This is a genomic window from Pseudomonas sp. DW-iso3 (assembly GCF_058725305.1).
Genome location: NZ_JBZXDZ010000005.1, coordinates 166,563 through 255,388, shown reverse-complemented (window position 1 = coordinate 255,388; position 88,826 = coordinate 166,563). Strand labels below are relative to the sequence as shown.

86 protein-coding genes and 2 pseudogenes (1 of these 88 only partly in view) are annotated in these 88,826 nt (G+C 60.7%); 29 read left to right on the top strand and 59 right to left on the bottom strand.

The window, feature by feature from the left end:
- Positions 1-244: 244 nt before the first annotated feature.
- Both AC4PS7_RS16280 and AC4PS7_RS16275 read left to right on the top strand, forming a co-directional pair.
- The gene (locus tag AC4PS7_RS16280; protein ID WP_010209295.1) at positions 245-1,108 is read left to right on the top strand and encodes a LysR family transcriptional regulator; all 864 of its coding nucleotides are present in this window, start codon (positions 245-247) and stop codon (positions 1,106-1,108) included.
- 58 nt (positions 1,109-1,166) lie between these two features.
- The gene (locus AC4PS7_RS16275; protein ID WP_010209294.1) at positions 1,167-2,171 is read left to right on the top strand and encodes a LacI family DNA-binding transcriptional regulator; all 1,005 of its coding nucleotides are present in this window, start codon (positions 1,167-1,169) and stop codon (positions 2,169-2,171) included.
- Here the strand turns inward: AC4PS7_RS16275 and AC4PS7_RS16270 are convergent.
- The 6 genes from AC4PS7_RS16270 to AC4PS7_RS16245 all read right to left on the bottom strand — a co-directional run bounded on the left by AC4PS7_RS16270 (position 2,168) and on the right by AC4PS7_RS16245 (position 9,131).
- The gene (locus AC4PS7_RS16270; protein ID WP_021492873.1) at positions 2,168-2,893 is read right to left on the bottom strand and encodes an SDR family oxidoreductase; all 726 of its coding nucleotides are present in this window, start codon (positions 2,891-2,893) and stop codon (positions 2,168-2,170) included. The two genes, AC4PS7_RS16275 and AC4PS7_RS16270, sit on opposite strands and share 4 nt — an antisense overlap.
- 140 nt (positions 2,894-3,033) lie before the next feature.
- Complete coding sequence (locus tag AC4PS7_RS16265; protein WP_042572063.1) at positions 3,034-4,566, bottom strand: FGGY-family carbohydrate kinase; 1,533 nt, start codon at positions 4,564-4,566, stop codon at positions 3,034-3,036.
- 3 nt (positions 4,567-4,569) lie between these two features.
- Positions 4,570-5,649 (bottom strand): erythritol/L-threitol dehydrogenase, encoded by a 1,080-nt coding sequence (locus AC4PS7_RS16260; RefSeq protein WP_010209291.1) that lies wholly within the window; start codon positions 5,647-5,649, stop codon positions 4,570-4,572.
- 28 nt (positions 5,650-5,677) lie between these two features.
- Positions 5,678-6,670 carry an ABC transporter permease gene (locus tag AC4PS7_RS16255; protein ID WP_010209289.1) on the bottom strand — a complete coding sequence of 331 codons (993 nt, stop codon included), beginning with the start codon at positions 6,668-6,670 and terminating at the stop codon, positions 5,678-5,680.
- Entirely contained in the window at positions 6,636-8,144 is a 1,509-nt protein-coding gene (locus tag AC4PS7_RS16250) for a sugar ABC transporter ATP-binding protein (protein WP_010209288.1), read from the bottom strand. Before AC4PS7_RS16250 ends, AC4PS7_RS16255 begins: the two co-directional genes overlap by 35 nt.
- Before the next feature lie 63 nt (positions 8,145-8,207).
- Positions 8,208-9,131: a substrate-binding domain-containing protein gene (locus AC4PS7_RS16245; protein ID WP_010209287.1), complete on the bottom strand. Its 924-nt coding sequence runs from the start codon at positions 9,129-9,131 to the stop codon at positions 8,208-8,210.
- Between the two features lie 294 nt (positions 9,132-9,425).
- Between AC4PS7_RS16245 and AC4PS7_RS16240 the strand changes: the two genes are divergently transcribed.
- Positions 9,426-10,103: a sterol desaturase family protein gene (locus tag AC4PS7_RS16240; protein ID WP_021492875.1), complete on the top strand. Its 678-nt coding sequence runs from the start codon at positions 9,426-9,428 to the stop codon at positions 10,101-10,103.
- The gene (locus AC4PS7_RS16235) at positions 10,100-11,200 is read left to right on the top strand and encodes an SMP-30/gluconolactonase/LRE family protein (protein ID WP_010209284.1); all 1,101 of its coding nucleotides are present in this window, start codon (positions 10,100-10,102) and stop codon (positions 11,198-11,200) included. Before AC4PS7_RS16240 ends, AC4PS7_RS16235 begins: the two co-directional genes overlap by 4 nt.
- Positions 11,201-11,248: 48 nt before the next feature.
- On the opposite strand, the gene AC4PS7_RS16230 is transcribed toward AC4PS7_RS16235, so the two are convergent.
- From AC4PS7_RS16230 to AC4PS7_RS16205, 6 genes and pseudogenes are all read right to left on the bottom strand, one after another.
- The gene (locus tag AC4PS7_RS16230) at positions 11,249-12,691 is read right to left on the bottom strand and encodes a PPC domain-containing protein (RefSeq protein ID WP_069672510.1); all 1,443 of its coding nucleotides are present in this window, start codon (positions 12,689-12,691) and stop codon (positions 11,249-11,251) included.
- Positions 12,692-12,816: 125 nt separating this feature from the next.
- Positions 12,817-13,170 carry a hypothetical protein gene (locus AC4PS7_RS16225; RefSeq protein WP_069672509.1) on the bottom strand — a complete coding sequence of 118 codons (354 nt, stop codon included), beginning with the start codon at positions 13,168-13,170 and terminating at the stop codon, positions 12,817-12,819.
- A 2-nt stretch (positions 13,171-13,172) separates the two neighbouring features.
- Positions 13,173-14,092: pseudogene (locus tag AC4PS7_RS16220) on the bottom strand (hypothetical protein).
- A gap of 137 nt (positions 14,093-14,229) precedes the next feature.
- Positions 14,230-15,291 carry a lipocalin-like domain-containing protein gene (locus AC4PS7_RS16215; RefSeq protein WP_137205546.1) on the bottom strand — a complete coding sequence of 354 codons (1,062 nt, stop codon included), beginning with the start codon at positions 15,289-15,291 and terminating at the stop codon, positions 14,230-14,232.
- On the bottom strand, positions 15,281-17,743 hold the full coding sequence (locus tag AC4PS7_RS16210) for an ABC transporter permease (protein ID WP_492179617.1): 2,463 nt from the start codon (positions 17,741-17,743) through the stop codon (positions 15,281-15,283). The genes AC4PS7_RS16215 and AC4PS7_RS16210 overlap by 11 nt, the downstream gene beginning before the upstream one ends.
- Before the next feature lies 1 nt (position 17,744).
- A complete protein-coding gene (locus AC4PS7_RS16205) occupies positions 17,745-18,413 on the bottom strand; it encodes an ABC transporter ATP-binding protein (RefSeq protein WP_010209278.1) in 669 nt (222 codons plus the stop codon).
- Between the two features lie 276 nt (positions 18,414-18,689).
- Here AC4PS7_RS16205 and pmrG point away from each other — a divergent pair, with 276 nt between their 5' ends.
- From pmrG to AC4PS7_RS16190, 3 genes are all read left to right on the top strand, one after another.
- Entirely contained in the window at positions 18,690-19,364 is a 675-nt protein-coding gene (pmrG, locus tag AC4PS7_RS16200) for a lipopolysaccharide core heptose(II)-phosphate phosphatase PmrG (RefSeq protein WP_010209274.1), read from the top strand.
- Positions 19,365-19,538: 174 nt separating this feature from the next.
- Positions 19,539-21,194, top strand: coding sequence for a lipid IV(A) 4-amino-4-deoxy-L-arabinosyltransferase (gene arnT, locus AC4PS7_RS16195; RefSeq protein WP_137205547.1), 1,656 nt, complete (start codon positions 19,539-19,541; stop codon positions 21,192-21,194).
- 60 nt (positions 21,195-21,254) lie between these two features.
- Positions 21,255-21,458 (top strand): hypothetical protein, encoded by a 204-nt coding sequence (locus AC4PS7_RS16190; protein ID WP_080662759.1) that lies wholly within the window; start codon positions 21,255-21,257, stop codon positions 21,456-21,458.
- Positions 21,459-21,510: 52 nt separating this feature from the next.
- Here AC4PS7_RS16190 and AC4PS7_RS16185 read toward each other — a convergent pair whose 3' ends face one another.
- The 8 genes from AC4PS7_RS16185 to hpaA all read right to left on the bottom strand — a co-directional run bounded on the left by AC4PS7_RS16185 (position 21,511) and on the right by hpaA (position 30,685).
- Entirely contained in the window at positions 21,511-22,224 is a 714-nt protein-coding gene (locus AC4PS7_RS16185; RefSeq protein WP_010209270.1) for an AAA family ATPase, read from the bottom strand.
- Positions 22,224-22,967 (bottom strand): ABC transporter permease, encoded by a 744-nt coding sequence (locus AC4PS7_RS16180; RefSeq protein WP_492179616.1) that lies wholly within the window; start codon positions 22,965-22,967, stop codon positions 22,224-22,226. Before AC4PS7_RS16180 ends, AC4PS7_RS16185 begins: the two co-directional genes overlap by 1 nt.
- A gap of 8 nt (positions 22,968-22,975) precedes the next feature.
- Positions 22,976-24,169, bottom strand: a complete 1,194-nt coding sequence (locus AC4PS7_RS16175) for a YcaO-like family protein (RefSeq protein ID WP_029529098.1) — start codon at positions 24,167-24,169, stop codon at positions 22,976-22,978.
- Positions 24,156-24,962 carry a SagB/ThcOx family dehydrogenase gene (locus tag AC4PS7_RS16170; RefSeq protein WP_044287427.1) on the bottom strand — a complete coding sequence of 269 codons (807 nt, stop codon included), beginning with the start codon at positions 24,960-24,962 and terminating at the stop codon, positions 24,156-24,158. Before AC4PS7_RS16170 ends, AC4PS7_RS16175 begins: the two co-directional genes overlap by 14 nt.
- The gene (locus AC4PS7_RS16165) at positions 24,959-25,816 is read right to left on the bottom strand and encodes an McbB family protein (RefSeq protein ID WP_010209265.1); all 858 of its coding nucleotides are present in this window, start codon (positions 25,814-25,816) and stop codon (positions 24,959-24,961) included. The genes AC4PS7_RS16170 and AC4PS7_RS16165 overlap by 4 nt, the downstream gene beginning before the upstream one ends.
- An 869-nt stretch (positions 25,817-26,685) precedes the next feature.
- Complete coding sequence (locus tag AC4PS7_RS16160) at positions 26,686-26,916, bottom strand: HD domain-containing protein 2 (protein WP_010209264.1); 231 nt, start codon at positions 26,914-26,916, stop codon at positions 26,686-26,688.
- A 149-nt stretch (positions 26,917-27,065) separates the two neighbouring features.
- Complete coding sequence (locus AC4PS7_RS16155) at positions 27,066-29,618, bottom strand: putative mucin/carbohydrate-binding domain-containing protein (RefSeq protein ID WP_044287428.1); 2,553 nt, start codon at positions 29,616-29,618, stop codon at positions 27,066-27,068.
- A gap of 206 nt (positions 29,619-29,824) precedes the next feature.
- Entirely contained in the window at positions 29,825-30,685 is an 861-nt protein-coding gene (gene hpaA / locus AC4PS7_RS16150; protein ID WP_021491053.1) for a 4-hydroxyphenylacetate catabolism regulatory protein HpaA, read from the bottom strand.
- Positions 30,686-30,813: 128 nt separating this feature from the next.
- On the opposite strand from hpaA, the gene AC4PS7_RS16145 reads away from it, so the two are divergent.
- The 8 genes from AC4PS7_RS16145 (at position 30,814) to hpaI (ending at position 38,048) form a co-directional block, all read left to right on the top strand.
- Positions 30,814-31,479, top strand: a complete 666-nt coding sequence (locus AC4PS7_RS16145; RefSeq protein ID WP_010209260.1) for a fumarylacetoacetate hydrolase family protein — start codon at positions 30,814-30,816, stop codon at positions 31,477-31,479.
- Complete coding sequence (locus AC4PS7_RS16140) at positions 31,476-32,246, top strand: fumarylacetoacetate hydrolase family protein (protein ID WP_042572072.1); 771 nt, start codon at positions 31,476-31,478, stop codon at positions 32,244-32,246. Before AC4PS7_RS16145 ends, AC4PS7_RS16140 begins: the two co-directional genes overlap by 4 nt.
- A gap of 5 nt (positions 32,247-32,251) precedes the next feature.
- Positions 32,252-33,712 carry a 5-carboxymethyl-2-hydroxymuconate semialdehyde dehydrogenase gene (gene hpaE / locus AC4PS7_RS16135; RefSeq protein ID WP_021491056.1) on the top strand — a complete coding sequence of 487 codons (1,461 nt, stop codon included), beginning with the start codon at positions 32,252-32,254 and terminating at the stop codon, positions 33,710-33,712.
- A 49-nt stretch (positions 33,713-33,761) separates the two neighbouring features.
- On the top strand, positions 33,762-34,619 hold the full coding sequence (gene hpaD / locus AC4PS7_RS16130; RefSeq protein ID WP_010209257.1) for a 3,4-dihydroxyphenylacetate 2,3-dioxygenase: 858 nt from the start codon (positions 33,762-33,764) through the stop codon (positions 34,617-34,619).
- 15 nt (positions 34,620-34,634) lie between these two features.
- The gene (locus AC4PS7_RS16125; RefSeq protein ID WP_047540712.1) at positions 34,635-35,048 is read left to right on the top strand and encodes a tautomerase family protein; all 414 of its coding nucleotides are present in this window, start codon (positions 34,635-34,637) and stop codon (positions 35,046-35,048) included.
- A 63-nt stretch (positions 35,049-35,111) separates the two neighbouring features.
- On the top strand, positions 35,112-36,416 hold the full coding sequence (locus AC4PS7_RS16120) for an MFS transporter (protein ID WP_010209254.1): 1,305 nt from the start codon (positions 35,112-35,114) through the stop codon (positions 36,414-36,416).
- A gap of 11 nt (positions 36,417-36,427) precedes the next feature.
- On the top strand, positions 36,428-37,231 hold the full coding sequence (gene hpaH / locus AC4PS7_RS16115) for a 2-oxo-hept-4-ene-1,7-dioate hydratase (protein WP_010209253.1): 804 nt from the start codon (positions 36,428-36,430) through the stop codon (positions 37,229-37,231).
- A gap of 16 nt (positions 37,232-37,247) precedes the next feature.
- Positions 37,248-38,048 carry a 4-hydroxy-2-oxoheptanedioate aldolase gene (gene hpaI, locus AC4PS7_RS16110; protein ID WP_042572074.1) on the top strand — a complete coding sequence of 267 codons (801 nt, stop codon included), beginning with the start codon at positions 37,248-37,250 and terminating at the stop codon, positions 38,046-38,048.
- 91 nt (positions 38,049-38,139) lie between these two features.
- Here the strand turns inward: hpaI and hpaR are convergent, their stop codons facing one another.
- The gene (hpaR, locus tag AC4PS7_RS16105) at positions 38,140-38,568 is read right to left on the bottom strand and encodes a homoprotocatechuate degradation operon regulator HpaR (protein ID WP_010209251.1); all 429 of its coding nucleotides are present in this window, start codon (positions 38,566-38,568) and stop codon (positions 38,140-38,142) included.
- Positions 38,569-38,775: 207 nt separating this feature from the next.
- Here hpaR and AC4PS7_RS16100 point away from each other — a divergent pair, with 207 nt between their 5' ends.
- From AC4PS7_RS16100 to AC4PS7_RS16080, 5 genes are all read left to right on the top strand, one after another.
- On the top strand, positions 38,776-40,074 hold the full coding sequence (locus tag AC4PS7_RS16100; protein ID WP_305469160.1) for an NAD(P)/FAD-dependent oxidoreductase: 1,299 nt from the start codon (positions 38,776-38,778) through the stop codon (positions 40,072-40,074).
- 135 nt (positions 40,075-40,209) lie between these two features.
- Positions 40,210-40,575: a cupin domain-containing protein gene (locus AC4PS7_RS16095; RefSeq protein ID WP_183703246.1), complete on the top strand. Its 366-nt coding sequence runs from the start codon at positions 40,210-40,212 to the stop codon at positions 40,573-40,575.
- A gap of 13 nt (positions 40,576-40,588) precedes the next feature.
- On the top strand, positions 40,589-41,410 hold the full coding sequence (locus tag AC4PS7_RS16090) for a molybdenum cofactor biosynthesis F family protein (protein WP_042572075.1): 822 nt from the start codon (positions 40,589-40,591) through the stop codon (positions 41,408-41,410).
- On the top strand, positions 41,403-42,203 hold the full coding sequence (locus AC4PS7_RS16085; RefSeq protein WP_021491061.1) for an SDR family NAD(P)-dependent oxidoreductase: 801 nt from the start codon (positions 41,403-41,405) through the stop codon (positions 42,201-42,203). Before AC4PS7_RS16090 ends, AC4PS7_RS16085 begins: the two co-directional genes overlap by 8 nt.
- Complete coding sequence (locus AC4PS7_RS16080) at positions 42,196-42,948, top strand: SDR family oxidoreductase (RefSeq protein ID WP_392397726.1); 753 nt, start codon at positions 42,196-42,198, stop codon at positions 42,946-42,948. Before AC4PS7_RS16085 ends, AC4PS7_RS16080 begins: the two co-directional genes overlap by 8 nt.
- A gap of 5 nt (positions 42,949-42,953) precedes the next feature.
- Here the strand turns inward: AC4PS7_RS16080 and feaR are convergent, their stop codons facing one another.
- The 3 genes from feaR to AC4PS7_RS16065 all read right to left on the bottom strand — a co-directional run bounded on the left by feaR (position 42,954) and on the right by AC4PS7_RS16065 (position 46,110).
- The gene (feaR, locus tag AC4PS7_RS16075) at positions 42,954-43,895 is read right to left on the bottom strand and encodes a transcriptional regulator FeaR (protein WP_010209242.1); all 942 of its coding nucleotides are present in this window, start codon (positions 43,893-43,895) and stop codon (positions 42,954-42,956) included.
- Positions 43,896-44,081: 186 nt separating this feature from the next.
- Positions 44,082-44,648, bottom strand: a complete 567-nt coding sequence (locus tag AC4PS7_RS16070; protein ID WP_021491063.1) for a DUF3156 family protein — start codon at positions 44,646-44,648, stop codon at positions 44,082-44,084.
- Positions 44,611-46,110 (bottom strand): APC family permease, encoded by a 1,500-nt coding sequence (locus tag AC4PS7_RS16065; protein WP_021491064.1) that lies wholly within the window; start codon positions 46,108-46,110, stop codon positions 44,611-44,613. Before AC4PS7_RS16065 ends, AC4PS7_RS16070 begins: the two co-directional genes overlap by 38 nt.
- Before the next feature lie 217 nt (positions 46,111-46,327).
- Here AC4PS7_RS16065 and AC4PS7_RS16060 point away from each other — a divergent pair, with 217 nt between their 5' ends.
- Complete coding sequence (locus tag AC4PS7_RS16060) at positions 46,328-47,650, top strand: alginate export family protein (protein WP_198832301.1); 1,323 nt, start codon at positions 46,328-46,330, stop codon at positions 47,648-47,650.
- A 32-nt stretch (positions 47,651-47,682) separates the two neighbouring features.
- Here the strand turns inward: AC4PS7_RS16060 and AC4PS7_RS16055 are convergent.
- A pseudogene (locus tag AC4PS7_RS16055) lies at positions 47,683-48,162 on the bottom strand (flavin reductase family protein); the annotation flags it as partial.
- A 58-nt stretch (positions 48,163-48,220) separates the two neighbouring features.
- On the bottom strand, positions 48,221-49,390 hold the full coding sequence (locus AC4PS7_RS16050) for a p-hydroxyphenylacetate 3-hydroxylase oxygenase component (protein ID WP_010209231.1): 1,170 nt from the start codon (positions 49,388-49,390) through the stop codon (positions 48,221-48,223).
- Between the two features lie 236 nt (positions 49,391-49,626).
- Here AC4PS7_RS16050 and AC4PS7_RS16045 point away from each other — a divergent pair, with 236 nt between their 5' ends.
- Positions 49,627-51,114 (top strand): aldehyde dehydrogenase family protein, encoded by a 1,488-nt coding sequence (locus tag AC4PS7_RS16045; protein ID WP_010209229.1) that lies wholly within the window; start codon positions 49,627-49,629, stop codon positions 51,112-51,114.
- On the opposite strand, the gene AC4PS7_RS16040 is transcribed toward AC4PS7_RS16045, so the two are convergent.
- Complete coding sequence (locus AC4PS7_RS16040) at positions 51,089-51,517, bottom strand: RidA family protein (protein ID WP_492179615.1); 429 nt, start codon at positions 51,515-51,517, stop codon at positions 51,089-51,091. The genes AC4PS7_RS16045 and AC4PS7_RS16040 overlap by 26 nt on opposite strands.
- A gap of 88 nt (positions 51,518-51,605) precedes the next feature.
- On the bottom strand, positions 51,606-52,946 hold the full coding sequence (locus AC4PS7_RS16035) for a PQQ-dependent sugar dehydrogenase (protein WP_010209227.1): 1,341 nt from the start codon (positions 52,944-52,946) through the stop codon (positions 51,606-51,608).
- 398 nt (positions 52,947-53,344) lie between these two features.
- On the opposite strand from AC4PS7_RS16035, the gene AC4PS7_RS16030 reads away from it, so the two are divergent.
- Both AC4PS7_RS16030 and AC4PS7_RS16025 read left to right on the top strand, forming a co-directional pair.
- The gene (locus tag AC4PS7_RS16030; RefSeq protein ID WP_492179661.1) at positions 53,345-53,620 is read left to right on the top strand and encodes a DUF6124 family protein; all 276 of its coding nucleotides are present in this window, start codon (positions 53,345-53,347) and stop codon (positions 53,618-53,620) included.
- A gap of 309 nt (positions 53,621-53,929) precedes the next feature.
- Positions 53,930-54,406, top strand: coding sequence for an Sbal_3080 family lipoprotein (locus AC4PS7_RS16025; RefSeq protein ID WP_154847524.1), 477 nt, complete (start codon positions 53,930-53,932; stop codon positions 54,404-54,406).
- Here the strand turns inward: AC4PS7_RS16025 and AC4PS7_RS16020 are convergent.
- The 6 genes from AC4PS7_RS16020 to AC4PS7_RS15995 all read right to left on the bottom strand — a co-directional run bounded on the left by AC4PS7_RS16020 (position 54,381) and on the right by AC4PS7_RS15995 (position 59,495).
- Entirely contained in the window at positions 54,381-55,313 is a 933-nt protein-coding gene (locus tag AC4PS7_RS16020; protein WP_465821794.1) for a flavin-nucleotide-binding protein, read from the bottom strand. The genes AC4PS7_RS16025 and AC4PS7_RS16020 overlap by 26 nt on opposite strands.
- A gap of 79 nt (positions 55,314-55,392) precedes the next feature.
- Complete coding sequence (locus tag AC4PS7_RS16015) at positions 55,393-56,277, bottom strand: LysR family transcriptional regulator (protein WP_198581046.1); 885 nt, start codon at positions 56,275-56,277, stop codon at positions 55,393-55,395.
- Entirely contained in the window at positions 56,277-57,197 is a 921-nt protein-coding gene (locus tag AC4PS7_RS16010) for a LysR family transcriptional regulator (protein ID WP_010209220.1), read from the bottom strand. Before AC4PS7_RS16010 ends, AC4PS7_RS16015 begins: the two co-directional genes overlap by 1 nt.
- 18 nt (positions 57,198-57,215) lie before the next feature.
- Positions 57,216-57,836 (bottom strand): glutathione S-transferase family protein, encoded by a 621-nt coding sequence (locus tag AC4PS7_RS16005; protein ID WP_010209219.1) that lies wholly within the window; start codon positions 57,834-57,836, stop codon positions 57,216-57,218.
- A 190-nt stretch (positions 57,837-58,026) separates the two neighbouring features.
- Entirely contained in the window at positions 58,027-58,821 is a 795-nt protein-coding gene (locus AC4PS7_RS16000) for an ABC transporter permease (RefSeq protein WP_045791849.1), read from the bottom strand.
- Positions 58,818-59,495, bottom strand: a complete 678-nt coding sequence (locus AC4PS7_RS15995) for an ABC transporter ATP-binding protein (RefSeq protein WP_042571759.1) — start codon at positions 59,493-59,495, stop codon at positions 58,818-58,820. Before AC4PS7_RS15995 ends, AC4PS7_RS16000 begins: the two co-directional genes overlap by 4 nt.
- Positions 59,496-59,658: 163 nt before the next feature.
- Here AC4PS7_RS15995 and AC4PS7_RS15990 point away from each other — a divergent pair, with 163 nt between their 5' ends.
- A complete protein-coding gene (locus AC4PS7_RS15990) occupies positions 59,659-60,372 on the top strand; it encodes a hypothetical protein (protein WP_021491074.1) in 714 nt (237 codons plus the stop codon).
- Positions 60,373-60,552: 180 nt separating this feature from the next.
- The gene (locus AC4PS7_RS15985; RefSeq protein WP_492179614.1) at positions 60,553-61,761 is read left to right on the top strand and encodes a DUF1835 domain-containing protein; all 1,209 of its coding nucleotides are present in this window, start codon (positions 60,553-60,555) and stop codon (positions 61,759-61,761) included.
- Here the strand turns inward: AC4PS7_RS15985 and AC4PS7_RS15980 are convergent.
- Positions 61,740-62,312 carry a hypothetical protein gene (locus tag AC4PS7_RS15980; protein ID WP_010209210.1) on the bottom strand — a complete coding sequence of 191 codons (573 nt, stop codon included), beginning with the start codon at positions 62,310-62,312 and terminating at the stop codon, positions 61,740-61,742. The two genes, AC4PS7_RS15985 and AC4PS7_RS15980, sit on opposite strands and share 22 nt — an antisense overlap.
- 97 nt (positions 62,313-62,409) lie before the next feature.
- Here AC4PS7_RS15980 and AC4PS7_RS15975 point away from each other — a divergent pair, with 97 nt between their 5' ends.
- Together AC4PS7_RS15975 and AC4PS7_RS15970 are read left to right on the top strand one after the other, a co-directional pair.
- Positions 62,410-64,338, top strand: coding sequence for a DUF8600 domain-containing protein (locus tag AC4PS7_RS15975; protein WP_492179613.1), 1,929 nt, complete (start codon positions 62,410-62,412; stop codon positions 64,336-64,338).
- A gap of 96 nt (positions 64,339-64,434) precedes the next feature.
- Positions 64,435-65,259, top strand: a complete 825-nt coding sequence (locus AC4PS7_RS15970) for a 5'-nucleotidase, lipoprotein e(P4) family (RefSeq protein WP_492179612.1) — start codon at positions 64,435-64,437, stop codon at positions 65,257-65,259.
- 45 nt (positions 65,260-65,304) lie between these two features.
- Here the strand turns inward: AC4PS7_RS15970 and AC4PS7_RS15965 are convergent, their stop codons facing one another.
- Together AC4PS7_RS15965 and AC4PS7_RS15960 are read right to left on the bottom strand one after the other, a co-directional pair.
- Complete coding sequence (locus tag AC4PS7_RS15965; RefSeq protein ID WP_010209207.1) at positions 65,305-66,078, bottom strand: OmpA family protein; 774 nt, start codon at positions 66,076-66,078, stop codon at positions 65,305-65,307.
- 10 nt (positions 66,079-66,088) lie between these two features.
- A complete protein-coding gene (locus tag AC4PS7_RS15960) occupies positions 66,089-66,481 on the bottom strand; it encodes a DUF4398 domain-containing protein (RefSeq protein ID WP_010209206.1) in 393 nt (130 codons plus the stop codon).
- 231 nt (positions 66,482-66,712) lie between these two features.
- Here AC4PS7_RS15960 and AC4PS7_RS15955 point away from each other — a divergent pair, with 231 nt between their 5' ends.
- The gene (locus tag AC4PS7_RS15955; protein ID WP_021491078.1) at positions 66,713-67,090 is read left to right on the top strand and encodes a c-type cytochrome; all 378 of its coding nucleotides are present in this window, start codon (positions 66,713-66,715) and stop codon (positions 67,088-67,090) included.
- A gap of 167 nt (positions 67,091-67,257) precedes the next feature.
- On the opposite strand, the gene gspD is transcribed toward AC4PS7_RS15955, so the two are convergent.
- The 22 genes from gspD to AC4PS7_RS15845 form a co-directional block, all read right to left on the bottom strand.
- A complete protein-coding gene (gene gspD / locus AC4PS7_RS15950; RefSeq protein ID WP_492179611.1) occupies positions 67,258-69,369 on the bottom strand; it encodes a type II secretion system secretin GspD in 2,112 nt (703 codons plus the stop codon).
- Between the two features lie 5 nt (positions 69,370-69,374).
- Positions 69,375-69,893: a type II secretion system protein, XpsN-like gene (locus AC4PS7_RS15945; protein ID WP_010209202.1), complete on the bottom strand. Its 519-nt coding sequence runs from the start codon at positions 69,891-69,893 to the stop codon at positions 69,375-69,377.
- Positions 69,890-70,492 (bottom strand): type II secretion system protein GspM, encoded by a 603-nt coding sequence (gene gspM, locus AC4PS7_RS15940; protein WP_010209200.1) that lies wholly within the window; start codon positions 70,490-70,492, stop codon positions 69,890-69,892. The genes AC4PS7_RS15945 and gspM overlap by 4 nt, the downstream gene beginning before the upstream one ends.
- The gene (locus AC4PS7_RS15935) at positions 70,467-71,459 is read right to left on the bottom strand and encodes a PilN domain-containing protein (RefSeq protein ID WP_431479727.1); all 993 of its coding nucleotides are present in this window, start codon (positions 71,457-71,459) and stop codon (positions 70,467-70,469) included. The genes gspM and AC4PS7_RS15935 overlap by 26 nt, the downstream gene beginning before the upstream one ends.
- Positions 71,456-72,157, bottom strand: a complete 702-nt coding sequence (locus AC4PS7_RS15930) for a hypothetical protein (RefSeq protein WP_010209198.1) — start codon at positions 72,155-72,157, stop codon at positions 71,456-71,458. Before AC4PS7_RS15930 ends, AC4PS7_RS15935 begins: the two co-directional genes overlap by 4 nt.
- Entirely contained in the window at positions 72,154-72,723 is a 570-nt protein-coding gene (locus AC4PS7_RS15925) for a prepilin-type N-terminal cleavage/methylation domain-containing protein (protein WP_010209197.1), read from the bottom strand. Before AC4PS7_RS15925 ends, AC4PS7_RS15930 begins: the two co-directional genes overlap by 4 nt.
- Positions 72,720-73,052: a type II secretion system protein gene (locus AC4PS7_RS15920; protein ID WP_010209196.1), complete on the bottom strand. Its 333-nt coding sequence runs from the start codon at positions 73,050-73,052 to the stop codon at positions 72,720-72,722. Before AC4PS7_RS15920 ends, AC4PS7_RS15925 begins: the two co-directional genes overlap by 4 nt.
- On the bottom strand, positions 73,049-73,474 hold the full coding sequence (locus tag AC4PS7_RS15915) for a GspH/FimT family pseudopilin (protein WP_010209195.1): 426 nt from the start codon (positions 73,472-73,474) through the stop codon (positions 73,049-73,051). Before AC4PS7_RS15915 ends, AC4PS7_RS15920 begins: the two co-directional genes overlap by 4 nt.
- A 7-nt stretch (positions 73,475-73,481) precedes the next feature.
- Entirely contained in the window at positions 73,482-73,871 is a 390-nt protein-coding gene (locus tag AC4PS7_RS15910; protein ID WP_010209194.1) for a type II secretion system protein GspG, read from the bottom strand.
- 13 nt (positions 73,872-73,884) lie between these two features.
- The gene (gene gspF / locus AC4PS7_RS15905) at positions 73,885-75,081 is read right to left on the bottom strand and encodes a type II secretion system inner membrane protein GspF (RefSeq protein ID WP_042571766.1); all 1,197 of its coding nucleotides are present in this window, start codon (positions 75,079-75,081) and stop codon (positions 73,885-73,887) included.
- Complete coding sequence (gene gspE, locus AC4PS7_RS15900; RefSeq protein WP_021491085.1) at positions 75,078-76,769, bottom strand: type II secretion system ATPase GspE; 1,692 nt, start codon at positions 76,767-76,769, stop codon at positions 75,078-75,080. Before gspE ends, gspF begins: the two co-directional genes overlap by 4 nt.
- 316 nt (positions 76,770-77,085) lie before the next feature.
- A complete protein-coding gene (fecE, locus tag AC4PS7_RS15895; RefSeq protein ID WP_492179610.1) occupies positions 77,086-77,877 on the bottom strand; it encodes a Fe(3+) dicitrate ABC transporter ATP-binding protein FecE in 792 nt (263 codons plus the stop codon).
- Positions 77,878-77,881: 4 nt separating this feature from the next.
- The gene (locus tag AC4PS7_RS15890; protein WP_021491087.1) at positions 77,882-78,850 is read right to left on the bottom strand and encodes an iron chelate uptake ABC transporter family permease subunit; all 969 of its coding nucleotides are present in this window, start codon (positions 78,848-78,850) and stop codon (positions 77,882-77,884) included.
- The gene (gene fecC / locus AC4PS7_RS15885; protein ID WP_021491088.1) at positions 78,847-79,836 is read right to left on the bottom strand and encodes an iron-dicitrate ABC transporter permease FecC; all 990 of its coding nucleotides are present in this window, start codon (positions 79,834-79,836) and stop codon (positions 78,847-78,849) included. Before fecC ends, AC4PS7_RS15890 begins: the two co-directional genes overlap by 4 nt.
- A gap of 2 nt (positions 79,837-79,838) precedes the next feature.
- Positions 79,839-80,753 carry a Fe(3+) dicitrate ABC transporter substrate-binding protein FecB gene (locus AC4PS7_RS15880; RefSeq protein WP_373422424.1) on the bottom strand — a complete coding sequence of 305 codons (915 nt, stop codon included), beginning with the start codon at positions 80,751-80,753 and terminating at the stop codon, positions 79,839-79,841.
- Between the two features lie 230 nt (positions 80,754-80,983).
- Positions 80,984-83,374 carry a TonB-dependent receptor gene (locus tag AC4PS7_RS15875; RefSeq protein WP_106119955.1) on the bottom strand — a complete coding sequence of 797 codons (2,391 nt, stop codon included), beginning with the start codon at positions 83,372-83,374 and terminating at the stop codon, positions 80,984-80,986.
- A gap of 84 nt (positions 83,375-83,458) precedes the next feature.
- Positions 83,459-85,069 (bottom strand): gamma-glutamyltransferase family protein, encoded by a 1,611-nt coding sequence (locus tag AC4PS7_RS15870; RefSeq protein ID WP_044287450.1) that lies wholly within the window; start codon positions 85,067-85,069, stop codon positions 83,459-83,461.
- Between the two features lie 36 nt (positions 85,070-85,105).
- Positions 85,106-85,885 carry an amino acid ABC transporter ATP-binding protein gene (locus AC4PS7_RS15865; protein ID WP_042571769.1) on the bottom strand — a complete coding sequence of 260 codons (780 nt, stop codon included), beginning with the start codon at positions 85,883-85,885 and terminating at the stop codon, positions 85,106-85,108.
- Between the two features lie 2 nt (positions 85,886-85,887).
- Positions 85,888-86,664, bottom strand: a complete 777-nt coding sequence (locus AC4PS7_RS15860; RefSeq protein WP_010209179.1) for an amino acid ABC transporter permease — start codon at positions 86,662-86,664, stop codon at positions 85,888-85,890.
- 11 nt (positions 86,665-86,675) lie between these two features.
- Positions 86,676-87,482, bottom strand: a complete 807-nt coding sequence (locus tag AC4PS7_RS15855) for an ABC transporter substrate-binding protein (RefSeq protein WP_010209177.1) — start codon at positions 87,480-87,482, stop codon at positions 86,676-86,678.
- A gap of 77 nt (positions 87,483-87,559) precedes the next feature.
- Positions 87,560-88,228, bottom strand: a complete 669-nt coding sequence (locus AC4PS7_RS15850; protein WP_042571771.1) for a GntR family transcriptional regulator — start codon at positions 88,226-88,228, stop codon at positions 87,560-87,562.
- A 278-nt stretch (positions 88,229-88,506) separates the two neighbouring features.
- Positions 88,507-88,826, bottom strand: the 3' portion of a protein-coding gene (locus AC4PS7_RS15845) for a hypothetical protein (protein ID WP_029529093.1). 121 nt of this gene lie beyond the right edge of the window; only the last 320 of its 441 coding nucleotides appear in the window; its start codon lies off the right edge, out of view; its stop codon occupies positions 88,507-88,509.

The window sequence follows — 88,826 nt, the reverse complement described above, 5'->3', positions numbered from 1 at the left end:
GCCAGCTCCCACATTTAGATCGCGGGGCTACAGGGAGATTGTCGTCGGCTGTCAGGCCGCCTTCGCAGGCAAGCCAGCTGCCACATTTGGATCGCGGGGCCACAGTGAGATTGTCGTCGGCTGTCGGGCCGCCTTCGCGAGCAAGCCCGCTCCCACATTTGGATCGTGGGGCCACAGTGAGATTGTCGTCGGCTGTCAGGCCGCCATCCACTACAATGCCCTCCATTCAACCCCGGGGGGCTTCATGGACATCGAACTGGCACGCACCTTCCTCGAAATCACCCGCTGCGGCAGCCTGGCCGCAGCCGCCGAGAAACTGCACGTCACCCAGACCGCCATCACCGCGCGAGTCAAAAGCCTCGAAAGCCAGCTAGGCAGCACACTGTTCGTGCGCAACCGCGCCGGCGCCAGGCTGACCGCCGACGGCGAGGCCTTCGTGGTATACGCCAACCAATTGCTGCAAACCTGGGAAGCGGCAAAACGCGACCTGCCGCTGCCCGATGGCTACCGCAACGTGCTGCATATCGGCGGCGAGGTCAGCCTGTGCAACCCATTGATGCTCGGCTGGGCCCAGGCCCTGCGTCAGCATCTCCCCGGCCATGCGCTGCGCACCGAAGTACGCGAAGGCGAGTACCTGTTGCGCCAGCTGGAACTGGGCGTGCTCGACGCCGCGCTGGTGTTCCAGCCGCAGTACTGGCCGGGGTTGCAGGTGGAGCAAGTGCTGGAAGAAAAACTGATCCTGGTGCAATTGGTGAGCAATCCGGCCCCCTACGTGTATATCGATTGGGGCCCCGGCTTTCGCCAACAGCACGATGCCGCCCTGCCCGACAAGGCCCGCGCCGCGCTGAGTTTCAACCTCGGCCCGCTGGCGTTGCAGTACATCCTGGAAAACGGTGGCGCCGGCTACTTCCGTACCCGCGTGGTGCAGAGCTACCTGGACAATGGCGTGATGCAGCGCGTGCCCAAGGCGCCGGAGTTCAGCTTCCCCACTTACCTGGTGTATTCACGGGCGCGGGATTCGGCGGTGTTGCAACAGGCACTGGGGTTGCTGCGCGAAGTGGTCAAGGCTGAAAGTGACTGGTCGCAGCGCTGGGACCCATTGATTTGAATCACCCTCCCCCTGCGCGCATGCTAGCCTGCGAGTGTTTCCTTTTGCAGCCTTACCGATGAACAAGAAAAAGTCCGTCACCATCAGCGATATCGCCAAACGCGTCGGCATGACCACCATCACGGTGTCCCGGGCGTTGAGCAAACCCGACTTGGTCAAGCCGGCCACCCTGGCGCGCATCCTTGAAGTGGCACGGGAGATGGACTACGTGCCCAACGCCTTCGCACGCGGGCTCAAGCGCAGTGAGAGCCTGATCATCGGCGTGATCACCGCATCGGTGGACAACCCGTTCTACAGCGAAATGATCAAGGCGATTTCCCGCGAGGCCAAACAGCACGGCTACACCATCATGCTGGTGGACACCGATGAGCTGGAAGAACTGGAAAGCAAGGCCGTGGATACCCTGCTGGGCTACCGTGTGGCGGGGATCATCCTGTCGCCGGTCTCGGATGAGCCGAGCTATCAGCCCGACTACCTTGAACGCCTGGCCAACGGCAAGACCCCGGTGGTGCTGCTCGATCGCACGATCCATGACAGCCCGTTCAGCCGCGTGGTGCTCGACAACTACCACAGCGGCATCCAGGCCGCGCATTACCTGCTGCGCCAGACACCAAATCTCAAGCGCCTGCTGGTGCTGACCGGCCCCGAGCACTCACGTATCACCGTCGAGCGCCTCAAGGGCCTGCGCGAAGTGCTGGCCGAACACCCGCAGGTAGAGGTCGCGGTGCAGGCCGGCGACTACACGCTGATGCCCTCCTACCTGCACACCCTCGACTACCTGGCCGAACACTCGGCGCCAGACGCGATCATGGGCTTCAACCAGTTGATCACCCTCGGCGCCCTACGCGCACTGCGCATGCACAACATCGCCCACGACAGCCTGACCATCTGCGGCATCGACCGCCTGCCCTTCGCCGATATCTTTGGCGTGCCCATCGCCTGCGTGGCCCACGATGCGTCCCTGGCCGGCAGCAGCGCGGTGCGGCTGCTGCTCGACCGCCTGGAAGACCCGTTCAAGCCACGGGACAAGGTGGTAATCGCCGGCCAGTTGGAAAACGGCTAGCGACTGGTGTAACCGCCGTCGATGGGCAAGCTGACGCCACTGATCATGCTGGCGGCGCGACTCAGCAGGAACAGCACCGGCAAGGCCACTTCCACGGTTTGCGCAAAGCGCCCCAATGGAATGGCCGCCAGCGCCGGGTCGCGCTTGGCCGGCTCGGACCAGGCCATGGCTGCCATCGGCGTGAGCGTCACCGTGGGGTTGACACTGTTGACGCGTATGCCAAAGCGACCCCACTCGGCGCATTGCACACGGGTGATCGCATCCAGCGCGGCCTTGGACGCGCAATAGCCAAGGTGATCGTCCAGGGCCACCAGCGAGGCCTGGCTGGAAACGTTGACGATGCTACCGGCGATCTGCGCTTCTATCATCTTGGCCGCCACGCGGCTGGCGACTTGCGCGGCGGCACGGGCATTAACCTGCATCACTTGGTCGAAGGCTTCGGCGCTGATGGCGGCGGCGGGCTCCAGGCGCGAAATGCCGGCGCAGTTGACCAGGCCATGCAGCGGCGGCAGGTCGTGCAGGGCTTTGTCGAGGGCGGCGCTGTCGGCGATGTCCAGGCAGAGGGTGTGGCAACCGAGTTGGGCCAGAGCTTGCGCGTCGCGGCCAAGGGCGAAGACTTCAGCGCCGCTGGCGATGAGCTGTTGGGCGATTTCGCGACCGATGCCGCTGCTGGCGCCGGTGACGAGGATACGGTGGTGGGTGAAGTCGAAGGCTGCGTTCATGAATACACATCTCAAAAGCAATGAAGATCCCCTGTGGGAGCGGGCTTGCTCGCGAATGCGGTGGATCCGCCAATGAATCTGTTGACTGACACACCGCATTCGCGAGCAAGCCCGCTCCTACATTTTTGGACTGTGTTGAATCAGTTGGTTTGCAGGTTATGCATGATCGGTTTCAGCGCGGGATACAGCTTCAAGTACTCGGCAAACGCCCGGTCATAAACCCCGACGTTTTCAACCTTGGGCTCCGCCCGCAGCGCCAATTGCACCCACCCTTTGTCCATCTCCCCATCACTCACCAACCCCACCGAATGCGCCGCCAACAACGCCGCACCCAACGCCGCCTCCACCTCCTGAACGATGGTGTACACCGGGTACTGCGTAATATCCGCGATGATCTGCATCCACAAATCCGAATGGCTTGCCCCACCCACCACAATCAAGCGCGGGTCCAGGGAATGCGCGCCACGGGTGCCCGCTTCGATGTTGTGCCGCAAGGCAAAACTCACGCCCTCCAGCACCGCGCGATACAGGTGAATGCGGCTGTGGTAAAGGTTCAAGCCGACAAAACTGCCACTGGCACGGTCATCCCAAACCGGACTGCGTTCACCCATCAGGTACGGCAGGAACAACAGGCCTTCGCTGCCCGCCGGGAGGTTCATCGCACGCTGCTCCAGCAGCACCAGGCTGTCCTGGCCGGTAACCTTGGCTTGTTGCTCTTCGGCCTGGCAGAACTGCTCGCGAAACCAGCTGACCGAGGCACCGGCCGTGATCGCACCGCCGAAGATGTACAGGTCGCGGTGGCCGTTGTAGACGTGGGGCATGCTGACCAAGCCGTGATGGGCGTCCACCTGTTGGTTCAGGTAACCCCAGCACATGCTGGTGCCGATCATTGCCACGTGGTTGCCCGGCTGGGTGACCCCTGCGGCCAGCGTGGCCATGGCAGCATCGACGCCACCGGCAAGCAACGGCGTGCCAGCTTGCAGGCCCAGGCGTGTTGCCCAGGTGTCGAGCAGGCCACCCACCACCTCCCCTGAATACACTAGCCGCTGCGGCATCATTGTCTGGGGAATGCCCAGCGCATCCAGCATCTCCCCCGACCAGTCACGCGCCTTCACGTCGTAGACACCGCCGATATTGCCGGCGCTGCTATGGTCCACCGCCAACTCCCCGGTGAGGCACCAATTGATATAGCTGTTGGGCGGCAACAGGTAGCGGGTGTTCGCCCACACCTCAGGCTGGTGCTGCTTGAGCCAGAGCATCTTGGTGAAGCCATAGTAGCTGTCCACCGAATTGCCGGTGATCGCGAACAGCCGGTCCAGGTCAACCTGCTCGCGTACCCAGGCTACCTGCTCGCCGGCGCGGCGATCCATCCAGATCAGGCACGGGTGCAGCGGCGTGATCTGCGCATCCACCGCAATCCCCGAGCCGCCGTACAGGCTGCTGATGCACAATGCCTTGACCTGTTCCGCCGCCACGCCGGCCTTGGCCATGCACTGCGCCACACAGGCCTCGACCGCATCCAGCCAGACCTGAGGCCATTGCTCGGCCCAGCGCACTTTCGGGGTATCCACACGATACCCCTGGCTGTGCTGGGCGATGATCGTACCTTGACCATCCACCAGCAGCGCCTTGGTGCTCTGGGTTCCTATATCGACACCCATCACGTAGTTCATTTTTCAGACCACCGGCTTCAACAGCACCTTGATCGACTTGGTCGAGTTCGCCAGCTCGAAGGCTTCGGCCCAGTCGTCCAGCGGGAAGTCATGGGTAACGATGCCCTTGGACGTGACCAGGCCGCGCTCGAACAGGTCGATGGCGATCGGGTAGCAATACGGCCCGAGGTGGGCGCCGCGTACGTCCAACTCCTTGCGATCGCCAATGATCGACCAGTCGACGCTGGTCTCGGCACCAAACACGCTGAACTCGACAAAACGCCCGAGCTTGCGGATCAGGTCCAGCCCCTGGGTCACGCCGGCCGGAACGCCGGTGGTTTCGATGTACACGTCGCAGCCATAGTTGTCGGTCAGGCCATTGATGATCTCGCGGGCGTTGTCCCGCGACGGGTTGATCACCACATCGGCGCCGAACTTCTTCGCCAGTTCCAGGCGCTCGTCGACCATGTCGATCACCACCAGTTTCTTCGGCGTCTTCAACGCAGCGACCTGGACCATGCACAGGCCAAGGGTGCCGGCACCGGCGATCACCACCACGTCATCGAGCTGGATATCGCCGCGGTTGACGGTATGGATGGAACAGGCCATCGGTTCCACCAGCGCCGAGTCTTCCAGCGACACCGACTCGGGGATTTTATGCACGATGGCGGTCTTGGGAATCCGCATGTACTGGGCCATGCCGCCTTCGGCCACTTCACGCTGGAAGCCGAAGATGTTGTGCACTTCGCACATCCAATACTTGCCCGACTTGCAGAAACGGCACTTACCGCACGGCACGATCTGTTCGGCGATCACCTTGTCGCCCACCGCGACTTCGAAGTGCTCTTCGGCGCCCTCGCCCGCTTCCACCACATAGCCGAAAAACTCGTGGCCCGGCACCACCGGCGCCTTGACCCACGGGTTGTCGCCGCCCCAGAACATCGCTGCGCCCGAGTGGCACTTGCAGTCACTGGCGCATATGCCGCAGGCGGCGATGCGGATCACCAGTTCATTGGCGCGTGCCTGGGGTTTGCCGATGCGTTCCAGGCGATAGTCTTTGGGGCCGTGGCAGACGACGGCTTGCATTTCGGTGTGCTTGTCCATGGTGTCGAGTCCTGTTCTTGTTAGGAGTTTATTTGTGGCGCTGACGGCTGATAAAAATCGCCAGCAAAATGATCCCGCCCTTGATGACGCTTTGGACGTAGGGCGAAACGCCAAGCATGTTCAATCCGTTGTTCAACACGCCGAGCAGCATGGCGCCGAGCAACGTACCGACGATCACGCCGCGCCCGCCGGCAATCGAGGCGCCGCCGAGCACCACCGCAGCAATCGCATCCAGCTCGAACGACACGCCGGCATTCGGCTGGCCACTCATCAGGCGTGAGGTGAGTACCAGCCCGGCAATCGCCGCCGTCAGGCCGCTGATGCCATACACCAGCAGCTTGAAGCGCGCTGCGCGCACGCCGGACAAACGCACGGCTTCTTCATTGCCGCCGATGGCGTAGATGTAGCGGCCGATGCGTGTGTGTTGCAGCAGCACATAGGCGACCAGGTAGGTGAGCAGCATGATCAGGATCGGCACCTGGATGCCGAACAGGCTTTCGCGGCCGAAGAACGCAAACCAGTCCGGCAAACCGGAAATCGGATAACCGTCGGTGTACATCAGGCCCAGGCCACGGGCGATGCCCATGGTCGCCAGGGTGACGATGATCGGCGGCATGTGCAGGTAGGCCACGAACAAGCCGTTGCCGATGCCGAAGGCCACGCCGATCAACATGCCTGCGCCAATCGCCAGGCCCGGCGGCAGCCCCGCGACCATCAACCCGGCCGTGAGGGTGCCGGACAAGGCCATCACCGGCCCTACCGACAAATCGATGCCGCCGGTGAGGATCACGCAGGTCATGCCCACCGCGATGATCGCGTTGATCGACACCTGGCGGGCAATGTTCGACAGGTTGCTGGCAGTGAGGAAGGTGTCGCTGGCAAGGATCATCACCAAGGTCACCACCACCAGCCCCACGAACGGGTAGAAGGCCGGCGAGCGCACCAGCCGCGCCAGGTTGAGGCGCAGCCGGCTGCTGTCGCCGGTACTAATGGACGTATTCACTTGAGCCCCCTGTTGCATGGCGCATGACCTCTTGAGGATTGACGGCGGACGCTTCGAGTAGCTTGACGATGGCGCCCTTATGGAACACGGCGACCCGGTCGCACATGCCGATGATTTCCGGCAACTCGGAGGAAATCATGATGATTGCGTAGCCCTGCTCGGTAAGGCTGCGCATCAGCGCGTAGATCTGCGCCTTGGCCCCCACGTCGATGCCACGGGTGGGCTCGTCGAACACCAGCACATCGCAGTGGTGGTTGATCCAGCGCGCGATCACCACCTTTTGCTGGTTGCCGCCGCTGAGGTTGAACACCCGGCTTTCGCTGCTGGGAGCCTTGATCGACAGTTGCTTCATCAGGCCCTCGACACTGGCGCATTCGCGGTTTTTGTCGATCAGGCCCGAAGCGTTCTGGTATTTGGGCAGGTTGTTCAGCGAGATGTTTTCGCGAATGCTGAAGTCGGTGATCAGCCCTTCGCTCTTGCGGCTTTCCGGCAGCAGGCCGATGCCATGGGCCAGCGCCTGGGCCGGGTCGTCGAGGGTGATTTTCTCGCCGCGCAGCCACACGTCTTTGCTCACCGACGGCAGCGCGCCCATCATGCCCAGGGCCAGTTCGGTGCGACCGGAACCGACCAGTCCGGCAAAGCCGAGGATCTCGCCCTTGTGCAGTTGGAAGCGGTTGTGGGGCCCGTTGCGCACCAGCTGGATATCCTTGACCTCCAGCAACAGCGGGCCGCGTTCGCGGGTCGGCTTGGGCGGAAAACTGCATGCCAGGCGACGCCCGACCATCATCTCGACCAAGTGATCGATATCACTGTCGGCCACATCGGTAACGCCGACATTGCCGCCGTCGCGCAACACGCTGATGCGGTCACACACCTGGAAAATCTCCTCCAGGTGATGGGAGATGAAAATCACCGCCACGCCCTGGCGCTTGAGCTCGCGCATGATCTCGAACAGCAGTTCCGCCTCACTGGGCGTGAGGGTGGCGGTGGGTTCGTCAAGCACCAGCAGGCGCGCATCCAGGGCCAGGGCCTTGGCGATCTCGACAAACTGCTGCTCGGCCACGCTCAGGTGCTTGACCGCACATTGCAGGTCGATGGTCACGCCCAGGCGCTTGAACAAGGCCTCGCTGGCCTCGACCATTTCGCGCTTGCGCAGCAGGCCGAAGCGGTTGCTCAGCTCATGGCCGAGGAAGATGTTTTCCACCGCCGTGAGGTAGGGAATCAGGCTGAATTCCTGGAACACGATGCCGATACCGGCGGCAATCGCATCGCGATAGGTCGCGAACTGCTGCGCCTGGCCATCGATCAGGATCTGGCCCTCGTCTTGATGCTCGACGCCGCCGAGGATCTTCATCAGGGTCGATTTGCCCGCGCCATTTTCGCCGAGCAAGGCATGGATCTCGCCGCGCTCGACTTGCAGGTTGATGGACTTGAGGGCCTGTACCCCCGGGTAACGTTTACAGATGTTTTCCAGCTTCAGAAGACTGCTCATACCGCCGACCTCGTATTCAGAAGGATGACCTGGGCCCCACGGATTGTGTGGGGCCTGGGTGATTTACCAGCTGAAATCCTTGGCTTTGGCCTGGTCGATCAGGGTGATGTCCACCGGGAGGGTGGCCGGCACCTGCGCGCCCCACTTCCTGGCCAGGGCAATGCCCAGGGCGAGGCGGATCTGATCGCGGGGGTATTGCGCCGAGGTGGCAATGAATTTGCTGCCGGGCTTCTGGATCGCCTTGATCGCTTCCGGTGCACCGTCGACGCTGACCAGTTTCACGTCCAGGCCGCTGGCTTCGATGGCCGAGAGCGCACCGAGCGAGCCGTTGTCATTCACGCTGAAAATGCCCTTGAGGGTGGGCTGGGCCTGCAACATGTTCTCGGTGACGGTCAGCGCCTGGTCACGCTCCTGCTTGCCGTTCTGGATGCTGACAATCTTGATGTCCGGGTGCTTCGCCACGGCCTCCTTGCAGCCGCGCACGCGCTCGAGGATGGGCACCACGGCGATGCCGTCGAGGATCGCGATATTGCCTTTGTCGCCGATGTTCTTGGCCAGGTATTCACAGGCCTGGAAGCCGGCGTCGAAGTTCTTCGAGCCGACGAAGGAATCCAGCGGGCCGTCCGCCTGGGCGTCCACCGCGACGACCACCACACCCGCAGCGTGGGCAGACTTGACTGCCGATTGCACGCCGACCGAATCCGTGGGGTTGATCAGCAGGATATCGATGCCTTTTTGCAGCATGTCTTCAACGTCACTGACTTGCTTGGACACGTCGTGGCGGGCGTCGGTGATGATCAGTTTCGCGCCGATGGTCGCCCCGGCTTCTTCAAGGGCGTTTTTCATGGTGACGAAATAAGGGTTGTTGATTTCCTGGAAGGACGCGCCGATACGAATCGGCTTGGCAGCGTCGGCAAAAGCAGGAGCAGCGGTGCCGAGGGTGATGCTTACAGCCAATAAACACAGGGTTTTCGGAAGCATTTTCATGGCGTGGTTCTCTGTTTTGTTTTTATTGTTAGAGCAAATGTTATCGTTAACATTTTGCCAAAAGCTAACAAGTAAATTCGGCAGGCGCAAGGGGCCACTGGTCGGTCGCGATCGAAATGTAGGAGCGGGCTTGCTCGCGAATGCGATGAGCCAGTCACCCAATGGAGTGCCTGACACACCGTTTTCGCGAGCAAGCCCGCTCCCACATTAGATTGGTGTACCACGCAAAAACTCGCACAAATTCGAGTACCAACTAAGCTCACTCTCCAACAAAAAGCCGCTGAGCTGCCCGCCATGGCCCACCCCACCGAGACCTTTCGCGCCCGTTACCGCGCCAACGTCGCGCCCCACTACAACCCCTGGCTCCACGCCAGTTTCGTGTTCGGCTACGGCGTTGCCTGCATCACCCTGGCCTGGTCATCCACTGCCCATATATCCGCATTGCAATGGCTGACCGTGCCCGCGACCCTGGTGTTCTTCAACCTCTGCATCTACCTCGTACACCGCCACCTCGGCCACCACAAACACGCCTTGGCCCGCCTGTTCTACGCACGCCACACCGGCGACCATCACAGTTTCTTCACCCCCGGCCACATGACCTACGACAGCCCCCGCGACTGGCGAGTCATCCTGTTCCCGGCCTGGCTGATCGTGCTGCACAGCCTGGCAATCACCCTGCCCGCCTGGTGGTTGCTCAAGCAATTGAGCCCCAACGTTGCAGGGCTGTTCGCCGGGTGCATGATCCTCGGGTATTTACTTTACGAAGTGTTTCACGCCTGCGAGCACCTGCCCGCCGAGCATCCGGTAGCGCGCTTGCCGTGGATCCGCCAGATGCACCAACTGCACGCCCTGCATCACCGTCGTGAACTGATGCAGGGGCGCAACTTCAATATCGTCCTCCCTTTGATGGATTACCTGTTCGGTACCCTGCACTGGGAACCGAGCACCCCGGACAACCAGGAATCGTCATGAGCACCCGTCCAAAAAAACTGCGTCATCTGCTGTTTGTACTGTTTCTGGCGGTGATCGCCTTCCTGCTGTTGATGCCCACGAAGGTGCAACCGGTTAATTGGACACCGCCCAAGGCTCCGTCGATGAAAAGCGGCCCTTACGCCGAAAACCAGCGCCTCAAGGGCGTGCAGAGAATCGGCGCCCAGGACATCGCCGGCCCCGAGGCCTTGCTGCTGGATACTCAGGGCTACCTGATCAGTGGTTTGCATGACGGACGCATCATCCGCACCTCGCCCGACAGCCGCAGCCTGGAAGTATTGGTCAATACCGGTGGGCGGCCCTTGGGCCTGGCGCTGCACCCGGATGGACGCCTGATCGTTGCCGACGGGATCAAGGGCTTGCTCGCCCTGGATGCCAAGCGCCAGCTCACCACCTTGAGTACCAGCGCCAACGGCGTGCCCTTTGGCTTTACCGATGACGTCACCGTAGACGCGAGCGGGCGTTATGCCTACTTCAGCGACGCGTCGAGCCGCTGGGGTTATGGGCAGGACGGTGAAGCGGTGATCGAACATGGCGGCGATGGTCGGCTACTGCGCTATGACTTCAGCAACGGCACGACCGAGGTGCTGCTGGACCAGTTGCAATTCGCCAACGGCGTTGCCTTGGGCCCGGATGAAAACTTTGTGCTGGTGAATGAAACGGGCGCCTATCGCATCAGCCGTTACTGGCTCAAAGGCGAGCGCGCCGGTACCCATGACCTGTTTCTCGACAACCTGCCCGGACTGCCGGACAACCTCAGCTTCAACGGCCAGGACCGCTTCTGGGTAGCGCTGTACTCACCACGCAATCCCTTGCTGGACAGATTTGCCGGCTATCCATCGCTGCGCAAAGTGATGGTGCGGGCGCTGATGGTGGTGCCCAAGCCTATCGAGCACAAAGCCTTTGTGCTGGGGTTGGATACCGAAGGCAAGGTCATCGCCAACCTGCAGGATGGCAGCGCGGGGAACTACTCGCCGATCACCACCGCGAGGGAGTACGGAAACTGGTTGTACCTGGGCTCGCTGACGAGCACGAGCATGGCGCGCCTGCCGTTGGACCTGGCATTGGCGGGTGAATAAAAAAGGGGCAGCCTCGTCAGGCTGCCCCTGCTTACTTACACCGTTGAATCAGTGGACGATGTTCTGGGTGCAGATGTGCCCGAAGGTCACGTAAGGCACGTTCTCGCCCCCCACGCCCACACCCGGGAACTCGTCCAGCTCGATACGCCAGCCGCCGAAGTTGAAGGTGGTGTCCCAGGTGTAGGTGACACCGGTGCTGCTGTCCGGGTACTGCACACGGTTATCGCCGAAGCACTCACCGATACCGGCACTCGCCTGGGATGTGCCCGCACTGTTGGTGGTGGCCTTGAAGTCGGTCCAGTGGAACTCGGCACCGTCGAAGCGTTTGTCGATGCGCAGGACCGGCGTGACACCCAACAGCGGTGCGCCCGTGGAGTCGGACCAGTTGGTGGTCCAGTTCACCGTACGTGCGGCCTGGGTCGCCATCCAGAAAATCGACGCGGGTACACGCACGATATTGTCGCCCTTCACATCCGATGTGTTCAGCCGCGGCGTAGAGCCCAAGCTCAACTGGTACTGCTTGGTCGGGTCTTGTACCGCCGCCGGGTTGGCCCGCACACGCACCTTCACGGTAGTGCCCGGCGTGACACTCGGGTAGGTGGAGGTCGAACCGGCAGGGATGGTGACCCAATTGACGCCGTCAAAACGGTCGAAGATCCATTGGTTGCGACTGCCGCTCGCGTCACCGGCCAGGTACATGCTCACGCTTTGGCCACGCACCGCCTTGAAGTCGAAGTAATCGACATCGTTAGCGTTGTCGAGGTTGCCGGTCACCTTGTTCATCGAGTCCGGCAGCACAAAGGCGGTTTGCGGCGAGTCATTGGGCTCGTAGGCGTCGATGTTGGTGTCCACCGCCACGCCAAAGCTGAACTGCGAGTTATTGGCAACCTTGGCGACCATGTACCAGTAGTAGTCACCGGCCGGCAGCACACCGTTGAGATACTCGTCGGCATTGCCCGCCGCATCCGAGGAACCCACCACGCTCAGGTTGCCCTGGCCGTCGTCCTGAAACAGGGTCAACGACATGTCGCTGCCCGCACTCTGGTTGACCAGTTGCACCTGGATCCGCGCGTTCTCAGGCAGATTGAAGTGATAAGCGAACTCTTCACCTTGAGCCACCCCGGTGATGGTGTACAGCGTGTTGATATCCAGAGTCGGGAACAGGGGTACGAAGGCCGCAACGGCAGCGCTTTTCAGCTCGGCCTGGCCGGGCTTTTTCAACTCGCCGACCACGGTGTTGAAAGGCGCGGATTTGACGGACTGAGTGACAGCCTTGGACTGGCCGGTCTTGGCCGCCTGGAGTTTTTGCTTGAGGCTGGCCGGGACCTTCGCCGCGTCCAGCTTGCCACCGGATTTGAGCGCTTTGTCCACGGCCTGCTTGACCGCTTCGGCGCTGAGTTTCTGAGGGGTTTGCTCGGCCAGGGCAAAGGCCGAAACGAAGCAGGAGGCTGCCATGGCTGCGCCCAGCATAAAGGCGTTTTTCGATTTCATTTTTTATCCATCCATAGTTAAAAAGTGAAGCTCAGGTGACATCCGGTCACCTGGGATGGAATGTAGGACAGTACTGGATGGATGTACAGCACTATTTCAAATAAATGTGTCGCCGAAAGGGCAATCTAGAGCCAAGTGAACCAGAGCCCCCAGTAGGCAGCCAAAAAAATCGCAAGACGATACAACCCTACCGCCCACCGCTTGAGTGCTATGGGTATGGAGGCCAACTCTGCCTCAGTCACGAACCTGTCTTTCACATGTCGTTTTGGCGTTGTGAGGATACTGATCATGAGGCACATGCGATTAAATCTAGCAAACCGCTGGTTTTCCCAGCGTTGCAGAAGTTTGCGTACCTCTGCGTTTTCACTGAAGTAACTTTCCAACTCGTCGAGTTTTGTGCGCGTGGCATAACGCACCAGTCCCACAACAACAAACGTCCCAATCACCATCACGATGGTGTAGGCAAAAAACCATGACATTGTTAAGCCCCCTCTGGTTGAAAGATCAAATCACCCTCCATCTCGATGACCTTGCCGCCTAGGAACTTGCCACCGTCGCCACCTAGATTGCCTCCTGCATACCCGCCAGCAGCGCCCCCAACGATTGCGCAGGTCAGAGCACCGCTTCCTCTCGTCGCGACACCTAAAAAAATGGTGCATGCACGACGAGTTAGCTCAGCACCCAACACGCCTCCCCCCGCCGCCCCCAGCACGCCCCCCATAAACGTCCCCGTCTCCACATACTTCGCCCTTCGACACTGTGCCTCCCGCCCCGTCACACACGCCTCCTTGATCTCCAACCCCGCCACGCCCACGTCCAAGGCCAACCCCACATAAGTCCCTCTGCCCAACCACTTCGATGTCTGCGCCGTCTCCCGAATCCGCTTCGCATACCCCGCGATCTCCCCCTTGTGCAAATAGCTCTTGGTCGAAATCCCCAGCACTTTCTTCAACGACTCATTGCCCTGCAACCCCGCACCAACCCGCGCCGCACCTTGCAGTCGCTGATGCAACCGCTCGATGTCCTCCAGCGTTTGCGCCACTTCATTCAGGTGCCGCGCCCACGCCGACGTCACGCTGCCGATGCCAATCGAGCCATTCGCCATGAAACTCTGCAGCAAGTCATAGTTGTCGATCACCGCTGCGCCGCCCGCTGCACTCATCTCCAGGTGGCGACGCACCTCTTCGGCATGACGCATCAACCACGCTTCCTCGACCGAACAATTCACGCTGTGGCCGTCGGGGACAATCACAGTTGCCCCGGCGCCACCAGGCCGGGCCGCAGGTGCCGGTTCAACACGTCAAAATGATCGGAGCGCGGTCGACTCAGGGCGCCGCCCATCACTCGATTTTTCAAACTCTGATAGTCCGTCGCGCGGTCATTGATAAAGCTCTGCTCCATGCTTCACATTCCCGATGCGATGAAGATGGCGTCGAAATATAAGCAAGCGCCTACGCCCCGGACACAAGTCCAGGGGGGCAGATTTACATTTGGGAATCGGCCTACACAGCGAAGAAAAGGAGCCTACGGAAACCGCGCTAGTACCCGGTCATTTCCAGGTAACCCACCCCACCTTCGAACTGCACCGGCCCCTCCCAGTACGGAATACTCAGGTTCATCCAGGCATTCGGATTGACTGCTTGGGTGGTGATGTCCAGCTGCTTTGCGGGAATTTTCAGCGACCAGCGCGTGGGAATCTTGCGGCCGTCAATCGTGCTGGTTTCCAACGGTACGAGCTGGATATCAGCGTTGTGCAGCGTCTGTGTCTGGCCTTGCGCGTCGATCCAGGTGCCCGTGAGATACCCGGTGCCGTTGGTTTGTCGCACTCGGAACAGCATCAACTGTTCGCCACGGTCCAGGTGCAGGGAGAACCAATCCCAGCCGGTCTGGCTGGCGCTCAGCGGTTGGCTGCTCCACTCGCGGTCGAGCCAGGCCGGGCCCGTGACTTGATACACCTTACCGTCGAGAGTGACGCTGCCGCTGGCACTGAAGAACGGCTGGCTGTAGTAGTACGATGCCTGGCCCTGGTCGGACTTGCGGCTGTAGCCATTGTCGCCCTGCAACACCAACGGGCGACTGGAAGTCAGGTGCAGGTCGTAGGCGAATTGCGCACCGCTGGCCTTGAGTTGCATGTCCGCCAAGCTGCTCGCGGCGCCGGGGCGGGTGACGAAATGCCAGTCGTCGATCCAGGCGTTGAATGGCTTCGCCTGGGCTCCAGCCTGGCCCACGCCGCCGCGCGCGTAGCGCTCAGCGGCATAGTGTTGGGTGGCGGAAGTCACGGCGGCGTGGCCAAGCCAAATGGTCGAATCGCGCCAGCCAGCCTGTGTCGGCCCGGCCTTGAGGGCATTGCGGAACAACGTCCATTGCACACCGAATACGTTGCCTTGTTCATCCCTGAGATTGGCGGTGACGTACCACCACTCGATCCGAAACCCCGCGTGGGGGCCATGATCCTCGGGGAAGCTGAACACCTTGCCAGGCACCACTTGGGCGAAGTCGGCCGCATCACTGCCCAAGCCGGCGAAGCTCTCCTCTGGCGCGGGCACTTTGTCGCAAGCGGCCAGTAACAGGAACGTCCACAGCAGGCACTTAATCTTCATGGGCAAACGTCCTCAACAAGTCTGCCGGACGGCTGCGGTACAACTGCCACAGCGGCCAAGCCGAAGCCAGCAACGTGGCGAGCATTGCCAGCCCGAGCAATTGCGCCAATTGCCACGGGAACACCTGCAACGGCAGACGCCAGCCAAACGCCTGCACATTGATTACCGCATCCAGGCACCAGGCCAGCAGCAGGCCCAGGGGCAACGCCAGGATCAGCGTGAGCACAGCCAACAGCCAGGTCTGGCCAAGGTTGAGCAGCATCAATTGCCGTCGCGTGACACCCAATGCCCACAGCGGCGCGAGTTGACCGAGGCGGCTCTGGCTCTGGGTCAACAGGCTGATGAACAGCGCCACACCGGCCACGCCCAGCGTCAGGCTGTTCAATGCGGCAGTGGCGGCGAAGGTGCGTTCGAACACCTGGCTCGACCAGCCTTTGAGTTGTTGCTGATCGATGATACGGCTGTCATCCAGGGCAAAGGCGCGTTGCACCTCGCGCACCAGTGGCGCCACATTTTCCGGCGCAACCCGCAGGTTGAAACGCGCCGGCGACAGCGTCGGCCAGTGGGTCAACAGGTGCGTGGAATTGACCAACATATGCCCCTTGGGGTTGCCGTAGTCGGCGTAGACCCCCACCACCTTCGGCGCCCACACGCCTTGGGGCGTGGCAATGTTTACGCTATCGCCCAGCCTCACGTTGAGCCGGCGCGCCAGTTGCTCGCTGAGCATCAGGGTGTCGCCTTGCTGCAACTGGTCCCACGGTTTATTGGCCGCTTCCAGCAGGGGCCAATGCTGGCGATAGGTCGGGTCGTCGACCACGCCAAACAGGTCCGCCGGCCAACCTTGCAGTTGCACGGCGACCTGCCAAGTGGGCAGCACGGTTTGCACCAACGGTTGCTGCGCCAGCCAGGTGCTGAGTTGCTGTGCCTGAGCCGGGGTTTGTGGGTTGAGGTACAGCTCGGCGGTCAGGCGTTGCTCCAGCCAATTGTTGAAGGTGTAACGAAACCCCGAGGTCATCGAACCCGCCCCGATGTTCGCAGCCAGGGCCAGCAACAGTGCCATTAACGCCAGGCTCAATGCCGGCAATTGTTGGCGGCAATCAGCCAGAAACCATTGGCCGAGCACCGAACGGCTGCGCCCCAACACGGCCTTGAGCAGGCCATTGAGCACCACCGGCAACCCCAGGGCGGCACCGAGCAGCAACGCCGCCATCAACACAAAACCAGCAGCCAGGCTGTTGCCCAACCACAGCGCCAGCACCGCAATCAACAGCGCCGCACTGGCCACCCAGCCTTGGCGACGCAACCAGCGTCCATGGGCTTCATGCCAGGCCTGTGCATTGGCCAGCGCCAGCAAGGGCAAACGCGCCGCCCGCCACAGGCTACTGGCGCCGGCAAGCAAGGCACCGAGCAGGCTCAAACCCAACCCCGCGCCCCACCACCAGGGGCTGAGGTTCAACTGCCCCGGTACCTCAGCGCCATACAACCCGCGCAGGCTGGCGGCCACATCCGGCAACAACAGGCTGGCCAACAGGTAGCCGCTGGCCACGCCTAACACACCGCCCAGCAATGAGAGCGCGCCCAGTTCCACGCTGAGGCTGGCAATCAACATCCGCACACTGACGCCACAGGCCCGCAGGGTGCGCAGCAGTCCGCGCCGTTGCTCCAGTGCCAGGCCGATGGCGGCATGCACGATAAATAGCCCCACTACGAAGGACAAAAAGCCCAGTGCGTCGAGGTTCAGGTGAAAGCTCTCGGTGAGGCGTGCGAGGTTATTATCCTCGCCCTGCTTGAGTTGCAGCCCGGCGGGCGCCGTGGGCTGGCCGGCAGCGAATGCCTTGTCCACCAGCAGGCGCGATAGGCGACCCGGCATCTCCAGCACCGGTTGGGCAAACCCGATATCGGTGAGCAATAGACCGGGAGCCATATCCGCTTGGATTTGCAGCGGCGGCAGGGTGTGTCCGCTCAGGGTGGTTGGCTGTTGACCTTCATGCAGCCCCAAGGCCTGCAAGGTCTGCGGTGCGATCCAGGTACGCCCCGGCGGATCGAAAAACGCCAGCATCTGCGCCTGACTCAAACGCTGCCCCGCCACCGCACCGCTGCCGGGCAACGACACCGGGTCAATGCCCATCAGTTGCAGGCGCACGTCTGGCTGTCCCTCGAGCTGCACCCGCCCCTGTACCACCGGCGACACCGGCCATCCGGCACGGCGCAATTGGGCAAAGACCTCTTGGGCGAAACTGGCGTCGTCCGGCGTACCGAGGCTGGCTTGGGGTTCGCCGCCGATCAATTGGCTGGCGCGGGCATAGCTATCACGCGCCTGGCTGTTGAGGGCTTGCACGCCGACCAGTAACGCGGTGGCCAGCCATAAGCCGGTGAGCACGCTGAAAAACTGCACAGGATGCCGCCGCCAGTGGCTGAGCAACGCGCGCAGGGTCCAATGAAAGACCGCCATGTCAGGCGACGCCCGCGGGCACGACACGACCGCGGTGCAGCACCACCTGCTGGTCCAGCCGGGCGGCGATGCGCGGGCTGTGAGTGACCATCAGCAGGCTGGTGGGGCTGTCACGCAGCAAGTCCAGCAGCAGTTGCAGCACTTCGTCGCTGGTGGCTTCGTCCAGGTTGCCGGTGGGTTCGTCGGCCAATAACAGACCCGGCCGTGACGCCAATGCCCGCCCCACCGCGACCCGTTGCTGCTGGCCGCCGGAAAGCTGTTCCGGATAGCGCTTGAGCAGATCACCCAGGCCCAGGCGCTCCACCAACTGGGCCTGCCACTGCGGGTCAAACCGCCCCGCTAATCGCGCCTGAAACGCCAGGTTGTCATCCACCCGCAGACTGCCGATCAGGTTGAACTGCTGGAACACCAGCCCGATGTCCGTGCGCCGCCAGTGGGCCAGCTGCGCTTCGCTGAGCTGATCGAGGCGCTGCTCGCCGACCTGGATGCTGCCACCGTCCACCCGGTCCAGCCCGGCCACCAAATGCAGCAAGGTGCTCTTGCCGCTGCCCGACTCGCCCATCAATGCCAGGCTGCTGCGCTCGGCCAAATGCAGATCCACACCGGCCAATACCGCCAGAGGTCCCTGGGGGGTGGCATAGCTTTTGAACACACCTTGCACCTGCAGCATGACGACACTCGTTTGATAGGGGGGCAATCGAGAATAACGGCTGCCGATCCCGGCCATGCAAATTTTTCACATGGATTTCACCGGCTAACCACCCTGCACACTTTAGATTACCGGCCATGGGTCGTTCGCCGGCAACTTGTTAGTTGCCCCGCCTGACAACTTTTTAACCGCAGCATGTTCAGCCAAAAGACAGCCTCCGTGTGACAGCCTCTGGCTTCACTGTGGGCATACGCCAACACGTTGCACCTAACTAATACAACTTTGCCAACACTGCCCATGGTGACTGAAGTGGTTGACTTTACCCTGACCAAACCGCGCTCGCGATGGGTCTTTATCAAGCGCCTGCGACGCCTGTGGCTGGGGCTCTTCGTGGTGGGTTTGCTGTTCGCCGCCAGCCTGCTGTGGAACGCATCGCCAAAGGACCTGGGCATCGGCAATCGCCTATTGACCTCCCACATGCTGCCCCTGTGGCGCGACGGCGACCTGATCGTGCTGGTGCGCCACGAAGAACGTTGCGACCGTTCGACCAACCCTTGCCTGGGGCCCGTGGAAGGCCTGACGATCAACGGCAGCCAGAACGCCGAAGCCCTGGGAAAAGCCTTTAAAACATTGGGTATGGAGGGCAGCGACGTGCTGGCCAGTCCAACCATCCGCACCGCCCAGACCTTACGCTTCATGTTCGGCAAAAATGAACTGACCTCCGGCCAGCAAGCCGTCTGCGGCGCGGCCATGGGCGAAGAATTGCTCAGTCACAAAACCCCCGGACGCAACCTGGTCTTCGTCACCCACAGCGGTTGCATCGCCGACTTCGAAAGCACCCTGGGTTTTCCCCGTGCCGCGTTCCCCAAATACGGCAGCGCCTTGTTCGTGCAGGTATTGCCCAACGGAAAATTCAACACGCTGGGCATCGTCAACAGCCAGGACTGGCCCGCCGCCTTAAAACAACTCTAGACACTTTCCTGTCTGTTTGTTCAGCAAAAAGACAGCCCTGCTCTGGCATGTTTAGTTGCGCCTTTTAACTAAGGACATCATGACTATTTCCCGTAATTCAGTGAGCGCTGTGATTTTTTCTTCTACTTCATTACTTGAAAGCCCCGCAACTAAACGTCAGGGAGCGACGTTTGCATGACTCGATTAAAACCCCTGCCGATATTATTACTGGCCTTTGTCGCCTTTTACCTGCTTCCCCTGGGCCTGCACGGCTTGTGGACCCCGGACGAAACCCGCTACGCCCAGATCAGCCAGGAAATGCTCCAGAGCGGCAACTGGATAGCGCCGCATTTCATGGGCATCCGCTATTTCGAAAAGCCTGCCGGCGGCTACTGGTTGATCGCCCTGGGCCAGGCGGTGTTCGGCCAGAACCTGTTTGGTGTGCGCATCGCCTCGGCCCTTACCACCGGATTGAGCGTGCTGCTCGCCTATCTGATCGCCCGTCGCCTGTGGAAAGACCCTCGCAAAAGCTTCGCCTGCGCGCTGCTCTACCTGAGCTTCGGCCTGGTGGCCGGGCAAGCGGGTTATTCCAACCTGGATCCGCAATTCACCCTGTGGGTCAATCTGAGCCTGGTAGCCCTGTGGTTTGCGTTCGACAGCAGCACATTGCGCGGCCGTCTTTGGGCCTGGGCCGTCGTGGGCCTGGCCTGCGCCCTGGGTTTCCTGACCAAGGGTTTCCTGGCCTTGGTGTTGCCGGTGCTGATTGCCGTGCCTTACATGCTCTGGCAACGCCGCCTGGGCGAACTGCTGTGTTATGGCCCGCTGGCCGTGCTGGTGTGCTTGCTGGTGTGCGTGCCTTGGGCACTGGCGGTCCATCTGCAGGAACCGGACTTCTGGCGCTTCTTTTTCTGGAATGAACACATCCGCCGCTTCAGCGCCGACAACGCGCAACACGTGCGGCCATGGTGGTTCTTCCTGCCGATCATCGCAGTGGCTTGCCTGCCCTGGGCAGGGTTGCTGCCGACCACCCTGCGCAAGGCCTGGCAGGAAAAGCGCCAACCGGCGATCGCCTTCCTCGCCTTGTGGCTGCTGTTGCCGCTGGGTTTCTTCAGCTTGAGCAAAGGCAAGCTGCCGACCTACATCATGCCGTGCCTGCTGCCCCTGGCCTTGTTGATGGGGCATACACTGGTCAACCTGATCAACAACGGCCGCGCCCGCACCCTTTGCCTCAATGGCCTGCTCAATTTCCTGATCGGCATGGCCGCCATGATCGTGCTGATCTACCTGCAAATCGCCCGGCCGCTGTACAGCAACAGCCACGCGGAGATGTTCAGCCTGTCCCTGGCGTTTATCGTGTTGTTGGTGTGGATCCTCACTAACCTGCTGCAAGCCTTCCGCCCGCTGACGCTGTGGGCGATGCCGACCTTGGGCATTGGCGTGCTGGTTATCCTGCTGCCGGCGAGCATGCCGGAGTGGATCGCAGACAACGAAATGCCCGACCAGTTTGTGCTCGAACACCTGGAAGAACTGCAACAGACCCAAGCCCTGCTGAGCAACGAACTGGGGAATGCCAGCGCCCTGGCCTGGCGCCTGAAACGCCCGGAAGTCGCGTTGTATGACACCGAGGGCGAGTTGCGTTATGGCTTGCAATACGCGGGGTCAGTACATCGCAAAGTGGGGTTGGAAGACGTGCAGGCCTGGCTCAAGGAGAAGCGCCTTATCGGATCGGTCGGCGTACTGATGCGCGTCAACAGCACCCGTGAAATGCGCGAAGCCGGGCAACTACCGCCAGGAGGCAAACGCTACTACAAAGGCTCCCTTGAACTGATCATCTATCCGCAATCGCCTTGATGGCTACGTTCTGGAAGACCGAACGCGGCGCGCTGTCCTGCAACTGGTTGATCATTGCCAATGCCCACTAGCTGGGTGGCCTCGGTCCTGGTCACTGCGTCTTCCGTACGGGATCGGCGCCTGGCTGAGCGTGTGGCGGATCTATCTGATCAACGAACAGCTGCTGTGCTGATGCTGCTGATACTGGGCGTGGTTTACCCGTGGAGCAACGGAAATGGCGGTGTGCCGCGCTTTGCCGAAGACGTTCGAACCGCGGCGCCCTAAAGCGCGCTGTGGGAGCGTGGTGTCCATTCCGCAGCCCAAATATGAGGCGGTCTTATCCTTTTGGCAGGCTGGCGGCGTGAATAAATGCCTCATCCAAGCTATTAGCGCTGTATGCATCCATGAAGCCTTGCGCATCAGTGAAACGGTTGAATTGTCTTTGACTCAACATGTAGAAATCATCGCAATGCGCAACGATCTCATCGACATTGTGTGATGAAACCAACACCGCGACACCTCCTGCCGCGGCCCCCTCCAGACAACGCCAGATGTGATAACGGAACTCTGGATCCACACCCGCAGTGGGTTCATCCAATATCACAAGGTCCGGGCTGGCGCAGAGCAGGGACAACGTAAAAAACCAGCGTTTTTCCCCGTAGCTGCAGAGTGCAGATTTTTTGTTCCAGATCTCGCCGTAACGCTCTGCGATGCCTGGGCTCCATTTTTCGATTTTATCAAGCGCATGTTGTTGGGTGACCTTGGTGTCAGAGCAAAACAGCATGGTCATTTTGAAGATGTCGAACATGCGAAATACAGGGGGTGTGCTGATGATCTGCGACAGGTAGAGCAGCTTTGAGAAGGCGTTGTTTATCGCGCCGCCATCCATTTTCTTCAGGCCGCACAGCACATCAAAAAAGGTGGTTTTGCCGGAGCCATTTGGACCGAGAAGGCCTGATATGGAGCCGGCCTCGACTGTCAGAGAAGCCTTATGAAACACGATATGAGTTCCATATCTGACATCAAGAGAATCTACAAGAAGTCCCGCCATCAGTAACGGCTCCAAACAGGGTTAATCAGTAAAAACCGGCACATCACTAAAAACAAAAACGAAAGTGAAATAATAACCACCAAGACAACCATCCCACATTCCATCACTCCGTCCAACATAATCCTATTCGCCCACCACATCGGATTAAAAAAACTGATAACCCCTAATGCCGGACTTACTGGACCCACACTCAGAATTCCAAGTGCTAACATCGTGAGGGACACAATAGAAAAAAGTGTACTCGTATTTTGAAAACCTAACGGGACCAGTGTCAGCAACAGCGAGGGAATAGAAAAAACAAGAAAACAAACGTAAAACCGTCCAATAATCACGAGATACTCGGCAACATCCACACGCCCTGAAAAAATACGGGTAAGTAAATAAAACACAGAGCCATACAATATCGACACAACTGTATATGCGAAAAACTGCCCAACCAAAAAGACAACCTTAGTACGCCCCGTATAAACAAAAGACCGAAGAAAACCACTTTCCCTCCGACCGACCATATAAAACGCCAGCCCAAACAATGCCACGTTCGATGACACAAAAGCATAGAACCACGAAGTACTGGAGAGATAATCCACAGCCGAACTATTCAGTGGCGCACGCACGTAGGTAATCAAATAGTAGGTCACCACTGGAGATATCACCGTCCAAAACAATGCAACAGGCTCTCTGAGCTGTTCTTTTATAAATAACGCCGCTAACGAGACCGGTCTCGACACACAATAAAAAACCATCACTCACCTCACGGAAACGGGACCATCACTGCTAATCTGGAGCCGAGTATCGATAACTCAAACGCTCTGGAATACTGATTTATCAAATTGAAATTCTTCGAGTTATTCATGTGAAGAAACAAATCAGGGGAGACGAATTTAACGAAAACCCCCACCACGCCATTAACCTCCTCAATTTTTGAGTAGAAATAGCCAGAGATACCCAATTGCTTTAGCACTGACAAAAAATCAGGCACTGTAAAATCCTGCAGAGACCTACGCCCTCCACACTCCAGCACATCAACAACATCTTGATAGGTCTCATAAGCATTGCAACTTAAAAAATAACGTATATATGAATCTTCAAGCTTTGATTCTTCAGAACCAGTAGCCCTGAACACATTCATGAAGCGAAAAGTCTGCCACAACTCAAGCAAAGATTTTTCCAACGCAATAGACATATCCGACGAATAAGCCATCCCAGCACAATATTTTACGTGCCGACCGTCTTTCTCTTGCCCATATACAACCAATATGCAAAACCCCGGAAATCTAGTATCAGATATATCTAAAAAGGTTATCTCCCCCGACATGGATAGCGCATTGTATAGGTGTAGAACGTCCCGCCTCACCAATAACTGCACCACTTGTTTAGAAGAAATCCGCGAACGACACGTCTTCGTTAACCAGAACCTGACAAGAAACTGGCGTTCAAGATATTCTTTTATCGCTCCTAAGAAAGCTATATCTGCGCACCAATGGAAGCTGCACCCACATGTATCCCGAAGAGGGTAGAGCACGCTATCATCACCGAGATTATAGGACGAGAGCGAAATACAGGCAGTCGGGATAAAACACGTAGAGAAGTCAGAAGCCCTGACCACCTGGCTTAAAGCAAACTTATATCCACCGATATCTGCAAGAGAGACTTTCTTATTCGACGTCTGAACGAACGCCTCCGCGAAACCGAGAGCTTCACTTTCTGACAGAGTCTCACTAAGAAACCCGCGTTTTTTTGAAAAAACCTCCCTATAAAAATGTCGGCGTTCGAAATACTCACCTATAGCAGTTTTGATCGAGTTTGAACCTCCTCCTACACCAGATCCATTCACCGAGAGGAAATCTGATATTTCTACGGCGCTTGGCAGGCCGAGCATCCCCGCAGGCTGAAAAAGAAGTACTCCGGGGAGATCCGGCTTATGCATTTCATTAATAAGCTTCATGCCGCTTACCTATAAAATGAACACACATTGGTAAAAACAGAGCCGGGTTAATTCCCAGGACTTTACACAGCATGAGGTCCGTATACGCAGACCATAGCCGAGATGACAGTCCCAAGGACTTGGCTTGCAGCTCGACAAGCATGTAAATTGAGCCAATCTCCATCAGAGCCATTCGATACCCACGATACCGATACTTGAAGAGATTTTTAGGCATATAGACCGCGTAGACTATCGCCAGACTGGGCGTCCCAATACTATTAGACGAAAACAGCAGTGCCGCCTTGAGTTCCTCTACATCAACCTGAATCTGCATCACCTCAAATTTTCGGGATCTCGGAAGCAAATGGAGTACTTTCCCGGGACAGGGCCAGGTGGGGTTGTCCTCAGTCATTGAGCAGAGGAAAACTTCGGCAGGGTACAGTGCGCCACCGCTCGGATACCCTCTTTTGCAGGATTCAATACTCCTTGATAATAATGGCCACATAAGCATCTCTACATCCGAGAACGCTAACAAGTGAGGCGAAAAGTGCTCACATGACTCATTTCTGTACAGCGTTTTTTCTCTTTCCTCTTGGGAGACGTTTATCGTCAGCGTAAGATCCATATCGGGATAAAGGGCCAATTCATTCCCTGTCAGTTGTTCAAGGTTTTTTTCATTTAATCGATGGAGGCTCGTGCGGCCTTTGATCGCCCCATGAAATACAAAATTACCCTTATTATGAAACTCAAGCACCTCACCGTAAACCGAGGACTCTATAAACCTTAGATAGTAATCGTGCGGAATATTTTTCATTCACGCGCCCTCAAACAATCACACATATACCAGTGCGAATTAGGCTCTTCTGAAATGTGACCATCCATTAGCCGAAGATGTGAGCTATGCAGAACGTCATCCTGATACTTATGCCCATCGTTATACTCGGTGAAGAATTTAATCTTTTTTATAACCGCACCGACAACAATCATCTCCTGATAAAGACTGAGCGCCTTGGTTGGCACACCTACATGCTTGTTTTTACAAAACGCCAAAATACTTGCCCAGTCGTTCCTTGAAGTCTTCACCAACTGATTGGGAATAAACCTGTCGACGCTACAAAAATGACACGGATTCCCTATCTCCGGGATATAAGGCTGCCCGATGCAAAAAACACTACCCATTTGCCAACAAACGCTAATGGCACTTTTAGGAGACGCACGTACGAGATCGAAATACAAGCTCTTAACACGATCATAATCATACACATAGCACAACAGTACAATAAAACACCTTAAATTCCGGACCGCTTCAACCGATTCACTTGAGAATGATCTAAACTCCAAAGACGTGGACAGCTCGCCCCTGAATAGACTTTCTATATCAACCTGACCTCCCCAATCATGGATAACAATAGTTTTCTCAAAATATATTTCCTCAACCGACCTCAGCGGGATTACTCTCTCTAAAAATGCAAAGGCATCACTTTGATTCAACCCACTTTCTGCCAACACCTCATCCAACTCGACCTTCGTCATCACCTTCGAAAGCTTTAGTTTCCGAAGCGCCTTTAACAATGGCTGAGAATGGATTTTTGAAATCCCAATATCGGAAACCAGAAGACTTTCGGTTTCAAAGTTCAGGATTTCGTAATTGGGTATGATGATATTCATTGCACGATCTCCTGTAGAGGTTTTCTGGAAAACCAGAAAACCTCATTAGGTGAGTGAATACTGAATCTACTCATCCGCCGGTGGGGGCTCTATTATCGAGTTATGGCACTCCCCGCTCCCCCCATTACACCCGCCGCCTCCACCACATCCTCCGCTACCCCCGCACCCACCTTGACTTCCCGAGGCTCCGGCGTTACCCGCGTACGGGTTGAACCCTTCCTCACTTTCAAAGCTAAAAACAAACTCCCCAAACGCTTCATTGTTCATGTCGGATCTCCAGCTTTGTGAAGCTATTGACTTTAGGTCGCTCATCAACAAGCAACAAAATCAAATCTAGTCCGACTGGAGAATCTCGCAACAACAATAAAAAATTTATGTAGGACATATAACTTATAATTTTAGGAAAATTCATTCATGAATTTCGGAATCCAAACAATTGCCAAAAATATAAAAACCGTCGCCACCCACGCATTAAAAAATCAATCTAAATAAAATTAATACGTTGCAAATCGTCTAACCAAAAGCAACAGCCAACACCAATATCGATTTTTTTTGCAAAACAGAACTTTTCTCGACAGGTGTGCAGAATAAATCCGACAAGTGGCGCTGCTTGTCTCTAAGGGTTTGCTATCTGCGCGACGCTAATACTGGCTGCTTACCCGCGTAGTAACTGCGCTCGCCGAGGATGTGCGAACAGAAGCGGCCAAACGCGCGCCGTGGCAGCAGTACCACATGTGGGGGAGCCTCTGGCGTACTTAGGCGAAGATCATGGGGTGATAACCACCCAACCAGATAATGACGAGCGGTGGTTTCATAAGCGTGAGGATGGAAGCGTGGCGTTTGTGCCAACGCTTCGATAGACAGAGGTTTCATCGGCCCGACAGGTCGATCTTCTCGCGGGTCCCCGCATCAATAAGACCGTGGAGCCTTTCAAACAAAGGATCGGCATCCGTGTAGCCTTTTCCGTAGGTCAGGTTGAATCCGTAGTCGAAACCAGGATTGAACCCGTTCATGCGCGACATACCGGCCTCGGCCGTGTCCACTCGCAAACCTGCCACCAGCGCCTGCACCGTCGGATGCTCGACCACATCCTCAAACAAGGTACGCCGTACTCAGCAAGTGTCAGGAACTCAGGTCGCTGGTCACTCGTCCTCCTGCAACACAATCGCGCGGTTGGTCACCCGTTACAGGTCGGACAAGCGCTGGGGTGAGCAACGTCGTCCAGCAAGACGTAATCCATCGAGGGCGATCAGACCTGTAACTTCCCGTCGCCGAGCGCTCGAACAACCTGTATCTGTTTCACCGGATATCGCGCTTGAGTATCGGTATTCACCAATTCAGAGCGTACCGACTCCACGTGCAGAACGCTGACCGTAGACCCTTTGACAAACGGCAGACTTACATAACTGGCCTCAGCAGGCGCAGTACCTCGTAGTTCCTGAGAGAACAGAACTTCACCTGTCGCAGTCCTCACCCATACGGCAATATAGATCGTTGAAAAATAATAGTGCGGCGCACCGGGGTGCACTTGGATAGCCACTTGCTGAGTCGCTGTATTAATATTGATTTCCGCGACCGACCTATTTTCAAGTCCAGGCTGACTCCAGGTAAAATAGTTACCCGAAACGACTGGTCCCCCCGTGTCCGCGTAAGAAATGATCAAGTCCTTATACAGGCCGATAAGCGTGTCTTTTTCGGCGCCGTCGAACGTATGGATCGCTGCGAAGACATCCATCACAGGTGCTGATCCAGCATGGAGCAATACATGCGGTGTTTTTCTGATTTCATCGGCCGCGGCTGCAATTCTGGTCTTGAGGTTATCCGCGGGCCAGCTGCCCATCTTGATATTTTTAAAACCCTGCGTTGTAACTTCTAAAAAATTATCTATTGCCTTGAGGTCAATAAATGGCTGCAACCTCGGAACTTCTCTCAGCCGAACAGGTTCCTGGTGGTGAACGTTGACAGTACAACCCGGGGCTATCGGAAACTCATACACGCCCACGAGCGCACCCACGCCCGGAAGTACCACATCGCACAATATAAAGCCATTCAAATCCCTAACAAGAACACTTGCATACGTCGCAGAACCAAAGTAAGAGTGTGGCGTGGTACTGACAACACTGAACGAAGCCCTGCACGATTCCATATCAATACATAACGTTGCAATTTTCCCATCGCCAAGTCCCAAAAAGTCAATTGTTTGGGAAGCCAATGAAGTCCCCTTCGCCAGCACGCTATCTAACTCAACGAGATTGTTCATATTGGCGGCCACTTCCACGTACGTGTAATTTTTGATGAGATTCCCACTGGTCATCGCCGGGGGCTGCAAGGTATAAACACCGATTGGCAGCCCCTTTACTTCTAACGTTGGTGAAATCACCTTAACGACCCTTGATATATTGCTACCCGTCCGAATGACAAGGGATTTGCCTTTATTTTCGAAATAGGCTCGCTCTGTCATTCTCAGTGTCACGTCGCCCTTGAGGTCGGTCTCCAGGAGGGATTTGCAATCAACAAGAGACAGTGGCGTCTTTAACTTCAGGCGTCGTTGAATGGAGGCCAGCTGTTCGGGAGGAACAACCCTGTACAAGGGGCAACAGGGTTGATAATTGGCATAGGCAGTGTTGAAGCTAACCGCATTCGTGACGTTGGCCCCCACTTGCGTCATGAACGGGCCGACATCCAGGTTGGTTCGTTCAGCCCAGCGTGTGACGAAGATATCTTCCAAAGGAAAGGTGAGGTAATTAAACCCTTCAGCGTTGGCGAGTCGTCGATAATACTGATTAAACTCGGTAAATGCAGGCTCACCGACTTTATCAATGACAAGCATAAATATGAAAAGCAACTCACTCAGGGGCCACATCGAAAGGGGGACGTCACTATCAATACGACTACGCACGGCATCAAAGGTAGCCTGAGCATTTCCCCCATACATCCAACCACGCTCATACACACTGTCGCCCATCATCTTATGCTGATAGTACGTTGCGTATATATTATTCCAAACCTCACCGGTCGGTATCGAACTATTATACATCGCTAACGTTTGATAACCGTGAGCGATCTCATGCAGCGCACACCAATTATCGGGGCGGGTATCCAGCCAACAAGGCGCGATAGTTGCTGCCACTTGGGCGGTCCAATACTGACCATAATACGCTGACCCTCCTCCGTCCTTATCAGCCTTGATAAAATAACGATTGAGAATATTTTTATCCGTAGGCACTGTTGCATCAAGCGAAATACCCGCCAACCGATTAAAATATTCAAACACATTCACATAATAGGCTTCAAGGGCGCCCAGACCTTCCGCCTGATGCAGCTCCTTGAGCCTTGACTTATCAACTGCCGGCACCAGCAAATTTGCATACGTTGTTTGAACAAGTGTAAACGCCGAGTCAGTTTCATCCCATTGCCGAAAAAACAAGTCAGCATCATCACCCGCGCGATAGGTCGGCAATACATGCTCACCCACCGCCGAATATTCAATTTGCACATCGATGGGAATATAGGGTGTACGAATAAAGGGGACCGATGCGCTAGTCACAGTAAGTGTCGTCCACTCTCCAGTGATCCTAACGTAGGTTTCCGTCGATCCGCTATCATTCAGCATATCCAACTCTAACACGGTGTCCATTGGACTCGATCGACGAATTGAAAAGCTGGCACCGGCAGGCAACGCAATGCCCAGCGACTGGCGATCATGGTAAATACCTTTGCTAAAGCCGGTCCCAAACAACCAGGACGGATACTCTAACGTATAAGGCTTGTACGTTTTCACACTATCCTTTAACTCGATCATTTCAACACTCGCACAGTGATTCGCCCATCCAAACTTAAGCCGAAATCAACTGCGCAGCGACTGTTATAAATGACAGTTTTTTATAATTAGTTCTTTGCCCCCTTAAAAGAAAAGCATCTAAAGAATGGTTTAAGGGTGCTCCCACAGGGACCGCACTTAAACCGTCAGATTCAGCGGCGCCGTTGAGTTGGGCGGCGCGTTGCAAGTCAGCGCAAGCCCGACTGCCGCAGCCGATACTCCCCCGGCGTCACCTGCGCATACCGAAGGAAAAACCGGCTGAAGTACGCCGGATCCTTGAAGCCCAGCTGATAGCAGATTTCGTTGGCGGAGCTACCGGTGAACAACAGCAGGCGCTTGGCTTCCTGCATCAGCCTTTCCAGGATCAGGCGCTTGGAGGGCAGGTCGGCCAGGCGCCGGCACACATCATTCAGGCGTGCCTCGGTCACGCCAATTCCTTCGGCATAGCGTGCCAGCGGCCAGTGTTCCAGGTAGTGGGCCTCGATCAGTTCGTTGAAGCGATGGAAGATGCGCAGGTCTTCATGGCGGGTCGGCTGCGCGGGCAGTGAGTGAACGCACAGGCGCAGCAGGCGAATCATGATCAGCCGCGTGAGGCTGTCCAGCGCGGCGGCACGCCCTGCCCTCGCGCCGTTGATCTCTTCGTTCAACTCTTCGAACAACCGATCCAGCCCCTGGTCACCCGCCGTCAGCGCCACACAGGCGGCGCCGGAGGCCAGGCTGGGGTCGGCATCGATCAATCCCCACACCAACTGCTGGCGCACCGTCAGCACATGCCCGTCGGCATCCGCCTCAGTGACAAAAGCGTGGGGCACCGTGGGCGGCGTCAGGAAGAACATCGGCCCGGACTCCACGTACTGGCGGTCGTCCAGGTACACCCGCACCGCGCCGCTTTTCACGTAATGCACCTGGAAAAACCGGTCATGCCGATGCACCGGCATGTTGCGCCCGAAAAAGCCCGCCAGGTTGCCGAGCTTGTCGTAATGCACCTCGGCATCGCTGTAACGCTGGTCGTAGACCTGTCCGATGTTGATGTTGGGGATCGGCTTCACGTGGCTCTCTTCTTGTTGTTTTGAGGCTGACCGATTTTGCCACGCTTGACGGTAGTTAACATATTAATTATAACGTTAACAACTTAACGAACTGCCTATGCAGCAGTCGCCACCGTCAGGAGAAACGCATGAGCCGTACCCTGCATGATGTTGCCAGCGGCACCCTGTTCGGCGTTGCGCTGAACTATCAGGGTTTGCTGGACCAGCATCTCGCCGCCTTCCAGCAGGCGCCCTACCAGAAGCCGCCGACCAAGCCGGTATTGTTTATCAAGACCCCGAATACGCGTAATCAGCACGACGCGGTGGTGCTGCATCCCCAGGGTGAACGCCTGCAACCCGGCCCTGCTTTAGGCGTGGTGATTGGCCTGCGGGCCAGCCGCGTCAGCCTGGAAAATGCCATGGCCCATGTGGCTGGCTATGTGGTGGTCAACGAGTTCAGCCTGCCGGAAGACAGCTACTACCGCCCCGCCGTCAAAGCCAAATGCCGCGATGGTTTCTGCGCACTCGGGCCGCATTTGATCCCGCGCGACCAGGTGGCCAACCCCAATCAACTGAGCCTCAGGCTGTGGGTCAACGGCGAACTGCGCCAGGAAAACTCCACCGCCCATTGGGTCCGCGATATTGCGCAGTTGATCGCCGAAATCAGCGAATTCATGACCCTGCACCCCGGCGACGTGCTGATCACCGGCACGCCCGAAGGCCGTGTGGACGTGCTGCCGGGGGACAAAGTTGAAGTCGAGATCAGTGGCGTGGGCCGCCTGGTCAATCATATTCAAGCGGAGACCCCAGCATGAAACGCGCGCGCATTCGCTTTGAAAATGAAATCCACGCGGTACAGGTCGAAGCCGACAACGCCCTGCGCCTGGACGATGGACGCCTGCTCGCCGAGGATCAGGTCGAGTGGCTGCCCCCGGCCACCGGCAACATGTTCGCCCTCGGCTTGAACTACGCCGACCACGCCGCCGAACTGGCCTTCACCCCGCCCACGGAACCGTTGGCTTTCATCAAGTCCGTCGGCACCTACACCGGCCACCGCCACGTCACCTGGCGCCCGGACAACGTCGCCTACATGCACTACGAGTGCGAGTTGGTAGCTGTCATCGGCAAGGCCGCGCGCAACGTCAAGCGTGCCGACGCCCTGGACTACCTGGCCGGCTACACGGTGTGTAACGACTACGCGATCCGCGACTACCTGGAAAACTACTACCGCCCCAACCTGCGCGTGAAAAACCGCGACGCCACCACCCCGGTCGGCCCGTGGATCGTCGACGTGGCCGACGTGCCCGACGCAGGCAACCTGACCCTGCGCACTTGGATCAACGGTGAACTGCGCCAGGAAGGCAGCACCCGCGACATGATTTTCGACATCCCCTACCTCATCGAATACCTGTCCAGCTTCATGACCCTGCAACCCGGCGACATGATCGCCACCGGCACGCCCGATGGCCTGGCCGATGTGGTGCCCGGCGATGAAGTGGTAGTGGAAGTCGAAGGCGTGGGCCGCCTAGTCAACCGGATTGTCAGCGAGGCGGACTTCTTCTCCGCCCGGAAAGAGGCGTAATCAGCATGATCAAACATTGGATCAACGGCCGTGAGGTCGAGAGCAAAGACACCTTCATCAACTACAACCCGGCCACTGGCGAGGCGATTGGCGAAGTCGCCAGCGGCGGCGCCGAGGAAGTCGCCCTGGCCGTCGCCGCGGCCAAGGAAGCCTTCCCCAAATGGGCCAACACCCCGGCCAAGGAGCGCGCACGCTTGATGCGCAAGCTCGGTGAGTTGATCGAGCAGAACGTGCCGCACCTGGCCGAGCTGGAAACCCTCGACACCGGCCTACCGATCCACCAGACCAAAAACGTGTTGATCCCACGCGCTTCGCACAACTTCGATTTCTTTGCCGAAGTCTGCACGCGCATGGACGGCCACAGCTACCCGGTGGACGACCAGATGCTCAACTACACCCTCTATCAACCGGTGGGCGTGTGCGGGTTGGTGTCGCCGTGGAACGTGCCGTTCATGACCGCCACCTGGAAGACCGCACCGTGCCTGGCACTGGGCAACACAGCGGTATTGAAGATGTCGGAACTGTCGCCATTGACCGCCAATGAACTGGGGCGCCTGGCAGTGGAAGCCGGGATCCCCAACGGCGTGCTCAACGTGATCCAGGGCTACGGCGCCACGGCCGGCGATGCACTGGTGCGCCATCCGGACGTGCGGGCGATTTCCTTTACCGGCGGCACCGCCACCGGCAAGAAGATCATGCAGACCGCGGGCCTGAAAAAATACTCCATGGAGTTGGGCGGCAAGTCGCCGGTGCTGATCTTCGAGGATGCCGACCTGGAACGCGCCCTCGACGCGGCGCTGTTCACCATCTTCTCCCTGAACGGCGAACGCTGCACCGCCGGCAGCCGCATCTTTATCCAGGAAAGCGTGTACCCGCAGTTCGTCGCCGAATTCGCCGCCCGTGCCAAGCGCCTGATCGTCGGTGACCCACAGGATCCGAAGACCCAAGTCGGCTCGATGATCACCCAGGCGCATTACGACAAGGTCACCGGCTACATCAAGATTGGTATCGAGGAAGGCGCTACCCTGCTCGCCGGTGGCCTGGACCGCCCGGCCAATCTGCCGGCGCACCTGAGCAAAGGCCAATTCATCCAGCCAACGGTATTTGCCGATGTGAACAACAAAATGCGCATTGCCCAAGAAGAAATCTTCGGTCCGGTGGTGTGCCTGATCCCCTTCAAGGACGAAGCCGAGGCCCTGCAACTGGCCAACGACACCGAGTACGGCCTGGCCTCCTACATCTGGACCCAGGACATCGGCAAGGCTCATCGCCTGGCGCGCGGGATTGAAGCCGGCATGGTATTTATCAACAGCCAGAACGTGCGCGACCTGCGCCAGCCGTTCGGTGGCGTCAAAGGCTCCGGCACCGGGCGTGAAGGCGGCCAGTACAGCTTCGAAGTGTTTGCCGAGATCAAGAACGTGTGCATTTCCATGGGCAGCCATCACATCCCGCGTTGGGGTGTGTAACCCGCGACAATGCGCACTCTAATAAAAACAACTATTCAGGAGAATCATCATGGGCGAAGTGGTCCTGGCGGCGAAGATCTGCCACGTACCGTCGATGTACCTGTCGGAACTGCCCGGCAAGCATCACGGCTGTCGCGAAGCGGCGATTGCCGGCCACAAGGAAATCGGCCGCCGCGCCCGTGAGTTGGGCGCCGACACGGCAGTGGTGTTCGACGTGCACTGGCTGGTCAACAGCGGTTATCACGTCAACTGCGGCGAGCAGTTCCAGGGCACCTACACCAGTAACGAGCTGCCGCACTTCATCAAGAACATGGACTACGCCTACCCCGGTTGCCCCGAGCTGGGTGCACTGATCGCCGCCGAGGCCAACGGGGCCGGCGTGCGCAGCATGGCCCATAACATCCCGAGCCTGGAGCTGGAATACGGCACGCTGGTGCCCATGCGCTACATGCACATGGGCGTGCCGGAGGACGAGAAATTCAAGGTCATTTCCATCGCCGCGTGGTGCGCCTGGCATCGCCTGGAAGACAGCTTTGCCTTTGGCGCCGCCGTGCGCCGGGCCATCGAAAAGAGCGACCGCAAGGTGCTGGTGTTGGCGTCCGGTTCCCTGTCGCACCGCTTCTCGGATGACCGCCAGGCCGAAGCAAACATCCACAACTGGACCCGCGAGTTCGACAAGCAGATGGACCTGCATGTGGTGGAGATGTGGAAGCAAGGCCGCTTCAAGGCGTTCTGCGCGATGCTGCCGGATTACGCCGAGCACTGCTTCGGCGAAGGCAAGATGCACGATACCGCCATGCTCCTGGGGCTGCTCGGCGGACCGGATTATGCCAAGCCCGCAGAGATCATCACGCCGCCGTTCGGCAGTTCGGGCACCGGCCAGATCAACGCGATTTTCCCGTTGTAAACCTGGGAGAAACCCATGCCGCACTTCATCGCCGAGTACACCGACAACATCGAACGACAGGCCGACCTGCCCGGCCTGTTTGAAAAGGTCCACCGCGTGCTGGGAGACAGTGGCGTGTTTCCCTTGGGCGGTATCCGCAGCCGCGGCGTGCGCCTGGACACCTGGCGCATGGCCGACGGCAAGCACGATTACGCCTTCGTACACATGACCCTCAAGGTCGGCCACGGTCGCGACCTGAGCACGCGCCAAGCAGTGGCCGAGGCCGTGTTTGCGGTGATCACCACGCACTTCGCCGAGCTGCAGGCGCAACGCCTGTTGGCGCTGTCGTTCGAAATGGTCGAGCTGCACGCGCAGCTCAATTTCAAGCAGAACAATGTGCATGCGTTCCTGAACAACCCGACGGTCTCCACCGATCACGCAACCCCGTAGGCGCTGGCAAGCCAGCGCCCACGGGCCTCCTCCCACGGCCTCTCAGACAAAAAGTACAACACCATGAGCACAGCCCAATCGACTGCCAGCCGCGTGCTGGCCGAGCACGACCGCACCCATCGTTCAGTGACCTGGCGCCTGATGCCGCTGTTGCTGGTGTGTTACCTGTTCGCCCACCTGGACCGCATCAACATCGGCTTCGCCAAGATGCAGATGAGCAGCGACCTGCATTTCAGCGACACGGTGTACGGCTTCGGCGCCGGGTTGTTCTTTATCGCCTATGCGTTGTTTGGCGTGCCCAGCAACATGGCGCTGGACCGCGTCGGCCCACGGCGCTGGATCGCCAGCCTGATGGTGGTGTGGGGGCTGCTGTCCACCGGCATGCTGTGGGTGGAGAGCGCCCGTGGTTTCTATGTGCTGCGCTTTCTGCTGGGGATGGCTGAGGCCGGATTTTTCCCGGGGATCCTGGTGTTTCTCAACCGCTGGTACCCGGCACGCCGTCGTGCCCAGGTCACCGCGTTGTTTGCCATTGCCGTGCCCATGGCGGGCGTGCTGGGCGGGCCGTTGTCGGGAGCGATCCTCGAACATTTCCATGATGTGGGCAGCCTGCGCGGCTGGCAGTGGATGTTCCTGATCGAAGGTCTGCCGGTGGTGCTGCTCGGGCTGGTGGTGCTCAAGTGGTTGCCGGACGGCTTCGACTCGGTGCACTGGCTGACGGCCGAGCAAAAGCGCCAGTTGCAGACCCAACTGCGCAGTGAGGAACAGCGCAAGACCATCACCTCGTTCGGCGGCATCCTGCGTGACCCGCAGGTCTGGCTGCTGGTGGCGGTGTATTTCGCGGTGATGCTGGCAGTGAACACCCTGGCGTTCTGGATGCCCACGCTGATCCACGGCGCTGGTATCGGCCGCGACAGCCAGGTCGGCCTGCTCAGCGCCTTACCGTACCTGGCCGGATGCTTTTTCATGATCGGCTGCGGGCGTTCTTCCGACCGCCACCGCGAACGTCGCTGGCACCTGTGCGTGCCGCTGCTGATGGCTGCCGTCGGTATCGCCGTGGCGGGCCTGGCGCCGGGTAATCCGCTGCTGGTGATGGGTGGGCTGATCGTCGCCGGCATGGGCGCCAGCGCCGCATTGCCGATGTTCTGGCAACTGCCGCCGGCGTTTCTCTCCAACACCACCCAGGCAGCGGGTATCGCCATGATCAGCTCGTTCGGCAGCATCGCCGCGTTCCTCGCGCCCTACCTGATCGGCTGGATGCGTGACGCCACCCAGAGCGCCAGCTTGGCCCTGTACGTACTCGCTGTATTTATCGCCCTCGGCGGCCTGCTGGTGCTGCGCACCCACGCTGCCATCGTCAACCCCCGTTAAGGACCCTTGCCATGCTCGACTCCCAGCAAATTCTTGCGGCTGCTGCCAACCTGGACCGCGCCGAACGCAGCCGCGAACAAGTACGCCAGTTTTCCCTCGACTATCCAGGCATCACGATCGAAGACGCCTACGCGATCCAGCGCGCCTGGGTCGCGCAGAAGATCAAGGACGGGCGCACGCTCAAGGGCCACAAGATCGGCCTCACCTCGCGGGCCATGCAGGTGTCGTCGAACATCACCGAACCGGACTACGGCGCGTTGCTCGATGACATGTTCTTCGACGAAGGCAGCGACATTCCCTTCGAACGCTTCATCGTGCCGCGCGTGGAAGTCGAGCTGGCGTTTATCCTCGGCAAACCCCTCAAGGGCCCGAACTGCACGGTGTTCGATGTGCTCGACGCCACCGAATGGGTGATCCCGGCGCTGGAAATCATCGACGCACGCATCCAGCAGGTCGACCCGCAGACCAACGCAACACGCAAGGTATTCGACACCATCTCCGACAATGCCGCGAATGCCGGTGTGGTGCTGGGCGGTCGCGCGGTGCGGCCAACCGAGATCGACTTGCGCAAAGTGCCGGCTGTGCTGTACCGCAATGGTGTGATCGAAGAGTCCGGCGTTTCGGCTGCCGTGCTCAACCATCCGGCCAAGGGCGTGGCCTGGCTGGCGAACAAACTGGCGCCCCATGACGTAACCCTGCTACCAGGGCAAATCATCCTCGGTGGTTCGTTTACGCGCCCGGTCGCCGCCCGCCCTGGCGATACATTCCACGTCGACTACGACCTGCTCGGCTCGATCGCCTGCCGCTTCGTCTGAACCCTGGAGGATTGTCATGGACATGCCCGTCAACCGCTTCAAACAACGCCTGCGCAACGGCGAGGTACAGATCGGCCTGTGGCTGGGCCTGGCCGATGCCTATTGCGCGGAGCTGGCTGCCAACGCTGGTTTCGACTGGTTGCTGATCGACGGCGAACACGCGCCCAATCACCTGCAAGGCATGCTCGCCCAGCTACAGGCCGTGGCGCCCTACCCCAGCCAGGCGCTGATTCGCCCGGTGATCGGCGACAGCGCGCTGATCAAGCAACTGCTGGACATCGGCGCCCAGACACTGCTGGTGCCCATGGTCGAAAGCGCCGCCCAGGCCCGCGAGCTCGTGCGAGCCATGCGCTATCCGCCCGAGGGGATTCGTGGAGTGGGCAGCGCGCTGGCGCGGGCGTCGCGCTGGAACAGTATCCAGGGCTACCTCGACCAGGCGGATGATCAGATGTGCCTGCTGGTGCAAATCGAAAACCTTGAGGGCCTGGCGAACCTGGATGAGATTGCCGCCGTCGAGGGCGTGGACGGTGTGTTTATCGGCCCGGCGGATTTGAGCGCGTCGATGGGGCATCGCGGCAATCCTGGGCATCCCGAGGTGCAGGTAGCGATTGAAGACGCCATCGGGCGCATCGTGCAGTCGGGCAAGGCGGCAGGGATTCTGAGTGCCGATGAAAACCTGGCGCGGCGCTATATCGAATTGGGCGCGACGTTTGTGGCGGTCGGCGTGGACACCACGGTGTTGATGCGCGGGTTGCAGGCGTTGGCCGGCAAGTTCAAAAGCGTTCCCACGCCAACCCACGCCGGTAGCGTGTATTAACCCCCTGTAGGAGCCGGCTTGCCGGCGATGACGATCTTGAAGACGCTATCGCCGGCAAGCCGGCTCCTACATAGGGTTGTGCGGTGCTGACTCAACGCTTGATGTTGATGTTCTTCAAGTCATCCAGCAGACCCAACAGGGTCTGCAACTTCTCTTCGCCCAACTGATCCTGCAAACGCTGGTAGTTGGCCTCCATGCACTGGCTCATGGACTCGAAACTGGCCTTGCCCTTGTCGGCCAGGGTCACCAGTACCCGGCGCTGGTCTTGCTCTGCTTTGCGCCGGTGCACCATACCGGCGGTTTCCATGCGCACCAATACGCCGGTCATGCTCGGCTTGAGGATGCAGGCCAGTTCCGCCAGCTGGTAGATCTCCAGCTCACCGTACTGTTCAAGGATGCGGATGATCCGCCATTGCTGTTCCGTCAGGCCGTGTTCGTTCAAGGACGGGCGGAAGAAACTCATCGCGGCTTCGCGGGCTTGCAGCAGGGTCAGGGTCAGGGACTGGCGAGGTTTGAGCATAGGAATCAGGGTCACGACGTATTTAGTTAATAATTTAACGAAACTCTAGCATTCCCTGCCAGCGAGCGCGCTATAACTTGTCTATCGCACCGCCCATGGCGCGCAGAATCAAAAGCCTGGGCACGCAGGATCAAGACTTCCATCCCGCCAGGGCCCCTAATGGAGGCATCCGCTTTAGAGCCTTCCTTCACCTTTTCAGGCTGCGCCATGATCAACATCGAAACCCCGACGTATTACACCGCCACCAAGAAATACAACCTCAGCTTCCCGACCCTGGAACAGGACATCGACGCCGACGTCGTGGTGATCGGCGGCGGTTTCTCCGGCATCAACACGGCCCTGGAACTGGCGGAAAAAGGCTTCACCAATATCGTGGTGCTCGAAGCGCGCTACCTCGGTTTCGGCGGCACCGGACGCAATGGCGGGCAGATCATGGCGGGCATCGGCCACGATCTGGAAAAGATCAAGAAGGACGTGGGCGAAGACGGTCTGCGCCAAGTGTTCGAGATCAGCGACCTGGGCGCCGACATCATCAAGAACCGCATCGCCAAGTACAACATCGACGCTGACTTCTGCCACGGCTACGGCTACATGGGTTTCAACGCCCGCCAGGAAAAAACCCTGCGCGCCTGGGAAAAGGACTTCAAGTCGGTCAACAGCCAGCACGAGATCCGCTTTCTCGGCGGCTCGGACGTGCAGCAGATCATCGGTTCCAAGGCCTACAGCAGCGCCCTGCTGCACATGGGCGGCGGGCATGTGCACTCGCTGAACCTGCTGTTGGGCGAAGCCACCGCACTGGCCAGCCATGGCGTGCGGATTTTCGAGAACAGCCCGGCGCTGGAAGTCAGTTATGGCGAACGCATCACCGTGCGTACCGGCCGCGGTTCGGTGCGCGCGAGCAAGCTGCTGTGGGCCTGCGACAGTTTCCTCAACAAGCTGGAGCCGGAGCTGCACCGCTCGACCATCAACACCTACGCGTTCCAGATGATGACCGAGCCGTTGTCCGAGGAACTGATCCAGCGCATCAGCCCGATTCGCGGGGCCTACAGCGACATTCGCCCGGTGATCGATTACTACCGCGTCACCCACGAGAACCGCCTGCTGTTCGGCGCCGCCACGCCGCTGGTGGAGCATATTCCCGGCGACCTCAAGGCCTGGAACCGCACCCTCATGCTGAAGATCTTCCCCTACCTCAAGGACGTGAAGATCGACCTGGCCTGGGGCGGCCCCATGGCGTGCAGCCCCAACCTGTTCCCGCAGGTCGGCACCTTGCCGGGGCGCAGCAACGCGTTTTTCGTGCAGGGCTACTCCGGCTTCGGCGTGACGCCCAGCCACATCATCTGCAAGGTCCTGGCCGAAGGCATGAGCGAAGGCTCGGCGCGCTATGACCTGGTCAGCTCGATTCATCGCCCGACCATCATCGGCAAGGACGCGATCCGCCCCTTGCTGCTGACGGCGGGCAAATCCTGGCACCAACTGTCCGGTTATTGGAACGGGCGCCGCTAAACCACCCCCCTGTAGGAGCGGGCTTGCCCGCGAAAATCGTTAACGATAACGCGGGCATTCCGATTGATCGCGGTGCCATTACGTTTTTCGCGAGCACGCTCGCTCCTACATTTTGTCCTCATCAGGAGCAACGCCATGACTCTCACGACCCTCAAGCACAACATCCAGCTGTCGGAACTCGACGCCTGGGGCACTGTGACCGACCTCGGCTCGCAGATTCTCGAAGGCGAAGTGCGTGCCTTCGGCAAGATGACCTTCGGCGCGCCCACCGACCCGGTCAGCAGCGCCTATTTTGGCACCACCCAGGGCAAATTCCGCATGGTCTACCCCTTCGCCGAACACGCCACGGTGGTGACCGGCGAAGTGCGGCTCACCGACGAGTCCACCGGCCAATCCACGCACTACAAAGCCGGTGACAGCTGGTTCGTGACCAAGGGCACGCCAGTGTTGTGGGAAGTGCTCACCGAAAGCTTCGTTAAACACTACTTCGCCGTCGTATAAAGGAGACATTGCCATGACGAGTTCTTCTGACTGGATCACCGTCGGTGCGCTGGCCGACGGTTTCGCCCCGGACGCTTTCATCCTGCCCAACCTCGCCGACTTGGCGGGCCAAACCTTCACCCTGCATTTCGCCAACGGCTGGCAGATCGAGCACCGTTTCGAGCAGGACCGCCTGGCCTGGCACGCCGCTGACGGGCACTCCAGCGGCAGTGCGCCGTACCGCGCCACCTCGATCCGTCCAGGGCTGTATCTGGTGGACTTCATCAAGCACGAGGCCGGGCACAGTTGGTCGATCAGCCTGGTGCTGGACGCACCGAACGCCTCATTCACGGCGGTGATCGGGCGCCTGCCGGACCACGCCGAGACTCACGAAGGCCTCTATCACCGGGCCCTCGCCGGGAAACCGCTGACCTTGGTCGAAGTCGACTTCCTCCATGGCAGCCTCGACCGCCCGTGGCAGGCCGGCCACTGCCTGCATGCGCCCACCGACGAACTGGTGGGCCTGCGCAACCACTACCGCTACAGCCCCAGCGAAGTCTACGAACACATCTACCTCAACGAGCGCTTCTACGCCTGGCAATGCCTCAAAGGTGTAGAACAAGGCCTGTGCGACACCGACCGCTGCCACTCCTACAAGATCGCCGAGCAGCTGTATCTGTTCGTATGGCAGGAGAAGATCGTGCCGACCCTCGGCCTGGTGCTGATCGACCTGCAACAACACCGCAGCGACGGCAAGATCTTCGGCTATGCGGGTGCGTCCTTCGATGCGCTGTCGAACTTCCCCATCAGCTCGTATTGCCAGGTGCTCAACCGCACGGAGTATCCCGATGACTGAGCCGCGCACGGTGGTGATTACCGGCGCCGGCACAGGCATCGGCGCAGCGTGTGCCCGGCTGTATGCGCAGGAAGGTGCACGCCTGGTGCTGATCGGTCGGCGCAGAGCGCCGTTGGAACAGGTTGCGCAGGACACGGGCGGCCTGATCCTGGTGGGTGATGCCGCCTGCCCGCAGACCTGGGACGGGTTTATCCACCAGATCCGCGAGCAACACGGGCGCCTCGATGTGCTGCTCGCCTGTGCTGGCGGGCATGGCCTGGGCAGCGCCACCCAGACCAGCCCGAGCACCTGGGAAAGCGCCCTGCGCAGCAATCTAGACAGCGCGTTCTACAGCGCCCGCGCCTGCTTGCCGTTGTTGCAGGAAAGTGCGGGGAATATCGTGTTGATCGGCTCCATCGCCGCATTGGCGGCGGGGCCTGAGGTGTGCGGCTACACCACGGCCAAACACGCGTTGCTCGGGCTCAATCGCTCGCTGGCGCGCGACTATGGGCCGCACGGCGTAAGGGTGAACGCGGTCTGCCCCGGCTGGGTGCGCACACCTATGGCCGATGCGGAGATGCAGCCGCTGATGGAGGCCTTTGGCGACACGTTGCAGCAAGCCTATGACCGGGTCTGCGCCGACGTGCCGCTGCGACGGGCCGCCAGTGCCGACGAGATCGCCAAGGTGTGTCGCTTCCTGGCTTCCAGTGATGCGTCCATCATTACCGGGGCGACGGTGGTGGCCGATGGCGGTTCCAGCATTGTCGATGTGCCCACGCTGGCTTTCGCTCACTTGGAGAATGCCCATGAATGACCTGGATTTCAGCGGGCAAGTGGTGCTGGTCACGGGCGGCGCCCAGGGCATTGGCCGAGGCATCGTCAAGGCGTTTGCCCAACGTGGCGCACGGGTGGTAATCGCCGATCGGCAGCGGGAACAGGCTCAGGCGGTGGCGACTGAGTTATCCGCGCAGGGTTGCCGAGTTACAGCGGTGGGCGTCGACCTGGCCGAATCCCAGGCTGTGTTTGAGTGCGTTCAAGGGCTGCCGCAGCTGGATATTCTGGTGCACAACGCCGGGTATTTTCCTTTGACGGCTTTTGAAGACATCACCCCGGACCTCCTGCAGCGCACCCTGGCGGTTAACCTGTCGGCGTTGTTCTGGCTGACCCAGGCCGCATTGCCGGCGTTCCGCGCACAAGGCCGGGGCTGCGTGCTGGTGACCTCTTCGGTGACCGGCAACCGTGTCGGTTATCCGGGCCTCAGCCACTACGCGGCGTCCAAGGCCGGCGTCAACGGTTTTATCCGCAATGCAGCGCTGGAACTGGCGCCGCTGAATGTGCGGGTCAATGGCGTGGAACCGGGCATGATCGCCACGCCGGCGATGGCCAACCTGGGCGATACCGCGTTGAACGTCACCATCGCCAGTCGCGTGCCACTGGGGCGTTTGGGAACAGCGGCGGATATTGCCGGCGCCATGCTGTTTCTTGCCTCCGACCTCGCCGGCTACATCACCGGGCAGACCCTGGTGGTGGACGGCGGGTCCACCCTGCCAGAAGTCTGACCTTCCTACGCCCCCACCGCCTGCATGCGGCTCGAACGGAAATCCTTGGGCGACACCTCGAACTGCTTCTTGAACGACCGGCTAAAATGCGCCGAATCGGTAAAACCCCACTTGTAGGCTATCGAGGTGATCGACTCACTGCGCAGGAACGGGTTGGTCAAGTCATCCGCACTGCGTTTGAGCCGCGCGCGCTGAATGTAGCGGCAAACGCTGTCGTCCTGCTCTTCGAACAGACGGTACAAGTGGCGTACCGAAATGTTCAGGCGGTTGGCCAGGCCGATCGGGCTGAGGCCAGGCTGGCTCAGGGACTCATCAATAACCTTCTGCACATAACTGCGCAGGTTGTTGCCCTGCAGCAGTGCCAAGCCTTCGCGACACTCGTCGCCCTGCTCCAGGGCCGAGCCCAACAGCGATACAAAAGCGCTTTGCAGCGCCTCCACTTCACCCGCGCCGTCTTCGGTGTCGTCCTTGCACAATTGGTCCATCAGCACATGCAGCATGCGCCCACAGGCTTTGGTCGAGGAGATCTTGCCGAAGGCCCGTGCGTCGCCGCCCAGGTGCTTGCACACCTGCGGGCGCGACAATGACAGCGAGGCGTGTTCGATCAGGCCGAAGGGGGTGATTTCGATGGAGCCCACCGAGTCCATCAGCAGCATCTCGCCGGGGGCCAGTTGCAGGGCCTGGCCGTTCTGCACGATCTGCGAGTAGCCGCTGCGCTGGCTGATCAGGAAACAGTCCTGGTCGTTGTCATGGTCGGCGTGGTGCGCCGGGCGTTTGATCAGCCCGGCATTGGTGCGCAAGAGGGCCAGGCCGCGCGGCAGGTCTCTGATCTCGCCGATGAACAATGAGCGGTTGAAGGCCAGTTCTGTGTCGAAATACCCGCACGCGGCGCGTAGCTCGCGGTTCCAGGTGTCCAGCCCGTCGTGTGCATGCTGTGGGATGCTCATGGGGTGTCTCCGCAATGGCTTCTTTTTGTTGTTCTGGTGCAATAGTTAACATGTTATCTATATGCACGCAACAACATCTGGTGTGCTGCTGGAGTAGCACTATTGATGCCAATGGGAAGGATAGGCGCCGGCTCCTGCGGGTCCGCGCACCCACGATGAGTAGCGCTTCGCAGCGTGGGTCGGTTTTTAGAGGTGTGACAGTACCCGCTGCAGGCCTGTCAGGGATGCCAGGAGGTGGGTGCGTTGCACCGGGCTCAGCGCGATGTAACGCCGAAACGCCGGCAGGCGATTGACCACCTCGCTGCCGCCCATATGCTCCAGGCGCACGCACCAGTGCTGGTCTTGCAGTTGGATGCGCAGGCGTTTGAAATCCAGCGGCATCAGCGCCTGGAACAGCGCTGTGTCGGCCAGCAATCGCACCTGCAACTCACGACCCAGCGCCTGGTCGCCGGAACGGCACCTCACACGGAGGCCCGTGCGGCGGATCGCGCCGCCATGGTGCACCTCGAAGCTCGCCGTGCCCGCTGTCGCAGCGGGTACCTGCAGGACGAATTCAGTCAGCACCAGGTGCATCAACAACTGCGACTCGGTGCGTTCGACAATCTCGAACGCCACCCCCTCCACGTCCAGCGTCGCCAGCCCGAGGTTGCGCCGCAGGTGCGCCAGGGTCACCCCTGGCCGATACCCCGCCGGGGCACGACCGGTGCGAAACAGTTCAAACAGTCTTTGCCGCAAAGTCGCCATGACCCTCATCGGCCTGCTCCGGTTGATGACTGAATTCCTTTGCCAACACTTCCTCCACGGAAGCCGGCTTGAAGGGGTTGACCTTCTGCACCACCAGGGTCCAGAACAGCGCGTACGCCGCCGTACCGCCCAGCATCACGCCAAACGGCACATAGATGTCCGCCGGGTTCATGCCCGGAGGCGTGATAAACCACATGCCCAGCAGGATGCCGATGCTCGATACGATCTGCGGCAGCGGGAACCACGGTGAACGATACGCCCGCGGCAAATCCGGCCGACGGATACGCAGGCTGACCACCGAGATCGTCACCAGCAGGTAGGCAAAGCTCCACGCACACACCGCCGCCAGCACCAAGTGCATGATGTTGTCGGTGTTGCCGCCCAGGTACAGCGCGTGCAGGCAGGGAATCAGCATCGCCACCAGGATGCACAGCAGCGGCGTCTTGAAACGTGGGTGCAGGTAAGTGAAAACCTTGGGCAACGCTCCATCCACCGCCATGCCATACAGAATCCGTGGCACACCGGCCATCAAGGTGTTGATAGTGGCCGCGCCGGCGAACAGAAAGCCGATGCCCAACCACAGGGGGCCAATTTGGCCCATCACCTGCTCGGCGAACTTGGGGATCGCCATGGGCGTGTCCAGCAGGTGCACGCCGGAGGCGGCATCGAGTACCACGTTTTCCACCTGGCGTTTCATTGCGGCGCCATAGATGAACATGCACGTGGCCACGCCCATCAGGCCCAGCATCATGGCGCGTGGCATCACCTTGGCCGATTGGCGCAGGTCCGGCGCCAGCGGCGTGACGAATTCGCAGCCGACAAACATGAACATCGCCATGCCCACCAATGACAGCACGGTGATCAGGTCGGTGCCCACCAGCGACTCACCGAACCAGCCGTCCAACTGCACGGCGGGCGTGGCGATCAGCCCCAGCACGCCGAACACCATCAGGGTCGTCCACATGCCAAAGGTGAGGATGATTTCCGCACGGCCAAACGCGCTGACGCCAAATGCGTTCAGCACACCAAAGACGATCACGAAGCCGACGCCCAGCAACCATGAACCGCCGGCCGACTCTGCCAAGGTGTTGAGATGTTCGAAGTTCACCAGGGCCATGACGCCGGACAGGATAGTTTCAGCGGTGCCCGCGAACACATGCACGATCAAGTACGCCGACAAGGTGCCGGTGATCGCGAAAAAACGACCCATGCCGCAGTTGATGTAGTCGTACACCGAGCCGGTGGTGGGCAGGATCGAGGCGGCCTCGGCGAAGGTGGTGGCCTGGGCCAGCATCATCACTACGGCAATCAGCATTGCCACGGCAAACGCGCTGCCGCCGATGCCGAAGCCCATGGTGGCGGTGAGAATCACCGGACTCGCCATGATCAGGCCAATGGTGCTGGCCAAAGCGGTGGGGAAACCTACCGTGCCCCGGTTGAGGTGCGCGGTGAGCCGGTCGTTGATCGACATGTTGGGGTCCTCGAAAGCGGTTTTTTTAATGTGTCAGCACTCTGCGCCCCACTCGAGTTGATCGTCTTGCCCCTGTCTGCCGCCGGTTTTGTTGCTCCCTGCCACAACGTATGGCGTGGCGGCCTGGGTCAATTCCCTGGCACGCAGAGAAAAGACTCAGGCCTCCAACGCTCGCCCTAATGCGCCCTCACTCTTAACCAAGATGGGGACAATAACAATGGAGCACACACTGAAAAATCGCCGCCTGCGCCAGGCGGTCGGCCTGGGCATTGCGCTGCTGGTGGGCCAGGCCCAGGCCATTGAGTTGTATGCCGATGCCGACACTCAGGTCACCGGCAATTTCCTCGCCGTGTACGGTATGTTCAACAGTCCGAAGAACTACGATGGGCGCAGCGGCGGTTCCACCTGGCGCGAGGCGTTTATCAAGTACGGCCTGAGCGTGGACCAGAGCCTGGGCGCCTTTGGCGGCGTGTATGGCACGGCCAACCTGGTGAGCTCCGGCACCTGGGGCGATGGCGATGCGTCGGGGGTCACCACGGGCAAGGAGCGCACCACCAAGTTTGACGAAGCCTTCGCCGGCTGGCGCTCCGGCGACCTGTTCCCGGCCCTGGGCAAGGACGGTCTAGACCTGTCGTTCGGCCGGCAAATCATCCTGTTGGGCGACGGCTTTCTCATCAATGATGACGGTCCCAACCTCGGCAAGGGCGTGGGCGATGGGGACTTCAACCGTGGCGGCGCCTACTACATTGCCGCTCGCCATGCTTTCGACAAAACCGCCGTGATCCGCCTGGGCGGCAAAGACGGCGTACATGGCAGCCTGATGTGGATCAAGTCCGACAACCCTGCCCAGGCCATGACTGAAATGGCCGCCGGCACCCTGGAATACAGCGCGGCACCGGGCACGCTCGGGCTCACCTACATTCACGGAATCGACGTGGATGAACGCTTCGCCAGCGACGTACAGCGCCAACGCAAGGGCATGAACCTCTATAGCCTGCGTGGCGCGGGCAATGCGGGTATCGACAACGCGCATTTCGCCTTCGAACTGGCCCGCCAGGACCGCCGCGACAGCCAGCAAAATGCGGGCTACGCCGAAGCCGGCTACACCTTCGCCGACCTGCCCTGGTCGCCTGACCTGACCTACCGCTACGCGCGCTATTCAAAGAACTGGGACGCCATGTTCTCCGGTTTCAGCCGGGGCTACGGCACCTGGGTGCAGGGTGAAGTCGCCGGCAACTACTCCGGCCCCTACAACACCAACACCTCAGTGCAACACGTGGCGCTCAAGGTCAAGCCGCTGGAAAACGTCACCCTCGGCGCGCTGTTTTTCGACTACACCACCGTCAGCACCCGTGGCCAACTCAACCTGGATGGCCGTGAGCTGGACCTGTACGCCGAGTGGGCGGTGAACGATCACCTGATCATTACGCCGCTGCTGGGTCTCTACAAACCCAACAAGGCTGCAGAGACCGGTGGCAATCAGGTCGGGGGCAACGGCATCAACGTCTACAGTCAGTTGGTGGTTGCCGTGCCGTTCTGAACCGTCTCGGGCGCGCAGGGACGCAGCGCCTGGACCTCGGCATAAGCGCCCTGGTGATACAACAGCGGCGCACGCCCGAAGTCATCAAAGGCGACCACCTTGCCGATCATGATCCAGTGATCGCCGCCGTCCACCTGCTGGTACTTCTCGCAGTGGAACCGTGCCGAGCAATCGGCGAATACCGGCGAGCCACCCTCCCCCGGTTCGTATTCGATCAGGGCAAAGCGGTCTTCACGGGGGCGCGCAAAGTTATTCGACAAGTGCACCTGGTCGGCCGCCAGCACGTTCACCGCAAAATGGCTGGCCTCCTCGAACACCTCATGGCTGTTGGAGCGTTTGTCGATGCTCCACAGCACCAGCGGTGGGTCGAGAGATACCGAGTTGAAACTGTTGGCGGTCACACCCACCTTGCGCCCGGATGCGGTGGCGGCGGTGACCACGGTCACGCCGGTGGCAAAGTTGCCCAGGGCACGGCGAAAGGCCCGTGGGTCGAAAAGGCTGCTGTCAGACATGCAAGACTCCCGGGCGCCGTCGAACGGGCGCCCTGATTGTTGTGGGGGGAAGAACGCGTCACACCATGCTCGGGTCCGGCTCCAGGCCCATCAGCTCGCGGCCAAGGATCTGCGCACAGACGTCGTAGTCGGTGTAGGCATGCGCGCCGGTCATATGGGAATCGCGAAACAAGCGCTGCATCTCGTTATGTTCGAACCAGGCGTTGCCGCCGGCAGCGGCGAACAGACGGTCCACGGCTTCGATGCACATTTTTGTCGCGTAGGCCTGGTTAGTGCGCCAGAACGCCAGGGTTTCGCGGCTCGGGTAACGGTGCGCGGCGCTGTGTTCGGCGTGGTCTTGCCAGGTCTTTTCGAGGAATGCGCGGGCGGCGGCCACCTGGTGGGTGGACTCGGCCAGGCGCATCAAGGCGGGAGTGGCCGCGCCAACGGCGGCACCGGTATAGGCGCGCACGCGGTTTTTGGTTTTTTCGCGGAACACCTCCAGCATGCGCTCGGCCACGCCGAGGCTAACGGTGGAAAACCCGCTGGCGAAATATGGCCGGTACGGCGCGTAGAAAATCTGGCTGTCGGGATACAGGCCGAAACCTGCGGACTTGCCTTCCATCATGTCTTTGGCTTTCTGGATCCGGTGTTCGGGCACCCAGACGTTGTCGATGACCAGGGTCTTGGTGCCGCTGCCTTTCATGCCGGCGGCGTACCAATCGTCACGAATCTGGTAGTCACTGCGCGGCAGCACGGCGAAGCAGTAGTCCTGGCCGCCTTCGGCGTTCTGTCGACGGCAGCCGACAATCGCCCACTCGCCATGGTCACAACCGCTGCTCCAGCCCATTTCACCGCTGAAGTGCACGCCGCCTTCGCCCTCCACCACACGACCGAATGGCGCAATACTGCTGCTGGCGGTGGCATGCGGGTTTTCGCCCCAGATCTCCTGCTGCAACTGGGCCGAAAACAACGCCAGTTGGTGGCTGTGGGTGCACAGCAAGCTCATGGCCCAGGCGGTGCTCGCGCAACTGCCGGCAAGCAAGGCGATGCAATCGGCAAACTCCGGCAGCGAGAGTTCCAGGCCACCAAAGGCCTTGGGTTGAAAAGCGCGGTGCAGGCCAATGCTTTTGAGCAAGGCCATGTTTTCATCCGGCACCTGACGCTGCTGTTCAGCCTGTGTGGCATTCGCGGCGATGATGGGCAGGAGGGGCTTGAGGTCTTCAAGGAGCGGGTTTGGCTTTTTCATGGACGGCCCTGCTTATTATTGGAAGTCCGGCGCGCGCTCCGGGTTGAGGAACGGCGCCTGATGCAGGGCCAGTATCGGTGGGGTGGCACGGCTGGAAAATGCACGTTCCACAGGCAAGATTGTACTTTTCATAGGACTGGCAGCCACAGACATCTCGCACGGCAGACAGAGTCAAGCCATGGCCCGGTGGCTTGGTTACCCTCGGTTTTTCCTTTGTGACCTGCCAGGAACCCGCCATGAGTGATATCCCGCTGCTGCCTCAAGTCGAAGCCTTTTTGCGTCGGCCCCATGGGCTGTTCATCGACGGCGTCAACATCCGCAGCCATTCCAGTCAGACACTGGCCGTGACCAACCCGGCCACCGGTGACGTGATCGCCCAGGTGTCCGATGCGGACCTGGCGGATATCGACGCGGCGGTGAATTCCGCCAACCGCGGCTTCCAGGTGTGGTCCCAGGCTTTACCCGCGACACGCGGCAATGTGCTGCTCAAGCTCGCCGACCTGCTGGAGCGCAATCGTGAAGAACTGGCGCAGATCGAGACCTGCCAGTCCGGCAAGATCATCCAGATTGCCCGCGCATTCGAGGTCGACCAGGCCGCGCACTTCCTGCGTTACTACGCGGGCTGGGCGACCAAGCTCAGCGGCCAGACCCTCACTCCGTCGCTGCCCTCGTTCAACGGCGAACGCTACACCGCATTCACCCTGCGTGAACCGGTGGGCGTGGTGGTGGGCATCGTGCCGTGGAATTTTTCCACCATGATCGCCATCTGGAAACTCGCCTCCGCGCTGGTAACCGGCTGCAGCATCATCATCAAGCCCAGCGAATTCACGCCGCTGACCGTTCTGCGCATCGCCGAGCTGGCCGTCGAAGCCGGGTTGCCACCGGGTGTGCTCAATGTATTGACGGGCGGCGGCCATGTCGGCAAAGGCCTGGTGGAACACCCTGGCACCCACAAAGTGTCCTTCACCGGTTCCGTGCCTACGGGCATTGCGGTCGGCCGCAGCGCCATGGGCGCCGGCCTTACCCGTGCAACCCTGGAGCTGGGGGGCAAGAATGCTGCCGGTTTCCTGCGCGATGTGGACGTGGACACGGCGGTGAACGGCATCATCGAAGCGGGCTTTTTGCACTCAGGGCAAATTTGCGCGGCGGCCGAGCGCTTCTTCGTGCACCGTTCGCAGATCGACGCGGTGCTGGACACACTCAGCCAGCGCCTTAGTCGCCTGAACATCGGCTCGCCACTGGATGAACGCACCGAATTCGGCCCCGTCACCCACCACCAGCACCAACTCAAATTGCTCGGTTACTTCAACCAGGCCCGCGCCGAAAACAACACGATCATCCATGGCGGCACCCTCATTGACCGCCCCGGCTGCTACGTCGAGCCCACGGTGATCCTCGCCAACAGCATCAACGACACCCTGCTCAACGAAGAAACCTTCGGCCCCATCGCCACCTTCCTGCCCTACGACAGCGAAGACGAACTGCTCGCGCTGATGAACAACGGCCCCTACGGCCTCAGCGCCAGCCTATGGACCAACGACCTGGGCAAGGCCTTGCGCATGGTGCCGGCCATCCAGGCCGGCACCTTGTGGGTGAACATGCACACGCTGCTCGATCCGGCGGTGCCGTTTGGGGGCAATAGGTCTTCGGGGGTTGGGCGGGAGTTCGGCAGTGCGTTTATCGAGGATTACACCGAACTCAAATCGGTGATGATTCGGTACTGAATGGAACGACCGCCTCGGCCTCGATCTCGATCTCGATCAACCATTCCGGCAACGACAACCCGCTGACGATAATCCACGAAGACGGCGGCGGGTTATGTGGGAAGCGCTGGCGCAGCGCCTGCGCGATCGGCTCCTGCTGGTCACGAGCGGACTCGGCGATGTACAGCCGCAGCATGATCACATCGGAAAGGTCACCCCCGACTTCGGCCAGCACCTTGTCGATATTGTCCAGCGCCTTGGCGGCCTGCTCGGCAATGCCTCCGCCCACCGTGCGCTCGTCAGCATCCACGCCCACCTGGCCGGAAAGCATGATACGTCGCCCCTGTGGCACCTCAAGCGCCTGGCTGAAGCCGTATTGCAGGGAGTTGAATACCGTCGTGGGATTGATGACCTTTCGTTGCATGACGCTTCCTTGTTGTCGGTAGGAAAACAAGGCTAACCCAAAGGCATCGTTCAATCTGGCAGTTCAACATCCCGCAACATATCGACGGTCAGGGTTTGCTCTGCGCCACCCGCCACACCTTGTTCCCCACATCATCCGCCACCAGCAAGGCGCCCTGCTCATCCAGGGTCACGCCCACCGGCCGACCTTGCGCTTCGCCTTCGGCATTGAGAAACCCAGTGAGGAAGTCGACCGGTGCGCCCGACGGTTTGCCGTCCTTGAACGGGATAAACACCACCTTGTAGCCCGCTTGCGGATTGCGGTTCCAGGAGCCGTGCTCACCGACAAACACCCCATCGGCAAAAGCGGCCGGCATGCCGCGTGCGTCGGAGAACGTCAGGCCCAGGGGGGCGACATGGGTACCCAGGGCGTAGTCCGGCGCGATGGCCTGAGCGACTTTGTCCGGGCGCGGCGGTTGGACGCGTACATCCACGTGGCTGCCGTAATAGCTCCACGGCCAGCCGTAGAACGCGCCGTCCTGCACCGAGGTGAGGTAGTCGGGCACCAGGTCGCTGCCGATTTCATCGCGCTCGTTGACGACCGTCCACAGCTGGGTAGAACCCGGTTTCCAAGCGAGACCGTTGGGGTTGCGCAAGCCGCTGGCGAATAACCGTTTCTCGCCGCTGGCCAGGTCCAGTTCCCAGATAGCCGCACGACCCTCCTCTGCGTCGAGGCCGTTTTCGCCGACATTGCTGTTAGATCCAACCGTCACATACAGCCGGGTGCCCTCGGGATTGGCCAGCAGGTTTTTGGTCCAGTGATGGTTAATGCCCGCCGGCAGGTCGGTGACCTTCACCGGAGTTGCGTCGATGTGAGTCTGGCCCGGGGTGTAGGGCACCTTGACCACCGCGTCGGCGTTGGCGATGTACAAATCGTTGCCCACCAGCGCCATGCCGAAAGGTGACATCAGGCCAGTCAGGAATTCGGTGCGTACCTCCGCATGCCCATCGTGATCGGCATCGCGTAGCAACGTGATGCGATTCGCGCTGGGTGCATCGGCGCCGATGCGGCCCATCACCACACCCATTGCCGTGCGGCGTGCCCAGGCGATCAAGCCGGTGCCGCCGTCGGTGGCACCTTCGGGCATGGGCGGGTGGTTGCTTTCGGCGACCAGCACATCGCCGTTAGGCAAGGTGTAGACCCACCGCGGGTGGTCGAGATTGTCGGCCAGGGCCGTGACGGTGAAACCCTGAGGCGCGTTGGGTTGCACACCCTCAGACCAGCCCACGGCCTTGGAGACCTTGAGCGTAGGGATCAAAGAAGTGCTGGGCTCGGGCAGTTGCGGCGCAGGCCCGACACCCGCCTGGAAAGGCAGTCTGGAGGCTTCGCCACAAGCGCTGAGGACAGCGGCAGCGGCAATCAGGAGCGCAAGGCGGCTCGGTACATTCATGGTTGGAACCTCGAGGCAGAAACGTGAGGGAGTATTGCCTCAAAAAGCACGGGTCACCACCGGGCATGGCGCAATTGAATGTTAACCGGGGGGCACGAATGGTATAGAAGGCCCTTTTTATCGGACCGTTCCTGCATAACTTTCGGGTTGCGTCCGATGAACCTCGCCGCTAACCTTCGCGGGTCGCTGCAAATTCAGCGAATGGGTGTGGTAGCCCAATTCTTTCATAGACCCCAAAACGCTCATGGGCGTTTTTTTGTGCGGGCTGCTTTGTGGCGGCTGTGCATGGGAGGCTTCGGCCTGCCGGGTTTCTATGACCGGTCTACCACCCCGTGTACAGTCGCCTCCTTACTTCGTGTGGTAGCGAAATGGAGGTGCTCATTCATAGGCGTTTCACCCTGACAAACGTCACCCCCAATCCCCCGCCATCCACCTCGGATGACAATCCGCAACTTCCTCCCGATGTCATTTTCACCGTCCGTCCCGGACTCAGTACCGAAGCCGCCTTGAGCAATGCCAGCGAGATGCTTGAGTCAGCGGCTGTCTGCGCCTATGACTGTGCCGAACACCTTGATGGGCCAAGCCTGAAAAAGGTGCTGGCGGTGGTGCAGATAGTCGAGATTGCGCAGTTGTTGGTCGATGAAGCGCTGAACCGGGAATGCCCGGTAGCCTGATCAAACACGTAATTCCATCATAAAAAGCAATCCCTGTGGCGAGAAAGCTTGCCCCCGCTGACTGTGCAGCAGTCCCAGTCTGTTCAAACATAGAACTGGGGCCGCTTCGCGACCCTACGGGAGCAAGCTCCCTCGCCACAGTTACAGTGTTTGTCTTAACTGACTGGCATAAGGGCTTGCCCCCGATAGCAGTGCGGCGATCCGACAAGCCAGCTCCCATACAGACGACCCCCTGCGTCTGAAATGCTGCGCTCGGCATCAGGCCTTCACTGCTATCATCAAACCACTACTGCAGAAATGGACGTCGCTATGCGCCTGATAACAGCTCCCGCTTGTTTACTGGCCGCCTTAACCCTGGCTGGCTGCAGCATCAAGCAAACCGTCACGCCGGTTGCCTTCAGCGGCGCCCAGGCGCCTGAGATCTGCATGATCCCCGCCGAAGGCTTGCGTGCCGGGTTCAATGCCACCTACACCGCGCAGTTGCGCAGCAAAGGGTTCCAGACTCGTGAGCTGCGACCCGGCACCCCACCGGCCAGTTGCGCCCTGTCGACGACCTACATTGGTCAATGGAGCTGGGACCTGGCGCTTTACATGAGCTATGCCGATATCCAGGTGTTTGAAAATGGCCGCCAGGTGGGCAAGGCGCTGTATGACTCGACCTCGGGTGGCGCTCGAATGGGCAAGTTTATCGATGCACAAAGCAAGATCATCGAGATGACCAACCAGTTGTTCCCGAATGCCTCCTATGGTCCGGGCCTGGCTACCAACTTCCCATCGCCAGACTGAACGGCGAAAACTCCGCGAACTGCCACCGCAACGCCAACGCCGCTGGGCGGCGCACCACGTGTTCCACTGTCACCGTCCACAGCCGCTGGGCGCCTTCGAACAGCGCCACTTCCGGGCCGTCGAGAATCAACGAGGTCCGCCCAGCCACTTGCAGCACATCCCCCGACTCAAAGTCGATGAACAACAAACCCGCCACCGGGTTGGCTTGCAGGTTGCCCAGGGTGGCAAAGAACAGGTTGCCGGCGAAGTCGGGGATGGTCAGCACGTTGCCCTCAACCCGCACAAAACCTGAGTTACCGCCCCGATGAGAAACGTCCACCGAACGTTGGCCATCGACCTCGACGTAACTGGCGACGAAAAGCGTGTCGGCGTTGCGGATCAGGGTTTGCGCGGCATCGTCCAAGTCGTTGAAGCGTTCGACCACCGTTCCGGGTCTGCGGGCGATGCCGTCGACCGGGCGCAGTTGGATGTACTTGGGGCAGTTGCCGAAGGTATGCACCACGTCGACCGAAAACCCTTCGTGATCGAATGCACCGATTCGGCCGTTCATGCGATTGCGGCGCCGAGTGTTGAGGTCGATGCCCAGTAGGCCGACGGCTGCTCCCTTACGCAAGGCGTTGCGGGCCGGGTCAGTCGCGGACGGCAGGCTGTCGATCTGCAGGGTCTGCGGATCCGGCGAGTGGGCAAAGCCTGGCGCGCCTTCAATCATCGTCGCCCAAGGGATGCCCTGCTCGTCCACCGCACCCAGTATCAGGTACGGCAATAAAGGGTAGAAATCCCGGTGCTGTTCCGGCAGGTGATCGCGGATCACTTTGGGCCCGACCACGGCCATACGGTCGGCCACGCCCACCGCTGCTTGTATGTACCGTTCACCGGCATGCCAGGGGGATTGTTCGATCAGGTTCATGGCGAGCACCTCATGTTGGATGTGTCGATGCTGCGCCCTGTCAGCCGGCGTGAGAATCACCACGCCAGGCAATCCACTGTTACGCCAGCTGAAATGCCGGGTAGTCGCGCAACGCCGTCACACAGTGGTCGACAAAACTGCGCACGCGCATCGGTGCGTTGCGGCCCTCGCGGTACACCACCTGCACCGGCAGGGGCGGCGGCTCAAAGTCCGGCAATACTCGACGCAGCTGCCCGTTCTGCAGGTGGTCGTGCACCGGATAACTCAAGCAGCGAATCAACCCCGCGCCATGCACCGCCGCATTGATCGCGCCCTGCACCGTGGCGCAGCCGAGTCGGGCGCGGGCCTTGAGTTGATAACCCGGAAAATCCCAATGCACCTGATCGGTGCTGGCGATCAGTCGATGCTGCTTGAGGTCATCCGGGCGTTGAGGCTCACCGTGAACAGCAAGATAGTCGGGGCTGGCGCAGAGGATAGGCCGCACGTGCCCCAGCGGTCGGGCAATCAATGACGAATCGGGCAGTTCTCCGACGAGGATGGCAACGTCGAGCCCTTCTTCGTGCAGGTTCGGGTAATAGTCGTGGTAGCTGACGACCAGGTTCACCTCGGGATAGCGGTCCAAGTAGTCGGCCAAGACCGGCGCCATCACATAGCGGCTGAACAGGAACGGCAAAAACACCCGTAGATTGCCTTGGGCCTGCACATGCAGCCCCTTGGCGGAGGCTTCGGCGGCGTCCACCGCGGCGAGCAGGCGCACGCAGTCCGCCAGGTAGGCGCTGCCGGCGTCGGTGAGGCTCACGCCACGCGTGCTGCGCGCCAGCAACGGCACGCGTAAACGCGCCTCCAGGCGGGCAATCGCGCGTACCAGGGTCGGGCCGGAGACCTGTGCATCACGCGCCGCCGAGGCCAGGCTAGGCTGCCCGGCCAGCGCGGCGAACAACTGCATATCGCGATAACGCTCCATCAGCTGCGCCGCTTGATTGCCGGGTTCAGCGCGGCGTCCTGACCCAGGCGGTGGGTGAGAAAGTCGACAAAGGTGTTGATCTTGGCCGGCACCCGGCCGCTTTTCTGGAACACCACCTGGATCGGCAACGGCGCCGACTCATAGGCTTCAAGGACAATCTCCAACTCACCCGCCGCCACCGCCGCTGCGACTTGATAGGACAGCACACGCGTCATGCCCCAGCCCAACCGCGCCAGGTTGATCGCGGCATTGTTCGCCGTGACCACCAGACGTGGCTCGATGGACACGGTCAAGGGTTGGCCGCCGTCGACGAACTCCCAGCCACTCACCAACCGGCTGGACGACGACGTGGCGATTTTGGCTTCACGCAACTGCGACGGATGCGTAGGCCGCCCGTGCTGTTCGAGATAGGCCGGCGATGCACACACCACTCGGCGCACTTCACCGACCTTGATCGCCTGCTGCCCCGGCTCATGCAAGTGACCGATACGCACCGCCACATCCACACCTTCGTCGGTCATGTTGACCACGCGATCGACCAGCAAGGCGTTGATATTCACCAGCGGGAACCGGTCCAGGTACTCCCCCAGCACCGGTGCCACATACAGCTCGCCAAACAGCACCGGCGCGGTCACCGTCAAATGGCCGCAAGGGATGGAATAGCTGCCCGCCGCAGCTTCCTCGGCTTCATCGAGCTCCGCCAGGATACGCCGGCAATCTTCCAGGTAACGCTGGCCGGCTTCGGTGAGGTGCAAGCTGCGTGTGGTACGCGCCAGCAATTGGGTGCCGATGCGTTGCTCCATGGCGGCGATGGCCCGGGTCACACTGGGCGGCGAGGTTTTCAGGCGGCGCGCCGCAGCGGCGAAGCCCTCCTCCTCGGCCACGGCCAGGAACACCTGCATCTCATGAAATCGGTCCATCGGCACGCCTCTAGAAAGTTATTGCGACTGCAAGCCCACCGCCGTACGCGGCATGCCCACGAACCCCGGCAACGCCTCGATGCTGGCGAGCCAGGCGCGCACTTGAGGGTAGTCGGCCAGCGAAACATTGCCTTCCGGCGCGTGAGCGGTGTAGGTGTAGAACGCCACATCGGCAATAGTGGGTTGCTCGCCGACCAGGAAACGGCTCTGGCTCAATTGCGCCTCCACCAGTTTCAGCAACGCATGGGAACGGGCAATGGCGACGGCGGTGTCGACCTCGGCACCAAACACCGTGGCCAGTCGTGCAGACGCAGGCCCGGCGTGCAACTGGCCGGCAGCGGCCGAGAGCCAGCGCTGCACGCGAGCCTGCCCCACCGGGTCGCTCGGCAGCCATTGACCGTTGCCATAGGTGTTCGCCAGGTAAACCAGGATCGCATTGGAGTCCGCAAGCACAACACCGTTGTCATCGATGGCCGGCACCTGGCCGAACGGGTTGATGGAGGCAATGAACTCGGGGGCTTTGTGAGCGCCTTGCTTGAGGTCAACCTGCACAAACTCCGTAGGCAGGCCGAGCAGCGACAGCATCAGCTCGACCCGGTGTGAGTGGCCGGACAACGGGAAACCGTAGAGTTTGATCATGAAAGGCTCCAAAAGAGTGAGGTATCGACGCCCCGCATGTTCCGCCGCTGCCCCGGCCGTTGGAATCACCAGGATTTACAATCCAGCATTTCATCTGGTGAAACAATCACTCGTCGAATAATACCCACGATCAGGTTGAACACGGTGGTCATCACCACGCTGTCCAACGCGATCCAGGCCAAGACCTCGATCAGGCACGTTCTTGCAGCCTATCCCGCAAAAACCGATGGCTCACCGAAAACAACCGCCGATACGTGAGCAGCACCGCCCCCACTGTGCCCAGCGCCGACGATGCGGCAATCAGAAACATGATCACGATCTGATACCGCACCGCGTCCACCGGACTCTCCCCCGCCAGTACCTGCCCCGTCATCATGCCGGGCAGGCTGACGATGCCCACCACCGTCATCTGGTTCAGCGTCGGGATCATACCGGCGCGCACCGCCTGGCGGATGGCTTCCTGCGCCGCTTCCCAGCGCGAGCCGCCAAGGGCCAGGATCATTTCGATGGTGTTGCGGCCCGACGTCAGTTCCTGGGTCATGCGCTCTATCCCCAGCGACACGCCAGTCAGGGTGTTGCCCAGAATCATGCCAAGGATCGGGATCGCATACTGCGGCTCGTACCACGGATGGATGCGAATCACCGCAAACAAGCCCACCGCCGTCACCAGCCACGAACTGCCCCACACCGACAGGATGCTGTCCACGCGCTGCCCCCGGTACGTGCGCCGCCCGCGCCCCGCCGCCGAGATACCGGCAATCAGCGTCATGGCGCACATCAGCGGCAGCACCACGTACCAATAGGCAAACTCGAACACCCAGCCCAGCAGATAACCGATGGCCAGCAGTTGCACCACGGTGCGCACAGCCGCCCAGAACAACTGACGCTCCAGGCCCAGGCGCAACAGCAGGGAGAGCGCGCCGTTGATCAGGATCAGCGAGGCGGCGATGCCCATGTCCAGCGCGGTAAGGTTCTGATAGTTCATGGTTGGGCCACTCCACTCAATACACCGGCACTCATCTGCAAATGGATGTCGCTCATGCGCCGGGCCTGGTCGAGGTCGTGGGAGACCCAGACACAGGCGCGGGAGCGATCCCCGGCAAACCAGGCGTCGATCAGCGCTTCCACTTCGCGGGAAGACGTGGGGTCGAGGGCGGCGGTGGGCTCGTCGAGCAACAGCACTTCGGGGTTGAGCTGCAGGGTGCGGATCAGCGAAACCACCTGGGACTCACCGCCCGACAGGTCGGCGGCGCGCTTGGCCAAAAAATCCGGAGTCTTACCCGCGTGGCCCAACAGCGTGGTCACCGTCGCCAGGTCAAAGCGGCGCTTGCGCGACGTCTTCAGGCTGAACGGGAAGCGCAGGTTGTCTTCCACTGTGCCGTCGAGCAGCGCCGGGCGTTGCGACAGGTAGCTGATGTGGCAGCGGTAGTGAGGAATCTGCGCGTTGTTAATCGGCTGGCCGTTCCACAGGATCTGCCCGGAGCTGGGCGCGTCCAGCAGGGCGAGTGCGCGCAGGAACACGCTTTTGCCCGAGCCGGATGAGCCGGTGATCGACACGCGATCGGTGGCATTCAAGGTGAAATCGGTGGGCTGGAGCAAGGCCACGTGGCGGCGCTCGTCCATGCGCGTAAGGGCGCGGGTTTCGATCAGTGCGCTCATGGACGCGGTGTTCCTCTCAATCTGGATGGTGCAATGGTGAAGCACACTCGTCGGGATTTCATGCAAAACATTCAAACTCATGTGCACGAGCAGAAGCGCGCAGTTGGCCTGGGCAAGGCCCATTGTGCTCGCTAGACTCGCAGTCCTATAAAAAGGAACCCTCATGGACGAACAGAAAGTATCCAATACCCCCGCTTCCCGCTTGAGCGCAGCGTGGTTATGGCGACTGCTAAAGCGTCAAAGCCTGCCGATCATGCTGCTGCTGTTTGCGCTGTTTTACTCAAACGGCTACGCCTATCTGGAGACTTATAACAAGGTGCTCGGCGTCCCCGTTAACCGTCTCGGCTACGACACTTATCACTACGTGGTGTACGGCGGAAACCACATTCTGGTCAAACTGGCGGCCTTGCTTATCTTCACCGCAGCGGTCCTGGTTTTCGCCTGCCTGATGTACTTCACCGAAAATCCTGACCGTGTTTTACCCACTCGGGAATTGGGGATCCACACACGTCGCTATCGAATGCTGCGCAGGCTGGAGAAGAGCTACAGGAAAGCCACGACGCCGATATCCGGCGCACTGCTGATCAGCCTGCTGGCATTTTTCGCCTGGATCATCTGGTCGCTGGCGTACGCGCAGTCGATGGCACATGGCAAGCTGAGAGCCTACGAAGAGATTCGTGATTGCAAGCCATCAATCCTCCAGCTCAACAACCTCGATGTGGTCACGGCCTGTATCGTCGGCGAAAGTGACGATATGTTGTATCTGGTGGAAAAACACAGGGAGGGCGGCGAAATCCAGTTTCAGAAACGCCGAGTTCCCAAAGACAGTGTTCGCTCAACCACAGGTCCCACCACGGTGCTGAAAAAACCCGACTGACCTCTGTGGGAGCCGGACACAAGAGACTGATTTGCAATCAAGCGCGGCACTGCCTATATTTCCCGCCTGGCGCTCTCTACGCCACCTTCCGCGGAAAGGGCTGCGCCCAAGACCCTGCAACACCCTCTTTTTTTACGACTCCCAACCTTGAAGCGGAAAAGGTTTGTGCAAGGAGATCGTATGTCCCATCCATTCAACACCGATGGCCGCCTCAACCTTGAGCAGCAGCGCAAGCGCGCCAAGGAACTGCTGCCATACCTGAAAACCCAGGACCCGAACGCTACCTTGTCCGTGGCCCAGTGGACGATCGCCAAGCAGCTGGGTTTCAGCAGTTGGCCCAAGCTCAAGGCCCATGTCGACGCCATCGACTTCGCCGCCCGCCACCCCGACTTTGCCGCCAGTGATGAAGCCCGCACCACCCACTGGCGCTGCGGCAATGACATTGCCCACACCCTCCAGCTGGCGGGGTTCAAAGGGCAGTTCCGGATGCTCGCCGACCCGCTGTGCATGGGACCGGTCCGCGACTTGCCCAGCCAAGACTTCCGCGCCATGCGCAGTGCATTTATCAGCCAGGCCTTTTCCATCGATGAAGCAGACGCAGCGCGTCGCGTAGACGTTGAATACGACCATCTCGACGCATTGGCCAGCGCCGATCACAGCGTGCTGTGGTGCGAAGCGGATGCCTATGACCAATTGTTCCTGGTCCGTGCGCTTGCCGGCCTCGAACAAGCACCGCGCAAGTTGGAACTGATCGAGGTAGACCACATTCCCGGCGTGCAACGCTTTATCGGCATCGGCCAACTGGCGCCGGATGTGCTGGCGTGGCTGTGGCCGCAACGGCGTCTGATCGATAATGATGCCGTGCAATTGGCCAAACGGGCCTGGTCGGCGTACTGCGACAGCTCGCCAGTCAAATGGGCGCAATTGGCCCATGACAGCCATCCCGCCTTACCGTTGCTCGCCCCGGCACTGTTGCGTCAATTGCAGGAGTTGCCTGGAGTGCGCGATGGCCTGTCGCTGACCGAGCGATTGGCCCTGACGTACCTTGCTGAAGCTGGGCCAACCCCCTTCGGTCGGGTGTTTGCCGAGCTGATGGCCAAGCGTGAACCGCTGCCGTTTCTGGGGGACATGATGTTTCATGCGCTCTTGCGGCCGCTGATCGATGGCGACAACCCTTTGCTCCTAGAAGCAGAAGCCCAAAAAGCATGGTCGCAAAGAGGGTTGACGCTGACGGCATTGGGCCAAGACGTGCTCAAAGGCCGAGCCTATTGGCCCGACCATTGCTCCCATGAACGCTGGGTCGGTGGAACGTGCATCCAACCCGGCCAACCTCACTGGACGATTGATGAGGATAACCAACCCGTCTTTCAGCGCAGGGCTATCAGGTAGGCTTCTTCAGCCGAGAACCCCTCCATGATGAGGTCGATGATAGCCTCTCTGTATTCACTGACCTTCACCGGCAGGGTCGCCTTGTTCGTCTGGTAATAAGCCGCCATACACTGGATAGCTTGCGGCTTTTTGACCTTTTGGCGAGGTTTCACTGCCTGCGTGGTCACACTGACGAAACCATCGAAGTCCGCTGTCGCGACGCTCCAGTCAAACTCAAAGACCTGCTTACGCGCAGCCACCGGATCGAAGTGTCGCGTAAAAAAACTGCCACACTCCCCCGAGCTTTTACTGATCACCAACGACGTCAGGTCTGGCAGCCCTCGCTCATTGGTGAACAGCCTGACCACGTCCAGCCGCCGCCCGGTGGAAACGGGAATAGCATTTTGAACGACCGGATGGTCAGGGTTCTCACACTGGGCACGATCGACCAGTTCGGAGTACGTCAGGCAATGTTTGTGCTTGGCCAGATCAACCAGGATTGGGTAATAGACGGACGCCAACTGGACGTCGATAAGCGTGATGTTTTCGTAAAGACCTTGCTGTGCGTTCATGATGTTCCTGACCAGCGCATGATTTCCTTGAGTGGGGTAACATCCCACACTTCGCACCACATGGCTAATAGCCACCTATTCTTATCAAGGAAGATTTGTGACCCTTAGAACAGCAGCTGACCTGTGGAACAGCCTGAACTCAGCGGACCGCCTGGCGCCCAGGAGCCATGACAGACAGTTCGTCGCAGACCTGCGCGCGGCGTTGCAGATTGCGCCATATCAAGACATTGGCGCCTATCTGAAACGTCACACCGTCGATGCCACGTCTTTCCTCGTCGCGGTACTGAATGCCTTGCAGCCTTTCGGCATGATGCTCAACGACATCTATGAAATGTTCGCCGAGGGCGGTGTGTCCCAGAGCAATGAGCGACTGCTGATCGAGTTCGATTTTGGTCAGGGCGACAAAGTGCCCTTCGACGTCGATGCGTTTCGTCGCGCCCGCGCAATAATGGAAAACCTCAGCCACGCAGTTGCCCAGCGCGCCTATTGTGCAGAGGACTTGAGGCTCATCAGCGACGGCGTGTTCCGTGCGTTGAGAGAAACGCCGGGGGTGGACACTACCAGGCCCCCTTCTCTCGTGGATATGGCTGCAAAAAGCTGGATTGATGGCCACGAATGGCCTTATCAAACGCCTGTGCCGCTGCCCGATGGTGCGCCCAATGACTCACTGACCCAGGCACTTGCACCACTGGCGACCCTGATCCAGCAGCTGTGCCAACGTACAAGCCGCTATACCAGCCAGAATGACCTGCGCAGCGCCCGCCGTGATGACGAACCATGCCCATCAGAGAGAGCGCCCATCCATCAATGGAGTGAATCCCAGTTAGCGCACGTTCAGGACGATCACATCGCGCGCTTTCAGCTCTTACCCAGACTTTGGTATTGCCAACAGCTTGTCCCCCTGTCACACAGGGACAATTTCGCGGAAAAAATTGAAGCACTCATCAATGCCCATTCGCAGTTCGTCCCGCCCCAACCCTTGTCACGTGAGCTGGAAGACCTGCTGGACCTGCCCATCTGGAAACAACGTTCACAGCTCTATTCGGTGTGGCTTATTACGCTGCTGAAGCGCGAACTCAAACAGTCAGGTGAACGTTTTCAACTGATGGCCGAAGACAACGGCCTCACATTCGCCTTCAGGCCTACTCTTATTGCCAAGCTGCATGTCGGCAACGATGTGCTCGAGCTGATGGCGGAGCTTCGCGTCGCCTCCAAAGACATTAAGTTGGCAGGTGCAGGCCGTAGCCAGAACATTCAACCTGACTATTCGCTCCTGCAGCGCCTGCCGGATAAAACCGAAAAAGTTGTCTATGTGCTGGAAGCAAAGCAGTACGCGCGCGCCAACACTCGAAACTTTAATGAAGCCCTGCGCGACTACGCAAAGATCAACACACACGCCCTTGTAGCCCTCGCAAACTACGGACCGGTGCCCGCCAGTCAGCCGAAAAAGCTGGTGGACCTGTGCGCGCAGAATGGCGATGAAAACGTGAGTGAGCGTTGCCAGGCATTTGCAGGCGTCACCCCCATCAACGCGATGTCAACGCACCTATTGCGCCAGCATTTTCGTCGTGCACTCACAGAGTACGCGTTACCTCTGCCCCGCCTGATTGTCGACCTGTCCAGTTCAATGGGTGGAGTGCTGAATACTCAAGCCTTGGATAGCTGGCCAACCACTGCCGAGCGCATTGCTGATTCGGGCATGGGGCTCATACTTAACCTGTACTACCCGGAACCCGTGAGTCCCGGCCAGCCAACGCGTAACGCCATGCTGTCGCTGTTCGAAAAAACCGTCAACGGACCCAAGGGAGTCTACGACATCACCCAAAAAGAACGTGGCCTGTTGATGCTGTTTACGGACAGCGGTGGATTTCATGAAGAACGCAACTATCACGACAAGCTGGCGGGCATCATCATTCTGCAATCGGACGGCTCAATGGAGCTGCGGATGAGGAAATCTACGGAGAGTCTGCTGCGACGGGCAATACCCGCTCTGATCGCTTGCACACGTGCCGGTGAATCCTATTGAGCGTTTGCCACAAAGCCGCTCAGGGCCGTATGGTGCGGCATCCATCAAACTCTACGCCTGCCACGCGGCGCGCCTTTTCCAAGGTTGATTATTTCAATGCGCAACCTGATCTTCGTCAGCCTCTGCCTGTTGGCCGGCTGCCAACAAACACCACCCGCCAACGACCAGCTCGACGCCGTGCTCTGGACCCAGACCTCCATCGAGCATGAGCTGATCTACCGCCAGCTCTTTGCCAATGCCACCCGCCAACTCGACGTGGCCCTGGCTGATCCCACCTGGGACGCCCTGCCCTTACCGCCGCGCAACCTGACGGGCTTGCCGCCGGCCGTGGTGGTGGATATCGACGAAACCCTGCTGGACAACGTGCCGCTCAACGCGCGGGATGTGGTCAATAACCAGGTCTACTCCTACGACCGCTGGAACACCTGGGTCGACCAGGCCAAGGCCCAGGCGTTGCCTGGCGCAGTCGCCTTCCTGCAAGCGGCCCAGCAAAAAGGCATCGCGGTCTACTACCTGACCAACCGCGAACACAGCCAGGTCACCGCCACGGTGAAAAACCTGCGCCTGCGCGGCTTTCCGGTGGAAAGCGACGAACACGTCCTCGCCGCCAGCACACCTACCGGCCATTGCGAAAGCGCCGGCTATGGCAAGAACTGCCGCCGCCAATGGGTCGCTGCCCATGCTCGGGTGTTGTTGATGGCGGGTGATTCCCTTGGGGATTTCGCCCAGGCCGAGCACAACACCGTCGCGGATCAACGCAAGGCCGTGGCGCCCTATGTGAACTGGCTGGGGCAGCGCTGGTTTCTGCTGCCCAACCCGACCTATGGCAGCTGGTACAGCGCGCCGTATGGGGATGATGAGAAGTTACCGTTTGAGCAAAAGCGCACGCTCAAGCAGCAGGCGTTGCAGTTGCAGGAATAGCCCGCGCGACTGAACGGGCCTGGGATGCTGCCGTATACCGATTCCTCAGCGACGTGCGCTGACTGCCGAAGCGTCATTGGACACGATCACTTCCACACGGCGGTTCAACTGGCGTGACTGCGCGCTCTGGTTATCGGCGACCGGGAATTGCTTGCCGTAGCCGATTACCGCAATACGCTCGATCCCCACGCCAAGCCGTTGCAGGCCACGGGCGACTGCTTGGGCACGTCGCTCGGACAGGCTCTGGTTGTAGGCATCACCACCGACGCTGTCAGTGAACCCCTCTACGCGCACCTGACGCTCCGGGTTCTGCACCAGAAAGTTCGCCAACCCCTGGAAGTCCCGTTGGCTGCCCGCTTTCAAATCGGCCTTGCCGGTATCGAACAGCACGTCACCAAAGGTGATGACCTGACCACGCTCGGTCGGCTGGGCTTTCATCGCCTGCAACGCCTTGAGCTGCGCGGTGCGCACGTCGAGTTGCACCTGGGTGCGGTCGACCGCGATGTTGTCGAGCTGGGCGTCGGTTTTGCGGCCGACGATGGTCTGCTCGGCCAGGGCGATTTTTTGCGTGGCAAGGTAGGCGAGCTGGTCGATCTGGGGGTCGGTACGGTCGTGCAGGGACACTTGGTTGGCGCGGTCCAGCGCGTTGGAAGCGATACGGGTTTCAACCGCCGCCAGGGTGTTGGACTCCGGCTTCTCCTGCAGGCTGGAGAACAGGCTGCGCGCTTGCAGCAATTGCGGGTTTTCCGGCGGCGTGGCGCAACCGGCAAACACCAGACTCAGGGCCGAAAGAACAGGAATGAAAAAAAGGGCACGCATGGCAAGATCCTCAGTGGGTAGTCGCGGGGGCGTTGAGCATTTCCTGCTTGAGCACCTGGATGCCCTCTCGCGCCTGCTTCAAGACTTGTTGTTTACGCACGGCATTGGCCTTGGCTTCGGCGAGGCTGGCATCGGCTTCGATCTGATCGGCCAGTGCGTCGACCTCGACGTACTTCATTTCACCGATGGCCTGGTCCATACGCGCCAGTTTGTCCTGGGCCGTTTTCATTTCCAGTGGCGCGAACTGGGTCGCTTGCGCTGCCAAGGCACGCCCTACCGCATCACGGGCCAGGGAGATCTTTACCGCTGGTGGCTGCGGCGTGGCACAACCTGCCAGTACACCGGCGGCGATCACGGCCCAGGCCGAGCGGCGCAGGCGTTTGCTCACACTGGTCATCTTCATGTGTTGACTCCTAAGCATGTTCTTACGGCTGCGGGGCGATGGGAACAGCCCTTGCCGTCTCGCTTGTGTTCAAGCGATCGCGCCATCCTAGGAGGAAAAATGCAGACTAGAAGAATGAAAAATCCTGGCTGGTTGTAGGATTTTTCTCAGAAAAACAACCACCACCAAGTGTAGTATTTGTTCACTTAATCAATAAGTTGTCCGCCGACGGACACAATAAGGCATATGGAAATGAAAAGAGTGTTGATCGCTGCGTTCGGCATCTTGTCGCTGACCCAAACATCGCTGGCGTTCGCCGATAACGCCAACGGAAAAAATCTCTATATGCAGCGATGCGCCATGTGCCACGGCGCGGATATCAAGGGAACAGGGCCGTTGGCCAACAAAAGCAACCCGCCTACACCAGACCTGACCACCGCTGCCTTTAAAAAACGCCTGAATGATTATCCGGGCGTTATCGTCTCTTCGATCATACTTCGCCCCAATGGCGACTTGATCCCAAGAACGTTGCGAGAGAACGGCGTAAAACTACCGCCGTTCGCTTGGAGGGTTAACGACTTCCGCGATTTGAATCAGTACATGAGCGGTGTGATTGCCAAGCATCAATGATGGGCGGTCAATCGATCACGCGGTCCTGATCGCCCAGGTCCAGGCCTTGCTGGCGCAAGCCGTGTTGGGGCGAGAAGCGTTTTTGCTTACTGTTGGCGCTTCCAAAAGTGACCCGCTGCAACAGCGGGACCCTAAGCTGCCGTTACCGAAGAAACGGATAGGTACACCTATTTATCCAGCCGCAACAGTTGCATCTGCTGCCGATAATCATCCGTCACCTGCCGAGCCTGCCCGCTGCTGGTAATCACCTTAGGCGTAATCAGCACAATCAACTCCGTCCGATCCTTCGACTTGCTGGTACTGCCGAACAACCACCGCAACCCCGGAATCTTCCCCAGATACGGTACCGCACTCACACTCTCCTGGTTGTCCTGCTTGATCAACCCCCCCAGCAACACCGTCTGCCCACTCTGCACCGCCACCTGCGTCGACACCGAACGCGTGGAAATACGTGGATTCACCGGCGTGTCGCTATTCGTACTCTGATTCTCAGCATCACTGACCTGCTGCTGAATATCCATGTACACCAACCCACCCGGATTGATCCGCGGCACCACATCCAGAATCACCCCCGTCTGCACATACTCGACACTGCTCAAGGTGGTATCCGCATCCCCCGTGTTCACCGTGGTCTGGTTGATGGGAATGTTGTCCCCCACTTGAATCTGCGCCGGCTGGTTGTTCATCACCACCAGCGACGGTGCCGACAGTACCTGGGTGCGGCCATTGGTTTCCAACGCATGCAACGCCACCTGCAAATTCGAACTGACAAACGAATAGAACAACGAATCCGTTGCCCCCAACCCCGCCCCACCCCCGCCCAGCGCGCCCTGGCTGCCAGAGGCATTGGCCACGGTGGTGCTGGAGGAATTCCCCGCCAGGCGCCCCAGGTACCACTGCACGCCCAGGTCCAGTTCTCCGGTAAGCTTGACCTCAAGGATGCGCGTCTCGATCTGCACTTGCAGCGGCGGGTTATCGAGGCGTTTGATCGCCGCTTCGATCTCTTTCCACTGTGCCGGTCGGGTGCGCACCAGCAGCTGGTTGCTGCTCTTTTGCGCGGTGATGCGCGTGCCGGCTTCGAGCGCGCTGGTGGGGGCGACTTCCTTTTCTTGCGGCTCCGACTCTTCGGCCGCAGGCGGGTTGTTCTGCAAGCCGCCGGAATTGAGCGACGACAGGGTGGTCGTGCGCAGACCCGGCGCGACCTTGGCCGGTGTGTCGTCCTTGATTGCGCCGGTGCCGTAGATCTGCCGCAGGTACTTGGCCAGGTCGGCGGCCTTCATGTTGCGCACGTCGTAAACGTACATCTGCGGCTCGTTACCGCCGCCTTCGTCGATGGTGCGAATCCAGTCGCCCACTTCGTTGAGGTACTGCGGCTGGGAAGAAATCGCCACCACCGAGTTGGTCCGTTCAATCGGCAAAAAGCGCAGCATGCCGGCCAGGGGCATGCCGCTGTCAGGGCCGAACATGCTTTGCAGTTGGGGCATCAACTCGGCCACGGAAGCCCGTTGCAGACCGAAGACGCCCACCGACATGCCCTTGAGCCAGTCCACGTCGAAGGTGTCGATGGTGTCCTGGTAGTTGGCCAACTCGTCCGGGGTACCCGCCAGGCTCAGTACGTTGCGTGCCGGGTCCACCAGCAAGAACGCGTTCTCGCGGGCGAAGGGCTTGAGCAGTTTTTGCATCTCGGTGGCGGAGATGTAGCGCAACGCAAACAACCGCGCCGACAGGCCGCTGGACGGTTGCGCCACGTTCATCTGCGGTACCAGTTTGCCGGCCACCGCCTGGTTGGCGGGCAGGATCACGTAGCGATCGCCCTGCTTGATCATCGCGTTGTCGGTCCAGGACAGCAGGGTTTCAAGGATCGACAGGGCCTGTTGTTTGTCCACCGGTTTGGAGGTGGAAAAGCTGACGTTGCCCTTCACGCCTTGGGCGATGCTGTAGTTTTCGTGCAGCAGGTCGCCCATCACGCTGTTGATCACCGCTTCGATGGGTTGGTCGGCAAAGTTGAAGACGATATCGCCCCCCTTCTCTTTCGCCACTGGCTGCGCTGCCGGCGTGCGCACAAACTGTTGGTTGCCACGGATCAGTTGGCGCTGCGCTGGCGGTTGCACCGAAGGCGGCGGAGTTTCCGCTGCGGCCTGCTCGGTCGGCGGGCGTTGCGAGCCCGTGCCCTGCATGGCTTCGTGCAGCAGATCGTCATCCGGTTCCAGACGGTCGGGAAAAGATCCACAGCCGCCCAGGACAAGGGCGGTGGCCAGGCAAAACGTTGAGGTGCGCATGTCGATCAAGGGAGAGGCTCGCGGGGCAAAGTAATGGGGGGCCGGCTGGACGGCGGCGGCAGGCGCTTGGCGTAGAGGCTCAAGGTTTGCGTGCGGCCGTCCAGGCTGAATCGGGCGTATTGCGGGGTGAGGTGGTCCAGGCGCCAGCCGTTGGGCAGGGCCTGGCCGAGACGGACCGTCAGGGCGCGGCCGTCGGCCTGTTTGAGCATGGCCATTTGCAGGTTGCCGGTGATCATGATGCCGCTGAGGGTCAGGTTGGCCAGGCTGGCGCCTTGGGCTTTGCCCACGACGCGATCCGGGCTGCGGTCCGGGCTGAACAGCGGCGTTTGCCAAGTGGCGGCGAGGTTTTCCAGCGGGACACTCGGCGCGACCTGGACCTGAGCGGTGGGATGAGCGCGCGTGGGCGCTTCAGGCAGCCACTGCGGTTCATCGCCGATACTGCTGAGGATCACCGCCATCAACACGCCCAGTAAGCCCGACAAGCCGAGCAAGCCCCACTCCACGGGGCGTAGTCTGCCGATCATGGCGTCACCCGCGCCGGTTGCAGATAGCCGCGCACCAACAGATGCACCACCAACTTGCCCGCACCGCCATTGGCCGGCGCCTGCTGGCTGCGACGGATGCGCAGTTCATCCACGAACAGGAACGGCGGCTGGTACTCCAATTCATGCAGCAGGGCTTCCAGAGGTTCGATGGCGCAATCGAGGGTCAGGCTGACCTTGACCTGGCGATACGGCTCGCCGTCGTCCTGCTCCGGGGTGATGGGCTTGCGCTGGGTCAAACTGCAACCGCCGCCGAGGTTGGCGTGGCTGTTGATCAGGTCGGCGAGACGCTGCATCAGGTCGGCGGCCACCACATCGGGGTCATCCCCCGGCAATAGGCTGGTGCTGCTGGCGGGATCCTGCCGGGCTTGCTCAAGCTGTTGGCGCAGTGCATCGCGTTGACGCAACACGCCGGCATACCGCTGCTGTTGCTCGCGCAGTTGTTCGGCCTGTTCGCCCATGTCGCGCAGGGGGCCGGCGAACCAGCTGTCGATCAACAGCCAGTAGGCCGTGCCAAGCACCAACGCCAGCACCAGCAAGGCAGCACCACGGCGTTCACGGGGTGTGAGGGGTCGGCGCATCGGCAGCCTCCTGGCGTAGGTGTGCACGCAAGGCAAACTGGTCCTTGCCGGTGCGGACATCGGGTTGGATCACCCCTTCGAACTGGGCGTTTTCCAGGCTGCGGCAGCCTTTGATACGGGTGATCAATGCGCTGGCCTTGGCGCTTTGGCCGGAGATTGAAATCTCACCGTCCTTCACCTCCAGTTGATCCAACCAGGTGTCGGCGGGCAAGCAGGTGGTCAGGTCATTGAGCAGCGCGGCCAGCGGCGGTTGCGCCAGTTTGCGCCGAGTGAGGTACTGCGCCGCGCCGCGGGTATTGAGCAGTTGCTGGCGCAGGGCATGCACCTCGGCGACCTGGGCTTTTTGCTGTTGGACGCTGGTATGCATCACGTCGATGACACGCTGGCGGTCGTTGAGCCACAGCACCATCGCCGCGATCAGCAAGGCCCCGCACAACCACGGCAGGCTACGCTGCAAGCCCATGCCCGGCCGGCGTTGACGGGGGCGCAGCGGTGCGGGCAGCAGGTCGATACCGAGGTTTGCCGCGTCCACGCGATGGGGATGCAGGCCGAGGGCGGCGCAGTCGGTAAGCATCTGGTCCAGGCGCTCGCGCAGGATCGCCACCAGCGTGACCTCAAGGTGGCTGGGCGTGCGCCGCTCCTGGCGGGCGACAAAGTAGAGTTGGTCAGCCTCGAACGGGGTGTAGCGGTCCAGTTCATAACCGACCACGGCCTCCAGATTGCGCCCGGCGGCCAGAGGCAGTTGTACGCGTTGCAGCAGCACGGCATCCGCGCCGAGCATCAGCACTTGGCGTGTGCTGCTCGACACGACCGGCACCGCTAACGGCCAGTGGTGGATCTGCTCCGGCGGTTCCGGCCGTGCCAACCAACTCGGCACACAGGCGCGCAACTCCGCAAGCCACACGCGCCAACCCTGTTGCAGCAGGCTGCCGCGCCAGTGCCGGGCAATGGGTTCCAATCGATTCATTCTTGCCAACGCAACACCCGATAGGGTTGTGCGCTGTCCTCCGATGGGCTCAATAAAACGGTGACTTGCAGCCGCGCCTGATAACCGCCGGGGCGCTCGGCGCGGCTGTCGACCACCAGCACTTCGCCAGGGTCGGCACCTTCGGCGTTCTGACGCGGCAGGTTCAGCGCCTTGCGCATCAGCGGGCTAGCGAAGGCGGGATCGGGGCGGTCCAGGTCGCTCCACAAGGTGATCTCGGGCAGCAATTGGCTATAGAGGGTTTGCGTCATGCCGGGCAATTGGCGCACTTCTTCCAGCACCCGGAACGGCGCCAGGCCCTGGTGACGTCGCGCGTCGAGGGCCGTGGCCAACTGTGTCGCTTGGGCCGGAGTGGCACCGCAGGCCAGGGCCAGGCGTGTGAAATCCTGTGCCTGGGCATTGATCAGGTAGAGCTTGCCGCGTTCGCTACGCAAGCTGACGTGCAACTGGGCGTCGTCAAAAGCCAGGGCGATATCGCGGCCATCGGCAACCCAGCGTCGGTCGACCAAGACGTGCGCGATGCCGGCTTCGGCGGCCAAAACAGTCTGGGTATGTTGGCGCAGCCACAGGGCCTGGCGACTTTCCAGTTGCACCCAGCCCGCCAGGCCGCCGAGCAACACGCTGAGCAACGCCAGTACCCATAGCACCAGCAGCAGGGCCGCGCCGCGTTGGCGTCTCATTCTTCCACGCTCCCGCTGGACAGGTTCAAGCGCAGGGCAATCACCTGGGTGACCCAGGGCACCGGGCCGTCGACGTGGGCGGCGATGCGCACGGCCGCAGGCAAGCGCCTGGACCATGGCCAGTCACTGACCCAACCGGTGGGCTGGCCCAGCGGTGACGTGCCGCGATAATTGAATTGAAGACCCTCGATGTTGTTCAGCAGCACCTGGGGTTCACGCTGGGAAAACCCGACCTGCAGACCCTGTTCGACCCGTTGCAGGCTGAACCGGTGGATCCCACCACCGAGCACACCGGGCAAGGTCGAGACGAACTCCAGGCGCTGTGGCGTGCCGACGAAAAATCCATCGCCCTCACCCACCGCCAGGGGCAACGCCTCGCTGATCGCCGTGCGCAAAAACTGTTGAGCGGCGCGCATTTCATCCAGGCTCACTGCATATGCCTGGGCCTTGGACACGGCACGATTGGCACCCAGCAACGCGCCGCCGACCAACACCAGCAGCACGCCCAGCAAGCTGAGTACCACAAGGATTTCCAGCAAGGTAAAGCCCTGTTCGCGGCGCCTCACAGGCGCGCCTTCAACGTGCTGAAACGGGCCTGGTGCGGGCCCTCACCAACGACCAGATCGAGACGAAAAATATGCGCTTGCTGACGGGTACAGGTCAGTTGCCAGTGGATACCATCGAGTTCGCCCTGGCTGACGCCGTTGCTCAATCGCCCTGCGGCCTCTTGATCGAAAATCGTCAGCGCCGCATGAGTGAGCCGGTCACTGTGGGCCACCTGGGACAGCGAGCGCGCGCTCTGGCCGAACGCAACCAGCAGCACCGTGCTGCACACCGCCATCAGCGTCAGCGCGGCGAGCATTTCCAGCAGCGTGAACCCGGCCTGGTGCTTCATGGCAGCGCCTTGGATTGCACGCTGCCGGTGAGCCAGCCGATATCGATGCGCCAACGCCGGGTGCCGTTGGCCACTAGCAGATTGCCGCCGGTGGAGCTGCCGTCCGGATAGAACTCGACGGCGGGGCCGACCTGTTCGGCCGTGTGCAGTGTCACTTGCAGCTCGGACGGCCACTGTTGCAGCGCACGGCCCGGCGCCTGGAACGTGCGGGCGCGCAGGTCGAACGCAGTACGTGCGGACTGCCCGCTGATAATCGCCCCCGCCCGCGTGGTGCGCAACGCCTCCACCATCTGTCCGACCGCGCGGCGCTCCTTCGCCGCCTGCAGACCCTGGCGCACGCCCATCCCCAGCAACCCGGCGGCGAGGCTTATCAATAGGATCACGACCAGCATTTCCAGCAGGGTAAAGCCGCGCTGGAACATAGCCGCGTTACTCCCAATTGCCCAGGTCGGCGCTATAACCTTCGCCGCCCGGCTGGCCATCCTGGCCGTAGAAGATCAGGTCGAACGCACCGTGTTCACCGGGGAAGCGATAGCCGAAGGCATGCCCGAACGGGTCCTTGAGGTCCGACGGCTTGGCATAGCCACCGGGTCTGTCCACCAGTTGTTGCAGGCTGGTGGGCGGCGCGCCGACGTCGAGCGCGTAGCTGTCGATCTTCATGCTCAGGCTGGCCAGTTGCGCCTTGCCCGCGCCGTACTTGCCCTTGTCCACATTGCCGCCGACCTGGCGCACGACAATGGTGGCGACAATGCCCAGCAGCACGATCACCGCGAGCATTTCCAACAGGGTGAAACCGCCTTGGCGGCGTGGTTTTCTCATGGGTTCAGCTCCTTCATATATTGCTGGTCAGGCTCATCAACGGCAGCATGATCGCCAACATGATCACCGCCACCAGCACCGCCATGACCACGGTCAGGGACGGCACCAGTGCGGCGAGCAGGCGATCGATGCCGCGCTTGGCTTCGACGTCGAAGATGTCGGCCACCTTGAGCAGCATGCTGTCGAGTTCGCCGGCCTGTTCGCCGACTTCAATCATTTGCAGGGCCAGCTCGGGCAGCAGCGGCTGGCTGCCGAACGCGCTGGCGAGGGTGCCGCCGCCTTTGACCGATTCCGCCGCACTGCCGACCTGGGCCTGCAGCGCGCGGTTGGTGCAGACTTGCCGTGCGATCACCAAGGCTTGCAGCAACGCCACGCCATTGCTGAGCAGCGTGCCGAGGGTGCGCGTCAGGCGGGCCGCTTCGACACGTTGCAGCAGCGGGCCGATCCCACGGACACCGAGCAGGCGCCGATCGTATTGTTCTCGAAACGCCGGATTACGCAGGCGTGCCGCCCAACACCCACCGCTCACGATCAGCCCGGCCAACACCAGCAGGCCATAGGCGCCCAGGAACTCACCCAAGGCGAGAATCACCTCGGTGATCCACGGAATCGGCACGCCCAGGTCCTGGAAGATCGGCACGAATTGCGGCACCACATAAGCCAGCAACAGCGCCAGGGACCCGAGTACGCCCACCACCAGGAAGGCTGGATAGATCAGCGCATTGATCACTTCACCACGCAGCCGCTCGCTGCGTTCCAGGTAGTCGCTGAGTTGGCGCAGGGTGTTCTCCAGTGCGCCACCCGCCTCACCGGCGCGCACCATGCTCAGGTACAACGGTGAGAAGCTGCCGCCTTCTTCTTCCAAGGCGGCGGACAGTGGTTTACCCGCTTTGACGTGATCACGGATGCGCCCAATCAGTGCACGCACCTGGGGTTGACCGGGTTGCTTTAGCAACAGGCTCAACGAACGTTCAAGCGGCTGACCAGCCCCCAGCAGCGTCGCCAACTGCTGGGTGAAACTCACCAACGCCGCGCCCTTCAACTGCCCGCGTGGGTTGCGCAGGAGCGGGCTGCCGGCCGCCTCAATCTGCAACAACAACAGGCCACGCTTGTGCAGGGCCGCGACGGCGGCGACCTGATCCGCCGCTTCCAGCGTACCGTTCTGCGGCACACCCTGGCTGTCCAGGGCGCGGAACTTGAACAGGCTCACGCGCCCTCTCCACGGGTGACGCGCAGTACCTCTTCCAACGAGGTAATACCCGCCAAGGCCTGGCGCAGTCCTTCTTCATACAACGTGCGCAAACCGGCGCGGCGAGCCGCCTGCTCCAACGTGGCGGCATCGGCGTGACGCATCAACAGGCTGCGCAGTTCGTCGTTCATCACCAGCAGCTCGGTCAGGGCGCTGCGGCCGTGATAGTCCCCGCGATAAAGCAGAATCGGGCGCTGTTCGGTCAGGCGATCCAGGCCGTGTTCCGCGATCAGTTCCGGCGGCGCTTCAAAGGCCACGCGGGTGACCGGATCCAGGCGCCGCACCAGGCGCTGGGCGAGAATGCCGCTGACGGTCGAGGCGATCAGGTAGCTTTCCACGCCCATGTCCATCAGCCGCGTGATGCTGGCTGCGGCGCTGTTGGTGTGCAGAGTGGAAAGCACAAGGTGCCCGGTCAGGGACGATTGAATGGCGATGCGGCAGGTTTCCAGGTCGCGGATCTCGCCGATCATGATCACGTCCGGGTCCTGGCGCACGATGGAGCGCAGCGCCCCGGCGAAGTCCAGGCCGATGGCAGGTTTGACCTGGATCTGGTTGATGCCTTCGAGTTGGTACTCCACCGGGTCTTCCACGGTGATGATCTTGCGCTCGGTGGTATTGAGCCGCGACAGCGCGGTGTAGAGCGTGGTGGTCTTGCCGGAACCGGTGGGCCCGGTGACCAGCAGGATGCCGTGGGGGCGCTCCAGCAGATCGAGGAAGCTTGCCAGGCGCTGGCCGTCAAAGCCCAGGCTCGGGAAATCGAACTGCACGGTCTGCCGGTCCAGCAAGCGCAGCACCACCGACTCGCCGAAGCTGGTGGGCACCGTGGACACGCGCAGGTCGAGCTCCTTGCCCTGGATGCGCAGCATGATGCGCCCATCCTGGGGCAGCCGACGTTCGGCGATGTCCAGCCGCGCCATGATCTTCACCCGTGAGATCACCGCCGCCGATGAACTGGCAGGCGGCGCTTCGGCGTCGTGCAGCACGCCGTCGATGCGGTAGCGCACCTTGAGCTGGTTTTCGAAGGGTTCGATATGGATGTCCGAGGCCCGTTGTTCCACGGCGCGCTGCAGGATCAGGTTGACCAGGCGGATCACCGGTGCTTCGGAGGCCATGTCCTTGAGGTGTTCGATATCTTCCTCGGCGCCGCCCTGCTCATCGAGGTTTTCGATCAGCGTGCCCATGGCCGAGCGGCCCTGGCCGTAGTAGCGCTCGATCAGGGTGTCGACTTCATTGCGCGGGCCGATGGCCAGCCACACTGGCACCTGGCACGCATAAGCCAAGGCCTGGAACGGATAAAGTTGCGCCGGGTTGGCGGCGAGCACCCGCAGGCCGCCCTGGGTCCAGCCCATGGGCACTACCTGGTAGTGACGCATGAAGCGTTCGGTCAAGACGGGCAAGGGATCGAGCAACGGCGGCGCGGCATCGGCCAATAACAGCGGCGCGCCGAGTAACGCCGCCCAGGCGCGGGCCAATTCGACTTCAGAGACCAGGCCCAGGCGTGTCAGCAGGCTCAGCAGATCGTCCGTGGACAAGCGTCGGGCGCGCTCCAGGTCCACCGTTTTCAGCCCGGCATGCTGCATCAGCCACGCGCACACCTGTTCGGTGTGCGGGATCTGCATCTGGCAGGCATCGATAGGCGCTGACGACATAATGTTCAGGTATCTAGTGTTGCGAGAAAGTATGGCTATTTGGAACTACAGCAACATGCCATTAGTTAGCCACAACCCAAGCGAGAGTAAGCCGGGGTTATCGACTGGAAGTTATAGCCCTAGTTCCTGAAGACCGGGAATAAAATAAACATAATGGCCAAGACCCTTGCGCCAGAGCCTTAGAAGCTAATAGCCATCCTTTCACTAGTTGCAATTAGCCACTTACGCGTTTTCTCGCGCAATTAAACGGTTTTTCAATACATTCAACCGGGTTACTTCATTATCAACAAGAAGCAAAACCACACGTTCAACCACGTCAGGTATGAGGTCGGGTGCTTTTTTTGATCAGGCACATCGGCGTGCCTGCCACCGGCTCGCTCATCACATGCACCTGCACCTCAAACACCTGCCGCATCAACTCGGCAGTGATCACCTGCCCCGGCGCACCATCGGCCACCAGCTTGCCGCCGTGCATCACCGCCAGGTGGTGGGCATAGCGGCAGGCCTGGTTGATGTCGTGGAGCACGGTGATCACGGTCTTGCCTTCGCCAGCCAGTTCGCCCATCAGGTCGAGCAGTTCGACCTGGTGGCTGATGTCGAGGTACGTGGTGGGTTCGTCGAGCAGTACCACCGGCGCGTTCTGCGCCAACACCATGGCCAGCCAGGCGCGTTGGCGCTGGCCGCCGGACAGGTCCGCCAGGGCGCGGTCGGCCAGGGTATCCAGTTCCAGGCGTTGCATGGCCTGGGTGACATGGGCTTGGTCATTGCCGCTCAGGCGTCCCCACAATGAGTTGTGCGGGCTGCGGCCATAGGCGACCAACTGGCGCACGCTGACGCCTTCTGGCACTGGCAACACCTGGGGCAAGAATGCGATCTGCCGCGCCAATTGGCGGGCGGACAGGCTGGTGTAAGCCTGGCCATCCAGGGTCAGTTCACCCTGGGTCGGCTTGAGGATGCGCGCGAAGGCCTTGAGCAAGGTGGATTTGCCACAGCCATTGGGACCGATCAAGGCGGTGACCTTTCCGGTCGGCGGCACAAAGGACAACCCCTGCACGATACGCGTGGTGCCGTAGCCGATATCCAGCTCGCGTGCTTGAAGAATACTCATGTGATCAGCCCTTGAACCGTGCCAGCAACCAAAGAAAATACGGCGCGCCAATCACCGCCGTGAGCACCCCGGCGGGGATTTCGCTGGGCGCGATCAACGTGCGCCCCAACGTGTCGGCCAGCACCAGCAACAGCGCACCCGTCAGCATCGCCGCCGGCAGCAAATACTGGTGATGCCCGCCCACCAAGCGACGTGCCATGTGCGGCGCGACCAGGCCGATAAAACCGATCGGCCCGATCACGCCCACGCCCAGGCTGGTCAACACCACCGCGCAGGCCATGGCCAGCCAGCGAGTGCGGCCAAGTGCCGTGCCGAGGCTGTGGGCGGCTTCGTCGCCGAGGGCAATCAGGTTCAGCGGCTTGGCCAGGCACAGGCCCACGGGGATCAGCACCAGGAACGGCAATACCAGCGCCACATGGTGCCAGTTACGGCTCCACAAGCTGCCAGTGAGGGCGAGCAAGGCCGTGTTGATATCCAGCGGATGGGACAGGATCAGAAACTCGGTGACACTGGACAAGGTCACCGCAATCGCCACCCCGGACAGTGCAAAGCGCACTCCGGAAAAACTCACCCCGGCGTTGTACAGCGCCAGCAGCAACGCACCGCCCGCTCCACCCAGGCACGCCACCAACGGCAGCCACGCAATCGGCATATGCGGCCAACTGATGATCGCTACGGTCAGCGCCAGGCCCGCACCCTGGGTCACGCCGAGGATCTCCGGCGAGGCCAGCGGGTTGCGGATCACACCCTGCACAATCGCCCCGGCCAGGCCGAACGCGCATCCGGCGAGGATCGCAATCAGGCTGCGTGGCAGGCGGTGGTTCCAGACGTCGAAGTCGAGGGCGTCGTGGGCCAACAAGCGGTCCAACACAGCGTCAGGCGTGAGCCACACAGTGCCGGCGCTGAGGCTGATAAACGTCGCCAGCAGCAACAGGCCCAGCAGCAGCCATAAGCGCAATGGTGGCCGGGTCATAGGGCACGCCTGGCAAGAAAGAGGAAGAACGGCGCGCCGATCAGCGCGGTGACCACACCGGCCGGGGTTTCCACCGGAAACGCCACGGCGCGGCTGAGCAGGTCGGCGCCCAGCACGATCACCGCGCCCAACGCAGCGCTCAGCGGAATCAACCAGCGGTAGTCATTCCCGAGGAACTGACGAAGGATATTCGGCGCGATCAGCCCGACAAATCCGATCGGCCCCACCGCGCAGACACTCGCCCCCACCAGCAACAGGCTGGCGATGAACACCTGCAAACGCAGGCTGGCAATGCCCACGCCCAGGGAGCGTGCGGCGTCTTCGCCGAGGTTGATCAGGTTCAGTCGCGGCGCACACCAGAGCGCCCACAGGCCGCCGATCAAGGTGCACGGCCAGAGCAATTGCACTTGCGCGGCGCCGGCATTGGCCAGGGAACCGGCCAGCCAGTTGAGCACGCTTTGCGCCTGAGCCTCGACCAGGATCACCGTGAGCCGGGTCAATGCCGCGCACAACGCGGCCACCGCGACGCCAGCCAATACCAGGCGGCCTTGGGCCGTAGTCGGCGACCAGGCGCCGCCGAGGCTGAATACGGTGATCCAGGCCAGCGCGCCCCCCAGGCAGGTCATCAACAACGCACCGCCCGCAAACGGCAACGCAACCAGCCCGGTGGAAAACAACGCCAAGCCCAACGCCGCCCCCGCCGTCACGCCAAACAAGGACGGCGAGGCCAGACGGTTGCGGGTAATGCCCTGCATCAACGCACCGGCCAGGCCCAGGCAGGCGCCGACCAAGGCGGCACACAGCGCGCGTGGCACACGCAGCTGGGCGACGATGTAGGCCATATTGCCGCCCACGCGGCCTTGATGAACCAGGCCATTCCACGCATCCGTCGCCGTGATCGTGAACGGCGACCAGCTGTACAGCGACAGCCAGAACAAGCCGGCACCCAGCAGCACAATGCCTGCCGCCGCGAGACTGCGCCCCATGCTTATTGGCTCAGTACGGCTTTACCGCCTTTGAGAATCGCCAGCGCGTCTTCGGCGATCTGCTCCGAGGCCAGTACGCCGCGGTTGCGCGCCCAACTGTCGCCGTCCACTTCGGCGACCTGCTTGTTACGCACCGCTCCCAGCACTTGCCACAGCGGCTGCTGGCTCCAGCTGTCGACGATGCTGGGGCGACGGTAATGGCCGACGAGCAACCAGCCGGGGTCGAGGGCGAGCAGTTGCTCCAGGCTGACGAACTCGGTAGGTGCAGCGTTGGCGCGTACCGAAGGGACTTTCAGGCCGATGGCTTCGAGCACGCTGCCGGCGTAGGAGTCCGGGCCGTGTACGGAGAAACTGTCTTCACGCGCCACACCGAACAACACACTGGCGCCGGCCGGGATCTGTTGCGCAATGGCGTTGAGGTTCTCGCGGTTCTTCTGGATCCGCGCTTCCATCTGCGCGCTTTTGCCCAACGCCTTGCCGATCAACTCGGCGGACTTCAGGCTGCCCTGGTAGTCCTCGCCGCGTGACGGCAGCAACAGGGTCGGCGCGATGCTCGCCAGGTCGCTGTACAAGGCCTGGTGACGATTGAGGTCGGCGACGATCAAGTCTGGCTTGAGCCGGGCGATTTCCTCGATACTCGGTTGCGAGCGCAGGCCCACCGACTTCCATTGGCCGATGGCCTGGCGCACACGGGGCAGTACGCGGTTGGCATCACCATCATCGGCGGCCCCAACGGGCGTGACGTCAACGGCAGCCAGGCTGTCGAGAAAGGAGAATTCCAGCACCACCACGCGCTTGGGCGCATCCGGCAGATGCACCGCGTGCTGGCCGTCGTTGAGGTCGATGGGGGCGGCGCTCAGCAGGCTTGAAGAGAACGCCAACACGCAGGCGGCAAGGGTGGGGATGGAGCGCAGCATTCGCATGACAAGGACCTCGGCGTTAAAACACCCCGCTAGACAGGCCGGGGAAAACGGCGGGTACTATTCCATATCGGCGCGGCGTGATCAAAAAACATTCTCATTAACGCCAAAATCAGGTGTGGGAGCTGGCTTGCCTGCGATGACGCTACATCAGCAAATAGCGCTGTGACTGGCGCCCCTCCCTATTGCAAGCAAACCAGCGCCCACAGGTTGATCGGCGTCCCCCCTTAGAAGTCGACGGTGGCCGACAGCAGATAGGTACGCGGCGTCGACAAGGTCAGCCCCGGCTCACTGTCATCCGAAGCCCCGGCCGAACTCCAATAGCGCTTATCGGCGACGTTCTCCACATTCGCCCGCAAGGTGATGTGTTTGTCGTCCACCTTGAACGCGTAGCGCGCCCCTACGTCGAGGCGATTCCAGGCGTCGATTTCCTTGACGTTGGACTGGTCCAGGTACTGCGAGCTGGAGTAAATGCCACGGCTGGTCAGCGTCAGGCCTTCGAGGCCCGGCACATCCCATTCGGCACCCAGGTTGACGTTGTACTTGGGCGTGGCCGGGGCACGGTTGCCGTCCCAGGTACCGTTGGTGGTGTCCTTCAGCTCACTGTCGATGTACATCACACCACCGAGCAGGCGGAAGCCCTTGAGCGGTTCGCCGAACACACTCAGTTCCACACCTGAGTTCTCGCGTTTGCCATTGGGACCAAACAGCCGCGTGGTCGCATTGGTTTCATAGGCCGGCTGCTTGATACGGAACACCGCAGCGGTCACGGCAAACGGACCGGCGTCGTACTTGGCGCCCACTTCGACCTGGCGGCTGATGAACGGCGGGAAGATCTGGTCTTCGTTGATCGAGGTGGACGGTGCGATCTTGCCCTGGCTCAGGCCTTCCATGTAGTTGGCGTACAGCGACAACCTGTCGGTGGCCTTGAACAGGATGCCGCCGGATGGCGAGACCTTTTCTTCGTCGTAGGCGGTATCACCTTTGATGCCGTCGCTCCAGTCATCGACCTTCACGCGCTGCCAGCGCGCACCGAGGGTGAGCAACAGGCGATCATCGAAGAAGCCCAGGGTGTCGGACAAGGCCACGCCGCTGAATTTGTTTTCGGTGTAGACCTTGGGATCAAACCGCGTCGGCCGCGAAGGCGTGGGGGTTTGCACCGGGTTGTAGAGATTGCTCGACGGCGACGTATAACGCGCGCCTCCGTTGGTGAAGTCCATGTCGAAGTAGCTGGCGGCCAGGTTGACCTCATGGCTCACCGGCCCGGTCTGGAACCAGTTGCGCACGCCGGCGGTGTAGGTGCGCACGTTTTCATCGCGGGTGAAATCCCGTGGCTGCACGCTGAAGTCACCGGCTGCGTTGGACACGGACACCGCGTGGCGCAGGAAATCGTGGTTGCTTTTACGCGCCCCCATGCCGCCGTAGAGCATCACGTTGTCGCTGAGGTCATACTCGGCATTGACCGTGCCGAAGGTGTCGTTGGTGCGGGCCTTGCTCCAGGATTGCGCATAGTTGCGGCGCACGTCATTGGCGCTGGGCACCGGCGCTGCGGCCGCCACCTGTACGCGCTCTTGCGGCGCATCGGTGTCGCGCTCGGTGTGGCCGATGTCAGTGGAAAGGCGCAAGCGTTCGCCACGAAAATCCAGGCCCAGCACGGCCATTTCGCGGTCGACGCTCTGGTGATCCCACTCGGTATCGCCGGACTGCTTCACGCCGTTGAAGCGAATGCCGAACTGGTTGTCTTCGCCAAAGCGTCGACCGATGTCCACTGCGCCGCCGGCCTGGCTGTCGGAAGCCCAGTTGCCGGTAAACGAGTTGATGTCCTTGTCGGTGGCGCGCTTGGGCACCACGTTGATCCCGCCGCCCACGCTGCCACGCGGCGAAATGCCGTTGATCAACTGGCTTGGCCCCTTGAGGATGTCGACGCGGTCGGCCATTTCCATGTCGATGGTGTAAGTCGGCAGCACGCCGTATAAGCCGTTGTACGCCACGTCGCTGTTGAACAGGCTGAAGCCGCGAATGGTGAATTGCTCGTAGCGCCCACCGGCCGGGTTGGTCGCGCGTACCGACGGGTCGGCGGCGATCAGGTCGCCCAGGGTGCGGGCCTGTTGGTTCTTCACCGTGTCAGCGGTGTAGGTGGTGATGCTGAACGGGGTTTCCATGAAGTCCCGCGTGCCGAGCAGGCCCTGGGCCGTGCGGCGCGCCACTTGGCCACCGGCGTAGGTGTCGCCGTCATACAGGCCGGTGGTGCCGAGGATCGACGTCGGGGCCAATTCCAGGCTGCTGCCCTCCGGCGCCGGCACCAGCATATAGGCCTGTGCACCCATCGGCTGCAGTTGCAGGCCAGAGCCTTGCAGCAAGCGGGCAAAGCCCTCCTCGACCGCATACTCGCCGGACAAACCGCTGCTGCTGCGCCCACTGACCAACGCCGGGTCCACCGACAGATTGACGCCCGCCAACCCGGCAAAGCGGGTGAGCGCCGCACTCAGGCTGCCGGCGGGCACCTGATAGCTGCGGCGAGTGGCGGTGTCTTCGGCGTAGCTGACAGCAGCGAAGAACGGGCTGGCGCTGAGGCTCAGCAGCAGGCTGAGTTTCAGCAAGGGGCGGACTACAGGCATTGGCGGAAGCTCTCAATATTGTTCACTTGCCTGGAATGACAGGCGAGATGAAAAAAGGGGACAGGCTTCAGCCAATTTTTTCGCTTACCACACTGCGATCGTTGAATCCGCCCTCGGCTCCGTTCCGCCGCACAATACACCACTGACCGGGTCCCGCAGAATGATCTGCCCACGCCCGTAGTCGGTGAGGTCGCTGGCCATCTGCACCTGATGCCCGCGCCGCGCCAAGGCATTGGCCAAGTCGCGGGAGGCACCCTGTTCGATACCGACCTTCATGTCGCCAAGCCATTGCCAGCGCGGCGCGTCCAATGCCGCTTGCGGGTTGAGGCCGAAATCCACCAGGTTCATCACCATCTGCACGTGGCCCTGGGGCTGCATGTAGCCGCCCATCACGCCGAACGGGCCGAGGGCCTGGCCGTCTTGGGTGAGGAAGCCGGGGATGATGGTGTGGAAGGTTTTTTTGCCTGGCGCCAGGCAGTTGGCGTGTGTCGGGTCGAGGCTGAACTCCTGTCCACGGTTCTGCAGGGCGATGCCACTGTCGGGCAGCACCACGCCGGAACCAAAGCCGTGGTAGTTGCTTTGGATAAACGAAACCATGTTGCCCTCGGCGTCGGCCGTGGCCAGGTACACCGTGCCGCTGGCGTGGGGATCACCGGGTTTGGGGGGCTGGGCCTGTTCACCGATCTGCCCACGGCGACGGCTGCTGTAGTCATCGCTGAGCAGGTCGGCGACGGCCACGCGCATGTGCAGCGGGTCGGTGATGTAGTGCAGACCGTCGCTGTAGGCGAGTTTCATGGCCTCCAATTGGCGGTGCCAGGTCTGCTGGCTGTCGCGGTGATCGAAGCTGAAACCTTCGAGGATGTTCAGCGCCATCAACGCCACCAGGCCCTGGCCGCTGGGGGGGATTTCCCAGACATCCACGCCCCGGTAGTTGACGTGGATCGGCTCCACCCACTCAGCGCGGTAATCCTGGAGATCGCTGGCGCGCAGGTAGCCGCCACTCGCCCTGGAATGCGCATCCAGGCGCTCGGCCAGGGCTCCGCGATACAGGCTTTCGCAGCGGGTGGCCGCCAGTTCTTCGAGGGTACGGGCCTGGGCCGGGTTGCGAAACATGTCCCCGGCCCGTGGCGCGCGGCCGTCGATCAGGAAGGTGTCGAACCAGGCATCCAGCGCAGCGTCGCGATGGGGGCTGAATTCTTCCAGGGTGAGCTGCCATTGATGGGCGACCACCGGCGACAGCGGAAAACCATCGCGCGCCAGGCGGATGGCCGGTTGCAGCAACTCGGCAAACGGCAATTTGCCGAAGCGTTGCGACAGCTCGGCCCAAGCCGACGGGCAGCCTGGCACCGTGACCGGTGTCCAGCCATACAGCGGCATCTGATCATGCCCCGCTGCCTTGACCGCCTCGATACTCAAGGCCGCCGGCGCATGGCCGTTGCCATTCAAACCGTGCAACTGGCCCTTGCACCAGACGAGGGCAAACGCATCACCGCCGATGCCGCAGCCGGTGGGCTCCACCACCGTCAAAGCGGCCGCCGTAGCAATCGCAGCGTCGATGGCGTTACCGCCCTTCTGCATGACCTCGATACCGGCCTGGGCGGCCAGGGGCTGGGACGCCGCGACCATGCCGCGCTGGGCAAACACGCTCTGGCGTTGGGAGGGATAAGGGTACTCGTGAGCAGAAAATTTCAACATGGCTAAGACTCGTCAACACAAGCGTGATGGGAAGACTCACAACACACGACTAAGAAACGCACGCGTGCGCGGATGGCTGGGGTGGCAGAAAATCTGTTCCGGCGGCCCTTGCTCGATGAGTTCACCCTGATCGAGCACCACCACGCGGTCGGCCACTTCACGGGCAAAACCCATTTCGTGGGTGACCACCACCATGGTCATGCCCTCCTCGGCCAGCTCCTTCATCACCTGCAGCACTTCGCCGACGGTTTCCGGGTCGAGGGCGCTGGTGGGTTCGTCAAACAGCATGGCCTGGGGTTTCATCGCCAGTGCACGGGCGATGGCCACCCGTTGCTGCTGCCCGCCGGAGAGCATCGCCGGGTAGTGGCTGGCCTTGTCCGCCAGGCCAACCCGCGCTAGTAATCCACGGGCCTGTTCCAAGGCTTGGGCGCGAGGCGTGCCAAGCACCTGGATCGGCGCCTCGATGATGTTTTCCAGCGCAGTCATGTGGGGGAACAGGTTAAAGCGTTGGAACACCATGCCGATGTCGCGGCGCTGACGGGCGATGTTGCGCTCCGAGTCGCGCACCAGGCTGCCGTCGCTGCGCTCGCGATAGCCCATGGCGCGGCCGTTGACGCGGATGCGTCCACCCTGGATGTCCTCCAGCAGGTTGATGCAGCGGATAAACGTGGTCTTGCCCGAACCCGAGGCGCCGATCAGCACCACCACCTCACCGCGCCGCACTTGCAGGGAGATCCCCTTGAGGATCTGCAGTGCGCCGAACGACTTATGAATATCCAACGCTTCGATAATCAGCTCTTCACTTTGATGCGCCATGGTTATCGTCCCCTCAGCAGTTTCAAGGTGCTGCGCCCGAACATGCGGCTGGACGCCGGTGGCGGTGCGGAAGGCCGGTCGGACTGGCCGAAACGTGCCTCCAGCCAGCGCTGGAAGAAGCCCCAGAGCGTGGTGAGCATCAGGAAGTAGATCGCGACCACCAGGTACAACTCGAACACGCGAAACGTCGCCGAGGTGACCATCTGCGTGCTGAGCAACAATTCCTGCACGCCGATCACGCTGACCAGGGTGGTGTTCTTGAGCATCACGTTGAACTCGTTGCCCAGCGGCGGCACGATCACGCGGAACGCCTGGGGCAGCACGATACGCCGCATCAGCTTGGCAAAGCCCATGCCCAGGGAGCGCCCGGCTTCGTACTGGCCCTTGTCGACCGCGCCAATGCCGGCGCGGATGATCTCGGCCATATAGGCGCCTTCGTTGAGGCCCAAAGCGATGATCGCCGCCTGGATATTGCCAGGCACCACCAGACCGAACAGGTCGATATCCTCAAAGCGGAAAATCCCGCCCGCCGCCAGCGCCGTGTACAGGAACACGATCTGCACCAGCAACGGCGTGCCGCGCATCAGCCACACATAAAAACGCACCGGCAGGTGCAATAGCGGGTTCTTTGACAGGCGCAACAGTGCAGCCGCCAAGCCCAGCACACAGCCCAGCAGCATCGCCGACACCGCGATCAGGCAGGTCAGCCAGAGCCCGGTGAGGTACACCCCGCTGGGCTGCAACAGGTACTGCCAGAACACATCCCAATTGAAGTTCATTGCGGGAAACCTCAGTCGAGAGTGTCACTGCTGACATGCCATTTGTTGAGCAATGCCACATAGCTGCCATCACTGCGCATGTCGCTGATCACTTGCTGCACGGCGGCGCTGAGTTGCGGGTCATCCTTGCGCATGCCCAGGCCGGTAAGGATGCGACTGAATGCCGGCACGCCTTCCTGGAACAGGTCCGGGGCCATCGCGGCGTAGTAGCCGGCGGTTTCCACCGTGGTGCCGTAGGCGTCGACCTGGCTGATGCGCAGGGCCTGGAAGGCATCGGTGTCGCTGTTGTACACCACCAGTTTCATCGGCGGCTTGCCGGCTTTGGTCAGGCTGTCGTTTTGCGCGTCCAGCAGGGTCTTGATGGTGGAGCCGTTGAGCACTGCGACCTTGTGCCCGGACAAGTCATCCAGGGCCTTGATGCCTTTTGGATTGCCCTTGGGCACCACCACCGACTGGCTGGAATACATGTAGTTAACGATGTCGATCACCTGGCGCCGTTCGGGTTTGTCGAACAGCTGGTCAACGATCATGTCGCATTGCTGGGCAAGCAACGCAGGCACCAGGCCGGAAAACGGAATGACCCGCCATTGCACCTGTTTGTCGCCCAGGCGCTTGGCAACTTCAAGCCCGAGGTCGACGGTGAGACCGCGCGGTTTCTGCGCTTCATCGAAGGACACCAGGGGCGGTGAATCCATCCCGGAGCAGTAGACGAGTTTATCGACTGTCTTCAGGCGCTCCGGCACCTGGGGCGCGGCAGAAGCCCATTGGGTACAGAAGCCGAGGGAGACAGCCATCAACAAGGCGCGGCGTTTATGCATGACCAGACACTCCAGTTCGTTGTTTAACGGGGCAGGACTCAAAGTCAACACACGGACGGGCTTGGGCCCGCCTCTTGTTATTTTTCCGCTTGCAGGAACTGGATCAGCGCCGGCACGGTGCCCTCGATATGCTCGCGCACCACGCCCTCGGCGCGGGCGGCGTCACCGGCACGGATGGCATCAAGGATCACCGCATGTTCCTGGCGGGCGCTGAGGGGTTTCTCGCCATGCTGCAACCACAGGCGCATGGGCGCTTCCACCAGCGAGTACAGCGCCGAGATCTGCTTCATCAAGCGTGGACGGCCACTGAGGCTGCACAGGTATTCGTGAAAAGCGCGGTGGCGGCTGACCCAAGCGGCGCTTTCGTCGCGGTAGTCGTCCATCTCGTCGAGCATGCGCTCCAGTGCGGCCAATTGACGTTCGCCGATGCGTGGGACTGCCACACGCACTGCCAGGCCTTCGAGGGCACTGCGCATCTCGAATACTTCGTGCAATTCATCGATATCCAGGCCGCTGACGACGGCACCACGGTTGGGTCGCAAGGTGACCAGACCTTGGGCATCCAAGCGGCGGAAGGCTTCGCGCACCGGCATGCGGCTCATGCCAATCTCACTGGCGATGTCTTCAGCGATCAGCCGGTCGCCCTTGCGGTAGCGACCACCGCAAATGGCGTCGAGCAGGAAGTTGTAGGCCTCCTCCTCGGCGGTGAGGGGCTGACGGTCAACGTAAGCGGGGGCGAATTGCATTGGCAGCACCTTTTGTATTTTTGTATCCAATTATCCATGAATACAAAAAAGCAGTTTGCGTGCCAGATTATGCAAAGGTGTGCCAAGTGGTTGATTTGGATGAAACAGCGGGGGATTTATCGACAGAGGGTGCGCAATGACGTTGCAAGTGCTTGCTACCAAACAGCACATAAATTGCCCCGTGAGTGGGCACACGTAACAGGTCGCGGGCCACGTCGGGGCAGATGTCTAAACACGGCCCCTGGCCTCAGATCAGGATTGAAGGCAACCGACCATTTTCAACCGGGTTCGGCCGAGTAGATGATGGTCTGCGCACTGTTTTCAGTGACGGGCGGGCGTGTGAAGTAGGTGTCACCTTCGTCGGTAAGGATCTCGTAGTCGACGTTGCGGGTGTTGCTTGCGTGCTTGATGATTTTCAGCACGCGTTGGAACTTCATGCTTTGCGTACCGTTCTGGTTGGGCCCGGTCAACACGCTGACGCTTTGGAACCAGCCGCTGTGCTGCTTGTTGCCGAGCAGCGCACAGGTCATCGCCTCGAACCGTTCCAGCCGCGTAAACCCCCATAGCGTCTGCTCCTTGACCGCCGCGCCTGGGGTGG

Bases quoted from the DNA above. Each gene is read 5' to 3' on its own strand.
- AC4PS7_RS16205 (WP_010209278.1), bottom strand. From the start codon at position 18,413: ATGCTGCAGGTGCAAGGTGTGTTCAAAAGCTATGCCACCCCCCAGGGA.
- AC4PS7_RS16065 (WP_021491064.1), bottom strand. From the start codon at position 46,110: ATGTCGATCAACGACCGGCTCACCGCGCACCTCAACCGGGGCACGGTA.
- AC4PS7_RS16240 (WP_021492875.1), top strand. From the start codon at position 9,426: ATGGCCCACCCCACCGAGACCTTTCGCGCCCGTTACCGCGCCAACGTC.
- AC4PS7_RS16100 (WP_305469160.1), top strand. From the start codon at position 38,776: ATGATCAACATCGAAACCCCGACGTATTACACCGCCACCAAGAAATAC.
- AC4PS7_RS16140 (WP_042572072.1), top strand. From the start codon at position 31,476: ATGAAACGCGCGCGCATTCGCTTTGAAAATGAAATCCACGCGGTACAG.
- AC4PS7_RS16235 (WP_010209284.1), top strand. From the start codon at position 10,100: ATGAGCACCCGTCCAAAAAAACTGCGTCATCTGCTGTTTGTACTGTTT.
- gspE (WP_021491085.1), bottom strand. From the start codon at position 76,769: ATGTCGTCAGCGCCTATCGATGCCTGCCAGATGCAGATCCCGCACACC.
- AC4PS7_RS16080 (WP_392397726.1), top strand. From the start codon at position 42,196: ATGAATGACCTGGATTTCAGCGGGCAAGTGGTGCTGGTCACGGGCGGC.
- AC4PS7_RS15955 (WP_021491078.1), top strand. From the start codon at position 66,713: ATGAAAAGAGTGTTGATCGCTGCGTTCGGCATCTTGTCGCTGACCCAA.
- hpaH (WP_010209253.1), top strand. From the start codon at position 36,428: ATGCTCGACTCCCAGCAAATTCTTGCGGCTGCTGCCAACCTGGACCGC.
- AC4PS7_RS16175 (WP_029529098.1), bottom strand. From the start codon at position 24,169: ATGAAGCTTATTAATGAAATGCATAAGCCGGATCTCCCCGGAGTACTT.
- AC4PS7_RS16025 (WP_154847524.1), top strand. From the start codon at position 53,930: ATGCGCCTGATAACAGCTCCCGCTTGTTTACTGGCCGCCTTAACCCTG.
- AC4PS7_RS16260 (WP_010209291.1), bottom strand. From the start codon at position 5,649: ATGGACAAGCACACCGAAATGCAAGCCGTCGTCTGCCACGGCCCCAAA.
- AC4PS7_RS16060 (WP_198832301.1), top strand. From the start codon at position 46,328: ATGGAGCACACACTGAAAAATCGCCGCCTGCGCCAGGCGGTCGGCCTG.
- AC4PS7_RS15960 (WP_010209206.1), bottom strand. From the start codon at position 66,481: ATGAAGATGACCAGTGTGAGCAAACGCCTGCGCCGCTCGGCCTGGGCC.
- AC4PS7_RS16045 (WP_010209229.1), top strand. From the start codon at position 49,627: ATGAGTGATATCCCGCTGCTGCCTCAAGTCGAAGCCTTTTTGCGTCGG.
- AC4PS7_RS16070 (WP_021491063.1), bottom strand. From the start codon at position 44,648: ATGAGGGTCATGGCGACTTTGCGGCAAAGACTGTTTGAACTGTTTCGC.
- AC4PS7_RS15855 (WP_010209177.1), bottom strand. From the start codon at position 87,482: ATGCATAAACGCCGCGCCTTGTTGATGGCTGTCTCCCTCGGCTTCTGT.
- AC4PS7_RS16040 (WP_492179615.1), bottom strand. From the start codon at position 51,517: ATGCAACGAAAGGTCATCAATCCCACGACGGTATTCAACTCCCTGCAA.
- AC4PS7_RS15970 (WP_492179612.1), top strand. From the start codon at position 64,435: ATGCGCAACCTGATCTTCGTCAGCCTCTGCCTGTTGGCCGGCTGCCAA.
- AC4PS7_RS16155 (WP_044287428.1), bottom strand. From the start codon at position 29,618: ATGATCGAGTTAAAGGATAGTGTGAAAACGTACAAGCCTTATACGTTA.
- arnT (WP_137205547.1), top strand. From the start codon at position 19,539: ATGACTCGATTAAAACCCCTGCCGATATTATTACTGGCCTTTGTCGCC.
- AC4PS7_RS15995 (WP_042571759.1), bottom strand. From the start codon at position 59,495: ATGAGCGCACTGATCGAAACCCGCGCCCTTACGCGCATGGACGAGCGC.
- gspM (WP_010209200.1), bottom strand. From the start codon at position 70,492: ATGCGCCGACCCCTCACACCCCGTGAACGCCGTGGTGCTGCCTTGCTG.
- AC4PS7_RS15910 (WP_010209194.1), bottom strand. From the start codon at position 73,871: ATGAGAAAACCACGCCGCCAAGGCGGTTTCACCCTGTTGGAAATGCTC.
- gspD (WP_492179611.1), bottom strand. From the start codon at position 69,369: ATGCGCACCTCAACGTTTTGCCTGGCCACCGCCCTTGTCCTGGGCGGC.
- AC4PS7_RS16165 (WP_010209265.1), bottom strand. From the start codon at position 25,816: ATGAATATCATCATACCCAATTACGAAATCCTGAACTTTGAAACCGAA.
- AC4PS7_RS16225 (WP_069672509.1), bottom strand. From the start codon at position 13,170: ATGTCATGGTTTTTTGCCTACACCATCGTGATGGTGATTGGGACGTTT.
- hpaD (WP_010209257.1), top strand. From the start codon at position 33,762: ATGGGCGAAGTGGTCCTGGCGGCGAAGATCTGCCACGTACCGTCGATG.
- AC4PS7_RS16265 (WP_042572063.1), bottom strand. From the start codon at position 4,566: ATGAACTACGTGATGGGTGTCGATATAGGAACCCAGAGCACCAAGGCG.
- AC4PS7_RS16255 (WP_010209289.1), bottom strand. From the start codon at position 6,670: ATGCAACAGGGGGCTCAAGTGAATACGTCCATTAGTACCGGCGACAGC.
- AC4PS7_RS16125 (WP_047540712.1), top strand. From the start codon at position 34,635: ATGCCGCACTTCATCGCCGAGTACACCGACAACATCGAACGACAGGCC.
- AC4PS7_RS15930 (WP_010209198.1), bottom strand. From the start codon at position 72,157: ATGAGACGCCAACGCGGCGCGGCCCTGCTGCTGGTGCTATGGGTACTG.
- AC4PS7_RS16280 (WP_010209295.1), top strand. From the start codon at position 245: ATGGACATCGAACTGGCACGCACCTTCCTCGAAATCACCCGCTGCGGC.
- AC4PS7_RS15860 (WP_010209179.1), bottom strand. From the start codon at position 86,664: ATGAACTTCAATTGGGATGTGTTCTGGCAGTACCTGTTGCAGCCCAGC.
- pmrG (WP_010209274.1), top strand. From the start codon at position 18,690: ATGGTGACTGAAGTGGTTGACTTTACCCTGACCAAACCGCGCTCGCGA.
- AC4PS7_RS15875 (WP_106119955.1), bottom strand. From the start codon at position 83,374: ATGCCTGTAGTCCGCCCCTTGCTGAAACTCAGCCTGCTGCTGAGCCTC.
- AC4PS7_RS16250 (WP_010209288.1), bottom strand. From the start codon at position 8,144: ATGAGCAGTCTTCTGAAGCTGGAAAACATCTGTAAACGTTACCCGGGG.
- AC4PS7_RS15945 (WP_010209202.1), bottom strand. From the start codon at position 69,893: ATGATCGGCAGACTACGCCCCGTGGAGTGGGGCTTGCTCGGCTTGTCG.
- fecE (WP_492179610.1), bottom strand. From the start codon at position 77,877: ATGAGTATTCTTCAAGCACGCGAGCTGGATATCGGCTACGGCACCACG.
- AC4PS7_RS16085 (WP_021491061.1), top strand. From the start codon at position 41,403: ATGACTGAGCCGCGCACGGTGGTGATTACCGGCGCCGGCACAGGCATC.
- AC4PS7_RS16230 (WP_069672510.1), bottom strand. From the start codon at position 12,691: ATGAAATCGAAAAACGCCTTTATGCTGGGCGCAGCCATGGCAGCCTCC.
- AC4PS7_RS15965 (WP_010209207.1), bottom strand. From the start codon at position 66,078: ATGCGTGCCCTTTTTTTCATTCCTGTTCTTTCGGCCCTGAGTCTGGTG.
- AC4PS7_RS16170 (WP_044287427.1), bottom strand. From the start codon at position 24,962: ATGAAAAATATTCCGCACGATTACTATCTAAGGTTTATAGAGTCCTCG.
- AC4PS7_RS16010 (WP_010209220.1), bottom strand. From the start codon at position 57,197: ATGGACCGATTTCATGAGATGCAGGTGTTCCTGGCCGTGGCCGAGGAG.
- hpaR (WP_010209251.1), bottom strand. From the start codon at position 38,568: ATGCTCAAACCTCGCCAGTCCCTGACCCTGACCCTGCTGCAAGCCCGC.
- AC4PS7_RS15990 (WP_021491074.1), top strand. From the start codon at position 59,659: ATGGACGAACAGAAAGTATCCAATACCCCCGCTTCCCGCTTGAGCGCA.
- AC4PS7_RS16020 (WP_465821794.1), bottom strand. From the start codon at position 55,313: ATGAACCTGATCGAACAATCCCCCTGGCATGCCGGTGAACGGTACATA.
- AC4PS7_RS15880 (WP_373422424.1), bottom strand. From the start codon at position 80,753: ATGCTGCGCTCCATCCCCACCCTTGCCGCCTGCGTGTTGGCGTTCTCT.
- AC4PS7_RS16275 (WP_010209294.1), top strand. From the start codon at position 1,167: ATGAACAAGAAAAAGTCCGTCACCATCAGCGATATCGCCAAACGCGTC.
- fecC (WP_021491088.1), bottom strand. From the start codon at position 79,836: ATGGGGCGCAGTCTCGCGGCGGCAGGCATTGTGCTGCTGGGTGCCGGC.
- AC4PS7_RS16245 (WP_010209287.1), bottom strand. From the start codon at position 9,131: ATGAAAATGCTTCCGAAAACCCTGTGTTTATTGGCTGTAAGCATCACC.
- AC4PS7_RS15870 (WP_044287450.1), bottom strand. From the start codon at position 85,069: ATGTTGAAATTTTCTGCTCACGAGTACCCTTATCCCTCCCAACGCCAG.
- AC4PS7_RS16180 (WP_492179616.1), bottom strand. From the start codon at position 22,967: ATGGTTTTTTATTGTGTGTCGAGACCGGTCTCGTTAGCGGCGTTATTT.
- AC4PS7_RS15865 (WP_042571769.1), bottom strand. From the start codon at position 85,885: ATGGCGCATCAAAGTGAAGAGCTGATTATCGAAGCGTTGGATATTCAT.
- AC4PS7_RS16270 (WP_021492873.1), bottom strand. From the start codon at position 2,893: ATGAACGCAGCCTTCGACTTCACCCACCACCGTATCCTCGTCACCGGC.
- AC4PS7_RS16015 (WP_198581046.1), bottom strand. From the start codon at position 56,277: ATGGAGCGTTATCGCGATATGCAGTTGTTCGCCGCGCTGGCCGGGCAG.
- feaR (WP_010209242.1), bottom strand. From the start codon at position 43,895: ATGAGCATCCCACAGCATGCACACGACGGGCTGGACACCTGGAACCGC.
- AC4PS7_RS16145 (WP_010209260.1), top strand. From the start codon at position 30,814: ATGAGCCGTACCCTGCATGATGTTGCCAGCGGCACCCTGTTCGGCGTT.
- AC4PS7_RS15935 (WP_431479727.1), bottom strand. From the start codon at position 71,459: ATGAATCGATTGGAACCCATTGCCCGGCACTGGCGCGGCAGCCTGCTG.
- AC4PS7_RS15920 (WP_010209196.1), bottom strand. From the start codon at position 73,052: ATGAAGCACCAGGCCGGGTTCACGCTGCTGGAAATGCTCGCCGCGCTG.
- AC4PS7_RS16035 (WP_010209227.1), bottom strand. From the start codon at position 52,946: ATGAATGTACCGAGCCGCCTTGCGCTCCTGATTGCCGCTGCCGCTGTC.
- hpaI (WP_042572074.1), top strand. From the start codon at position 37,248: ATGGACATGCCCGTCAACCGCTTCAAACAACGCCTGCGCAACGGCGAG.
- hpaE (WP_021491056.1), top strand. From the start codon at position 32,252: ATGATCAAACATTGGATCAACGGCCGTGAGGTCGAGAGCAAAGACACC.
- AC4PS7_RS16210 (WP_492179617.1), bottom strand. From the start codon at position 17,743: ATGGCGGTCTTTCATTGGACCCTGCGCGCGTTGCTCAGCCACTGGCGG.
- AC4PS7_RS15915 (WP_010209195.1), bottom strand. From the start codon at position 73,474: ATGTTCCAGCGCGGCTTTACCCTGCTGGAAATGCTGGTCGTGATCCTA.
- AC4PS7_RS16090 (WP_042572075.1), top strand. From the start codon at position 40,589: ATGACGAGTTCTTCTGACTGGATCACCGTCGGTGCGCTGGCCGACGGT.
- AC4PS7_RS16050 (WP_010209231.1), bottom strand. From the start codon at position 49,390: ATGAAAAAGCCAAACCCGCTCCTTGAAGACCTCAAGCCCCTCCTGCCC.
- AC4PS7_RS16185 (WP_010209270.1), bottom strand. From the start codon at position 22,224: ATGGCGGGACTTCTTGTAGATTCTCTTGATGTCAGATATGGAACTCAT.
- AC4PS7_RS16190 (WP_080662759.1), top strand. From the start codon at position 21,255: ATGCCCACTAGCTGGGTGGCCTCGGTCCTGGTCACTGCGTCTTCCGTA.
- AC4PS7_RS16120 (WP_010209254.1), top strand. From the start codon at position 35,112: ATGAGCACAGCCCAATCGACTGCCAGCCGCGTGCTGGCCGAGCACGAC.
- AC4PS7_RS15890 (WP_021491087.1), bottom strand. From the start codon at position 78,850: ATGACCCGGCCACCATTGCGCTTATGGCTGCTGCTGGGCCTGTTGCTG.
- AC4PS7_RS16005 (WP_010209219.1), bottom strand. From the start codon at position 57,836: ATGATCAAACTCTACGGTTTCCCGTTGTCCGGCCACTCACACCGGGTC.
- AC4PS7_RS16000 (WP_045791849.1), bottom strand. From the start codon at position 58,821: ATGAACTATCAGAACCTTACCGCGCTGGACATGGGCATCGCCGCCTCG.
- AC4PS7_RS15980 (WP_010209210.1), bottom strand. From the start codon at position 62,312: ATGAACGCACAGCAAGGTCTTTACGAAAACATCACGCTTATCGACGTC.
- AC4PS7_RS15850 (WP_042571771.1), bottom strand. From the start codon at position 88,228: ATGCAATTCGCCCCCGCTTACGTTGACCGTCAGCCCCTCACCGCCGAG.
- AC4PS7_RS16095 (WP_183703246.1), top strand. From the start codon at position 40,210: ATGACTCTCACGACCCTCAAGCACAACATCCAGCTGTCGGAACTCGAC.
- AC4PS7_RS16215 (WP_137205546.1), bottom strand. From the start codon at position 15,291: ATGAAGATTAAGTGCCTGCTGTGGACGTTCCTGTTACTGGCCGCTTGC.
- AC4PS7_RS15985 (WP_492179614.1), top strand. From the start codon at position 60,553: ATGTCCCATCCATTCAACACCGATGGCCGCCTCAACCTTGAGCAGCAG.